This window comes from Plantactinospora sp. KLBMP9567, assembly GCF_033446045.1.
Classification (GTDB): Bacteria; Actinomycetota; Actinomycetes; order Mycobacteriales; family Micromonosporaceae; genus Plantactinospora.
Map to the genome: position 1 here is coordinate 1 of NZ_JAWQRR010000016.1, position 115,343 is coordinate 115,343.

Genomic DNA, 115,343 nt, shown 5'->3' on the forward strand with positions numbered 1-115,343 from the left:
CCGCGGTGGTTGTTCTCGCCGGGGCCGAACAGGTAGCGCAGTAGCGGGCCGAGCCCGTGGATGGGGCCGCGTTCATGGACTTTCGGGATCAGGTCGGCCTCCCGGTGGCGGCTGGTGCTGGCCGGTGGGCGTAGGGCAGCGGCGCTACTGGGCTGAAGGCGCGGGGTGCGCGTCGGTCCCGGGCGAAGCGGTGCGCGATGCGTTCCTCGGCTAAGACCTGCTTCTCGGTGACGCGAGGGCTGCCGTCGTGGTGGTGGATTGTGTCGGGGTAGATCGCGGCCGGCTCCATCCGGGAACGCGCCGTCCGCGTGTTTGCCCAGTTCATAATCGTGTCTGTGAGGGCGTCGGCCTCATCTCGGGAGTTCAGTGCGTGCGCGCAGGCGTCGAGGAAGGGCCGGTATTCCACCGACCGTTGTTGCGCGGTCACGGTTCGTCTGGTGGGTGAGGCGATCACTGCGGCGAGCGCGGTGACTTCCGGGAAGATCGCGGCCATGAACAGCGACCGCCGGTAGCCGTCTGGCAAGAGCAGGTCGAGACGCTGCTCCCATCGTCGCCAGAGGGGGTGGTGTGGTGCGCTGAACCGCAGGTCCAGGCAGATACGGGTTGCCGAGACGGTGGCGTCGAAGGTGATCGTCCAACCGTGCCGGCGGGTGGTGCGCCGCAGTCGGTGTTGTGCGGCGCCCAACTCCGGCAGCCGCGCGCCGAGCAGGAGGGGCGGCTCGTCGTGGATCCCGTCCGGCGGGCCGACCCGGTAGCCGTGCCGGGTGCACAGGTACTCGTCGTGGGCGAACAGCCGCCGCACCTGGCCGCCCTCATGCCGAGCGGTGCAGCGGGGACAGGCACGTTGGGCCAGGTGACGCAGGCTGCGCCACGCCGGCGGCGGAACCCGCAGCTCGGGCAGCGCCCAGGCCAGTCCAACGGGCTGGTAGCCGGTGATGGCCGCAAGCCGGCGCAGCGCGGCAGCGGCGGCGTCGACGTGCCTGAGGCGCCGTTGGATGCCGACGTGCTGGGCCAGCGTGCTGCTGGACAGTCCGTGCACTAGATCGAGACGACGCAGCCAGGAGGTGAGGGTTTCGTTCCGCGCAGGCGCCAGCGGGATCGGCAACCGCCGCCAGTCGCTCACTTCTTCGCCTTGCCGCGCCGTCCCGGTCTCTGGACGTGGGCGCGTTGCGCGGCGTGGTCGACGGGTATCAGGTCGAGCAGGTCTTTCGTGATCTGTTCGGTGCCGTCCTGGATGGCCAGGACCGCCGCGCCGCGCACCAGGTGCGACAGGCTGCCGATCATGCCGCTGGTGCGGGCGAACAGGTATTCGTCCAGCCCGGTCAAAGTGCCGGGCTGGTGGCGGTGTAACCGCAGGCTGGCCTCCATGGTCGAGACCAGACCGCGCCAGGTCTCACGCTGCTCGGTGGTGCCGTAGTCGAACGGCCGCGCGGGGATGAGGGTGAACCGGCCGGCGATCTGCCGGCCCCGGGTGCCGGCGAACAGGCCGATCTCGTCGACGTCCAGGCCGGCGTAGACGAACGTGGCCGGCAGCCGCTCCGCGAAGTACTTCAGCGTGTCCGACACCTCCGCGCCGGCCCGGGTGGCGAGGCTGATGTTGTGTATCTCGTCGACCAGCACCAGATCGACGTGGGTGCGGGCGGCGGTGGCGCAGACCGCGTTGGTCACGTCGGTGAGGTTCGCCGAACGAGGTGCCGGCAGGCCGAAGAACCGGGAAAACTCCACCGCCACCATTCGTGGTGTCGCCGCCGGAGGGACCGTGATGTAGACGACCGGCAACCGGTGCCGATCCTGCGGGTGCCGCCGGCGGGCGGCGAGGTCATGCGCCCGGCCGAGCTGGCTCAGCGCCGTGGTCTTCCCGGTGCCCGACGCTCCGCTGATGATCACGCCCCGGCGGGCGGAGATCTGGTTGCGGTTGAGCTGGATCAGCAACCGGCTCGTCGCGATGACCTGCCGGATGACCGGCGTGTTCACCAACGGCAAATCGGCGTGGTACTCCATTCGCGCCTCGTCATACCCGACCCGCCGGCCCGCGCTCAGCCCCGCCAACGCCGCCTCGGCCAGCAGGGCCGGTGGGTTCGGTTCGGCGTCCACGAACCGCCGCCATCCCTCCTTGGTGGTCAACGGATTCTCCGTCGACGGCTCAGCGTCGTCGGGGTCCCCGGCGCGCGGGCGGGGCAGGATGGCGGTCAATACGGCCACCTCTCGGCCTCGACGCGGGCGTCGAAGATCCCCATCGGGACCACGGTCGTACTGGTCTGCCCGTCCAACTCGTCGTCCTCGTCAGCCTGTGCCTCGGATTCCTCGACGGGCGGGGGCCGGTGCGCGGCGGCGGCCACCCGGGTCCGCGCCGCGACTCGGGCACTCGCCTTGTCCGCTGGCGGGCCGGCCTGAGCCCGGGTGAGCAGCTCGTCGAGGACCCGGGCCACCGCGGTCTCGTTGGTATCGTCCCGGCCGGCCTGCGCCGCCAGCCGGCGGGCATGGCGCCAGGTGAAGTCCGCGAACGGCGCCGAGACCATCGGCAGGTGCGTCCATGCGGCGGTGACCCACCCGTGCGGGGTCCGCACGAACACCTGCGACAGGTCGTAGGGGTCGTAGTGCACCTCCCACAACCCCCGCCGCGCCGTCACCCCCGAGTGCTGCCGCCGCCACGTCCCCAACTCCGGGCTGTCGTAGGTGCGGTAGTCGATCCGAACGCCGTAATCGTTGATCTGCCGCCACGCCACCGGCAGCAGCTCCAGGTAGTCCTCCCCGGTCAGCACCAGCGGCAGGTAGCCGGCCGCGGCGACCAGGGCCGCGTACTTGTCGTTGGGCGAGATCGCACGGCGCGGGAAGTACGGATCGCGCAGCGCGTCGTGCGGGCGAGCCTGCCACCCGCAGAGCAGCCATTCATCGAGCAGGTCCTGCAAGTCCGGAACCGTCCACGCCGCCTGGGCGTCCACCCGGTCCCCCCGAAGCGTCGTGTTGGAGCCGGTGTAGGCGGCCACGTGCTGGCAGAACAGGGTGTTGATCGCGTCGAAGGTGGCCTCCACAATCCCCTTGTCCGTCGGCGTACCCGGCCGGCAGTTCTGCACCGAGATGCCCAACCGGGCGCAGGCCCGGGTGAACGTCTCCGACACGAACACCCTCCCGCCGTCGATGACGATGGTGTCCGGCACGATCACCGGCTTCGCCGCGGCCAACTCCATCCGGGCGTCCACATCCACCAACCGGGCGTGCGGCAGCCGCGACGCGGACATCCGCAGCACCGCCGACCAGCCCGGCCGCATCGGCTCCGGCACCAGCATCCGGGCCAGCAGCAACGCCGCGTCCACCGCCTTCGTGCCCACCGGCCGCAGCACCGCCGCGCAGATCGTCCGGGTCGCCACGTCGACCGCGATCGTCAGGTCCGCCCGCACCGGCATCCCCGACTCCAGCAGCACCATCACGTCGATCGGAGTCGAGTCGATCTGCACCTGCTCACCCGGCCGCCCGGCGAACGTCGGCGTGAACACCCCCTGTGGCCGGTTCGCCGTCTGCCGACGGGTCACCGCCGACCCGAACGTGTGCCGCCCAGTCGACAACGCATCGATCAGCTTGTAGAACGTCGAACGGCCCGGCAGCGGCACCACCCCCGGCCCGTAGGCGTCCTCCACCGCCTTGACCACCTGCCGGATCAGCCGCCCACGAGTGCCCGTCGACACATGGGTCTCGGCATCGATCACCTGACGAGCCACCGCCACCAGCCGCGCGTCCGCCCGCCCGGTAACCTCCCGAACCCGCACCGCCCGCCGATCCACCAACCCCCACAGACCCTGCTGCGCGTACCGGGCGCGCATCCGCTCCACCGTCCGATAGCCAACACCCAACTCGGCAGCCTTGGCCTCGGTGCGCTGCACCACCGTGCGGGCCACCGGGTCGTACTCCGGCCGCGCTGCCGCGCCCGGCTCGGCGCCGAGCGGCAGGCCGGACTCCACCTCGACCACATGCCGCTCCCAGTCCCGCGCCTCAACAAGGACCTCCTCCGGCAGGCCGTCCAGCAGCCCGAACGGCTCCACCCCGGGCAATGTCGTCCCGTCCACCACGGCAAAGTCCGGCGCGGCCATCAGAAAGGAAGCCAGCACCACCTGCTCCGTACCAGCCTGAGCGCGCAGCCGCACCGACGTACCCGCCACCGCCACCACCTGGTGCTCACCGCCGTCGAAGCTCACCCAGTCACCCGGACGCAGTACCGCCCGCGTCCGCCCGCCGATCACGGCGTTACCACGCTGGTAACGGTGGTGCCCTGGTGCAGCGGCACCGACAGGTCCGCAACGAGGTCGTGGCGCCATAGCAGGTGGAACAGCACCGGCAGCACCCCGACCGGATCACCGACCGCCTCCGCGCCGACCATCAACGCGGCGGGCTCAGCCAACGCGACCCGCAACGCTGCCGCTATCTCCGGGAGATGATGGCGCGGGTGCCGATACCCGGCCAGCCACCGCAGATTCGCCGTCGCGATCAACTCCGGGGCTCCGACCAACCGGTACTCCCAACCCAACAGCTCGCACGCCCACCGCGTCGCCTCGAACTTCGCCCGATCCCGGGCCGGCCGACGCTCAACCGGCCGGCAGTCAACCACCACCGCCGAGCCATCCGCCCGACGGGCGAACAAGTCCGGCACGTGCGCCACACCCTTGCCGCCCGGCGCCGTCCACCACAACCAAAACGGCTGCGCGGCAATCCCCACCACAGCCGGATCGAAGTCCAGCCACATCACATGATCGCGCTCCAGCCACGACTCATACCCCACGTGACCAGCGACCGTGGACGACCACCACAGACCCGACAGATGCCGCTGACCCTTCCGCGCGGTGAACCGCCGAGCCGGCGCAACCGCCTCGAACCGCACCGCCCACGCCTCCGCCAGCGACACCCGACGCCGCGTACCGTCCTCGGTGACGTACCCCACCACGAACTCATCGAGCGACCAGCCAAAAGCCACATCCCGCACGGCCGGTAGCGTCGTCACACCGAGCATTCTCGGCCGATCGGCGACCCATCGACGCCCATGACACGCCAACTAAACCTGGACGCCGCCAGATCATCCGCCATGTTTACCTGGACTCCGCCATCTTCACCTGGACAGGACAATGCCGACAGGGTAGTCGGGGGCCGGCGCGCGGGCCGGGGGTGAGCAAGCTAACGATCACGGTACGAGGCTCGTTAGCGTTCCGGGACCGGCCGCCGATAACATCCACGGTGTCGGACAACGCTGTCCTCCGTACTCGATCAAGGAGCGCACGGTGACCGACCAGCATGATCACGACGGGCCCGACGCCGCACTGCGGGCCGACATCCGCCGGCTCGGCAAGCTCCTCGGCCAGACGCTGGCCCGCCAGGAGGGCCCACCCCTGCTCGACCTGGTCGAGGAGGTCCGTGCGCTGGTCCGGCACGACGCGGAGGCGGCCGCCCAGCGGCTCGGCGCGATGGACGTGACCACCGGCACCAAGCTGGCCCGGGCCTTCTCCACCTACTTCCACCTGGCCAACATCACCGAGCAGGTGCACCGGTCCCGGGACCTACGCCGGCAGCGGGCCGCGCACGGTGGCTGGCTCGACCAGGCCGCCCGGCTGATCCGGGAGCGCGGGGTGCCACCCGAGGAGATCGCCTCGGTCGCCCGCCGGCTCTCCGTCCGGCCGGTCTTCACCGCCCACCCCACCGAGGCGGCCCGCCGGTCGATCCTCTCCAAGCTGCGCGCCGTCGCCGACGAACTCGACGCCGAGGCCGCTGCCGCGATCCTCTACGGGGCCAGCGACGAAGGCCCGGCCAGCCGCCGCCTCGCCGAACTGCTCGACCTGCTCTGGCAGACCGACGAGCTGCGGCTCGACCGGCCGGACCCGACCGACGAGGCCCGCAACGCCATCTACTACCTCCGCGACCTCTACGCCGAGGCGGCCCCGCAGGTGCTCGACGACCTGGCCGACACGCTGCGCGGACTGGGCGTGGAGACCGCGCCGACCGCCCGGCCGCTGACCTTCGGCACCTGGATCGGCGGCGACCGGGACGGCAACCCGTTCGTCACCCCGCAGGTCACCCGGGACGTGCTGCTGATCCAGCACGAGCACGGCATCCAGGCCACCGAGGCGGCGATGGAGGCGCTGATCAACGAGATCTCGGTCTCCCGCCGGCTACGCGGAGTCAGCCTCGACCTCTCGGCCAGCCTCGCCAAGGACCTGGACGCGCTCCCCGAGGTGGCCCCCCGGTTCCGCCGGGTCAACGCCGAGGAGCCGTACCGGCTCAAGGCCCGGTGCGTCCGCGCCAAGCTGGCCAACACCCGGCGCCGGCTCAACCAGGGCACCCCGCACGTGCCGGGGCGGGACTACCGGGGCTCCGCCGACCTGCTCGCCGACCTGGAGCTGATGCGCGCCTCGCTGGCCCGCAACTCCGGCCAGCTCACCGCCGTCGGCCGACTCGCCTCGGCGATCCGCACCGTCGCCGCCTTCGGGCCGCACCTGGCGACGATGGACATCCGGGAGCACGCCGAGGCGCACCACGTGGTGCTCTCGCAGTTCTACACACAGGTCGGCGAGGTGCCGGACTACGCGTCGCTGAGCCGGACCGAGCGGACCAAGTTACTCGCCGAGGAACTGGCCGGCCGGCGCCCGCTCTCCACCATGGACACTCCGTTGACCGAGGCGGCCCGGAAGACCTTCGACGTCTTCGGCACCGTCCGCGAGGTGCAGGAACGGTTCGGCGTCGAGGTGATCGAGTCGTACATCATCTCGATGACGCTCGGCGTGGACGACGTACTCGCCGCCGTGGTGCTGGCCCGGGAGGCCGGGCTGGTCGACGTGCACACCGGCCGGGCCCGAATCGGCTTCGTGCCGCTGCTGGAGACCCCGGCCGAGCTGGACGCCGGAGGCGAACTCCTCGACGAGATGCTGTCGCTGCCGGCGTACCGGGCGATCGTGGCGGCCCGGGGCGACGTGCAGGAGGTGATGCTCGGCTACTCCGACTCCAACAAGGAGGCCGGGATCACCACCTCGCAGTGGTCCATCCACCGGGCCCAGCGTGCGCTGCGGGACGTGGCCGCCCGGCACAACGTACGGCTGCGGCTCTTCCACGGCCGGGGCGGTACGGTCGGCCGGGGCGGCGGCCCCACCCACGAGGCGATCCTCGCCCAGCCGTACGGCACGCTGGACGGCGAGATCAAGGTGACCGAGCAGGGTGAGGTCATCTCCGACAAGTACACCCTGCCCTCGCTGGCCCGGGAGAACCTGGAGCTGACCCTGGCGGCGGTGTTGCAGAGCACCCTGCTGCACACCACCCCCCGGCAGCCGGCCGAGGCGCTGGACCGCTGGGACGCCACCATGGACGTGGTCTCCGGTGCCGCCTACCGGCGCTACCGCTCGCTGGTGGAAAATCCGGACCTGCCGGCGTACTTCTGGGCCTCCACCCCGACCGAGCTGCTCGGCGCGCTCAACATCGGCTCCCGGCCGGCGAAGCGGCCGAACACCGGGGCGGGGCTCGCCGGGCTGCGCGCCATCCCGTGGGTCTTCGGCTGGACCCAGACCCGGCAGATCGTCCCCGGTTGGTTCGGCGTCGGGTCGGGGCTGGCCGCCGCCCGCGAGGCCGGGATGGCCGACATCCTGTCCGAGATGCACCGAGCCTGGCACTTCTTCGGCACGTTCCTGTCGAACGTCGAGATGATGCTGAGCAAGACCGACCTGGACATCGCCCGCCGGTACGTCGAGACCCTGGTCCCGGAGCCGCTGCACCCGATCTTCCACATGATCGAGGCGGAGTACGAGCTGACCAAGCAGGAGGTGCTGGCCATCACCGCCTCCCCCGCGCTGCTGGAGAACTCCCCCGTGCTGCAACGTACCCTCGCCGTCCGGGACACCTACCTGGAGCCGCTGCACCACCTCCAGGTGGCGCTGCTGCGGCAGTACCGCGACTCGGGCGCCGCCGGCCGGGCCATGGCCACCGCCCCGGGCGGCCGGCGCGCTCCCGGTGACGGTACGGCGCTGGAACGGGCCCTGCTCACCACCGTCAACGGCATCGCCGCCGGCATGCGCAACACCGGCTGAGCCGCCGGTACGGCCGGCGCGTCGACCGGGCCGGCGAGTTTCCCGGCCGGCGCGTCGACGCGGGCGAAAATCGGCTGAGCCGAAGATCGAGCAGGGGTAGCCCGAGCCGGGGCGGGGACCGCAGCCGCGGCGGTTCCGGCCCCGGGAGCGGAATCGGGCGTACCGTCCCGGCCCGGGGTACGGCCCTGAGGAACGGGTCTTGACATCGACGCGACTTGATGTCGAAAATTTACGTCATCGCGTCGGCCAGTGAAAATTATCGGCCCCTCGCCCACCGGTGAGGCGGCCCTGGCGTTTCTCCCCGGACGCGCGACCAGACGGCAACCCCCACCCGTCTCCACCACCCGTGGTTCGGCATCGTCCACCCCCTCACCCCCGGGAGGAACCCATGTCCGGCACACCCCTCATGCGCAGACGCACCCTGCTGGCCGCGGTCGCCGGGATCGCGGCCGCGCCGCTGCTCGCCAGCCCCGCCCAGGCCGCACCGCCGAAGATCTACCTCGACCCGGGGCACGGCGGCACCGACCCCGGCGCGGTGGGCAACGGTCTCCAGGAGAAGTCCCTGACCCTCGACATCGCGCTGCGCACCCGCACCGTCCTACAGAGCAACTGGGACGTCTCGATCCGGATGTCCCGCACCACGGACATCACCCGCAGCCTGAGCTACCGCAGCAGCGACGCCAACTCCTGGGGCGCCAACATCTTCGTGAGCATCCACATCAACGCCGGTGGCGGCACCGGCTTCGAAAGCTACGTCTATCCCACTGCCGGCGCCGCGACCCTGCGCCTGCAGGACGAGGTGCACGCGGCCGTGCTGAGCAACGCCCGCACCGTCGGCTCGGTCACGGATCGCGGCCAGAAGACGGCGAACTTCCAGGTTCTCCGGGAAACCGCGATGTCGGCGGTACTCACCGAGAACCTCTTCATCGACCGGGCCGCCGACGCCGCCCTCCTCGCCCGCGCGGACTTCCGGCAGGCGCTCGCCGTCGGGCACGCCCGGGGAATCGCCCGGTTCTTCGGCCTCGCCTGATCGGGTAGCCGTGGGGCGTCGGTCGGGCGCCGCCGGACACCGGTCTCGCCGAGGCGAGGCGGCGGGAACCCGCGCACGCGGCCGTGCATCCACATGGCGGTGCACTACCGCGACCGGTGCCAGCGGGCCCGAACCGGCCCCACGGCTCCTCGTCGGTCAGCTAGTCTCGCCGGCCACGCTGAACGTGCGCAGCCGGCGGATCGCCAACAGGGTGAAGCCGACCGTGAAGACCGCGCTCATCACGATCGCCACCGGCAGCGACACCGACCCGTCCAGCAACGCCGTCGGCGCGATCCGGTCGGTCAGGGTCACCACGTAGTGCTGCACCGACAGCACCCGGGTACCGCTGACGATGTTGGTGAGCAGGCCCTCCCAGATCAGCACGTAGACCAGGCCGAGCAGCACCGGACGCCGGGTCAGCAGGCTCAGGGCCAGGAAGAACGCCGAGTACACCAGCGCACCGACCGCACTCGCGGCGGCCAGCCCGAGCCCGAAGCGTACGGACTCGACCAGCACTCCGGCGACGTAGAGCGGTACGGCGACGGTCAGCGCACTGACCCCGGCCGCCACAGCCAGCTTCGGCAGCACGATCTGCCACCGGGGCAGCGGCTTGGTCAGGATGTGCAGCAGCGTGCCGTCGTCGATCTCGGAGCCGAGCACCGCCGTGCCGACGATCAGCGCGGTCACCGGCAGCACCACGCCCAGCCCCAGCCCGTAGACGACCGGCTGACCCCACTCGGTCGGGGCGATGCCGGTCGCCCGGGCCAGCACCGCCAGCCCGACCAGCAGCACCGGCAGCGGGAAGAGCAGCAAAAACCGGCGCCGGCCGAGCAGCCCGCGTGCGGTGATCCAGGTAACAGTCGTCATGGGGGTCACGCCTCCACCAGGTAGGAGAACACGCTCTCCAAGGATTCGTCCGAGGGCAGCAGCCGGCGTACCCGGATGCCGGAGGCCAGCGCGATCTTCGGCAGGGCCCGGGTGAAACTGCCGTAGTCGCCGGCCCGGACGGTCAGCCCGTCCCGGGTGACGTCCACGCCGTTCACCGAGGGCTGGCCGATCAGCTCGACGGCAAGTCGCCGGTCGTCGCTGGACTGCACCGCGAAGACGTGCGGCCGGTTGGTCATCAGCCGCCGGATGGTCCGGAAGTCGCCGGAGGCGGCCAGCCGGCCCGAGACGATCACCTGGACGGTGCCGGAGACCTGCTCGACCTCCTCCAGGATGTGCGAGCTGAACAGGATCGTCCGGCCCTGCTCGCCGAGCGAGTGCAGCAGCTCCATCATGTGCAGCCGCTGCCTCGGGTCCATCCCGTTGAACGGCTCGTCCAGCAGCAGTACCTGCGGGTCGTGCACCAGCGCGGCGGCGACCCGGGCCCGCTGGCGCATGCCCTTGGAGTACGTGCCGATCCGGCGGTGCTGCGCGTCGGTCAGCTCGACCAGCTCGATCGCCCGCCGGGCCGCCGCCTCCGGCTCGGGCAGCCGGTGCAACCGGGCACTGGCCACCGCGAACTCGTACGCGCTGAGGAAGTCGTAGACCGACTCGCGCTCGGTGACCAGGCCGAGTTGCCGGTAGACCGCCGGATTGCCCCAGGTGGGTTCGCCGTCGAGGGTCACCGTGCCCTTCGAGGGGGCCAGGAAGCCGGCCATCATGTGCAGCACGGTGGTCTTGCCGGCGCCGTTCGGCCCGAGCAGGCCGGTCACCCCGGCACCGAGGCGCATCGACACGTCGTTGACGGCCACCACGTTGCCGTACCAGCGGGAGACCCCGGCCAGTTCCACGTCACTCATCAACAGCCGCCCGAGAAACCCGTGGCTTCAGCCATAGGGAGGAAAGGGCGGTCAGGCGTGGTATTGGTCTTCGGCATGTCGTCGACTCCTCCGTAGGCGAAACTGTCGTATGCGGCTGAGATGCTGCTAGGTGTGGGCGAGACGGTGCGGTACACCTACCGGTTGCGTCCCGGTGCGACCGCGCGGGGCGCACTGCTGGCGGAGTGGGGGCGGTGTCGCTGGCTGTGGAACGAGGCCGTCCACCAGTACAAGACCGGCCGCAGACCCACCTTCGGCAAGCTGTCGAAGCTGCTGACCGAGGCGCGGGCCCGCTCGTCGTGGCTGCGCGACGGGTCCCAGGTCGCCCAACAACAAACGCTGCGTAGCTACGCTCTCGCCCTCCAGCACTCCTTCAGGGTGAAGGGACGGGGCCGGCCGAGACCGAAGCGACGTAAGGACGCCCGGCCCAGCCTCGAATACACCACACGCGGCTTCTCGGTCCGCGACCGCCGACTGCGGCTGCCCGGCGGCGTCACCATTCCGGTCGTCTGGTCCCGCGAGCTGCCGTCCGATCCGACCAGCGTCCGGGTCTACCAGGACTGCCTCGGGCACTGGTACGCCTCCTTCGTCGTCCGCCGCGACACCACACCCGCGCCCGACGTCGAAGGTGCGATCGGCATCGACTGGGGTGTCACGACGACCGCGACGACCACCAACCCGGCCTACGACCTGCCGTACCTCGGCCACCGGAAACGCTGCGCCGCCGAACTCGCCAAACTCCACCGCCGGATGGCCCGCCGACGGCGGGTGAAGGGTGCCCCGCCGTCGAACGGCTACCTGCGCGCCAAGCCGCAGGCGGCGAAGATCGCGAAGAAGGCGGCCCGGCAGAACACCCACCACGCCCGCGTCTGGGCAAAGAAGATCATCGACAACCACGCCACCATCGCCGTCGAGGACTTCCAACCGACATTCCTGGCGAAGTCCCGGATGGCCCGTCAGGCCGCTGATGCGGCGATCGGGGCGGCGAAGCGGGAACTGGTCGAGCGTGGCATGCGGGCGGGCCGGAAGGTGGTGCTGGTACCGCCCGCCCACACCACGATGACCTGCTCGCAGTGCGGTACGAGAGCCAAGCACCGCCTCGGGCTGGATATCAGAATCTTCCGGTGCGACACCTGCGGACACACCGCCTGCCGGGACCGGAACGCCGCGAGGACGATCCTCGCCACGGCAGAACGTGACCGTGCTGGCGCCGACGACGTAAGACATGCGATCACCTCCGTCCGGAACGGTGCTCTCGTGCGGTCCGAGCCAGAAATCCCCCGGCTTCCAGCCATGGGGAAGCGTTACTTGGCGGCGACCTTCCGGTAGCGGGCGAGCAGCAGCAGGATCCCGGCGACGACGAACCCGACGGTCACCAGGCCGTAGAGCGGGCCGTACGAGCCGATGTCGAGGTCGCCGGTCGCCTCGAAGGCCCAGTCCCCGATCCCGCCGACCAGGGTGACCGGACTGGCCAGCCCGGCGAGCTGGTTCGCCGCCTCGTACGGCATCACCGACAGCACCCCGACCACGGGAGTGGTCAGCAGGAACGCGCCGACGATCGCCCCGGCCGCGACGGCCCGGCGCCGGACCAGGGAGGCGACCAGCAGCGCCAGCACGGAGTAGACGATCGCGTGTACGGCGACGTAGCCGAGCGCCGGCAGGAAGTCACCGAGTTCGTCCCAGACCGCCCCGATGCCGTCGACCATGAACGCGGCACCGGCGAACATCACCGTCAGCGGTACCCCGATGGTCAGGAACGTCGCCGAGACCAGCGCGGCCAGCTTGACCACCGCGTAGTCCGAGCGGTGCAGCGGGCGGGCGAAGTAGAGCGGCAGCACCCCGCTGTGCAGGTCCCGGGAGGCGAGTTCCGGCGCGACGATGGCGCAGAAGAAGATGATCAGCACACTGAGCGTCTCGGGGAACTCGGCGTAGCTCAGCGGCGCCGTGCCGGTCTGGGCCCGGACCGCGACCAGCACCGCGGCGACCACCCCGACCACCCCGACGATCAGCCAGGGGAAGATCTTGGCCTTGATGGTGCGCCCGAGCCCGAAGGCGGTACGCAGGCTGTGCAGGTAGAGCGCGCCGACCAGGTACCGCCGGCCGAGCCTGGGACCGTCGTACCGCTGGTAGCCGATGTCGTGGATGACCCCGGCCGGTCGCTCGGTCTGCGGGGCGTCGAGGGTGGTCATCTGGTGCCCTCCAGGGCCGTGCCGGTGGCGACCGGCTCGGAAACCCGGGCCGGATCGGTGGCGAAGAGTTCGACGACCCGGTGCCGCCGCTGGTCGAGCCGGTGCAGCGGCAGGTCCAGCTCGGCCACCGCGGTCAGGATCAGGTCGTACGTGCTGTCGAGTGCCGAGTCCCGCGCCTGCGCGCCGGCTGCCTCCGCCGCGACCAGCGGTACCAGCAGCATTCGGCCGTCCCGCCGGACCGGCAGGCCGGCGGCGGCCAGCCGGGCGGCCAACTCGTCGGTGCCCTCGCTCACCTCGACTGAGAGCACCTCGGTCACCGCGGTCATGTCGGAGAGCTGTGCCGACCGGAGCAGCCGGCCGCCCTCGATCGCGACCAGCGCGTCGCAGATCCGTTCGACCTCGCCGAGCAGGTGCGAGCAGACCAGCACCGAGATGCCGAACTCGGTGCCGATCCGCTCGATCAGGGCGAGCATGGCGTCCCGGCCGGCCGGGTCCAGCCCGTTGGTCGGCTCGTCGAGCAGCAGCAGGTCCGGGTCGTGCACCAGCGCCTGGGCCAGCTTGACCCGCTGTTTCATGCCGGTGGAGTAGCCGCCGACCTGGCGGTAGCGCTCCTCGTAGAGCCCGACGTGCCGCAGCGTCTCGGAGGCCCGCTCCCGGGCGGTCGTCTTGGGTAGCCCGCTCATCCGTCCCATGTGCGTGACGAACTCCGCGGCCGAGAGGTCCGGCGGCAGGCAGTCGTGCTCCGGCATGTAGCCGACCCGGGCCCGGACCTGGTGCCCGTCCACCATCGGATCGAGGCCGAGCACCCGGGCCTGTCCGCCGGTCGGCTCCAGCAGGCCGAGCATGATCTTGATAAAGGTCGACTTGCCCGCACCGTTGGCTCCGACCAGACCGACGATGCCCGGCTCGACGGTGACCGTCAGGTCGGACAACGCGGTCACCCGATTGCCGTACGTCTTGGTCAGCGACTGGGTCGCGATCAGTGTCACGCTGCCAGGGTAGGGCCGACGGCACATCCCGGAGGTCAGGAAACCACCCTGGAAGTACCCCCGAATCGGCGGGCGCCGGCGACCGGCTCCCCTAAGGGCCGGGGTAAGACTTTCGTAACGGGTGCGGGGCCGTCCAGCCGCCCGCGACCGGGTTGACTGGCGATATGTCACGTCGCCTGCTCCGCTCCCCGCTGGCCTGGCCGGTCGCCGCTGTACTCGTCGCCGCCGTGGTCTTCGGCGGCTACTGGTTCCAGCCGTGGAAGATCGTCGTCGACCGTAACGTCGCCGAGCAGCTCACCGAGCCGGCGCCGGAGCCGCCGGCCGGCACCCCGGCACCCGGGACCGGCTCCACGGGGCCGTCGACCCCGCCGGCCGCGACCGCTGCCGGTACCACCCGGCCGGTGCTGGTCAGCAGCGGCGGGTTCGTCACCCACGAGCACCGGACCAGCGGAACCGCCCGGATCGTCCGGGACCCGGCCGGCGGTCACCGCCTGGAACTGGTGGACCTCGACACCTCCAACGGACCTGACCTGCGGGTCTGGCTCACCGACCAGCCCGTGCGGGAGGGTACGGCCGGCTGGCACGTCTTCGACGACGGCCGCTGGGTCGAACTGGGCCGGCTGAAGGGGAACCGGGGTGACCAGGGGTACGCCATCCCGGCCGGCACCGACCTCGACCGGCTGCGTAGCGTCTCGATCTGGTGCCGGCGCTTCGCGGTCTCCTTCGGCGCCGCCGAACTCCGCCCGGTTGGGTAACCTCCTGGTGGCCACCGACCGAACACGGCGCTACCGATCGAGGCGTCCAAACGGGAGTGGCGGTCTCGACCGATCGGCGGCCGACTGAGAAACTGTGTGCCGGCCGGCCGGGTAGTTGGGGGTGCGATGAGCAACGGGTGGGTGCTGCCCGATGAGTTGCTGCGTGACGCTCCGGCGTACACGCCGCGCCCGTATGAGCTGGCCGACCTGGAGTTGCTGCTCTCCGGAGCGTACGCACCGCTCACCGGATTCATGGGCCGGGCCGACCTGGCCTCGGTGGCCCGGCGCGGCCGGCTCGCCGACGGCTCCTCCTGGCCGGTACCGGTGACCCTCCAGGTCCCGGCGGACCTGGTCAGCGGCATCGACCTGAACAATCCGGTCGAGCGCGGCCTGGTCCTCACCGACCCGGAGGGGGCGCCGACCGCGCTGCTGGAGGTCGCCGATCTCTGGCCCACCACCCAGGGCTGGTGCGGCGTCGGCGGTCCGGTGCGCCGGATCGGCGACGGCGGCCACGGCCCGTTCCAGCGGCTCCGCCGGACCCCGGCCGAGGTCCGGGAGCTGCTGCCACCGGGCCGGGTGCTCGGGGTGATCGCCGACCGGCCGCTGCACCGGCCGCAGCTCGCGCAGATCGCCCACGCGGTCCGGACGCTCGCCGCCCACCTGCTCATCCTGATCCCGGTCGCCAACACCAGCCCGGACGGGCTGCCGCCGGAGGTGCTGGTCCGGAGCATCTTCGGGGCCCGGGACCGGATGCCCCCGGCCACCATCATCGCGGTGCCGGTCGCCACGCGCGGCGACGAGATCTGGGATGCGCTGCTCCGGGCCCGGGTGGCCCGGGCCTACGGGGTGACCCACGTCCTCTCCACCACCGAGATGCTCACCGGTGGCGGGCTGCGCATGCTGGTCCCCCGCGAGCTGGCCTACGACAACCGGGACGGCCAGTGGCGGTGGCGGGACGACATCCCGCCGCGCAACCGGCGGCTGCCGCTCGGCCAGGAGGAGATCGAGGACCTGCTCGACCGGGGCTTCCCGCTGCCGGAGTGGCACACTCCGCCGACGGTCGCCAAGGAGCTGACCCGGGCCCGGCCACCCCGCCGGCACCGGGGTCTGGTGGTCTTTTTCACCGGGCTCTCCGGCTCGGGCAAGTCGACCATCGCTCGGGGATTGGCCGACGCGCTGCGGGAGAGCGGGGACCGCACGGTCACCCTGCTCGACGGTGACGTGGTCCGCCGGGAACTCTCCGCCGGGCTGGGCTTCAGCCGGGCCGACCGGGACCTGAACGTACGCCGGATCGGCTGGGTCGCCGCCGAGGTCGCCCGGCACCGGGGTCTCGCCATCTGCTGCCCGATCGCCCCGTACGCCCGGGCCCGGGCGATCGCCCGGGAGATGGCCCGGTCGGCCGGAGCCGGTTTCGTGCTGGTGCACGTCGCCACCCCGCTGGCGGTCTGCGAGCAGCGCGACCGCAAGGGCCTGTACGCGCGGGCCCGGGCCGGCCAGCTCACCGGGATGACCGGCATCGACGACCCGTACGAGGAGCCGACCGACGCCGACCTGGTGCTCGACACCACCGATCTCACGGTGGAGGAGTGCGTGCGCCTGCTGCTCGCGCACCTGACCGAGACCGGCTGGGTCGAGTCCCGTCTGCAACCCGCCTGACCCGCCCGAGCCCCGGGTCCGCCGAGCCGGGGACGCCCCTTCGCCGCATCGCGCCCTTACCCTGGCCGCCCTGTGGGCGCTAGTGTGCGTATCTGTTGGATTAAGTGCGAGCGCGTTGGGGGCGATGTGGGGGGTCTGGTGCCGAACGTCGAGGGTCTGAGCTACGGCGGGGACTACAACCCGGAGCAGTGGCCCGAGGAGGTCTGGCCGCAGGACGTGGCGCTGATGCGGGAGGCCGGGGTCACCCTGGTCACCGTCGGTGTCTTCGCCTGGGCCTGGCTCGAACCGGCCCCCGGCCGGTACGAGTTTGACCGGCTGGACCGGATCTTGGACATGCTGCACGCCGGCGGGATCAGGGTCTGCCTGGCCACCGCCACCGCCTCGCCACCGCCCTGGTTCTCCCACGCCCACCCCGACACCCTGCCGGTGGACGCGGACGGGCGGCGGTTGACGTACGGCAGCCGGCAGGCGATCTGCGCCAGCTCACCGGTCTACCGCCAGGCCGCCCTGGCGCTGACCGAGCAGCTCGGCCGGCGCTACGCGAACCACCCGGCGCTGGCTGTCTGGCACGTGCACAACGAGTACGCCTGCCACAACGCGCACTGCTACTGCGACACCTCGGCCGAGGCGTTCCGCGGCTGGCTGCGGTACCGGTACGGCGACCTCGACGGTCTCAACGCGGCCTGGGGCACGGCGTTCTGGTCCCAGACCTACACCGACTGGGCTCAGGTGCAGCCGCCCCGGGCCACCCCGACCTCGGCCAACCCCGCCCAGGTGCTGGACTTCAAGCGGTTCAGCTCGGACGAACACCTGGCCTGCTTCACCGCCGAACGCGACGCACTGCACCGGCTCTCCCCCGGAATCCCGGTGACCACCAACCTGATGACGGCGAGCTGCGTCAACCTGGACTACTGGGCCTGGGGCCGGGAGCTGACCGGCCCGGACCGGCTGCTCTCCAACGACCACTACCTGCTCGGCGAGCACCCGCTCGAACCGCCGGCCCAGATCGCCTTCGCCGCCGACCTGAGCCGGTCGCTGGCCGGCGGCCCGTGGCTGCTGATGGAGCACTCCACCAGCGCGGTCAACTGGCAGCCGCGCAACCTGGCCAAGCCGGCCGGGCAGTTGGTCCAGGACGCACTGGCGCACGTCGCCCGGGGCTCCGAGGGGGCGCTCTTCTTCCAGTGGCGGGCCAGCCGGGCCGGCTCGGAGAAGTGGCACTCGGCGATGCTGCCGCACGCCGGCACCGACTCCAAGATCTGGCGCGAGGTGGTGCAGCTCGGCCGGTACCTGCGGGCGCTGGCCGAGATCGAGGGCTCCCGCACCGAGGCCGAGGTCGTGGTACTGCTGGACTACTCGTCCGTCTGGGCCCAGGAGGCGGCCAACCAGCCGAGCACCGACATGGTCGCCTTCGACGAGATCCGCCGCTGGCACAGCGCACTCTGGCGGGCCGGAATCACCGCCGACCTGGCACTGCCGGGCGCCGACCTGACCGGTTACAAGCTGGTACTCGCCCCCGCGCTCTACCTGGTCGACGACGCCGCGATCGGCAACCTGACCGGGTACGTCCGCTCCGGCGGCACCCTGGTGGTCGGCCCGTACAGCGGACTGGTGGACGAGTGCGACCGGGTCCGCCCGGCCCCGCTGCCGGGCGCCTTCGCCGAGCTGCTCGGCATCCGGGTCGAGGAGTTCTTCCCGCTCCCCGCCGCCGGCACCGTACGCCTGGACGACGGCACCTCGGCGGCGGTCTGGACCGAGGCGCTGGCCGCACCGGACGCCGAGGTGCTGGTCAGGTACGACAACGGGCCGGTCGCCAGTGGTCCGGCGGTCACCCGGCGGACCGGGGACGGCGGGGCGGCCTGGTATCTCGGCACCCGGCTGGAGCAGACCGCGCTGGGCCGGCTGCTGGCCCGGGTCGCGGACGAGGCCGGTGCCGCTCCGCCCGGGCCGGCCGTACCCGGGGTGGAGCAGATCCGGCGGCGGCACCCGGACGGGCGGTCGTACCTCTTCCTGCTCAACCGCTCCGACCGGCCGGCGGAGGTCGACGCGGCCGGGACCGACCTGCTGACCGGCACCCGGTGGGCTGGGCCGACCCGGGTCGAGCCGCACGGCGTCGCGGTGCTGGCGCAGCGGCCGGAGCCGGAACCGGACGGGACAGCCTGATGCTGGCCCAGCAGCGCCAGGAGGCGATCCTCGACCGGGTCCGCACCGCCGGCGGGGTCCGGGTGACCGAGCTGGCCGGCGAGTTCGGCGTCTCCGACATGACCATCCGGCGCGACCTGGAGGCGCTGGCCGAACGCGGCCTGCTGGCCAAGGTGCACGGCGGGGCGACCACCGCCCGGCCCGGCTCGACCGACGAGCCGGGCTTCGCGGCCAAGTCGGTGCGGCAGCGGGCCGAGAAGGCCGCCATCGCGACCGAGGCCGCCCGACTCGTCACCCCCGGGATGGCGGTCGCGCTCTCCGCGGGTACGACCACCGCTGAACTCGCCCGCCGGCTGGCCGGGGTACCCGCGCTGACCGTGGTCACCAACTCGATCCCGGTCGCCGAGATCCTGCACCGGTCCGGCCGGCCGGACCAGACGGTGGTGCTCACCGGCGGGGTACGCACCCCGTCCGACGCGCTGGTCGGGCCGGTGGCGGTGGCCACCATCCGCTCGCTCCACCTGGACCTGGTCTTCCTCGGGGTGCACGGGATGAGCGAGCGGGCCGGGTTCACCACCCCGAACCTGCTGGAGGCGGAGACCAACAGCGCGCTGCTGGCCGCGGCGGACCGGCTGGTGGTGCTCGCCGACTCGACCAAGTGGGCGACGGTCGGCATCTCGTCCTTCGCCGAACTGGCCCAGGCGCACACCGTGGTCTCCGACACCGGCCTGCCCGAACCGGCCCGGGAGATTCTCCGGGCGCACGTACCGGAACTACTGCTCTGCGAGGTAACACCGTGAGGTTGCGCTGTGAGGTGGCGCTGTGAGGCGGATGGCGGTCAAACTGGCCGACGGGCGCGAGCTGATCTACTTCGACGAGCACCCGGACGCGGTCCGGGAGGGGCCGGACCGGCGCGACCTGCCGCTGCCGCCGCCCGCCTCGCAGCTCCGCTACGACCCGCTGGTCGACGAGTGGGTCGCGGTCGCCGCGCACCGGCAGGGCCGGATTTTCCTGCCGCCGACCGACCAGTGCCCACTGTGTCCGTCCACTCCGGAGCGGTCCAGCGAGATCCCGGCGTACGACTACGACGTGGTGGTCTTCGAGAACCGCTTCCCGTCCTTCAGCGACCGGCCCGGTGACCCGCCCGGCCAGATCACCCCGTACACGGCGGTGCGGCCGGGGACGGGGCGGTGCGAGGTGGTCTGCTTCACCGCCGACCACTCGGCGTCGTTCGCCACCCTGCCGCCGACCCGGGTGCGTACCGTGCTGGACGCGCTCGCCGACCGTACCGCCGCGCTGTCCGGGCTGCCCGGGGTGGAGCAGGTCTTCTGCTTCGAGAACCGGGGGGTGGAGATCGGGGTGACCCTGCACCACCCGCACGGCCAGATCTACGCGTACCCGTTCCTGCCGCCACGCAGCCGGGCGATGCTGGCCGCCGCGCGGCGGCACGCGGAACGCACCGGCGGGCGCAACCTGTACGCCGACGTACTCGCCGCCGAGCGGGCCGCCGGGGAGCGGGTGGTGCTGGCCAACGAGCACTGGACGGCGTACGTGCCGGCCGCCGCCCGCTGGCCGTTCGAGGTGCACGTCGCGCCGCACCGGCCGGTACCGGACATCACCGCGCTGGACGAGGCCGAGCGGGACGCCTTCGGCCCGCTCTACCTGGACCTGCTGGGCCGGTTCGACCGGCTCTTCGACCTGCCGCTGCCGTACATCTCGGCCTGGCACCAGGCGCCGGTACACGCCGAGGAGGCCCTGGCGCACCTGCACCTCCAGGTGTTCAGCATCCGGCGGACGGCCGACAAGCTGAAGTACCTGGCCGGTTCGGAGTCGGCGATGGGGGTCTTCATCAACGACATCCCGCCGGAGCGGGCCGCGCAGCTACTCCGGGACGCCGGCTGAGCCCCGCAGGCCGATCCGTCACCCCACAAGGCTTGGGAGGCAACCCGCTTCACCGCCTCCGCTCAGCCCCGCTGCTCGATGCTCTCGAAGATGTCGGCGTCGGTCTCCCGCTGCCACGGCGGGAGATCACGCCAGTCCGCTATGTACGCCGGCTTCGGGTCTGGGAAGTGTTTGAAGATCTGGCCGATCCAGCAGAGCGCGACGAACTGGCCCTTCTGCTCCCGGCTCAACCTCGCGGTGCGCCCATCCGTGGCAACGACGAAGGCACGCACCTGCTCCTCGACGGCCGCCGCGCTTGCCCGCTCCCAGTCGGGGGTTTCCGCCCATGGCGCGACGTAACCCGGCTTCGGCTCACCCGGGTAGTGCCGGTGGACACCGGCGATCCACGCCTCCCGGAAGGCCCGCCCCGGCTCGTCTGGCATGCGCTGCTCCTCACTGTCGGTCGTCGGCGAACTGGCCGATCTCGCGGTCGATCCGACCGACATGTCGATCGGTGGTGAGTGATCCCAACTGGCGCCGCAGCCCGTGGAGCCTGCGGGTGATGACACCTGATCCGGTCTGCCGGGCGACGACGAGGGCCGCGTCCGCGTACATGACCAGACGGTCAGGGTCGCGAAGCTGCACCCCGACATGGGCGAGATCGACGAGTACGCCGCCGTGACGGCGGAGGGAAAGATCCTTGTCGAGGGCTTCCAGGAGAGCGGGCTCCGCGAGATCCGGCCGCCGGAGCTGGACGTAACAGGTGCCTCGTTGCTCCGCCAGGCGTGAGCCGTCGAACCGGAGCCACCCGCCGTTCTGGAACTGGCCGCCCAGTCCGGACACACGTTCCGCCCGGTCGAGAGCACGCGCACACGAGTCCAGATCACCGACACCAGCAGCGGCTTCCGCGAGGACGGCGTCGATCCAGTACCTCGTGGAGAGCGCCGCATCACCGCGCGCAGCCAGACGGCCGGCGCCATCCAGCATCGAAAGAGCGTGCGCAGGCTGTCGCTCGTAGACGCTGATGAAGGCATGCCTGGTCATGGCACAGGCCCACAGGTCGAAGTCGGTCGCCTCCCGACCCGCAACGGCCGCCGAGACGTAACAGTTGGCGGCGTCGACATAGTGGTTGCCGTCGAAAAGCACCTCTCCGGCAAGTTGGAGAAGGTCGCCACTCAGCGCGCAGAGGCGGCGACGGGTCGCGGTCCTGCGCGCTTCACGCAACGCACCGAACAAGGTGTCGAGCTGGCGCGAGACCAGCGGCAGGACGGTGCTCTTGCGCTTTGCCGAGCTGAACGCCGTCCAGAGTTGACGATTCACCGTCTCGTACGCGTCCAGGGCTGCTGCGTCGAGCCGTCGCGGGTCGGCGGCGACGTACTCCAGCCGGTCCAGGTCGAGTCGATCCTCCAGGCCAGCCGCCGTCAGAGCCGGTGCGGCAAGGCTCAGCAGGCGCAGCAGCTCGCGGCGATGCATATCCTCGACCCCCGATGGTGTCCCACAGGCATGGTCCCGCCCGTCTCCGCTCCCGCCTGCCTCGGGATGGCGCCCAATCTGCTCGTCGGCCTCGCGGCGTGCGGACTGCTCCGGCAGCTTGAACCAGAGTAAGCCGGCCGGGATGCCGAGCGTCCTCGCCCACTGCGCCAGCCTGTCTAGGTCCTTCATCGCGGATCCACCCTCGATCCGGCTCAGTTGAGCCTGGGTGATGCCCACCCAGCCGGCGACGAGTTCCTGCCGGATGGTTCGACCGTGGAAGCGATGATGCCGATATGCGGCGATGACCTGCCCCATGTTCCAGGTCGCGAGGGCATCCCGCATCTCATCGGTGTCCCAGAAGTTGACGGGTACGTCTGGCGGGCCGGCCGCGAGACCACGCGTCTTCGACTGGCAGGCCGCGCACTGGTGTTGCGGGTTGTCTCGGGCGAGGCGGGTCCCGCAACGGCAGTAGCGCACGGTTCGGTTCGTCATGGCTCTGCCCGGCCCATCGTGGACGTGACTCCCTCACATCTACGGCTGGTCTATCACTCTACGTGCATACGACGATGCCGCTCATACATGCCACGCATACTCCGCTCGACACAGCCCCACCCGTCCGCAGGGCGCACCCTCAGATGGACACATCGCATGGCCACCCGCACCACCCGACGTCGGGCGAGCGGATGGCCCGAACGAGATGGAGGAAACGTGACCACCAACTCCGTGGCACATCCGCCCTGGTGTTCGGCGCCCTGCCCGGTCACCTCGGCCAACCCGACCGGTACTCACATGTCACGCATGCACACCGTCGAACCCGTGGGTCAGGAGCCGCCTCGGCTCGCCGCGTTCGTCAGCGGTCCGGGCCTGCCGCACGGTACGCCCGCCACGGTGCTCGTGGAGGCATACGACGACGCCGATGACCCGGACGAGCCGTGTGCCGTACTCGTGCTGTCGCCGCGCCAGGCGGGTGGCCTGGCCGACGGGCTGCGCTCGCTGGCCGGCATCACGGAAACTGGTGACCGACGCGGTGACCCGGCAGTGGCGGCGGAGCCGGTCAGCCGGCGGCGGGCAGGGTGACCGTGACCACCAGGCCGCCGCCGGGTCGGGGTTCGGCGTCCACCGTGCCGCCGTGGGCCCGGGCAACCGCTCGGACGATCGACAACCCGAGTCCGGCGCCGGGCGGGTTGCCGGCGAGCCGGTCGCCGCCGAGCCGCCGGAACGGTTCGAAGAGGCTCGGTATCTCGTACCGCGCCACCACCGGCCCGGTGTTCTCCACCCGGACCCACACCGCGCCGTCCGGGCCGGTACCGCTGCCGGCCCGTACCCAGCCGTGCTCGGGGACGTTGTGCCGGACGCCGTTCTCGACCAGGTTCTGCACCAGTCGTTCCAGCAGCACCGAACTGCCGGCGGTGGGCGCCTCGGCCGCCTCGGCGCGTATGGTCACCGGGCCGGGTGGCACCTGCGCGACGACGTGCTCCAGTACGTCCGCGAGGTCTACATAGGAGCGTTCGGCCACCTCGTGCTCCGATCGGGCCAGCAGCAGGAGCCCGTCGATCAGCCGTTCGTGCCGGGCGTTGACCGCCAGCAGCGTGCTGCCGAGCTGGCGCAGCTCGGCGAGGCCGAGTCGGGGACGACCATCACCTCCAGCAGGGTCCGGTTCAGCGTCAGCGGGGTACGCAGTTCGTGCGACGCGTTGCCGATGAACCGCCGCTGGCTGTCGAACGCCTGGTCCAGCCGGGCCAGCATCAGGTCGAAGGTATCGGCGAGTTCCCTGATCTCGTCCGGTGGACCGGTCAGCGCGATCCGTTCGTGCGTGGCCGGATGCGGCGGCGCCGACCGGGACCCGGGGATCGCCACGGCCGGCGGGCCCACCGCCAGCGCCAGCGGTGGCGCCGGACCGGCACCGGTGGACGATGCGGACCGGGCACGCCGGTTCGGCCAGTGCATGCGGGACAACGGGTTGCCGAACTTCCCCGATCCGGAGATCGGGGACGGGGCGATCCGGATGCGGGCGCCGGACGGCACGGACCGGGCGAAGCTGGAGGCGGCGCACAAGAAGTGCCAGGAGTACCTGCCGAGCGGGGGTGAGCCGCCGAGGCTGGACCCGCAGGCGCAGCAGCGGATGCGGGAGTACGCCCGGTGCATGCGGGAGAACGGCGTACCCAGGTTCCCGGATCCGGAGGCGGACGGCGGGATCCGGATCGAGGGCGGACCCGACCTCGATCCGCAGTCGGAGACCTTCAAGGCCGCCGAGCGGGCGTGCGCGGGGCTGAACCGGAAGCCACCGGGCGGGTCGGGAGAGCGGCCGCAGACCGACGGCAAGCGCTGACCGGCAGACTGCCGCCCGTCCGGAACGGTTCGTCCGGCTCGCCCCGCCGGGAGGCCCGACCAACCCTCCGGACGCCGGTGAGGCCGACCGTGCGCAGCACGCCGGCTCGGCACGTCCGGCTTCCGCCGCCGGTGGGTGCGGCGCGGAACCGGCCACCCGCGACCGCGCCGGGAGGAGAATGACTGGTCATGGAGCAACGCGTGCACTTCATCACGGTGGCCACCCGGGACCTGGACCGGGCCAGGGACTTCTACATGGACGGGCTGGGCTGGACGCCGACCCTGGACGTACCGGACGAGATCCTCTTCTTCCAGGTGGCTCCCGGGGTGGTACTCGGGCTCTTCGAGGCGGAGGCGTTCGCCGCCGACCTCGGCGCCGGGACGCCGCTGCTGCCCGCCCCGACCGGCTTCACCCTGTCGCACAACGTCGAGAGCCCGGCGGAGGTCGACCGGGTACTCGCGCAGGCGGCCGCCGCCGGGGCGGCGGTAGTCAAGTCCGGCCAGCACGCCGCATTCGGCGGCTACCACGGCCACTTCGCGGACCCGAACGACCTGCTCTGGGAGGTCGCGCACAACCCGGGCTGGCAGGTGGCCGAGGACGGGCGGGTGACACTCGGCCCGGTCGAGGAGTGAACGGTGCCGGGGCCCGGCGGTCGCCGGGCCCCGCGTCCGTTCTGCCGGACCGGCTAGCGGACCAGCCCGATCCCGGTGAAGGTGCGGTCGTACTCCGGGAACGCCTGGTTGGTGTACGGCGCGTGGATCCAGGTACGCAGCGAGTCCGCCGCCGCGTCGATCTCGACCAGCCGTACCGGGTTGGTGGTGTTGGAGTGGAACGTCTGGAGGAACGAGTAGATCCTGTTACCGTGCACTCCGGTGTCCACCCGGTTGCCCGCCACCCCGGTGTGGCCGGAGAAGACGAACTTCACGTTGGCGTACTGCTTGACCAGGTTGTCGTAGAGGTACTGCGGGCTGGTGGCGCCGTAGCCGGCGGACTGCTCGATGTTGCCGTTGCCGTCGATGTAGTCGTGCGTGACCACCACGACGTTGTGCCGTGGGTTGGCCGCCACCACGCCCCTGGCCCAGTTGACCGCCTCCGGGCGGGGCCAGAGTTCGAGGACCAGCACCAGCCACTGCACCCCGCCGGCGGAGTACGTCGAGTACGAGTTGTCGACCTTGCCGGCCTCGAACTGCCCCCGCACGGCGCCGTACTGGCCGGCGGTGAAGTACCGGTTGAAGACGGTGGTGTCCCGGACCAGTTCCCGGGTCCGGGCGGGGTCCCGGGCCGAGCCGCCGGGCCCGGTCGCCTGGGTGTCGTGGTTGCCGATCGCCAGCGAGTACGGGATGCCCGCCGTCTCCAGCGGCCGCATCGCGTTGCGGGCGATCTCGTACTGCGCGTGGTCCGGGGTGTCCCAGTTGACCACGTCGCCGGAGTGGGTCACGAACCGCAGGTCGAGGGCGGAACGGTTGCCGACCAGCCAGTCGGTGCGCTGCCGGAAGCGGCTGTCGCTCGCGTTCAGCACCTCCTGCTGGGTGTCCGGCAGCACGGCGAAGCTGAACTTCGGGTCCGTGGTCGTGCCGGGGGTCTCCATCCGGGCGTACCCGATGTGCACGTTGCGGTCGCAGGCGGCCGTGCTGCGGTCGTTGACCAACTGGATCCGGACGCTGTGCTGCCCCGCGCCCCGCGCCACCCCGACCGGATAGCTGCCGTACTGACTGGCGCTGACGATGGTGGTCTCGCCGGCCACCACCCCGTCCACCGTCACCCGGATGGTGGGCCAGCCCTCGCAGTTGTCCCCGATGGCGCCGACCACTACCCGGCCGGAGCCGGAGATCGTGGTGGTCGCGTAGCTGGAGTTGCTCCACAGCGAGGCGTGGCTACCCGAGGCCGGCACCGGGGTGCCGGTCGCCGGCCGGATGGCGCCGTCGACCACGCTGAACTGCGAGGGTTCGGCGGCGGCCGCGACACCGCCGAGGCTGACTCCGGACAGCACCGCCGCCGTGCCGGTGAGCACCGCCAGCCCGGCTCTGGTCCTCCTGATACGCGTCCTGATACCCACGGCGTCCCTCCCTGTCCGTCCTGCCCGATCTGGACATCCGGAGGTTAGACAGGATCAGCGACGGGGCCGGCAGGCTGTGCGGGAACAGCGGGCGAACAGTTCGGATACCGGAGCCGTCCGGAAACGAGGGCGCGGGGGGCCCGGGACAGGGCCCCCCGCAGGGAAGGGACGGCCGGCTGTGCGCAACAGCCGGGAAGACCGTTCCATCCGGTACGGGCCTCTCGCGGCGACCTCGACCGGGCCGGTCTTCCTGGACGCGACTGGCATCACGTCCACCCTGTGCAACGAGGGCAACCACCCGGCGGTAACGGCACAAACCGGGCGATCTTAGACGCCCCATCCGAGCCGTCGGCGTTCTCGGCTGGATGTTGACGACTTGCCGTCGCGGGAACGACGACAAGTCGTCAAGATCCGTGAACCGCGCCGGTCAGGCGGCGAGCTTGCGCGCCAGGTTGTTGTCCAGGGCCGCCATGAACTCGTCGGTGGTCAGCCACGGGGCGTCCCGGGAGATCAGCAGCGCCAGGTCCTTGGTCATCTGGCCACCCTCGACGGTCTGCACGCAGACCTGCTCCAGGGTCTCGGCGAACCGGGTCACCTCGGGGGTGCTGTCCAGCTTGCCCCGGTGCGCCAGGCCACGGGTCCAGGCGAAGATCGACGCGATCGGGTTGGTCGAGGTCTTCTCGCCCTTCTGCCACTGCCGGTAGTGCCGGGTCACCGTGCCGTGCGCCGCCTCGGCCTCGACGGTACGGCCGTCCGGGGTCATCAGCACCGAGGTCATCAGGCCCAGCGAGCCGAAGCCCTGCGCCACGGTGTCGGACTGCACGTCACCGTCGTAGTTCTTGCAGGCCCAGACGAAGCCGCCCTCCCACTTCAGCGCGGCGGCGACCATGTCGTCGATCAGCCGGTGCTCGTAGCTGATCCCGGCGGCGTCGAATTCCGACTTGAACTCCGCCTCGAAGACCTCGGCGAAGATGTCCTTGAACCGGCCGTCGTACGCCTTGAGGATGGTGTTCTTGGTGGAGAGGTAGACCGGGTAGCCACGGTCCAGGCCGTACCGGAAGGAGGCCCGGGCGAAGTCCCGGATCGAGTCGTCGAAGTTGTACATCCCCATCGTGACGCCGCCACCGGGGAAGTTCGCCACCTCCATCTCGACCGGGGCGCCGCCGTCGGTCGGGGTGTAGGTGATGGTGACCGTGCCCGGCCCCGGCACCACGAAGTCGGTCGCCTTGTACTGGTCGCCGTGCGCGTGCCGGCCGATGATGATCGGCTTGGTCCAGCCCGGTACCAGCCGGGGCACGTTGGACATGATGATCGGCTCACGGAAGACCACGCCGCCGAGGATGTTCCGGATGGTGCCGTTCGGCGAGCGCCACATCTTCTTGAGGCCGAACTCCTCCACCCGGGCCTCGTCCGGGGTGATGGTGGCGCACTTCACGCCGACGCCATGCTGCTTGATCGCGTTCGCCGCGTCGACCGTCACCTGGTCGTCGGTCTCGTCGCGGTACTGGATCGACAGGTCGTAGTAGTGCAGGTCGACGTCGAGGTACGGCAGGATCAACTGCTCGCGGATCTGCTTCCAGATGATCCGGGTCATCTCGTCGCCGTCGAGCTCAACCACCGGATTCGTAACCTTGATCTTCGCCATCGGGCGGCGCTCCTCTCCGGGACATCTGCTCTAGCAGTACGAGCGTACTGGAGAGCCTCGGGGGGCCATACACTGCCTGCCATGCTCAGCCGTTCCGTGGGTCCGATCACCGTCGTGGCGCTGCCGGACGCCGAGGGGTTGTTCTTCCAGCCCCGCACCGAGGCGTTCCCGACCGCGACCGCCGCACACTGGCGGCTGGCCGACGAACGCGACCCCGGCGCGGTCACCGCCGACGGGCAGTGGCGGCTGCCGTTCCGCTGCTTCGCGCTCCGCTTCGACGACGGCCCGGCCGCCGGCCGGGTGCTGCTGGTCGACGCCGGCATCGGCCCCGCCGGCGCCCCCGCCCGGAGTTGGGCGCCGGTGCCCGGGCGGCTGCCGGCCGCACTCGCCGCCGCCGGCATCGCGCCCGAACAGGTCGACACGGTGGTACTCACCCACCTGCACACCGACCACATCGGCTGGGCGGTCACCGGCGAGCCGGGCACGCCGTACTTCGGCAACGCCCGCTACCTGCTGCAACGGGCCGAGATCGCCGCCTTCCGCCGGCACGACCCGTCCGGGGTGGCCGGCTACCTGCTCGACCCGCTGACCGCCGCCGGCCAGCTCGACGCGCTCGACGGCGACGCACGGCTCGCCCCCGCGGTACGGGTGCTGGCCACCCCCGGCCACACCCCCGGACACCAGTCGGTGCTGGTCGAACACGCCGACCAGACTCTGCTGCTCACCGGTGACCTGCTGGTGCACGCCGTGCAACTGGTCGCCCCGGAGCTGCCGTACGCGCACGAGGACGACCCGGTCACCGCCCGCGACTCGCGGGAGCGGCTGCTGACCGAGCTGGCCGCCCGGCCGGCCGCCACGCTCGGCACCCCGCACCTGAGTACACCCTTTGTTCCGCTGTAGTACTGCTTCAGGTCGATTGTCGGGGGCAGGTGCTTCGCCCCAGCTCCCGAGCATCGGGGCATGACTTCTCCGTACCCGTTCAACCGCCGACGCTTCGTCTCGGCGGCCGGTGCCGCGACCGCCGGCCTCGTGGTCGGACCGATGCTGTTCACCTCCGACGGCGCGGCCGCGCACATCCCGTCCAGCGCGGGCGGCCCGCTGCCGACCGGGCTCTTCACCCTCGGCGTCGCCTCCGGCGACCCGCTGCCGGACGGCGTGGTGCTCTGGACCCGCCTCGCCCCGCAGCCGCTGCTCGGCGGTGGCATGCCGGACCGGCCGGTGCCGGTGCACTGGGAGGTCGCCGAGGACGAGCGGTTCCGCCGGATCCGTTGCCGGGGCACCGCGCTGGCATCCCCCGACCTGGCCCACTCGGTGCACGTCGAGGTCTCCGGGCTGCGCGCCGACACCGAATACCACTACCGGTTCCGGGCCGGTCGGGAAATCTCCCCGGTCGGCCGTACCCGGACCGCCCCGAGCGCGCACGCCCGGCCCCGGCGGCTGCGGTTCGCGTTCGCGAGCTGCCAGGACTACCAGGCCGGGGCGTACACGGCGCACCAGCACCTGGCCGAGGAGGACCTGGCCTTCGTGGCGTTCCTCGGCGACTACATCTACGAGAACCGGCCGAACCCGGCGGCGTACCGGGTGCACCAGGGCACCGACGAGCCGTACTCGCTGACCGACTACCGCAACCAGCACGCGCAGTACAAGACCGACCCGGACCTGCAACGGGCGCACGGGGCTTTCCCGTGGATCGTCACCTTCGACGACCACGAGCTGGACAACAACTGGGCCGACGAGATCCCGCAGGATCCGGCCCAGCAGACCCCGGAGGCGTTCCGGGCCCGACGCAAGGCGGCCTTCCAGGCGTACTACGAGCACATGCCGCTGCGCCGGTCGGCCCTGCCGCGCAACCTCGACCTGCGGCTCTACCGGCGGCTGCGCTTCGGCGACCTGGCCAGCGTGCACGTGCTGGACACCCGGCAGTACCGCAGCGACCAGCCGGCGACGCTGGCCGACGCGCAGAACCCCGAGCTGTCGATGACCGGGCCGGAGCAGGAACGCTGGCTGGTGCACGGGCTGCGGTCGGCCGGCAGCCGGTGGAACCTGCTGGCCAACCAGGTGATGTGGGCGTCCAACGACCGGCAGGCCGGTCCCGGGCAGACCTTCGACCTGGACAACTGGGACGGCTACCGGGCACAGCGCCGCCGGCTGCTGGAGTTCTTCGGCTCCGGCCAGGTGGACAACCCGGTGGTGCTCACCGGGGACCGGCACTGCACCTGGGTCTGCGACCTGAAGCCGGATTTCGACGACCCGGCCTCACCGGTGGTCGGCGCCGAGATCACCGGTACCTCGATCACCTCGGGCGGCAACTCCGACACCGCCGCCTTCCACCGCACCTACGATCCGATCATGGCGGAGAGCCCGCACTGGAAGTACATCGACAACCGGCGCGGCTACGTGGTCTGCGAGGTGACCCCGGAGCGGATGCTCAGCTCGCTGCGGCTGGTCGACACCGTCTGGGCGCCCACCGCCACGGTGCGGACCGCCGCCGAGTTCGTCGTGGTCGCCGGTGAGCCGGGCATCTCGGTGCTCAGCCAGGAGGCCCCGGCCGCCACGGCCGCCGCGCGCAGCCGGGCGACCGCCGGCCCGACCTACCAGGTGACCGGGCACCAGGACTCCTTCCCGCTGCGCTGAGCGGCCCGGACGGCCGGAGTGCGGAAAAGCGGGGACCCGGCGTACCGCACGCCGGGCCCCCGCTGCGCTGACGAAGAGGTCACATGTTGGCGATGTCGGCCTGCTTGGCCCGGACCGCTTCGGCGGCGGCCTTCAGGCTCTCGATCTCGTCGGCGTCCAGCGGGGTCTCCACGACCCGGCGTACGCCCTCCCGGCCGATCTCCGCCTCGACGCCCAGGTAGACCCCGGAGATGCCGAACTCGCCGTCGACCCAGGCGCAGACCGGCATGACCTCGCCGGAGTCGGTCGCCACGGCCCGGGCCATCCGGGCGGCGGCGGCCGACGGGGCGTAGTACGCCGAACCGGTCTTGAGCAGCGCGACCACCTCGGCCCCGCCGTTGCGGGTGCGTACCACCAGCTCCTCGATCTGCTCCGCCGGCATCACGTCGCGCAGCGGCTTGCCATCGACGGTGCTGCGGGACGGCACCGGCACCATCGTGTCGCCGTGCGAGCCGAGGGTGAGGGTGCGGACCGAGCCGACCTTCACCCCGAGCGCCTCGGCGACGAAGTTGGTGAACCGGGCGGTGTCGAGCATGCCGGCCTGGCCGAGTACCCGGTTGCGCGGGAACTGGGTGGCGATCTGGGCCAGCGCGGTCATCTCGTCGAGCGGGTTGGAGACGACGATGACCACGGCGTTCGGGGCGTACTTGGCGACGTTCTCGGCGACCTGGCGGACGATCCGGGCGTTGGTCTCCAGCAGGTCCATCCGGCTCATGCCGGGCTTGCGGGGCAGCCCGGCGGTGATCACGACGACGTCGGAGCCTTCGAGCTGCTCGTAGCCCTCGCCGTTCTTGCCGGTCGTCACGCCGACGACCTTGGTCTCGAAGCCCTCGACCGGGCGCGACTGGTTGAGGTCCAGCGCGATGCCCTCGGGCTTGCCCTCGATGATGTCGGTGATCACGACCGTGTCGAAGACGTCGTACTCCGCCAGGCGCTGCGCGGTCGTCGAGCCGTAGAAGCCGGCACCGACGACGGTGACCTTTTTGCCCATGGTCGTCCCACTCCCTGATACCCGTCTGGTTATTTCCGGACGGTATCAGCCAGGAGTGTTCCGTTCCGGCCAGGGGCGGAATTGCCTGCGGTCGCTCACACCGCACCGATCGCAGCGCCGGGTCCGCAACCCGGGCCTTCGGGCGGCGGCCCGAACGCCGGATCGGCCGGCACCACCGGATCGCCGGGTCAGCCCTGCTCGGCCGGCTCCAGCCCGGCCTCGGCCCGCTCCACCACGTTGGCCAGCAGCATCGCCCGGGTCATCGGGCCGACTCCGCCCGGCATCGGCACCAGCTTGCCGGCCACCTCGGCGACCTCGGGCCCGACGTCGCCGGTGTAGCGGCCCTTGCCGTCCGCACCGATCACGCGGGTGATCCCGACGTCGACCACCACGGCGCCCGGCCGGACCATGTCGGCGGTGAGCAGACCCGGCACGCCGGCCGCCACGATCACGATGTCGGCGGCCCGGGTGTGCGCGGCCAGGTCGAGGGTGCCGGTGTGGCAGAGCGTCACGGTGGCGTTCTCGCTGCGCCGGGTCAGCAGCAGCCCGAGCGGCCGGCCGACGGTGTTGCCCCGGCCGACCACCGCCACCTCGGCGCCGCGCAGCGGCACGTCGTGCCGGCGCAGCAGTTCGACGATGCCGCGCGGGGTGCAGGGCAGCGGGCCGGGATAACCGAGTACGAGCCGGCCGAGGTTGACCGGGTGCAGCCCGTCGGCGTCCTTGTCCGGGTCGATCATCTCCAGCACCCGCTGGGTGTCCAGGTGGGCCGGGAGCGGGAGCTGCACGATGTAGCCGTGGCAGGCCGGGTCGGCATTGAGTCCGGCGACCGTGGCGTCGACCTCGTCCTGGGTGGCGTCGGCCGGCAGCTCGCGGCGGATCGAGGCGATGCCCACCTCGGCACAGTCCCGGTGCTTGCCGTTGACGTACGCCTGGGAGCCCGGGTCCTCGCCGACCAGCACGGTGCCCAGCCCTGGTACGACGCCCCGTTCGGCCAGCGCCTTGACCCGCTCGCGCAGTTCGTCCTTGATGTGTGCCGCGGTCGCTTTGCCGTCGAGAAGGGTGGCCGTCACAGCCAGATCGTCTCACGCGGTACGCCCGGCCGAGCCGGCACCCGGCTGGTCGGTGCCGGGATCGGCCAGTCGGCCAACACCCGGTCAGCCGGGCGACTGGCGCCGAATGTTAACTATACGTAGCCGTGTTCTTAGTCACGCTCAGTGAGATCTTGTGGAGTTGTCCACAATACGGAAGACCCGATCAGGGCGAATGCGGATTATTTTCCGGCGGAACGTTGCCCGGCTCACAGCATGCGGGGCGCACCTTTCATGCCTATAGAGGCTAGATGACCGAATCTGCACATCGCCTGAACAGAACCTGCGATAGCAGCTCAGAGCGGATATGCGCAAGTCCTGTCAGGCCCCTGTGTTACGGACTCGTAATCATCCAGTTTGGCCAGGTGTCCTGCTACGACCTACCTTTGCCGAGCGTTGCACAGCGTTACCTCTGTGTGGGGACGGCTGCTCAGCGTAAGGAGACGAGGAGGCTCAATGCAGGTTCGTAGGCTCGCTGCCTGGACTGCCCTCCCCCTCGCCGCGACCCTCGGCCTCGCGGCCTGTGGCAGTGGCGGCGACTCGGGGGAGAGCGACCCGAATGCGACGGTTTCCGTCCAGATCGCGGAACCGCAGCACCTGATTTCCACCAACACCAACGACTCGAGCGGTAACCAGGTGCTGTCCGCCCTGTTCACCCCGCTGGTCGACTACGACGAGCAGAACAAGCCGTTCGAGGTCGCCGCGGAGTCCGTGAACTCGACCGACAACCTGACCTGGACGATCAAGCTGAAGGACGGCTACACCTTCCACAACGGCGAGAAGGTGACCGCGGACAGCTACATCAACGCCTGGAACTACGGCGCCTACGCGCCGAACGGCCAGGGCAACAGCTACTTCTTCGAGAAGATCGCCGGCTACGAGGACCTCCAGTCGAAGGACCCGGACGGCGACGGCCCGCAGAAGGCGCCGGAGCCGAAGGCCAAGACCATGACCGGGCTGAAGAAGGTCGACGACCTGACCTTCACGGTGACGCTGGCCAAGCAGTACAGCGAGTTCAAGACCGTGCTCGGCTACACCGCGTTCTACCCGCTGCCGGCGGCCGCCTTCTCCGCACCCGGCGTGATCAAGGACGGCTACGAGGACGCCCCGATCGGCAACGGCCCCTTCAAGATGAAGGGCACCTGGCAGCACGACGCCAAGGTCGAGGTCGAGCGCTACGACGCGTTCCCGGGCGAGAAGCCGAAGATCGCCGGTGCCGAGTTCCGGATCTACCAGCAGCTCACCGCGGCCTACGCGGACGTGCTGTCGGACAACCTCGACGTGGATGTGACTGTCCCGACGGAGAGCCTGAGCACCGCCGCGACGGACCTCGGCGACCGCTTCCAGCAGAGCCCGAACTCGTCCTTCCAGTTCGTGGCCTTCCCCACGTTCCAGGACGAGTTCAGCAAGCCGGACGTGCGCAAGGCGATCTCCATGGCGATCGACCGGGACGAGATCACCAAGTCGATCTTCAAGGAGTCGCAGATCTCGGCGCGCTCGTTCGTCTCCCCGGTGGTCGCCGGCTACCGCGACGACACCTGCGGCGAGGCCTGCGAGTTCAACCCGGCCAAGGCCAAGGAGCTGTACCAGGCCGCCGGCGGTCCCGCCGAGCTGAAGATCACCTACAACGGTGACGGTGGGCACAAGGACTGGGTCGACGCGACCTGCAACCAGCTCAAGGCCAACCTGGGCGTGGAGTGCGTCGGTGCGGCCGAGCCGAAGTTCTCGGACCTGCTGACCAAGGTCGAGGGCAAGCAGCCGGTCGGCCTGATCCGGATGGGCTGGCTGATGGACTACCCGTCGATGGAGAACTACCTCGGCCCGCTGTACACCACCAACGGCTCGTCGAACTACTACGGGTACAGCAACCCGGAGTTCGACCGCCTGGTGCAGGAGGGCACCACCTCCGCGACCCCGGAGGAGGCGGTCAAGAAGTACCAGCAGGCCGAGGACATCCTGGCCACCGAGATGCCGGTGATCCCGCTCCGGTTCGGCCAGAACGTCTACGCGCACTCGACCCGGGTCAAGAACGTCGAGGTCGACCTCTTCCAGGTCGTCGACATGACCAAGATCGAGGTCGTCAGCTAGCTCTGACCGCAAGGCCGGTCCGGGCCACCCGGTAACTCCTCGGGTGGCCCGGGCCGTTTCCCGCACACACCGCGCTCCAGCAATCCCCACGGAGAGTAAGCAAGCATGTTCCGCTACATCGTGCGGCGCCTGCTTCAGATGGTCCTGGCCTTCTTCGGGACCACTCTGATCGTCTACGCGCTGATGTTCGCCGGACAGGGTGATCCCATCCAGGCGCTCGCGGGCGAGCGCCCGGTCAGCGAGGCGCAGCGGGCGTACCTGACCGAGAAGTTCCACCTCGACCAGACCGGCGTCGGCGGCTTCTTCTACCGCTACTTCGACTACGTCGGCAACCTGCTCCGGGGCGACCTCGGCGACTCGCTCACCGGCCGGAAGATCGGCGACATGCTGGCCCAGGCCTGGCCGGTCACCATGAAGCTCGCGATCATCGGGCTGCTGGTGGCGATCCTGGTCGGGGTCACCGCCGGGGTCATCGCCGGGCTCCGCCGGGGCGGCATCTTCGACAACGCCACCCTGGCGCTGACCCTGCTGGTGCTGGGCATCCCCACCATCGTGCTGGCGCCGCTCGCCCAGTACTTCCTCGGCGTCAAGCTGCCGCTCTTCCCGCCGACCGCCGGCTCGGAGCCCAGCGTCTACGCCCTCCTGCTACCCGGCATCGTGCTCGGCTCCCTGTCGCTGGCCACCGCACTGCGGCTGACCCGTACCTCGGTCGCCGAGAACCTGCGCTCCGACTACGTGCGGACCGCGAAGGCCAAGGGCCTGCCGATCCGCCGCATCGTCAGCGTGCACGTACTGCGGAACTCGCTGATCCCGGTGATCACCTTCCTCGGCGTCGAACTCGGCAACCTGATGAGCGGCGCGATCATCACCGAAGGCGTCTTCAACATCCCGGGCGTCGGGTTCAACCTCTTCCGCGGCATCAAGACCGAGGACGGCCCGCTGGTGGTCGGCCTGGTCAGCGTGCTGGTCGTGGTCTATCTGGTGTCGAACCTCGTGGTGGACGTCCTCTACGCCGTCCTCGACCCCCGCATCCGGTACGAGTGAGGGACTGGACATGAGTGAGCGAAGCGAACGAATCAGCCAGCTAAGTGCTGGAACTCGTGACGACGCCGAGCGAAGCGAGGTGGCGGCATGAGTGAGCTTGAGACTGTCGCCGCGGCCGAGATGGCCGGCGGCAAGTCCGGGTCCGGCGACCCGGCCGCCCGGCCGCGCAGCCTGGCCGGCGACGCCTGGCGCGACCTGCGCCGCAACCCGATCTTCTGGATCTCGCTGGTACTGGTCCTGGCGGTCACCGCGATGGCGGCCGTCCCCGGCCTCTTCACCGCGAACGACCCGCACGAGTGCACGCTGGCCCGGCAGCACGCCGGGCCCGGCGGCGGCGCCCCGTTCGGGTACGACTTCCAGGGCTGCGACATCTACGCCCGTGCCGTCTTCGGTGCCCGGGCGTCGCTGCTGGTCGGCGCGTTCTCCGCGCTGGTCACCGGGCTTATCGCGATCACCGTCGGCATGCTCGCCGGCTACTTCGGCCGGTGGATCGACGCGGCGCTGTCCCGGGTGATCGACGTGGTGCTCGGCATCCCGCTGCTGCTCGCCGCGATCGTCATGTTGAAGCGGATCAGCAGCGACAGCCCGAACGTCCGGATCATCGCGGTGATCTTCGTACTCGCGATCCTCGGCTGGACCACCGCCGCCCGGGTGATCCGGTCCTCGGTGATCAGCGCCAAGCAGCAGGACTACGTGGCGGCGGCCCGGATGCTCGGTGCCGGCAACGGCCGGACCATGTGGCGGCACATCCTGCCCAACTCGCTGGCCCCGGTGATCGTGGTGCTGACCATCGCACTCGGCTCGTTCATCGCCGCCGAGGCGACGCTCTCCTTCCTCGGCATCGGCCTGAAGGCTCCGACCATCTCCTGGGGCATCGACATCGACGCCGGCCGTACGCACATGCGGGAGTCGGCGATTCCGCTGGTGGTGCCCTCGACCTTCCTGGCGCTGACCGTACTGGCCTTCATCATGCTCGGCGACGCGATCCGCGACGCCTTCGACCCGAAGCTGCGGTGATCAGATGACCGTGAACGTGAACGAGCGGAGCGGGTCGCCCGGGCCGCAGGGTGCCGGCGCCGACGGCGGGCACCTGCTGGAGGTACGGGACCTCTTCGTCGAGTTCCGCACCCGGGACGGCGTGGCCAAGGTGATCAACGGTGTCTCGTACCACCTGGACGCCGGGGAGACCCTGGCGGTACTCGGCGAGTCGGGCTCCGGCAAGTCGGTGACCGCCCAGGCGATCATGGGCATCCTGGACATGCCACCGGCGGTCATCCCGGCCGGGCAGATCCTCTACCGCGGTACCGACCTGCTGAAGCTCTCCGAGGAGGAGCGCCGGAAGGTACGCGGCAAGCAGATCTCCATGATCTTCCAGGACGCGCTCTCGGCGCTGAACCCGGTCTTCCCGGTCGGCTGGCAGATCGGCGAGATGCTGCGGCTGCGCGAGGGTCTGTCCCGGGCCCAGGCCAAGCGCCGGGCGATCGAGCTGATGGAACTCGTCAAGATCCCAGCGGCCCGGCAGCGGATCGGCGACTACCCGCACCAGTTCTCCGGCGGCATGCGCCAGCGGGTCATGATCGCGATGTCGCTGGCGCTGGACCCGGCGGTGCTGATCGCCGACGAGCCCACCACCGCGCTGGACGTGACCGTGCAGGCCCAGATCATGGACCTGCTCGGCGAACTGCGCCGGGACCTGAACATGGCGATGATCCTGATCACCCACGACCTCGGGGTCGTCGCCGACGTGGCCGACCGGATCGCCGTGATGTACGCCGGCCGGATCGTCGAGCACGCCGACGTGCACTCGCTGTACGAGGCACCGGCACACCCGTACACCAAGGGATTGCTGGAGTCGATTCCCCGGCTCGACCTCAAGGGTCAGCGGCTGACCACCATCAAGGGGCTGCCGCCCAACCTGATGCGCATCCCCAGCGGATGCCCGTTCCACCCGCGCTGCCCCTACGCCCGGCAGGAGTGCGTCGACGTCGTACCGGCCGTCCGGTCGCTCGCTGGCGGCCGGAGCAGCGCCTGCCACTTCGCCCAGGAGGTCCTCGATGGCCGCGTCTGATCCGAGGAACCCGCGCTCCGGCACCGGCGGCGCAGGGCCGGCCGCACCGGCCAAGCCGCGCGGCGAGACCGTGCTGCGGGTCGAGAACGTCGTCAAGCACTTCCCGATCAGCCAGGGCATCGTCTTCAAGCGGCAGATCGGCGCCGTGAAGGCGGTCGACGGGGTCAGCTTCGAACTGAACCGGGGCGAGACCCTCGGCATCGTCGGCGAGTCCGGCTGCGGCAAGTCGACCCTGGCCAAGCTGCTGATGCGGCTGGAGACGCCGACCTCGGGCCGGGCGATGCTGGAGGGCCGGGACATGTTCAAGCTCTCCGGCGCGGAGCTGCGCCGGATGCGCCGGAACGTGCAGATGGTCATGCAGGACCCGTACACCTCGCTGAACCCACGGATGACGGTCGGCGACATCATCGGCGAGCCGTTCGACATCCACCCGGACGCCGCGCCGCGGGGCAGCCGTCGGCAGCGGGTGCAGGAGCTGCTCGACCTGGTCGGGCTGAACCCGGAGCACGTCAACCGCTATCCGCACCAGTTCTCCGGCGGGCAGCGCCAGCGGATCGGGATCGCCCGGGCGCTCGCCCTCAAGCCGGAGATCATCGTCTGTGACGAGCCGGTGTCGGCGCTGGACGTGTCGATCCAGGCGCAGGTGATCAACCTGCTGGAGAGCCTCCAGGACGAGCTGGGCCTCTCCTACATCTTCATCGCGCACGACCTGTCGGTGGTCCGGCACATCGCCGACCGGGTCGCCGTGATGTACCTCGGCAAGATCGTGGAAATCGGTACCGAGGACGAGATCTACGAGCGGCCGACCCACCCGTACACCCAGGCGCTGCTCTCGGCGGTGCCGGTGCCGGACCCGAAGGCCCGGGCGCACCGCGAGGTCATCCGGCTCGACGGTGACGTGCCGTCGCCGGCCAACCCGCCGTCGGGCTGCCGGTTCCGCACCCGCTGCTGGAAGGCGCAGGAGATCTGCGCCACCCAGGAGCCGCAGCTCGTGCTCCGGACCGTCGAGCCGCACCCGTCGGCCTGCCACTTCGCCGAACTCAAGCAGCACGTCGTCTCCTGACCCGGCCCGGCCAGCCGGATCGCCCCCTGGCGGCGGCGGTCGGCGGGATCGACGGGCGGGAGCGCAAGGACCGACCGGGCGGCAGGACCGCTCCGGAAGGGTTGGACGCCGAGCGCGAGGCAGGACCGAGCGGACGGCGGGGGTGGAGAGCCCGGGAACCACACAATGGTTTCCGGGCTCTCGTCTACATGGTGCGAAGACTGCTCGTGACGCTCGCCCTGGTGGCCTCGACGGTTCCGCTGCTCGGCTGTGGCGAGGAGGTCCCCGGCATCGCCGGCCCGACCGGCGCGCCGCCGTCGCCAGGGACCGTCGCGGGACCGGTGCCCGCGACCGGAGCCGCCGCCGAACCGGCCGGCACCTGCACGGACGGGGCGGGCTCGCCGGACGACCCGCTCGAGGTGCAGGGCGTGGCGGACGCCGGGAACTCGTTCTGGGGACTGCTCTTCCCGCGCGGCGGCCCGGGCCTGCACACCGGACGGGACGAGAAGATCGTGTGGCGGATGACCGGCTCCGGCACCTTCAGCGTCCGGGCCACCGGCCCGGACGGGGTCACCATCGAGCCGGTCTGGGGACCCACCGGGCACAGCGGAAGCACCTGGACCAGAACCGGTGACGAGTGGGGTACCGGCTGGAACTTCCCGGTCGCCGGCTGCTGGACCGTACGGGCCAGCCGGTCCGGCGGCGCGACCGGCAGCGCGCTGCTCCGGGTCGGTTGACCGGCGCGACGAACGGCGCCCTCGCCGCCGGGCTGGCCGCGCGGGGACCGGTGCGGGAGATTCCCGGCGGTCCCCGGCGCGACTCGGTTGGCCCGAACCGGCGCGGGTCCCCGGCGTCCGGGGGTGCCGAGGGGGCACCGCCGGTCGCCGGAAGTCCCGCGCCGGTCGCGTGGTCGATCGGTGAAGTGGGTCAGTGGAAGAAGTGCCGGGTGCCGGTGAAGTACATGGTGATCCCGGCCGCCGTGGCCGCCGCGACGACCTCCTCGTCGCGTACCGAGCCGCCGGGCTGGACGACCGCCCGGACCCCGGCGTCGATCAGCACCTGGAGCCCGTCCGGGAACGGGAAGAACGCGTCCGAGGCGGCGACCGCGCCCCGGACCCGTTCGGCGCCGGCCCGGGAGACCGCCAGGTGCGCCGAGTCGACCCGGTTGACCTGACCCATCCCCACCCCGACGGTCGCGCCCTCGCTGGCGAGCAGGATCGCGTTGCTCTTCACCGCCCGGACGGCCCGCCAGGCGAAGGCGAGGTCGGCCAGGGTCGCCGGGTCGGCGGGCTCGCCGGTGACCAGCCGCCAGCCGGCCGGATCGTCGCCGGGCGCGTCCACCCGGTCGGCCATCTGCACCAGCGCGCCGCCGCTGACTGGGCGCCACTCCGCCGGGTACGGCGCCCAGGCGGGCGCCCGGAGCAGCCGGATGTTCTTCTTGCCGGAGAGCACGTCCACCGCACCCGGCTCGAATTCGGGTGCCACCAGTACCTCGGTGAAGACCTCGGCGACCTGCTGCGCCATCTCGACCGAGACCGGCCGGTTGACCGCGATCACCCCGCCGAACGCGGAGACCGGGTCGCAGGCGTGCGCCCGGCGGTGCGCCTGGGCCACGTCGGCGCCGACCGCGATGCCGCACGGGTTGGCGTGCTTGATGATCGCCACCGCCGGCCGGTCGGCGAAGTCGTTCACCGCCCGCCAGGCCGCGTCCGCGTCGACGTAGTTGTTGTAGGACATCTCCTTGCCGTGCAGCTGCTCGGCCTGGGCCAGCCCGGGCGGGGACGCCGGGTCGACGTAGAGCACCGCCGCCTGGTGCGGGTTCTCGCCGTACCGCAGCGGTGTGGGCGCGGTCAGCACCTGACCGGCGAAGGCCGGCCACTCCTGCTCCGCCGGCCCGGTACCCACCGCGAACCAGTTCGCCACCGCCACGTCGTACTCGGCGATGTCGGCGAAGGCGCGGGCCGCGAGCTGCTGGCGCTGCCCGGCACTGAAACCGCCGTCGGCCAGCGCGGCCAGCACCGACGGGTACGCCGACACCGACGTCACCACCGCCACCGAGGCGTGGTTCTTGGCGGCCGCCCGGACCATCGCCGGCCCACCGATGTCGATCTGCTCGACGCACTCGTCGAAGTCCGCGCCGGAGGCGACCGTCTCGGTGAACGGGTAGAGGTTCGACACCAACAGGTCGAACGGGGCGATGCCCAGCTCGCCGAGCTGCGCCGCGTGCCGCTCCAGCCGCAGGTCGGCCAGGAGCCCGGCGTGCACCTTCGGGTGCAGCGTCTTGACCCGGCCGTCGAGCACCTCGGGAAGCCCGGTCAGCGACTCGACCGGGGTGACTGGTATCCCGTTCCCCTCGATGCTCGCCGCCGTGCTGCCGGTGGAGACGATCTCGACTCCGGCGCCGTGCAGCGCCCGGGCCAGCTCCACCAGGCCGGTCTTGTCGTAGACGCTGACCAGCGCGCGCCTGATCGGCCGCCGGCCGTCCGCGCCGGAACTCGTGTCGCTCACTCCGATCGTGACCTTCCTTCCAGTGATCGTCCATCCCTCCCGGAGCAGCCGGCCGACCTGCGTGACGAGCTGCCGGCGCTCGGCCACCTTGATCCGCTCGGTGAGGGTCTCCTCGTCGTCGTCGTTGAGCACCGGCACCGCCACCTGGGCGATGATCGGCCCGGTGTCCACACCGGCGTCGACGAAGAAGAGTGTGGCCCCGGCGAGTTTGACTCCGTAGCCGAGGGCGTCGCGCGGGCCGTGCATGCCGGGAAAGGCGGGCAGCAGCGAGTTGTGCGTGTTGACGTACCGGTCGCCGAAGGCCGCCAGGAAGTGCGGGCCGACCAGCTTGAGGAAGCCGGCCGAGACGACCAGGTCGGGCTCGTGTTCGGCGACGTGCGCGGTGAGCGCGCGGTCCCAGTCCTCCCGCGTCGGGTAGGCCTTGACCGGGGCGACGAAGGTGGGTACGCCGGCCGTGGCGGCCCGGTCGAGCCCGGTGATGCCGTCCCGGTCGGCGCCGACGGCGACCACCCGGGCGCCGTAGGCCGGATCCGCACCGGCGTCGAGCAGGGCCTGGAGGTTGCTCCCGGAGCCGGAGACGAGGACGACGATGCGGGCTGCCGACACGGGCTCAGTCACCCCAGCACCCTATCGGGCAGGTCGGGTCGGCTTCCCGGCGGCGCGAACCGAGCACGTCGCCGAGGGAGCGTCGTCGATCACGATCGGCATGTCGGGCGGCGAGCGGGCCACCAAAGTGGCGCTGATTAGGTACGCTGCCGGACGCTCGGGGCAGTGACCTGCCCCAGGAGATTGCCCCTCGGTAATTTCATACATGCGCTGAGTGCAGGCCAAGGAGCCCAACACACATGCAACCCGGTTACCCCTCACACCCGCCGCAACAGATCAACAACAACATGACGATGTCCATCGTCGCGATCTTCCTGTTCTGGCCGCTGGCCATCCCGGCCATCATCAACGCCTCGAAGGTGAACCCGCTGCTCCAGCAGGGCAACTTCGCGGAGGCGCAGGCGGCCGCCGCCGAGTCCCGCAAGTGGTCGAAGCTGGCCCTGATCATCGGCATCTGCATCTGGGCGGTCTCGCTGATCTGCTGCGTCATCAGCTTCGTCATCAGCGCCAACTCGGCGTCGAGCCTCTAGTCTGAGAGACCTGTCGAAGGAGTCTTGTCATGCAGCCCGGCTACCCAGGCCAGGACCCGTACGGGCAGCAGCCGTCGGATCCGAACGCACCACAGCCCCAGGATCCGTACGCGCAGCCGCCGCAGCCCACCTCGGGCCAGCCGTACGGGCAACCGACCTCGGGCCAGCCGTACGGGCAACCGACGTCAGGCCAGCCGTACGGGCAACCCACGTCGGGGCAACCGACCCCGGGCCAGCCGTACGGGCAACCGACCCCGGGCCAGCCGTACGGGCAACCGACCCCGGGCCAGCCGTACGGGCAACCGCAGTACCAGGACGCGCAGCAGCCGTACCAGGACCCGTACGGTCAGCAGCAGCCGATGCCGGGCCAGCCCTATGGTGCGGCACCCGGTTACCAGACCGGCGGATACGCACCGGCCGGCGGGCAGAACAACACCCTCGGCCTGGTCGCGATGATCGTCGGCATCGTCTCGATTCCGGCGGCCTGCTGTGCCGCGCTCGGCATCATCGCGGGCATCGCCGGCATCGTGCTCGGCTTCCTCGGCCGGGGCAAGGCCAGCCGGGGTGAGGCCAGCAACGGGGGTCAGGCCCTGGCCGGTCTGATCTGCGGTGCCGTCGGCCTGCTCCTCGGGGTACTCAACGTGATCCTCGCGGTCGTGCTGAACGTCAACGGTTTCGGCTACACCCCGTGACGACCGGCCGGGCGGGGTACGGCCGTCCGGAGTCGTGACAGCCGCGTTGGGGCGCCCCGGAGTTCCGGGGCGCCCCAAGCACGTTCCGGACCGGCCGGTCAGCCTCGGGCCACGGCCCGGGTCGCGGCGGCCCCGATCAGGGTGCCGACCAGCACGACGACGGTCGCCCCGGCGGCGACCTGCCAGTAGGCCGGTCCCACCTCGGCGAGCCGGCCGCCGCCGAGCGGGCCGCCGGAGAGCAGGGCCGCCGCGCCGAGTACCACCCCGGCAACCGGACCGCCGACCGCGGCCGCGCCGAGCAGCGCGGCCCAGCCGGGCGGTGGCGCGTTCCGCTCGGCCGCGGAACGCGTCCGACGGCGCGCGAGCAGCCAGCCGGCGGCCATGCCGGCCAGCACCGGCACGGCCAGCACGGCGCCACCGACCCCGCCGAGCGGCCCCTGCGGCAGCCCGGCCAGCAGGGGTACGGCCGGCAGCGCTCCGATGGACACCTCGGAGGTCCGGACCACCGTGTCGGTGCCGACCGCGAAACCCGGCCCGAGGAGATAGCTGGCGGCCCAGACCGCGGCGTTCGGCGCGTAGCCGAGGCTGATCAGGGTGATACCCGCCTGGCCCAGCACACCGGTGCGGTAGGCCCCGATCATGTCGCCGGCCTCGCCGCCGCCGGTGGCCACCGCCAGCCCGGCCGCCCCAGCCCCGGCCCCGAGCAGCAGCAGGGCGGCGACCACCCCGGTGCGCAGCCCGTCCCGGAACACCAGCGGAGTACGCCGGGCCACCGCCACCAGCACTCCACTGGCCCGGGCCGCACCGAACAGCGCGGCGAGAGTGCCGAAGCCGGTCAGCGTCAGCCCGGCGCGTACCGGGTCGGCGGTCGGCCCGGTACGGCCGAGCAGCAGCGCGGCCAGAACGCCGAGTACCCCGTACCCGACGCCGACCGCCACCGCGACGGCGAGCGCCCGGCCGGCCGTCGGCCGTTCCCGGACCCGGACCGCCCGGCTGACGTGCACGCCGGCCCGGTTGAGCCGCCAGGCCGCCAGCATGGCGAGAGCGAGCGGCGGCAGGCCGAACGGCCCGGCGTCGGTGTGCAGCGGTACGCCGTGCCCGAGCAGCCATCCGGCCAGGCCCAGCCGGGCGGCGCCGACGACCTCGCCGCTGCCCTCGGCGAACCGGGCCGCCCCCAGCACCACGGCGACCGGCAGATAGCCGATCAGGGCCGCCCAGCCGGCGGCGACCGCCGCCGCGACCGCCAGCGGAGCCCGGCCCGGACGTCCCGCCCCGCCCCGCCTAGGCCGGGGCACCCGGCGCTCCCCGGCCGGCCCGCTCCGGCCCGGCTCCCGGCCGTCCCCCGGCCCGGGCCGTCTGGCCGATCGCGCGGCACCGGCGGACGCAGCCGGTGCGACCGGTGCGGTCTCCGACCGGCGCGGCCGGTCAGGAACGGTGGGTGGAGGCATCAGCACCTACTCTGGCACGGCAGCGGGTCGGCCGGGTTCACCGGGATCTCCGGAGGATGTCCCGGCCTTCAGGCCCGGGAGGAATCCGGACCCCACCAGGATCGGCCAGAGCCCCGCCTCCCACCGTACGGGGCCGGCCTCCCGGCCGGGACGGAACCGGGGTGGCCGGCGCACGCCGACCACCCCGGAACAACACGTCGACGGCTCAGTTGCCGGACATCAGCTCCCGCATCAGCCGCGCGGTCTCGCTCGGCGTCTTGCCGACCTTGACCCCGACCGCCTCCAGGGCGGCCTTCTTCGCGTCAGCGGTGCCGGCCGAACCGGAGATGATGGCCCCGGCGTGCCCCATGGTCTTGCCGGGCGGCGCGGTGAAGCCGGCGATGTAGCCGACCACCGGCTTGGTGACGTTGGCCTTGATGAACTCGGCCGCCCGCTCCTCGGCGTCACCGCCGATCTCGCCGATCATCACGATGGCGTCGGTCTCCGGGTCTGCCTGGAACGCCGCGAGCGCGTCGATATGGGTGGTGCCGATGATCGGGTCACCGCCGATGCCGACGCAGGTGGAGAAGCCGATGTCGCGCAGCTCGTACATCATCTGGTACGTCAGGGTCCCGCTCTTGCTGACCAGGCCGATCCGGCCCGTGCCGGTGATGTCGGCCGGGATGATGCCGGCGTTGGCGGCGCCCGGCGAGGCGATGCCGGGGCAGTTCGGCCCGATGATCCGGGTCCGCTCTCCCTGCGCCAGGTTGTAGGCCCAGAAGGCGGCGGTGTCGTGCACCGGTACGCCCTCGGTGATCACCACGGCGAGCGGGATGCCGGCGTCGATCGCCTCGACCACGGCGCCCCGGGTGAACTGCGGCGGTACGAAGATGACGCTCACGTCCGCACCGGTGGCCGCCATCGCCTCGGCGACGTTGGCGAAGACCGGCAGCTCGACCGTGTCGAAGGCGACCTTCTGGCCGGCCTTGCGCGGGTTGACCCCGCCCACCACGTTGGTGCCGGCGGCCAGCATCCGCCGGGTGTGCTTCATCCCCTCGGAGCCGGTCATCCCCTGTACGACGACCTTGGACTCCTTGGTCAGCCAGATTGCCATCTCAGACCCCCGCAGCCGCGAGCTCGGCGGCCCGCTGGGCCGCGCCATCCATAGTGTCCACCAGCTCTACGAGCTGGGCGGCGCCGTCGAGCGTTGCCTGCCTAAGAACGCCCCGCCCGGCCTCCGCGTTGTTGCCGTCGAGGCGTACCACGAGGGGCTTGTCGACCGTCTCGCCGCGCTCGGCGAGCAGGGCCAGCGCCTGGATGATGCCGTTGGCGACCTCGTCGCAGGCGGTGATGCCGCCGAAGACGTTGACGAAGACACTGCGCACCGACGGGTCGGAGAGTACGATCTCCAGCCCGTTCGCCATCACCGCGGCGCTGGCGCCACCGCCGATGTCGAGGAAGTTCGCCGGCTTGACGCCGCCGTACGACTCGCCCGCGTACGCCACCACGTCGAGGGTGGACATGACCAGGCCGGCGCCGTTGCCGATGATGCCGACCTCGCCGTCCAGCTTGACGTAGTTGAGGTCCTTCTCCTTGGCCCGCTGCTCCAGCGGGTCCACGGCCGCCTGGTCGACCAGCGCCTCGTGGTCGGGGTGCCGGAACCCGGCGTTCTCGTCGAGCGAGACCTTCGCGTCGAGGCAGAGCACCGTGCCGTCGGTCGTCCGGGCCAGCGGGTTCACCTCGACCAGGGTGGCGTCCTCGGCCACGAACGCCTGCCAGAGGCGCACGGCGATCGGCACGAACTGGTCGGTCAGCTCGGCCGGGAGGCCGGCCGCCTCCACGATTTCCCGCGCCTTGGCCTCGTCCACCCCGGCGTTCGCGTCGATGGCCACCTTGGCGACCCGCTCCGGCGTCTCGGCGGCCACCTGCTCGATGTCCATCCCGCCGGCCACGCTGGCGATGCAGAGGAAGGTGCGGTTCGCGCGATCGAGCAGGTAGGAGAAGTAGTACTCCTCGGCGATGTCCGCGGTCACCGTCAGCATGACCTTGTTGACCGTGTGGCCCTTGATGTCCATGCCGAGGATGTCGGTGGCCCGGGCCACCGCCTCGTCCGGCCCCTCGGCGAGCTTGACGCCGCCCGCCTTGCCCCGGCCGCCGACCTTCACCTGAGCCTTGACGACCACCCGGCCGCCGAGGCGCTCGGCGATCGCGCGGGCCTCCTCAGGGGTCGTCGCGACACCGCCGGCCAGCACGGGCAGTCCGTGCCGCTCGAACAGCTCACGCCCCTGGTATTCGTACAGGTCCACGATTGCGCGTCCCGTCCCGTCTCCGCGGCGCGCCGTCGCACCGCCGCCAGCGTGTGAATGAGTTGGGCCTGCTGTACGCACGAACAGGCCATCGGCCGCAGCCTAGCGAGGTGAGCACGCCGGGCATCCACGTGGGTGCTCGGTGTGCGGTAACGCACAGCAGGCCGGCCGCCGTCGCGGTCACGGGTCGGCGGTGGCCGGGGAGAAGGTCAGCGGTGGCCGGGGAAAAGATTTCCCGGGCGGCGTAACCCGGCGTAAGGGACGTCGTTGAGTCTGATGTCGGAGCGCTGGGGGAAGCGCGATGACGAAGACGGCCGATGCCCTGTCGGTCGAGGGGTGGCGGCGGGGCATCGCGCATAGAGAGGCCGGACGTGTGAGGGGTGCGTCCGGCCTCTCCCCCATTTCCGCAGAGTACGCCCCGGAGCCGTCCGACCGTCAGGCTACGGCGGGTCGTGGCGGTCAGCCGACGACCGGTTGGCCCACGTTGTTCCGGACCCACTCCACGATCGAGCCGGTGGTGGCACCCGGGGTGAAGATCCTGGCCACGCCGAGCCGCTCCAGCTCCGGGATGTCCGCGTCCGGGATGATCCCGCCGCCGAACACGACCAGGTCCGTCACGTCCCGGTCGGCGAGCAGTTCCAGCACCCGGCGGAAGAGCGTCATGTGCGCCCCGGAGAGCACGGAGAGGCCGATCGCGTCGGCGTCCTCCTGGATCGCCGTCTCGACGATCTGCTCGGGCGTCTGGTGCAGGCCGGTGTAGATGACTTCCATCCCGGCGTCCCGCAGGGCCCGGGCGACCACCTTCGCCCCCCGGTCGTGCCCGTCCAGGCCAGGCTTGGCGACGACCACCCGGATCCGAGAACTCATCAGCGCGACACCTCTCCTGGACACCCGACCAGAGTTACCTTAACGAACGGTAACCCGCCTGCCGGCCCCCCGGGAACTCCCCGGGACGACGGGCCCCGGGAGCAGGCGGCGCACGGTGGCCGGAAGCGGGCGGAGCAGCGCACCGAAAGGGCACCCGCGCGCGACGGTGCGCCGACCCGGCAGTGGTCCGGCGCGCCCCGGCCGACACGCCGCCGCGCCCCGGGAACCCGTCCGGGCATACCCCTAGGGAGTCCTCGAAGGAGGCTCCGACACGAGTCGGGGCCATGACACCCTGCTGCGCCCGAAGTAACGGAGCGCTACTAACGAGGCCGATCGCAAAAGGTTACGAGATATGGCATTCCATGACGCACAACCGCACAGCGCACCGGCAATCTGGCGCTGCGACTTGTGGCGCGCCTAGGGGTTGGCTACCGTGGCCCACGGTTGTCATCAGGTCCATGACCGGGCGACAACGCGGTCAACCGGAGTTCACCTCGATCGTCGAACATCGGTCACGGTCGCAACACTGACCCGACAACGGAGGGTGTGCGTGCGCCAGCGCCTGTCGTCTGAGCCCGATCGCTATCGAGGGCGACGCCGCGTCCCCACACCTCCACGCAGCCGCTACGCCGCTGTTGTCACCACCGCGTTCGTCGGAGCCGGTGTCGTCGCGCTCGGCGCGGGAGCCCTGCCCGACGCCAAAGCGGTCAGCCCCTCCACACTGGCGGACCTGGAGAAGGCCGCCGCCACCAGCGAGGACCTGAGCGCGCGGGCCGCCGACGCCCAGCAGGGCGCCGCGTCCCGGGACGACGACCGGGCCGACGGGCTCGCCTCCACCCTGGCCGCTGCCCCCGATGTCTGGCGGCTTCCGCTCGACAACTACAGCTTCACCTCGCCGTACGGGATGAAGTGGAACAAGCTGCACGCCGGCATCGACCTGGCTGCTCCCGAAGGGACCCCGTACAACGCGGTGCACGCGGGCACGGTGACCAAGGCCGGCTGGTTCGGCGGGTACGGCTACTGCGTGATCGTCCAGCACACCGACGGCACCGAGTCCATCTACGGACACTCCTCGCAGCTACTGGTCAGCGAGGGGCAGGAGGTCAAGGCCGGCGACCAGCTCGGCCTGGTCGGCAACACCGGCCACTCCTACGGCTCGCACCTGCACCTCGAGCTGCATGTCAACGGCAAGCCGGCTGACCCGATCCCCTACCTGCGGGACCGGGGAGTGGACATCCAGCTACAAGTCGACGATCTGTACACCGACGTAGCCGCTTCCTGACCCGGCGTCACGCCGCTTTACCGCCCGATCGAAACCGGTCGGGCGGTTTTCTTGTGCCCGGTGCCCCACGAAGTTTCCTCCGCCACACTGCGGACTGTGCCGGATCACACAGCCACTGCGGTCGAAATAGCGGCTATCAAGGGCGATTCCCGGCATAACCTTGCTGCCGCCGTCCGGCCGTCGTCCGTGACCGGCAGCCCCGTGCCGGCGTGGCACCGCCGCGCCTACCACCATTTCCCGGGTCCACGCCCCACGCAGAAGGGACCCGTCGTGCCGCAGACCGATCCGCACCAGCCCGAGACGACCGCGCACCGGGCCACCGAGCCCGGCCCGAGCCGGCGTACCGGACGGTCCGGCGTCGCCCGGCACCGGACCGGCGGCCGGCGCCGGGGCCTCGTGCCCGGGCTGGTCGCCCTGCTCGGCCTCGGCGTGGCCGGCGCGGTGACGGCGGTGGCCGTCGGCGACGACCGGCCGACCGACCGGGTCTCGGTGGCCGCGGAGGAATCGGCCCGGGCCGCCGCCGCGCAGCGTGTCGACCGGGCCGCGCGGGAGGCCGCCGGCCCGACGACCTCCCCGGTCCCGACCGCGACGCCCACGCCGAGCGCCGCCGCGACGACCCGGCCGCCGACCGCCAAGCCGAGCCGGAGCAGCGCGTCCGCCAAGGCGGTCAGCCCGACCGCGAGCCGGAAGGCGCCCGCCTGGGTCGACCCGATGCCGGGCGCCGGCGTCACCTCCTGCTACGGGATGCGCTGGGGGACGATGCACGCCGGCATCGACCTGGCGATGCCGGCGGACACCCCGATCCAGGCCGCCGGAGCCGGCACGGTCGTCGACGCCGGCTGGGCCTTCGCCGGGTACGGCATCTCGGTGGTCGTCGACCACGGCAACGGCTGGCTCACCCACTACGCCCACCAGAGCCGGACCGTGGTCAGCGTCGGGCAGCGGGTCAAGCCCGGCCAGGTGATCGGGTACGAGGGTGCCACCGGCGACACCACCGGACCGCACCTGCACTTCGAGGTACACAACGGGCTGTGGAACCAGGTCGACCCGGCGCCGTGGATGCGGGCCCGTGGGGTGGACCTGGGCTGCTGAGCCGGGTCAGCGGTCGAGCAAGGAGGAACTCGTCCTGCTGATGGCCGACGCGGCGTACGGCGAGCGGGGCTATCCGGACCCCGCCCCCGAGGACTGGCGGGACCGGCTTCGTCACCCTCGTCGAGGAGCGGGTCGCCGGAGCGCAGGTGGAACGGACGACCGGAACGCAGGCGGAGCGGGCCGCCGGGTAGCGGCGGTCAGAGTTTGTCGATCGGAGCGTGCCGAAGCACCAGCCAGAGCGTCTGGTCGCCGAAGTCGATCTGGGCCCGGGCACCCGGACCGTGCCCCTCGACCGCCAGCACCCGGCCGAGGCCGTAGCGCTGGTGGTTGACCCGGTCCCCGGCAGCGACCTTGGGCGGCTGCTTCAGCTCGCTCGCGGTGCTGAGCCGGCTGCCGTCGATGCCGAGCCGCGAGGCGAGCTGGGCGGCCTTCGGCGTACCCCCGGAGAAGCCGCCGCCCCGGTAGGCGCCGGACCGGTCCTCGGCGCTGGACCGGCCACCCACGCCGCCGCCCGTCCCGGACCACGAGGTGTAGGCGGCCCCGGTGCGCTCCCAGCGCACCAGGTCGCCCGGCAGCTCGTCGACGAACCGGGACGGCGGGTTGTAGGACGGCTGCCCCCAGGCCGACCGGGTGACCGCCCGGGAAAGGTAGAGCCGCTTGCGGGCCCGGGTGATCCCGACGTACGCCAGCCGGCGCTCCTCCTCCAGCTCCCGGTTGTCGCCGAGCGCCCGCAGGTGCGGGAAGACGCCGTCCTCCAGCCCGGTCAGGAAGACCACCGGGAACTCCAGCCCCTTGGCGGTGTGCAGGGTCATCAGGGTGACCACACCCTGGTGGTCGGGGTCGTCCGACGGCACCTGGTCGGCGTCGGCGACCAGCGCGACCTGCTCCAGGAAGCCGGCCAGGGTGGCACCGGGAGCGCCCTCGTCGGCCAGCGCCTCCACCCGTTCGGTGTATTCCCGGGCGACGCTCACCAGCTCCTGGAGGTTCTCCACCCGGCCGGCGTCCTGTGGGTCGATGCTCTCCTCCAGCTCGCCGAGGTAGCCGGAGCGGGTCAGCACCGCCTCCAGCACCTCTTCCGGCAGGGCGGTCTCGGCCAGCTCCCGCAGCCCGTCGAGCAGGGTGACGAACTCGGCGATCGCGTTGGCCGACCGGGTGGAGATGCCCGGCGCCTCGGACGCCCGGCGCAGCGCCGCGCCGAACGAAATCCGGTCCCGGGTGGCCAGCGCCGCCACGCAGGCCTCGGCCCGGTCGCCGATGCCCCGGCGCGGGGTGTTGAGGATCCGCCGGATGCTCACCGTGTCGTCGTCGTTGACCACGGCACGGAGGTAGGCCAGGGCGTCCCGGACCTCCTTGCGCTCGTAGAACCGGACCCCGCCGACCACCTTGTAGGGGAGCCCGACCCGGATGAACACCTCTTCGAAGACTCGGGACTGCGCGTTGGTGCGGTAGAAGACCGCGACGTCGCCGGGGCGGGCCGCCCCGGCGTCACAGAGCCGGTCGATCTCCCGGCCCACCCAGTCCGCCTCGGCGTGCTCGGTGTCGGCGACGTAGCCGACGATCTGCTCCCCCGCGCCCTCCTCGCTCCACAGCCGCTTCGGCTTGCGCGAGCTGTTGCGCTCGATCACCGCGTTGGCCGCGTTGAGGATCGTCTGGGTGGAGCGGTAGTTCTGCTCCAGCAGGATGGTCCGGGCGTCGGTGAAGTCCCGCTCGAACTCCAGGATGTTCCGGATGGTGGCGCCGCGGAACGCGTAGATCGACTGGTCGGCGTCGCCGACCACGCACAGCTCGGCCGGCTCGACCCCGGGTGTGCCGCCGACCAGCTCCTTGACCAGGGTGTACTGCGCGTGGTTCGTGTCCTGGTATTCGTCGACCAGTACGTGCCGGAACCGGCGGCGGTAGCTCTCGGCGACGTGCGGGTGCGACTGGAGCAGGTGCACCGTCGTCATGATCAGGTCGTCGAAGTCGAGTGCGTGCGCCTCGGTCAGCCGCCGCTGGTAGAGCGTGTACGCCTCGGCCAGCGCCCGCTCGTTCGGCCCGTTCGCCCGGGCGGCGAACGTCTCAGGGTCGATCAGCTCGTTCTTCAGGTTGGAGACCTGGGTGGTCAGTCCCCGGGCCGGATAGCGCTTCGGGTCGAGGTCCAGCTCCCGGGTGACCAACTGCATCAGCCGGCGCGAGTCGTCGGCGTCGTAGATCGAGAACGTCGACTTCAGGCCGGCGTGCTCGTGCTCGGCCCGCAGGATGCGTACGCAGGCGGAGTGGAACGTCGAGACCCACATCAACCGGGCCCGGGGCCCGACCAGCGCGGCGACCCGGTCCTTCATCTCCCCGGCCGCCTTGTTGGTGAAGGTGATCGCGATGATCTGCCCCGGATGCACGTCCCGGGCGGCGAGCAGGTAGGCGATCCGGTGGGTCAGCACCCGGGTCTTGCCCGAGCCGGCGCCCGCCACGATCAGCAGCGGCGCCCCGGAGTGGGTCACCGCGTCCCGTTGTGGTCCGTTCAGCCCGGCCAGCAGGGCCTGCGGGTCGGGGCCGGACGGCCGGTGCCGGGGCGCGCTCTGGGCCGGAGGGACGGAGGGCGGCGGAGGTTCGAAGAGAGCATGCATCGCCCCGCGAGTCTATGCCGCCGGGGAGACAGGTACGCCTCCGCCGGGCCCGTACCCGCCTCGGCCGGATTGTTCCCGCCCGTCGCCTTCCGGGCATCGCCGATGCGCTTGCCAAGACACCGCTGGCTGGGCATACTCAACCCGTGATCCATCGGGCGCAGCCCTACTTTTACTACGGCTCCGGGAGTCCGGCAGCCGTGGGTCGCGCCTGAACATGACCTACGAAAAGCCCCGGGCTCCTGAAGCCCGGGGCTTTTCGCGTCGGGATCCAGGCACCGGGGACCTGGCTGGCAAGGAGGACCCCATGGCGGCAGAGGTGGCACAGCAACCCGCCGAGGCGAACGGCGCCGAGCCCGAGACCGGGACGAGCGCGCCGGACGCCTCGCAGCACATCCTCGGGCTGCGGGAGCGGATCGACGAGATCGACCGCGAGCTGATCGCCCTCTGGCAGGAGCGCGCCGCACTCTCCCAGCAGGTCGGCCGGACCCGGATGGCCTCCGGCGGCACCCGGCTGGTCCTCTCCCGGGAACGGGAGATCCTGGACCGGTTCCGGGAGGCGCTCGGCGCGGACGGTACCCAGCTCGCCCTGCTGCTGCTCCGGGCCGGTCGCGGCCCGCTCTGAGCCGTACCCCGGGCGGGTCTGCTCCGCCGACCGGCCGGCGGCCCTCGGCGGCCCGGGAGATACGCGAGCCCGGGACGCCGGCCGCATGGATGGCGGCCCGCGCCCCGGGCAGTGAGGAGGCGTTCTTCTCGCATCGGTGGTTGGCCGGGTCAGGCACACCACCGCGTCTGGCCGGTCTATTCGACCGCGTGCACCACGTCCCGCTCCTCGGCGAAATGACATGCGCTCGGGTGCGCCGAGTGCTCCCGCTCCACCAGCGGCGGCTCCTGGCTGGCGCAGATGTCCTGCGCCTTCCAGCAGCGGGTGCGGAACCGGCAGCCCGACGGCGGGTTGGCCGGCGACGGCACGTCGCCCTCCAGGACGATCTGGTCCCGCTGGCCGCGCAGGGTCGGGTCCGGCACCGGCACCGCCGAGAGCAGCGCCTGGGTGTACGGGTGGGTCGGCCGCTCGTAGATCTCGTCCTCGACGCCGATCTCCACGATCTTGCCCAGATACATCACCGCGACCCGGTCGGCGATGTGCCGGACCACCGACAGGTCGTGCGCGATGAAGATGTACGACAGCCCCAGCTCGTCCTGCAACCGCTCCAGCAGGTTGATCACCTGCGCCTGGATCGACACGTCCAGCGCCGACACCGGCTCGTCACAGACGATGATCTCCGGCCTGAGGGCCAGCGCCCGGGCGATCCCGATCCGCTGGCGCTGCCCGCCGGAGAACTGGTGCGGATAGCGGTTGATGTGCTCCGGGTTCAACCCGACCAGGTCCAGCAGCTCCCGGACCCGTTGCTTGCGCTCGCCGGCCGGAGCGACCTCCGGGTGGATGTCGAACGGCTCACCGACGATGTCGCCGACCGTCATCCGCGGGTTCAGCGAGGTGTACGGGTCCTGCAACACCATCTGGATGTTGCGCCGGGCCTTCCGCATCTCGCCACCGGCCAGCCGGGTCATGTCCTGACCCCGGACGTTGATCGCGCCGCTGGTCGGCTTCTCCAGCCCGACCAGCAGCTTGGCCAGCGTCGACTTGCCGCAGCCGGACTCGCCCACCACGCCGAGGGTCTCGCCCCGACGCAGTTGCAGGTCGACGCCGTCGACCGCGCGTACCGCACCGACCTTCTTCTGGAAGACGATGCCCCGGGTGATCGGGAAGTGCTTGACCAGCCCGCGGGTCTCCAGCACGACCTCGTTACCTGACGGCTGGCTCATCGCCGACCACCTCCGTCCAGAAATGGCACCGTGCCGTCCGAACCGGATCCACCTCGTACTGCGGTGGCGGCGGGTCGGCCCGGCACACGTCGCGGGTGTACGCGCACCGCGGGTGGAACGGGCAGCCGGCCGGGATCCGGGTCAGGTTGGGCGGCAGTCCCTTGATCACGTTGAGCTGCTGCCCCTTGAGGTCGAGTCGGGGAATCGACTCCAGCAGCGCCTTGGTGTACGGGTGCGCCGGCCGGGCGTAGATGTCCAGCACCGGCGCCTCCTCGACCACCTTCCCGGCGTACATCACCGAGATCCGGTCTGCCACGTCGGCGACCACACCCATGTCGTGGGTGATCAGGATCAGGCCCATGTTCCGTTCCCGCCGCAGCTCGGCGAGGAGGTTCATGATCTGGGCCTGCACCGTGACGTCCAGCGCCGTGGTCGGCTCGTCCGCGATCAGCACCTTCGGGTCGAGCGCCAGCGCCATCGCGATCATGACGCGCTGCCGCATACCGCCGGAGAACTGATGCGGGAAGTCCCCGACCCGCTGCTTCGCGGCCGGGATCTTGACCAGGTCGAGCAACTCGACCGCCCGCTTCCGGGCGTCCTGCCGGGACATCCCGCGGTGCACCCGGAACAGCTCGCCGATCTGCCAGCCGACCGGGAAGACCGGGTTCAGCGCGGAGAGCGCGTCCTGGAAGATCATGGCGATGTGGTTGGCGCGTACCCTGCGGCGCTGCTCCTCAGGGAGCTTGAGCAGGTCGACGCCGCGGTAGCGGATCGCACCTCCGGTGACGAACCCGGGCGGCGAGTCGAGGATGCCCATGATCGCCTGGGCGGTGACGGACTTTCCGCAGCCGGACTCGCCCAGGATCGCCAGCGTCTCGCCGGGATCCAGGTGCAGGTCCACCCCGTTGATCGCCTTGGCGACCCCGACCTGGGTACGGAACTCGACGTGCAGACCGTCGACCTCCAGCAGCCGGGCGGACGAGTCCAGCCCGGGCAGGACGTCGATCTCTGCCTTGATATCGGTCATGGGTCAGCTCACCGCAGCCTCGGGTCGAAGGCGTCGCGGATCGCGTCGCCGAGCATGATGAACGCCAGCACGGTCATCGCCAGGAAGACCGACGGCCAGACCAACGGGGTGGCCGTCTCCCGGACGTACGGCGCCGCCGTCGAGATGTCGATCCCCCAGGAGATCGCGTCACCCTTCAGACCGACGCCGAGGAAGGTCAGGGTGGCCTCGGTGGCGATGTTGACGCCGAGCAGGATGGTCAGCACCACCACGAACGGCGCCGCGGCGTTCGGCAGGATGTGCCGGAACATCAGCCGGCCGGAGCCGGCCCCCAGCATCCGGGCCGCCGCCACGTAGTCCTGGTTCTTCGCCGAGATGACCGACGAACGCATGATGCGGGCGCCGGTCGTCCAGGTCAGGACGCCGAGGGTGAAGACCACCGCGAGGAAGCCCGAGTCCTGCGGGTCGGCGGAGAGCCGCCGGGCCAGCACGATCGCCGCGAGCAGGGTGGGGATGCCCAGCACGATGTCGATGCCCCGGGCGAGCAGGGCGTCGACCCAGCCGCCGAAGTAGCCGGTCGCCATGCCCACTATCAGGCCGATCACCCCGGAGATGATGGTCGCGAAGAGCCCGATCAGCACCGAGTTGCGGGCACCGTAGATCGTCCGGGCGTAGACGTCGCAGCCCTGGAAGTTGTAGCCGAAGATGGCCGAGCCGCTGGGGCCCTGGTGCTGCCGGGACAGCGCGCACGCCTCCGGGTTGGCCGAGGTGAACAGGCTCGGGAAGGCCGCCATCGTAACGACCAGTACCACCAGGACGGCGGCGGCCCAGAAGATCCAGTTGCGCCGCAGGTCCTCCCAGGCATCCCCGGTCAGGCTGCGCGGCTTCTCGGGGCCGTCGTCCGGCGACACCGGCCCGCCGGCGGTGTTGGGTACCTCCGCCTGGGTGACGGATTCGACGTTGCTCATCGGGCGCCTCGCTTACTCATGCCGCCGTCTCGCCACGCTCGGCGCCGCCCGGAGGCGCACACGTCACGCTGACTGGTTCGCTCACTTCGCACACTCGTGAGTCGACTGGTTCGCTCACTCATAGCGGATCCTCGGGTCGAGTACCGCGTACAACAGATCGACGACCAGGTTGACCACCAGGAAGACGATCACCAGGATGCTGACGAAGCCGACCACCAGTGGGCCGTCCTCGGTCCGGATCCCGCGGAACAGGTTGAAGCCGACGCCCGGAATGTTGAACACGCCCTCGGTGACGATCGCTCCGGCCATCAGGTTGCCCAGGTCGACACCGATCAGCGTGACGACCGGGATCAGCGAGTTGCGCAGCACGTGCACACCGATCACCCGGCGGTTCGCCAGGCCCTTGGCCCGGGCGGTACGGACGTAGTCCGAGCGGAGGTTCTCCGCCACCGACGCCCGGGTGACCCGGATCTGGGTGGCGATCACCAGACAGCTCAGTACCAGCGCCGGCAGGATGAGTTGATAGAACCCGGGTTCGGCACCGGCTGTCGCCGGGAACCAGTGCAGTTGCACCCCGAAGAGGAGCTGCGCCAGCGGGGCCAGCACCACGATCGGCAGCGAGAGCAGGACCAGCGTGATGATCAGCGTGGTGGTGTCGAAGATGCCGCCGCGGCGGATCCCGGAGACGATGCCGGCGGTGACGGCGACCAGCGCCGAAATGATGATCGCGAAGACCGCCAGCCGGATGGTCACCGGCCAGGCCTGCTGCATCATGTCGCTGATCGGCCGGTTGGTCAACGAGATGCCGAAGTCCCCGGTCAGCAGACCACGCATGTAGTGGCCATATTGGAGGATGAACGGCTCGTCCAGATGGTACCTTTCGGTGAGTGCCTGCCGGACGTTCTCCGGCAGCGGTCGCTCACCCGCCAGAGCCTGGAGCGGGTCGTCCTGGTTGGCGAACATCAGCGCGTACACGATGAAGGTGGCCCCGAAAAACGTCAGGACCCCTTGCAGCACGCGCCGCACGAAGTAGCGGAACATATCCCAAGTCCTTAGCGAGACGAGCATCGGTGACTGCCTGCTGGGCAGCGGACCGTGATGCGCACGGTAGCGACCGCAGCCTCACCGGTCCCGATCGCCGGGCCGGTGAGGCTCGTGCGGACGGTCCGATCCGACCCGGGCTAGGCCGGGTGGACCGGACCGTCCGTCGCTGGAGCAGTCAGGTCAGCTCGTCGCCTCGATCTTGAGGAGCTCGACCTTCTGGAACTTGTCGACCTCGACGTTCTTGACCCGCTCCGAGTGACCGAAGACGTTCTGGCCGAGCCGCAGCGGAATCACCGGCATGTCGCGGACCAGGATGTCCTCGGCCTGCTGCCAGAGCTTGATGGCCTCTTCCTCGGTCGGCGCGGCCGAACCCTGCTTGACCAGGTTGTCGAACTCCGGGTTGCTGTAACCGTAGTAGTTCGACGAACCGCCGGTGCCGTACAGCGGGCCGAGGTAGTTCTCCATCAGCGGGTAGTCCATGATCCAGCCGAGCCGGATCATGCCGACGTCTTCCTTGTTCTCGACCTTGGTGAGCAGGTCGGCGAACTTCGGCTCGCCGGTGCCGACGCAGTCGACGCCCAGGTTGGCCTTGAGCTGGTTGCAGGTCGCGTCCACCCACGGCTTGTGACCACCGTCGGCGTTGTAAGTGATCTTGATCTGCTTCGGGCCGCCTGCGGCCTCGTACGCCGCCTTGGCCTTGGCCGGGTCGTAGGTGCACGCCTCGCCGCAGCTGTTCTCGCGGTAGCCGGCCACCGCCGGGGAGACGAACGACGCCGCCGGGGTCTGCGAGCCCCGGAAGATGTTGTCGGTGATCTCCTTGCGGTTGATCGCCATCGAGATCGCCTTGCGGACCTCGACCTTCGAGTACTGCGGGAGGAAGGTCGGGAAGCCGACGAACTGGAAGACCGAGTTCGAGCTGGTCTTGAAGCGGTCACCCAGGTCGGCCGGGGCGGTGGCCAGGTTCTCGATCGGAATCTGGGTCACCACGTCCAGGGCGCCACCCATCAGGTCGGCGTACTGGGCGGTCTGCTCCTGGTAGATCTTGTAGGTGACCCCGCCGACCTTCGGCTTGTCACCCGGGTAGGCGTCGTAGCGCTCGACCTCGATCTTCGAGTCGTGCTGCCAGGTGCCCTTCATCTTGAACGGGCCGTTGCCGATCGGGGCCTGCTCGTAGTCCTCCTTGAGCACGCCCTCCGAGGCCCACGCCGCCGCAGGCAGCGGGTAGAAGGTGGTGTAGCCCATGACCGAGCGCCAGCCGGAGAACGGCTCGCTGAGCGTGACGGTGAAGGTCAGGTCGTCGACCTTCTTCAGACCGGTCAGGGTCTTCGCCTTCGGGTCCGGAGCCTTCTGCGGGCCGTCGCCGTCCGGGTCCTCGGACTGCAGGTCCTTGTAGCCCTCGATGCGCTCCAGGAAGTACGAGCCGCCGTTGCCGTTCGGGCCGTACGCCGCGTGGTTCCAGGCGTTGATGTAGTTGTCGGCGCCGACCTTCTCACCGTTGTGGAAGGTGTAACCGTCCTTGAGCTTGACCGTCCAGACCTTGTTGTCGGTCGACTCGACCGACTCCGCGGCAACCGTGAACGGCTTGTTGTCGGCGTCGAAGTCCACCAGCGGGCTGAAGAGTGCGGCCAGCACCTCGGCACCGTTGGACTCGGTGGTGTTGGAGGGGATCAGGTGCTGGGGCTCGCCGATGCCGATCGAGATCAGGGCGTCAGCCGCCGAGGTCTCGTCGTCGCCGCCACCGCTGCAGCCTGCCGCCAACAACATTATGGCGGTCGCTCCGACCGCCATCTTTAACGGGAATTGCCCGCGCATGAGTGAAGCCTCCTCAGGGCGCTCACGAGGGACTGTGAGGTGACTGACACTGTGACACTGAGCCGCCTAGCGCGGAAAGGTGCCGTTATCAACCCGTTAGTTGCCGGCAATGTTTCAGGCGTGTGCCCCACCCACCGGGCGCCCCTCCGAACACGGCGTTGACCAGGCAAAACGTCACCGGAGCAGGGTGCTCCGACAACCGCCCGCATGGCTCGTTGTGACCTTTCCCGCGTCACCGCAGGCGCTCTCCGATGTCAAGCGCATACCTACCGTACTCGTCCGTTTGGACGATGTGGAACTGTGCACCGCGGATCCGACGGACGGCCGGACAGTGAAAGCCATCGATGCATGGTACCCGATCGTCACCTCCCGGACACCCACCGCTCGGCCGATGCCGTACCGGTGGAACCGCCGATGCCGGACCGCCGACCCGGCCGCCGGGGCGGACGGCGCGGGCGAGGCCTCGGCGACATCAGACCAGACGGCGGTCGGCGGCCCACCGGGACAACTCGTAGCGGTTGGACATCTGCAGCTTGCGCAGCACGTTCGAGACGTGCGTCTCCACCGTCTTGATGGAGATGAACAGCTCCTTGGCGATCTCCTTGTACGCGTAGCCCCGGGCCAGCAGCCGCAGCACCTCCCGCTCGCGGTTGGTGAGCTGGTCCAGCTCCGGATCGGCGACCGGCGCGTCCGGCCGGGCGGCGAAGGAGTCCAGCACGAACCCGGCCAGCCGGGGGCTGAACACCGCGTCACCGTCGGCGACCCGGCGGATCGCGGCGGTCAGCTCGTCCGGGGAGATGGTCTTGGTGACGTACCCCCGGGCACCGGCCCGGATCAGCCCGATCACGTCCTCGGCGGCGTCGGAGACGCTGAGCGCCAGGAACCGCACCTCCGGCCGGGTACGCCGGACCGCCTCCAGCACCGCCCGACCGCCTCCGTCCGGCATGTGCACGTCGAGCAGCACCACGTCCGGTTCGGTGGCGGCGATCCGGCTGATCGCCTCGGCCACCGTGCTGGCCTCGCCGACCACCTCGACGTGCGCCCCCAGCTCGGCGCGGACGCCGGCCCGGAACATCGCGTGGTCGTCGACGAGGAACACCCGCAGCAGCCGCGGCTCGGGCGTACCCTCCCGCGCCGGCTCGGTCGACTCGACCATGATCGTTACCTGTCCTTCCCTGGTGCCGCGCCCTCCCGGGGTATCGGGAGGAAGAGTCTCACCTCGGTGCCGTCCCCCGGCGTACTGCGGATCTCCGCCCGCCCGCCGTGCCGCTTCATCCGCCCGATGATCGAGCCGCGTACGCCGTGCCGGTGGTCCTCAACGGTAGTCGGGTCAAAGCCCGCCCCGCGATCGCGGACGAAGACGCTCACCTGCTCCGGCTCGACCTCGGCATAGAGCGAGACGGTCTGTACCTTGGCGTGCCGGGCCGCGTTGACCAGCGCCTCCCGGGCCGCGGCCACCAACGCGCCGACCCGCTCGTCGGTCTCCCGGTCGCCGACCACCACCGCCTCGACGGTGATCGCGAAGGTGTCCTCCACCTCGGCCGCGGCCTGCTCCAGCGCCGCGGCGAACCGCTCGGTCGGCGAGCCGGTCGGCTTGTAGAGCCAGCTCCGCAACGAGCGCTCCTGCCCCCGGGCGAGCCGCTGCACCGTCTTGACGTCGGCCGCGTTGCGCTGGATCAGCGCGAGGGTGTGCAGCACCTGATCGTGGATCATCGCGGCCAGCTCGGCCCGCTCCTGCTCCCGGATCCGCCCCTCCCGCTCGGCCCGGAGCTGGTTGTAGGTCCGCCAGAGCACCGGGGCGGCCACCACGCCGACCCCGGCGAGTGCCACCAGGGCAAAGATCACCCCGTTGACCACCGCGTCGAAGTTGCCCTGTGGGCGGTAGACCGCCACCACCCCGATCAGGCCCACCGCGACCAGCACCCCACCGCCGATGAACCGCAGCACGAAGGCTCGCCGGTCGCTCTCCGCCACCACCGCCCCGAGCCACGGCACCGGCAGCGACCGGTCCCACTGCCAGCGACGCTCCGGCGCGGACTGGTGCCAGATCACCCCGGCGCCGACCGCGATGATCGACACCAGCCAGCCGGCGGTCCCGGCCACCCCGCCGGACTTGAAGGCCAGCACCTCGATCAGGATCACGGCGAGCCCGATGGCCACGAACGGCAGCAACTGGAAGACGTTGCGCCGGGGCGGGGCACCACCTGGCAACGGTGGCACCACCGCCCAGAACGCCGCGTAGAGGAGCAGGCCCAGCCCGCTGAACCCGAGCAGCAGGAGGAACGTCACGCGTACCCACACCGCCCGGATGCCCAGGTGCAGGGCGATCCCGGCAGCCACGCCGGCGACCATCCGATGGTCGCGGGCGCGGTACAGGCGGGGAGGCTCGGTCGTGGCGCGGATCTTCGAACTCCTCGTCGTCTCGGGCGGCGGGGGTGACGTGCGGCGGACCTGCCGCGTCACGTCCCGTTCCACCGACGCTCCGATCGTCACACGTCCGCGGGCTCAGCAGCCATGGGGACTCCCCGGACTTCGCACGCGGGATATCTCAGGGTGGGCTCAGGGTTGTCGCCTGAGGCCGGTCGGACCTGCGACGGCGGAGGATCGGAGCATGACCGACGAAGCTGCCGCCGCCCGTGGAACGCCCGGTCCGGCGGGCGACCCCGACCGAGCGGACAGCCCCGGCCCGACCCCGGAGGCACCCGGCACGCCCGGCCCCGCCGCCGGCCCCGAGCGGGCCGCGCCACCGGACGCACCGCCACCGGACGCACCGCCACCGGGTACGGGCTGGCCACCGCCGCCCGGCGCGACCCCGCCTCCCGGACCGCCGCCCGGCCCCGGCGGACCACCACCGCCCGGAGCCGGCGGACCACCACCGGAGTTCGGCTTCACCTACCGGTACGGACTCGTCCGGCCGAGCGAGGGGCGCTACCTGGCCGGGGTCTGCGCCGCGATCGGCCGGGCCACCAACAGCGACCCGATCCTCTGGCGGGTCCTCCTCGCCGTACTCGGTTTCTTCGGCGGGATCGGCCTGCTGGTATACCTCGCCGCCTGGCTGATCATCCCGTCCGAGGGCGACACCGCCTCGCCGGTGGAGTCGATGCTGGGCCGGGGCCGGTCGAGCATGTCCCCGGTCACCGTGCTGGTGCTCGGCATCCTCGCCGCGGTGATGTTCGGCTTCATCGTGACCGACACCTACCGGGCCGTACTGCTCGGCGCGGCCGTCCTGATCGGCGGCGCACTGCTGCTCAACCGGGACCGGAACCGGACCGGTCCGTACTGGCAACCGGGTGCCGGGCCCCCGCCGCCGACCGGCTATCCGTACCCGGGACCCGGCCAGCCGGTGCCTCCGCCGGCCGCACCCGGACATCCGGGCTGGTACCCGCCGCAGCCGACCGCCGCACCGGGCTACCCCGGCGGACCCGCGATGGCCGCCCCGGCCCCGCCGGCCCCCGCCTGGCCGGCCAGCCCACCACCGGTGGCCGTACCGACCGGACCGCATCCGGGCGTACCGCCCGGACCGCCCATGACGGGGGGCTACCGGGCACCGTTCGCGCCGCACGGCCCGTACGCCGCCCGGCCGGCTCCGCCGCCGCCACCGCCGAAGAAGCCGAAGCAGCCGAAGCGGCCGCGTGAACGGTCCCCACTGGGTGCCGCCACCTTCTCGATGATCTTCGTGGCAATCGGCGTGGTCGCGATCCTGGATCTGACCAACGCGATCCGGGTCATGCCGTCCACCTACTTCGCCGCCGTCCTGGTCACCATCGCCGTCGGGCTGCTGGTCGGGGCCTGGTTCGGCCGGGCCCGCTGGCTGATCGCCCTCGGTCTGGTCGCGGCCTGCGCCCTGGGTATCTCCACGGTCGCCGAGTCCTACACCCGGCTGCGCAGCGAGGAAGACGTGCTCTGGGTACCGGCCAGCTACGAGGTCATGGCCGACCGCTACGAGACCCGGCTGGGCAACGCCACGCTCGACCTGACCCGGATCGACTTCACCGACCGGGACGCCCGGGTGAGCGTGGACGTCGACCTCGGCGAAGTGAAGGTGATCCTGCCGCCCACCGTCGACGTGACCGTACGACTCGACGTGAACGCGGGCGACGCCCTGATCCTGGACCGCAGGTACAGCAACTTCGACGGCAACCAACGGGAGGTGACCGACCTCGGCGAGGACGGCCCCGGTGGCGGAAAGCTGCTGCTCGACCTGTCGGTCAACGCCGCCACCGCGGAGGTGACTCGATGAAGGCGCACCGTACCGACGGGGTGTCGCTGACGTTCGCCCTGATCTTCCTCGGCGTCGCCGCCTGGTGGCTGTTCACGCAGCTCATGAACCTCACACTGCCGGCCATCGGCTGGCTGGTGGCCGGCGGCCTGATCGGAGTCGGCACGCTGGGCCTGGTCGGCGCCCTCCGGGCCAACCGGTCCGGCCAGCGGCCGGCGGCGGCACCGGCGGCACCTGCTGCGGGATCCCCGGCCGTGCCTGCTCCGGGATCCCAGGCCGCACCGACCGGCGCCGACGTCACCGGCACCGGGCCGGCCGACGTCCCCCTCGGCACGCTCTTCGACCGGGACCAGCCCGGGCCGTCCTACGGGAACCCGGCCGAGCGGTTCGACCCGGACACGATCGAGCGGTTCGACCGGGACGCGACCGACCAGTTCGACCGGAACCCGGCCGGGGAGGCCGACCCGTACCGCACGGCGGAATTCGACCGGCCGGCTGGAGAGACGTTCGAGCGGCCCACCGCCGAACTCTTCCCCCGGGCGACCGTCGAGCCCCTGCCGCGATCCACCGACGAGCTGTCCGACCGGGACACCGAGGCGCTCCCGAAGCCGACCGGTGACCCGGCCGACCCGGCCGGCACCGGGGCTGACGAGGCCCGATCGGCCGGGGCCGGCGAGGCGGGACCGGTCGCTGCGGACGCACCGGCGACCGGCGGCACGGACGGAATGGAGCCGGACCGGCCGACCGGACACCCACCCGGGGATGCCATCCCGGCGGACCGGCGTGACGAGCGACCCGCGTGACGCGACGAGCGACCCGCACGATCGGTGCGACTCGGTCAGGCCGTGCCTAAACTGGCCGGCGGAGGTTTGCGCCTCTGCCGGCCGGTCGGCATACCAGCGGCCGGAAACCGCCCCACCGCGTAGCCTGCGCCGCTATCGGCAGCCGCCCGTCCTGACCTCGCGAGGAGCCCGCCCGAGATGACCCAGTCCCCCGCCGTACGCGCCACCGGCCCAGGCCGTCCGGTCCGCGTCGGCGAGCGCGCCGCCCGCGTCCTCACCACGGAGATGTCCCGGCACCACGGTCCGAAGACCACCCTGCTGGTCGGGGCCACCACCGACTCGTCCGTACTGGCCGCAGTGGTAGACGCGCTGCTCCCCGGCGACGTGCTCACCGTGGTACCGGCGGACGCGCTCGCCGCCGACCAGCTCCGGGACCATGTCACGGCCCTCGGGCAGTGGACCGCCCAGCGGGTACGGGTCGCCGACTCGCTGGCCGAGGCGGAGGCGGCGGACGTGGTGATCGTCGCCGAACCGCTGACTGGCAGCGCCGAGGAGACCCGGACCGCGCTGGACGGGCTGGCCAAGTACCTGACCGACGGCGGGGTACTCAGCGTGCTGGTGCCCGCGCTGCCCGGCCGGGCCCCGGGCGCGGTCGGCGAACTCGAACGGCAGAGCGCGCTGTTCGGCGTCGGCACCGACCTCGTCCTGGTCAACCAGCCTCCGGTCCGCGCGCACCGGCTCCGGTTCACCCCGGCCGAGGTCTCGGTGGCGGCCCGGTTGGCGCCCGCCTACCGGACTTCGAGCATTCCACTGACCCGCCGGATGCACATCGACTCCAACGGGGTTGCGGCCGCCGGTATCGCGCTGGGGTTCGCCGCGCTTACCCGGGTCACCCGGCCGAAGTCCCGGCTCTGGCTGGTGCCCGCGCTGGCCGCCGGCCCGGTGGCCGCGTTCTTCCGGGACCCGGAGCGGGACATCCCGGACGACGAGTCCGCCGTGGTCGCCGCCGCCGACGGTCAGGTGCTCTCCGTGCAGCGGCTCCGGGACGAGCGCTTCGGCGACGGCGAGTTCCTCCGGGTCGCGGTCTTCCTCTCCGTGCTGGACGTGCACGTCAACCGCGCGCCGGTGGCCGGCAAGGTGGTCGACTACTTCGTCGCGGACGGTGGCTTCGCAGCCGCGATGAAACCGGACGCGGAGCACAACGTCGCCGCGTACACGGTGCTCGACACCGACCACGGCACGGTGGTGGTGGCCCAGCGGACCGGCCTGATCGCCCGGCGGATCGTGCAGCGGGCGCCGATCGGCGCGCTGCTGGCCCGGGGCGAACGGTTCGGCCTGATCCGGTTCGGGTCGCGCACCGACGTCTACCTGCCGGCCGACGCGGCCGAGCCGGTGGTCGGCCCGGGCGAACGGGTCATCGGCGGATCCTCCGTGATCGCCCGCTGGCGCTGACCGGAGGCGCGGGCCCGGCCATACCCGGCCGGGCCAGGCGCCGGACGGATTCCGGTGTTGCCGGAGACGGCCGTGCCGCAGGGTCACCGTCGTGACGCTGCGGCACGTTCGAATTCCGAGGACTTCCCGCGTTCCGCCGCCGCCCGGACTTCCCGGCGCCCGGACTTCCCGGCGGCCGGGCGATCGGCCGGGCCGCTACGGGTCAGGCGGTGCGACGCTGGCGCCACCAGAGCAGCGGTCCGCTGACCAGGTAGCCGACCACCAGGATCGCGAAGGTGAGCCGGATGTCGATCAGAGCGCCGATCACCGGGGCCAGCCACAGCCACGGCGGCAGCTTGATCAGGCGGGCCAGCTTGGCGTACGGGAAGCTGGAGACCATGGCGAAGGCGAGCAGCCCCACGCCAGCCGCCTGCACCTCGCCGGAGACCGGCAGCCCGATCAACACCGCCAGGGCGAGCACCGCCGCCGCCATCGTGGTCGGCACCCCGCAGAAGAACCGTCCGTCCTTGGGCGAGACGTTGAACCGGGCGAGCCGGATCGCCGCGCAGGCCGCGACGAGCGCGCAGGCCACCCCGGCGGCGGCGGTCGAGACCGAGCCCACCAGCGAGGCGTAGACCACCACCGGGGCGGCCAGGCCGAACGAGCACATGTCGGCCAGCGAGTCCATCTGGGCACCGAACGGGCTGGCCACGCCCATCTTGCGGGCCAGCGCCCCGTCGAGGCCGTCGAACGCCACACAGGCGATCAGGCAGTACGCCGCGACCCGCACGTCGCCCTGCATCGCCTGGAAGATGGCGAGTAGCCCGAGCGTCAGGCTGGCCAGGGTGCAGGCGTTGACCACGGCGAACTTGACCCGACGCGCCATGGTCCGCTCGCCGGGCAGCAGCGGGATCGCCATCGCCGGGCCGGGGGCGTCGACCGGGTCGGCCGGGCCGACGGCCGGACTCACCGGGACGGCCGCCTCGATCTCGGCGGCGGTCAGCCGGCCGACGCCGTACGGGTCGAGCGGGGCGGAGTCCTCGGTGTAGCGGCGGTCGGGCCGCCCGAGGGTGCTGGGACCGGCGTCGGCCAGGTCGTGCTCCCGGCGTCCCACCCGGACCAGCAGCACCTGCCGGGCGAATGTGCCGCTGCGGCGCAGCCGCCCCGCCCAGCGACGCCCTGCCGGGCGCGGGCTGTCCGACGTACGACGCCGACGCCATGGGGCTCTCGGCACGTTTCCTCCATCACCGGGTCAACTTTGTCCGCCACCGTGGCGGCACCCGCCCAAGCGCCATCGGGCGCCGGGACTCCTTGGCCGGCAACCAATTGCGGCCTACACCATCGCACAGACAGCAGGGATTGGCGATAGCTGTCTGAGGGGTATTCCTCCCAAACCGCCCGAGGCACTCAGACCTCCCCATCACGGGACGCTACCCCCGTGACGGCATGCTGTCGGGCCCGCCTGCAACTCTAACCGAACCAGTCACACCCATCGTTTCGGGAGAGATTCTCGCGTTCCCGACCCGGCTGACCAACCCATCGACGGCCCCGCACCGGCAGCCCCGCCCTACATCAGGGACAACGCGGCGTCCACCACCTCGGTACGCGGCAGCTCCGCCACCTCGGCCCGGGAGAACCAGCCGGCGGTCGCGGTCGAGCCGCCCGCCGCCTCGGTCACCCTCGCCTCGGTGGGCGCCGCAACCTCGACCCGGTAGATCACCCGGACTCCGTGCCAGTCCAGCGGCCGGCCCTCGGGGCCGAACTCGGCGGTGTTGTGCCGGTGCGACACGTGCAGCAGCCCGGTCACCCGGCCGAGCTGTCCGGTCTCCTCGACCAGTTCCCGCAGGAGCGCGCTCACCGGCTGCTCGCCGTGGTCGGTACCGCCGCCGGGCAGGTGCCACCGGCCGGCACCGGGGAACCCGGCCGCGATCCGGGTCAGCAGGATCCGGCCGGCAGGATCGGTGGCCAGCCCGTACGCCGCGAAACGCTGATACCGGTCGACCGGTGCCGGGCGCTCGGCGCCGTCCGAGGCGAGTCCGGCGCCCTCGGGCAGCGGGTCCGCCGGGCAGCCGAGCAACTCGGCGGTGAACGGCATCAGGACCAGCCCGGCCAGGTCGTCCGGGGCGACCCAGGCGACCTGGTCGGTGCCGCCGCCCACCTCGGCACGCAGCGTGCCGCCGGCCGGTACGACCTCATAGACGATCCGGTCGGTGTGCTCGGCCACCGGCCCGTTGACGCCGGCCAGCCGGATCACGTCGGCGAGCACCACCCGCAGCCCGGTCACGGTGACGGTCAGCCCGGTTTCCTCGACGAACTCGCGGTGCACCGCCGCTCTCGGGTGCTCCCCGTGCTCGACGCCGCCGCCGGGTAGTTGCCAGACGCCGGGAAAGTGTGAGATCGCGGATCCCCGGGCGAGCAGCACCCGCTCGCCGTCCCGACACAGCCCGTACGCCCCGATCCGCCGTCGCCGTCGCACCGCCGTCCCCCTTCGCCCGCGCCGCATCGATCATGCCGGTCGGGAAGGCAGCCCACCCGGGCGGGTCGGGAATCGAGTGCCGGTCGGAAATCGAGTGCCGGGACAGCCGCCAGCGCACGGGAGGGGTCGGGAATCGGGCGGCCACCGGCGGGTAGGGCGGAATCGGGCGGCCGCAGGCGGGTCGGGTCGGGAATCGGACGATGGTCAGCCCAGCCGGGCCGCCTGTACGGCCTCGGCGGTCACCTCGGTCAGCCGGTCCACCGGCAGCGCCTCCAACTCGTCCCGGCCGAACCAGCGGGCCTCCGAGGTGGAGCCGCCGACGTCACCGACGGTCGGCGGGGCGGGCGAGTCGACGACCACCCGGTAGAAGGCGCGTACGCCGTGCCAGTCGATCGGATAGCCCTCGGGGCCGAGCGAGGCGGCGTCCCGGTGGCTCGCCACCCCGATCAGCTCGACCAGCCGGCCGCACTGCCCGGTCTCCTCGACCAGTTCCCGGATCAGTGCCGCACCCGGCTGCTCGCCGTAGTCGGTGCCCCCGCCGGGCAGGTGCCAGCAGCCCGCCCCGGGATAGCCGTCGGCAACCCGGGTCAGCAGCACCCGGCCGTCCGGATCGGTGGCCACCGCGTACGCCGCGAAGCGCTGGGCCCGGTGCAGCCCGTCCGGCCCGGGTACGGCGTGGAAGGACGGGAACTCCGGCGCCTCCTCCGGCCGCAGGTCGATCGGCCCGCTGGGCAGGCCGAGGGCACGCGCGGTGAACGGCCGCAGCAGCAGCTTCCCCGCCTCTTCCAGGGTGTGCCAGCGGGCCAGGTCGGTCGGCTGGCCGACCCGGTCGCAGAGCGTGCCACCGCGAACGGAGACCTGGTAGAGCAGGCGGTCGGTGTGGATCGTGACGCCACGGTGCGGCAACGATCTCATGTCGGCGAGGACGTCCCGCAGGCCGACGACCGAGACGGAGAGGCCGGTCTCGGCGGCGGTCTCGCGTACCACCGTGTGGTTCGGGTCCTCGCCGTGGTCGACGGCACCGCCGGGCAGCGACCAGACACCGGGCGTTCCGGACCGGGAGGAGGCCCGGACCAGGAGCACGCGGTCGGTTGAAGCGGTGCAAATCGCGTACGCGGCGATCTTGCGGATCGGTTCCAGCGCGGGGGTCACAGGACCAAATTCTCCCTTGACCGCCCGACCCGGCCACAAAAAGAGTCGGATTCCTGACAGTTGGCCCGGCCGTGGGCCGCCGGTGCCACCGGTCAGGGGAGGGTCAGGGTCGCTATCCGGGCGGTCACCGAGGACGCGGCGGCCGTACGGGCGGAGCGTGGAACCATGACGCAGATACCGCTCACCCAGCCTCCGTACAAGCAGCTCCGTCGGCCGACCACCGACCGGATGGTCGCCGGCGTGGCCAGCGGACTCGGCCGGTACTTCAACGTCGACCCGACCCTGGTCCGGGTGGTCTTCGCCGTGATCGCGGTCTTGACCGGCGGGCTCGGCCTGCTGGCGTACCCGGTGCTCTGGTTCCTGATGCCGGAGGAGCCGGCCGACGCACCCGCCTGGCCGCACCCGCCGGGCACCGGCCCGGTCTGGCCGCCGAGCTGGCCAGGCCGCACGCCCACGGCTCCGGCGCCGCCGGCAGGTCCGCCCGCCACCCCGGCGGCTCCCCCCGCACCGACCGGCGCCGCGCCCGCTCGGGCCAGCAGCCCGGCGCCCGGGTTCGGACAGGCGCCCGGGTTCGGACGGCAGCAGGAGACGGACGTGACCGCCCCAGTGGCTCCCACCAGTGGCTCGACGGCCACGGCCGGGCAGCCGGAAGGGGACGGAACCGCTCCGGGCGGACAGACCGGCGTGGACGGGCCGACCGAGGCGTTCGGCGACACTCCGCCGAACCCGCGCTATCCGGGGTGAATCGGGGTCACTCCCACTCGATGGTGCCCGGCGGCTTGCTCGTCACGTCGAGCACCACCCGGTTGACCTCGGCGACCTCGTTGGTGATCCGGGTGGAGATCCGGGCGATGACGTCGTACGGCAGGCGGGACCAGTCCGCCGTCATGGCGTCGGAACTCGACACCGGCCGGAGCACCACCGGGTGCCCGTAACTGCGTCCGTCTCCCTGCACCCCGACGCTGCGTACGTCGGCGAGCAGCACCACCGGGAACTGCCAGACGTCCCGGTCGAGGCCGGCGGCGGTGAGTTCCTCCCGGGCGATCAGATCCGCCGCCCGGAGCAGGTCGAGCCGCTGCCGGTCCACCGCCCCGATGATCCGGATCGCCAGCCCCGGGCCGGGGAACGGGTGCCGCCAGACCATCGCCTCGGGCAGCCCCAGCGCCAGGCCGAGCTGGCGTACCTCGTCCTTGAAGAGCGTGCGCAGCGGCTCGACCAGCGAGAACTTCAGATCCTCCGGCAGACCGCCGACGTTGTGATGCGACTTGATGTTGGCGGTGCCGGAACCGCCGCCGGACTCCACCACGTCGGGGTAGAGGGTGCCCTGCACCAGGAACTCGACGTCGCCACTGGCGGCCACCTGCCGAGCCGCCGCCTCGAAGACCCGGATGAACTCCCGACCGATGATCTTGCGCTTCTGCTCCGGGTCGGTCACCCCGGTCAGCGCACCGAGGAACCGGTCGGCCGCGTCGACCACCTTGAGCTTGATCCCGGTGGCTGCGACGTAGTCCTTCTCCACCTGCTCCGCCTCGCCGGCCCGGAGCAGGCCGTGGTCGACGAAGACGCAGGTGAGCTGGTCGCCGACGGCCCGGTGCACCAGCGCGGCGGCCACCGCCGAGTCGACCCCGCCGGAGAGGGCGCAGATGACCTCCTTGTCGCCGACCCGGGAGCGGATCTCGGCGATCTGGTCGGAGATGATGTTCTCCGAGGTCCAGGTCGGTGCGATCCCGGCCACGTCGTAGAGGAAGCGCTCCAGCATCCGCTGGCCGTGCTCGGTGTGCCCCACCTCGGGGTGGAACTGGGTGCCGACCCGACGACCGGCGAGGTCCTCGAAGGCCGCCACCGGTGCCCCGGGGGACTCGGCGGTCACGGTGAACCCGGCTGGCGCCTCCGTCACACAGTCACCGTGGCTCATCCACACGGACAGCTCGGTCGGAAGGTCCCGGAGCAGGGCGGTCGCGTCGGGCCGGGCCCGCAGGGTGGTGCCGCCGTACTCCCGGCCGCCGGTGTGTGCCACCGTGCCGCCGAGTGCCCGGGCCATCGCCTGGAAGCCGTAGCAGATGCCGAAGACCGGCACGCCGGTGTCGAAGAGCTTCGGGTCGACCTGCGGAGCGCCGGGCGCGTAGACGCTGGCCGGGCCGCCGGAGAGGATGATCGCGGCCGGATCCCTGGCCAGCATCTCGGCCACCGGCATCGAGTGCGGGACGATCTCCGAGTAGACCCGGGCCTCCCGGACACGGCGGGCGATGAGCTGGGCGTACTGGGCTCCGAAGTCCACCACCAGGACCGGGCGCGGCGTGTTCATGTGTACGAAGCCTACCCAGCACGGCCACCGACCCGGAAACCGCCGCCCTCGGCCGACCAGCGCGACCTGCCGACCAGAGCGACCAGGCCGGGTTCGGGGCCGGATCGCCCGCGTCGGGATCAAGCCTGACCTCCCAGAGCGGGTGATCCGGCCCCGACCCCCCACCCCGCGCAGGACGGACGCCGACCCAGACGATCACCAGCGCAGTGCGGCCGGGGCGTCCGGCGGGACCGCCGGGCGGCGCGGCCGGACCGGCGGGATCCGGGTGTACGCCGTGCCGAGCTGGGGTCGGGGGTCCGGGTCACCCCGGTTGGGCCAGTACGAGATAGCCCGCTCCGCCTGGGCGGCGATGGTCAGCGACGGGTTCACCCCGAGGTTGGCCGAGACGGCCGCCCCGTCCACCACGTGCAGTCCCGGATGCCCGAAGACCCGGTGGTACGGGTCGACCACCCCGTCGGCGGCGGTCGACCCGATCACCGCCCCGCCGAGCAGGTGCGCGGTGACCGGCATGTCGAACGGCTCGGTCACCGATCCGCCGGGGATGCCGCCGATCTGCTCGGCGAGCAGCCGGGCGGCCCGGTTGCCGGCCGGGATCCAGGTGGGGTTGCCGGCGCCGTGCCCGGCAGCGGTGGCCAGCCGTCGCCGGCCGAGCCGGCCACGGTGGTAGTGCACGGTCAGCGAGTTGTCGAGCGACTGCATGACCAGTGCGATCACGGTGCGCCGGGACCAGTCCCGGACCGAGAGCAGCGGCAGGTAGGTCTGCGGTCGCCGGGCCAGGATGCCGAGCCAGCGCCGGATCCGGCGCGGGCCGCCGTCGACCAGGGCCGACTGGAGCAGTCCCATCAGGTTGGCGCCGTGGCCGTACCGGACCGGCTCGACGTGGGTCGCCGGGTCGGGGTGGAAGGAGCTGGTGATCGCCACGCCGTCGGTGAAGTCGACGCCAGCCCGCCGGGCCGCCCGCAGCGGCACGGTGGCGCCGAGGATCGCCTCCGAGTTGGTCCGGGTCAGCGCGCCGAGCCGGGGCGAGAGGTGCGGCAGCGCCCCGGCGGCGCGCATCCGGTGCAGCAGGCGCTGGGTCTGCAGCGCGCCGGCCGCGAAGACCACCTGGCCGGCCCGGATCCGTTGGCGGTGCCGGATCGGCCAGGCTCCGGTGCGTACCGTCTCGATCTCGTAGCCGGTGCCCGACGGCGCCGGCCGGACCGCGGTCACCGTGGTCAGCGGGCGCACCTCGGCGCCGAGCCGCTCGGCCAGCCAGAGGTAGTTCTTGACCAGACTGTTCTTGGCGCCGTGCCGGCAGCCGGTCATGCAGGCGCCGCAGTGCAGGCAGCCGGTCCGCTCCGGACCGACCCCGCCGAAGTAGGGGTCGGCGGTCCGCTCCCCCGGCCGGCCCAGGTAGACCCCGACCGGGGTGGCGTGGAAGGTGTGCCCGACCCCCATCCGGTCGGCCACCGCCCGCATCGCCCGGTCCGCCGAGGTCTCCTTCGGGTACGTCGTGACGCCGAGCATCCGTTTCGCCTGGTCGTAGTGGGGGGCGAGTTCGGCACGCCAGTCGGTGACGTCCCGCCACTGTGGATCGGCGTAGAACGCGGGCAGCGGCTCGTAGAGCGTGTTTGCGTAGACCAGGGAGCCGCCGCCGACGCCGGCGCCGGAGAGCACCAGCACCTTCGCCGGGGCCGTGCCGCCGCTGCGTGCCCCGGATGCGCGACGACCGGCGGAGCGGAGCAGGGTGATCCGTTGGATGCCGTAGCAGCGCAGCGCGGGTGCCCAGAGGAACCGGCGGATCCGCCAGGAGGTTTCCGGCAACTCGTGGTCGGCGAAGCGGCGCCCCGCCTCCAGGACGAGGACCGAGTAGCCCTTCTCCGCCAGGCGTAGCGCCGCCACACTGCCGCCGAAGCCGGATCCGATGACGACGACATCGACAGCGGGGGCGGGGTCGACGGGCGAGCCGGTGCCGGCGGTGGGATTGGTGCCGGTGGTTTGCCCCATCTGAGCATCATTACCGAGCGGTAGCTACCGCACCAGGCCGGAGCTGCGCCAAGATTCCTGCTGCCGCGCTTCCGGCGGTGCAACGTCGGCGGGCCGACGATGCGTCTGAAGTAACGGCCGGTCCTGGCAGACCGTACGGCCGAGGGGATGTGAACGGGTGGCAGATCACGGGGCAAACACTGGCGGTGTACCCGGAGACGACGGCGGGCCGGCACCCGGCGACGGTGGCGGGCCGAAGCGGCGGCGGATCGTCTGGCTCGCCGCGATCGTCGCGGTGGCGGTGCTGCTGGCCGGTACGGCGTACGCGGCCGACCGCTTCTGGGGCAGCGGCTCCGATCCGGCGCCGGCGGCCCGGCCCAGCACCCCGGCGCCGACCAGTGTGGCGCCGTCACCCACCCCGAGCCCGACCCCGGAGCCCGGTGCCGACATCAGGGGACCACTCAACCTGCTGCTGGTCGGCGTCGACACCCGGGTCAGCGAGCCGGACTGGGAGCCGCACGCCGACGCGGTACTGATCCTGCACGTCACGAAGGACCTCGACCGGGCATACCTGTTCGCGCTCCCCCGCGACCTGGTGGTCGACATCCCCCGCTTTCCCAAGGCGAACTTCCCCGGCGACCGCACCAAACTGACCCACGCGATGAGCTACGGCAGCCGGGTACCCGGTAAGAACAAGCGCCCGAGCACCGCGCAGGGCTTCCAACTGCTCTCGGCGACGGTGAGCGCCTACACCGGAATCAAGCGGTTCGACGCGGGCGCGGTGCTCACCTTCGGCGGCTTCGACAACCTGGTCGACGCCCTCGGCGGGGTGCAGCTCTACGTCGACCAGCGGGTGGTCTCGCAGCACCGGGAACCGGACGGCACCCATCGCGCGCTGCGTGGCGGCGGCTACGTCGGGCCGCAGATGGTCTACGAGAAGGGCCGCCGGACGCTGACCGGCTGGCAGGCGCTGGACTACGCCCGGCAGCGCTACACGGCCGGTGGTGCGTACACCCGGCAGCGGCACCAGCAGCAGCTCATCAAGGCGATGCTGACGAAAATCCTCAGCCAGGACCTGGCCCGGGACCCCGACCGGGTACGCCAGGTGGTCCGCTCGCTCGGCGACGCGCTGACCTTCACCAGCGGCAGCGACTCCGACATCGTCGACTTCGGGCACGCGCTCAGCCAGCTCCGCCCCGCGGCGATGACCCTGGTGGCGCTGCCCGGCAGCGGGGTCGGCCGGGGCAGTGGCTACCGAGGTGAGCAGCTCACCTCGGTGGGCCGCAGGTTCATCGCCGAGTTGCGGGCCGGTCGGGCCGACGCCTACCTGGCGGCCAACCCGAAACTGGTGGTGAAGAACTGACCAGCCCTGGTGAGACACCACGGGGTTGGTGGCGGGCCCGGACGAGTTCAGCGCCTGTGCGCGGTGTTGGTGCAGCCCCGGTACATCGCCACCGCGTGGCGCGACCGTTTCGCTGGCATCCCTACCTGCGGCACGGATAGCGCTTCGCAGGCACTTCGGTGGTCTCGTCGTCGCCTTGACCGCCCTACCGTCCGGCAATAGCCTGCGCTCGGCGACCGCTGAGGCACCCGGCCTCAGGTCGTCAAAATTCGGGGAGGACACATGCGATTCGGTAATCGACTGACGATTTTGGTCGCGGTGGTTCTTAGTTTCCTGCTGCTGTCCGGAAGTGCAGCTCAAGCCGCCTATTACAACACGTACAGCGACATAGCCAGCACGCCCAATACGAGCTGCTGTACCGGAGTACAGGGCTTTGCCGCCGGGGCCACCTACCTCTACTCGATCAAGAACCGCACCAATTACGACGACGTCTCGGTCATCTATCGTGTCCACAAGACCACCGGTGCGCGAGTGCTGATGACGAACGGCACGAACAACACGTCGACCAATCCCTGGCTCGGGCACGGGAACGACATGACCATCGTCGACATCGACGGCCAGCACCACCTGTTCGTCGTCACCATGAAGGCGGACGGCCCGCAGCTCGTGAAGCTCCGCTACGAGGGCACCACCTACTACCACGCCGGGTCGTACCAGCTGCGTCTCGACGGGGCCGTGGCGACGCCGTCCGGGATCAACCGCGTCTCGGTCACCAGCACCGCGATCGCGTTCATGTTCAAGAGTGGCAGGACGATCTACAACGGCACTCTCCCGCTGCGCGCCTCCTCCGGGACAATCGAGCTGACCAGGGCGTTCGCCCTCCAGGTCGAGGGCGCCCTCGTCAACGGCGCCCCGGTGCCGGACCTGACGACCTTCACCAACCAGGGGTTCTTCTACGACGCGCCCAAGCGGGTTCTCTACTACCCGCTGACCAAGGAGAACCGCAGCATCGTGCTCGTCTACCGGAACGTGTCGCCGACGACGACCGGTACCGCCCCGGCGGCCACCGACCTCTCCTTCCGGATCACGTCCTCGAAATACTCGAACCTGTTCGAGATCGAGGGCGTGGGAATCAGCGACGGCAAGCTGTACTTCAACACCAACCGGGCGAACGCGGACGGCTCCTTCGACGGGGTCCACGTGTTCAACGGCTACGTCGCTGCCTAGCGCAGAGCGCACGCGACGGTCGGGACCCGCTGTGGCTCGGCGATCGAGCCGCAGCGGGTCCCGACCGGCCGGTCAGGGCATGGGCGGCGGCGTGGTGCCAGTCAGCCAGGCGTCGAAGAGCGGCTGCAACGGCCTCCCGGAGATCCGCTCGGCGAGACTGACCAGGTCGGCGGTGCTGGCGTTGCCGTCGCGCTTCTCCGCCGTCCAGGTCTTCAGGATCCGGAAGAACGTCTCGTCGCCGACCGTACGCCGCAGCGCGTGCACGGCCAGCGCCCCGCGCTTGTAGACCGCCCGGCTGAAGATTCCCGAGCGACCCGGGTCCAGTGCCGGCTCCGCCCAGTCGGTGGCGGCGTACTCCTGCTCGAACATGGTCTGCGCGCTCGGCCCGCCGTCGTGCTCGGTCCAGAGCCACTCGGCGTAGCTGGCGAAGCCCTCGTTGAGCCAGAGGTCGCTCCAGCGCCGGATCGAGACGCTGTCCCCGAACCACTGGTGGGCCAACTCGTGCGCCACCACCTCCAGGTTCGGGCCGGTGGCGAAGAACGCCGGGCCGTACACCGGGCGGGACTGGGTCTCCAGGGCGTACCCGATCCGGCCGTCGGCGAGCGCGATCCCGCCGTACGCCTCGAACGGGTACGGGCCGAACCGGGTGGCCAGGAAGTCGGCGATCTCACCGGTACGGGCCAGCGACCGCTCTGCCGGCCCGCCCGCCGGCAGGCTCGCCGCGATCGCGGTGACCAGTGGCTTGCCGGCATGCGTGCCGGTGCTGACCCGGTATTTCCCGATCACCAGCGTGACCAGGTAACTGGCCATCGGGGACCGCTCCGCCCAGCGCCAGGTGGTCCAGCCGGCGTCGGTGCTGCTGCCGCCCGGGGTCCCGTTGCTCAGCGCCGCCAGCCCCTCCGGCACGGTCGCCTCGATCTGGTACGTCGCCTTGTCCAGCGGGTGGTCGTTGACCGGGAACCAGGTGCTCGCCGACTCCGGCTGGCCGAGCGCGATCGCACCGTCCGAGGTGTGCAGCATTCCGCCACTGCCCAGGTCCGGGGTGGTGACCGGGGCCGGCTTGCCGGAGTAGCGCACCCGTACCCCGAACCGCCTGCCCTTGCCGAGGCCGGTGGCCGGGGTGACCACCAGTTCGTCCTCGGTCCGGGCGTGCGTGGCGTCGGCGCCGTCGACCTGTACCGACGAGACGGTCAGCCCGGCCAGGTCGAGGTTGAACCGGGACAGGTCCTGGGTGGCGGTCGCCTCGATGGTGGCGTCACCGGTCAGCTCGTCGGTCGCCGGGTCGTACCTGACCTGCAGGCGGTAGCTGGCGACGTCGTAGCCGCCGTTGCCGTAGGTCGGGAAGTACGGGTCGCCCACCCCGCGCGCCCCGGGCCGGAACCCCCCGGTCTGCTCGTCCCGGCCACCGGTGCAGCCGCCCGGCGAGAGCACCACCAGCAGCACCACCAGTACGCCGGCCAGCACCGGCCGCCCCGCCCTGATCATCACGCCTCCGGCTGACGGTGGCGACTACCGGTCGAGGACGAGCCCGACCTTCTGGAACTCCTTCAGGTCCCGGTAGCCGCACTTGGCCATCGCCCGGCGCAGCCCGCCGAACAGGTTGAGTTGGCCCTCAGGGTCGTCCGACGGCCCGTAGAGCAGCTTCTCCATCGAGCCGAGCGGCTCGTCGGCCACCCCGTAGGCACCGCGCGGCAGCTTCGGGTGGCTGGCCGCCGGGTGCCACCAGGCACCGCCGGCCGGCGCCTCGGCGCAGAGCGAGAGCGGCTCGCCGAGCATCACCGCGTCGGCGCCGCAGCCGAGCGCCTTGGCGATGTCGCCGGAGGTCTGGAGGTCGCCGTCGGCGATCAGGTGCACGTACCGGCCGCCGGTCTCGTCGAGGTAGTCCCGGCGGGCCGCCGCCGCGTCGGCGATCGCGGTGGCCATCGGCACCCGGATCCCGAGTACCGACTCGGTGGTCGACCACTCGTCGCCGCCGAGCCCGACGATCACCCCGGCCGCCCCGGTCCGCATCAGGTGCAGGGCGGTCTTGTAGTCGGTGCAGCCACCGGCGACGACCGGCAGGTCGAGGTCGGCGATGAACTCCTTGAGGTTCAACGGCTCGTCGGTGGTGGAGACGTGCTCGGCCGAGACGATGGTGCCCTGGATGACCAGGATGTCCACTCCGGCGTCCAGGATCACCGGGGCGAGTGCCAGGGTGTGCTGCGGGGAGACCCGGACGGCGACCGTACCGCCGCCCTCGCGCATCTGCCGGACCCGCTCGGCGATCAGCTCGGGACGGATCGGCTCGGCGTACACCTCCTGGAGCCGGCGGGTGGCAGCCGAGCCCTCCTCCAGTCGGGACAGTTCCTCCAGGACCTTGGTCGGGTCCTCGTAGCGGGTCCACAGCCCCTCGACGTTGAGCACTCCGAGTCCGCCGAGCCGGCCCAGCGTGACCGCCGACTCCGGGCTCATGGTGGCGTCCGACGGGTGCCCGACGCAGGGGATCCCGAACTGGTACGCGTCGAGCTGCCAGGCGGTCGAGACGTCGTCCACGTCCCGGGTACGCCGGCTCGGCACGATCGCGATGTCGTCCAGGTGGTAGCCGCGCTGTGCGGTCTTGCCCAGCCCGATCTCGACCACGTCACGCATGGGTCACTCCAGAGTAGAAAGGGGGTGGTGGCGGGGGAGGCGGTGACCGTCAGCGGGTGTGGTAGTTCGGTGCCTCGACCGTCATCTGGATGTCGTGCGGGTGGCTCTCCTTCAACCCGGCGGCGGTGATCCGGATGAGTTGCCCCCGGCGGTGCAGCTCGGGAATGGTCTCGGCGCCGACGTAGCCCATCGCCAGCCGCAGTCCGCCGACGAGTTGGTGGGCGACCCGGGCCAGCGGGCCACGGTAGGGCACCTGGCCCTCGACGCCCTCCGGCACCAGCTTCTCCTCGCTGGCCACGTCGTCCTGGAAGTAGCGGTCCTTGGAGTACGACCGGGCCTGCCCACGCGACTGCATCGCGCCCAGCGACCCCATCCCCCGGTACGCCTTGAACTGCTTGCCGTTGATGAACATCAGCTCGCCGGGGCTCTCCTCGGAGCCGGCCAGCAGGCTGCCGAGCATCACCGTGTCGCCACCGGCCACCAGCGCCTTCGCGATGTCACCGGAGTATTGGATGCCGCCGTCGGCGATCACCGGTACCCCGGCCGGACGGGCGGCCCGGGCCGCCTCCATGATCGCGGTGATTTGCGGTACGCCGACCCCGGCGACGATCCGGGTGGTGCAGATGGCGCCCGGGCCGACCCCGACCTTGACCGCGTCGGCACCCGCCTCGACCAGCGCCCTGGCCCCCGCGTAGGTCGCCACGTTGCCGCCGATCACGTCGACGGCGGTGTCCTTCTTGAGCCGGCCGACCATGTCGAGCACGGCCCGCTGGTGCCCGTGCGCGGTGTCCACGATCAGCACGTCCACCCCGGCCTCGACCAGTGCCCGGGCCCGCTTGTAGGCGTCCTCGCCGACACCGACGGCGGCGGCCACCCGCAGCCGGCCGGCGTCGTCCTTGCTGGCGAGCGGGTACTGCTCGCTCTTGGCGAAGTCCTTGACGGTGATCAGGCCGCGCAGCCGCCCGTCCGGGTCGACGATCGGCAGCTTCTCGACCTTGTGCCGGCGCAGCAGGTCGAGCGCCTCCTCCTTGGTGACCCCGACCTGCGCGGTGACCAGCGGCATCGGGGTCATGATCTGGCGGACCGGGGTGCCGCCGTCGGTGACGAACCGCATGTCGCGGTTGGTCACGATCCCGACCAGAGTGCCCTGGGCGTCGGTCACCGGTACCCCGGAGATCCGGTAGCGGCCGCAGAGCGCGTCGACGTCCCGGAGGGTGTCGTCCGGCCCGCAGGTGACCGGGTTGGTGACCATGCCGGCCTCGGAGCGCTTCACCAGGTCGACCTGGAGCGCCTGGTCCTCGATCGAGAGGTTGCGGTGCAGCACCCCGATGCCGCCCTGCCGGGCCATCGCGATCGCCATTCGCGCCTCGGTCACCGTGTCCATCGGGCTGGAGACCAGCGGGATGGCGAGCTCGACGTTGCGGCTGAGCCGGGTGATGGTGTTCACCCGGCTCGGGATGATCTCGGACTCGCCGGGTTGCAGCAGCACGTCGTCGAAGGTCAACCCGAGCGGCACCACCCGGGCCGAACCGGCCGGCAGTTCGGGCAGGTGCCCGGCGAGCTGGTCGGCGTCGGTGGCCAGCGGAAGGTCGTTGGTGGGTCGGTTCTCCACGATGTGTCCCCTGCTGCTGTGGTTGACGGGTGCTCTGGTTGACGGTCGATGACGATCACCGCCGACGCGGCTGCGATCCTCGCCGACGCGGGTCGGTCGGCGCTGAGCTGGTCGGACAGGCTGCCCGGCGGCAGGGCGGTGTCGGGGCTCGCCCCGGGTACGGCGCGATGGTTCATCGTACCCATCCGGCGGGGCGGGCGTCGCGGGCGCGGGTAGAGCGGCGGTACAGGCCACAACGGGTGACCACGCCGGGCGGTGTTGGGACTACGGTGGAGGGGTGCACGAGGAGCCGATCGACCCGTTCAACGGTGACCCCGCCGATCCCTCCGCCGGCCTTGACGACCCGGGTGAGGAGACCGAACTCGACCCGCTCAGCGAGGTCGAGCGACAGGACGTGCTGGAGGACCTGGCCGACCTGGAGATCTACCAGGCGCTGCTGGGTCCGGTCGGGGTACGCGGCCTCGTGATCGAGTGTGAGGACTGCCGGGAACCGCACTACTTCGACTGGGACCTGCTCCGGGGCAACCTGCGGCACCTGCTCAGCTCCGGCCGGCCCCGGGTGCACGAGCCGGCCTACGACCCCGACCCGGACCACTACGTCACCTGGGAATACGCCCGCGGCTACGCCGACGGGGTGCACGACACCCTGACCGAGACCGCCGACGAGAACGAGGGCGAGGCCGAGGCCCCGCGCTGAGCGGGGGGACTATCCCGTCACCGAGGTCGTCGGGCCACGGCCCGCCGACGGGTGTCAGGCCACCAGGCCGGCCCGGAACCCGGCCGCCACGGCGTGCGCCCGGTCCCGGGCCCCTAGCTTGCGGAACAACCGCCGGGCGTGGGTCTTGACGGTGTCCTCGGAGACGAAGAGTTCCCGGCCGATCTCCGCGTTGCTCTTCCCGTCCGCCATCCCGACCAGCACCTGCATCTCGCGTTCGGTCAGCACCGGCCGGCGGACCGGAGCCGAGCGTCCGGCTCCGCCCGGGGCGTCGGCACCGCGCGACTCCTGGCCCGGCCCGCCCCCGCCGGGCCCGTCCTGGCCGGCCTTCTCCGACGGGTACGCCGGTTGCCCCGGTGCGGTACCGGCCGGCGTGGCCGGGTCGGTCGGCGCGTTCGGGTCGTCCCCACGCTGCGCCGGTACCACCGCCGGCCCGGTCGGCTGTTCTCCGGTCGTCTCGCCGGCGCCGGTGTGCGATTCCGGGTCGTCCCGCCGGCGTACCGCCGACTCGTCCCCCGGCGGACGACCGGCGCCCGGTGCGTCCCCGCCCGAACCCTCCCGGCCGGGTCCGGTCGGCGCGCGCACCACGCTGCCGAGCCGCTGGCCGGCCGCCGGCTGGCCGCCCGCGTCGCCGGGGCCACCTGTCCGGCCGGCACCGACCGGGCCACCCGCCTGACCGCCGCCGGCCAGCGCGCCGCCGGCCAGCGCGGCACCGCCCCGACCGGGCCGGCCGCCGAGCAGCAGGATCGCCTTTGCCACCACGCTGACCAGGTCGTGGTCGCTGCCCTGGATCAGCCCACGAGCGCCGGCCGCGATGGTCGCCGCGGCGACACCCGGGTCCTCGGCGCCGAGCAGCAGGATCGCCGCCCCGGGCGACCGGGCCAGTACCCGCCGGGTGAAGCCGACGCTGTCCGGGCGGGTGAGCGCGGTGTCCGCGAGCACCACGTCCGCCGGCCGCTCGGCGAGCCGGAGCATGGCCTCGGGGTCGGACACCGCGGTACGGACCGCGGCGGCCAACCCGAGCCGGGCTGCCGCCGCCGCGACGTTCTGGGCCGCGAGCGGGGTCCGGACGCAGACAAGAACGGTGCGCACGATGCTCTCCTCTCCGCAACGAGGAGACCACGCCGGTGAGTGATCATGATGACTTTCCCCGGGATGAACCACAAACTTTTTGGACGATTCGTCCCGCGGATCTGGTTCGGGGCCAGAAGTTCGCGATCAAGTACGTGTGAGCCGTCCGCGCCCGGGGTACCGGGACCCGTGGTCGGATCGGTGCGCCTGCGCGGCCCGCCGCCCGGATCCCGACCCGGAGCAGGTCATCGCGGTGCCGCGCGGAAGGAGGGTGCTGATGTCGAACGTACGCAGGCTGCCTGGACCCATCGTCGATCTGTGGGAGTGGCAGCGGCTTGGCGCCTGCCGGGGCCGGGACAGCGCCCAGTTCTTCCACCCGGAGGGCGAGCGGGGCTCGTCCCGCAACCGCCGGGAGGCCAGCGCCAAGGCGGTCTGCATGGCCTGCCCGGTCCGTGCCGAGTGCGCCGCTCACGCGCTCGCCGTACGCGAGCCGTACGGGGTGTGGGGTGGCTTCAGCGAGTCCGAACGGCTGCGGCTGCTCGCCGTCGGCTGGGAGGATCTCGCCGACCGTCGGCAGAGCCGGGTGGACGTCACCCGGCTGGAGGCTCGGCTCGGCCGGCCCTTCCGGTCGACGGTGCCGGCCCAGCGGTCGGCCTGACCCCCCGCACGACCGGGGTCCGGGCCGGTGATCGGCGCACCGGGGGTACTCAGGTCACGGTGACCCTGACGGTGTGCCAGCCGGTGGCGCCGTCCGGCTCGACCGGGCGGGACTGGCCGGTCTGCACCGCCCCGTCGGCGTCGGTCGCGCGCACCTGGAGGACGTGCTCGCCAGGGGTGGCGGGCCATCGCCAGGACCACTGCGTCCAGGTGTCGGTCGAGACCGATCCGGCCAGGGTGGCCGGCTGCCAGTCGCCGTCGTCGACGCGTACCTCCACCTGCCGGATCCCGACGTGCTGCGCCCAGGCCACCCCGGCGACGGTGACCTCGCCGGCCGGCACCGTCCGGCCCGTTCGTGGGATGTCGATCCGCGACTGGGTCTTGATCGGCCCCCGCGCCGACCAGCCCCGGGGCACCCAGTACGCGTCGAAGTCGGCGAAACTGGTCAGCTCCAGCTCCACCAGCCACTTGCAGGCCGAGACGTAGCCGTACAGGCCGGGCACCACCACCCGGACCGGAAAGCCGTGCTCGATCGGCAGCGGTTCGCCGTTCATCCCGACGGCCAGCATCGCGTCCCGGCCGTCGGTGAGCACCTCGGTCGGGCTGCCACAGGTCCAGCCGTCGGTGGAGCGCGCCACCACCTGGTCCGCTCCGGGCAACGGTCCCGCCTCGGCGAGCAGCGGCCCGAGCGGTACGCCGAGCCAGCGGGCGTTGCCGATCAGGTCGCCGCCGACCTCGTTGGAGACGCAGGCGAGAGTGATGTGCCGTTCGATCATCGGCCGGGCGAGCAGGTCGGCATAACTCAGCGTGATCGGGTTGCGCACCCGGCCGTGGATCCGCAACTGCCATCCGTCCGGGTCCACCCGTGGCACCACCAGTGCGGTGTCGATCCGGTAGAAGTCCCGGTTCGGCGTGACGTACGGCGACAACCCCGGCACCGCCAGCTCGGCGTTCGGCGGCACCTGCGCCGCCGGGCTGGCCGGTAGCGGCAGCTCGATGGCCGCGCGGGCGGCCGAGACACCCCGCCGGGTCGACAGCCAGCGCCCGCCGAAGCCGCCGACCCCGGCCGCGCCGACCGCCAGCCCGACCCCGGTCAGGAACCGCCGCCGGGCGTACTCGTCCGGGTACGCGGCAGCGGAGGGCGCCGTGCCGGCCGGCACCGGCCCGGTCGCCCCGGCCGGCTCGATCAGGGCTCGGCCGAGCGGGCCGGCGACGAAGAGCCGGAGCACGCCGGCCGCGAGTACGGCGCCGACCAGCGAGGGCAGCACCGCGACCGGACCGGCCCCGGGGCGGGTCAGCGCCGCCAGTACGCCGACCGCGCCGAAGAGGGCGATCCCGGCGTACCCGAGGGGCAGCGAGCGGACCGCGACCAGCCCGACCAGTGCGGCGAACCCGGCCAGCAGTACAGCGGTGCCGACCAGGAGTGCGATCTTGTCGTACACGTAGAAGACGTCGACGGCGAACCGCTTGAGCGGTGCGGGCGCCAGGTCCACCACCACGCCGCCGACCGCGACCAGCGGCGCGGAGCGCGCCCCGGTGAGCACCGCCACCGCCTCGGCCGCCCCGACCGCGACGGCCGCGGCGGCCAACCCGGCCAGCGCACCGAACCGGCGCGGCAGGCCGCCGTGCCGGCCCGGGACGGTCGGTGCTGGTCCGTTACCGCCCAGATCCGGGATCACCCTCATCCGACCAGTGTTGCCGGCCGGGGCCCGAGCGGGAAAGGCACGTCAGGGGTTCGTAATCCCGGTGCCGGCGAGCCCGCTCTGGCGCAGAAACGAAGATCCGCGTGAGCGGGGCGCCGGACGTGGAGACTCCCACGCCGGACCGCTCACGCGGATCTCGGTGTCACGACCGGGGTACGGATCAACGCGATCCGGGCCCGGACCGGTCAGAAGCCCGGACCGTGCTGGTGGCCGTGCCCGTGACCGTGGCCGTGCCCACCGGCGGCGGCCGGCTCGGCCTTCTCCGGCTTCTCCACGACCAGGCTCTCGGTGGTCAGCAGCAGCCCGGCGATCGACGCCGCGTTGGTGACCGCATTGCGGGTCACCTTCACCGGGTCGATGATGCCGGCCTTGGCCAGGTCCTTGTACTCGCCGGTGGCGGCGTCGAGGCCGTTGCCCCAGCCCTGCTCGGCGACCTTCTGCACCACCACGTAGCCGTCGTGGCCGGCGTTCTGGGCGATCCACCGCAGCGGCTCGACCAGCGCCTTGCGGACGATCGAGACGCCCACCTTCTCGTCACCGGTCAGGCCCAGGTCGCCGTCGAGCGCCGAGACGATCTGCACCAGCGCGGCGCCGCCGCCCGGTACGGTGCCCTCCTCGACCGCGGCCTTGGTCGCGGCGATGGCGTCCTCGATGCGGTGCTTGCGCTCTTTCATCTCGACCTCGGTCGCCGCACCGGCCTTGATCACCGCGATGCCGCCGGAGAGCTTCGCCAGCCGCTCCTGGAGCTTCTCGCGGTCCCAGTCGGAGTCGGACGCCTCGATCTCCTTGCGGATCTGGGTGATCCGCTCGGCGACGTCGTTGTCCCGGCCCCGGCCGTCGATCACAGTGGTGTTGTCCTTGTCGACCACCACGCGGCGGGCGCTGCCGAGCACCTCCAGGCCGACCGAGTCGAGCTTGTAGCCCAGCTCGGGAGCCACCACCTCGCCGCCGGTCAGGATCGCCATGTCCTGGAGCATCGCCTTGCGCCGGTCACCGAAGCCGGGCGCCTTCACCGCGCAGACCTTGACGGTCTTGCGGAGCGCGTTGACCACCAGGGTGGAGAGCGCCTGCCCCTCCACGTCCTCGGCGATGATCAGCAGCGGCTTCGCGGTCTGGAGGACCTTCTCCAGCAGCGGCAGCAGCTCCTCGATCGAGGAGATCTTCTGGGTGGTGATCAGGATGTACGGCTCGTCGAGCACCGCCTCCTGCGCCTCGGTGTCGGTGACGAAGTTCGGCGAGATGAAGCCCTTGTCGAACTGGAGGCCCTCGGTGACCTCCAGCTCGGTGGCCAGGGTCGAGCCCTCCTCGACGGTGATCACACCGTCCCGGCCGACCTTCTCCATCGCCTCGGCGATCAGGTCGCCGATGGTGGCGTCCTGGGCCGAGATGGTCGCCACGTGCGCGATCGACTCCCGGCTGCCCACCTCGACGGCCTTCTCCAGCAGCGCCGAGGAGATCTTCTCGGCCGCCAGGTCGATACCGCGCTTCAGCCCGGCCGGGCCGGCACCGGCCGCGACGTTACGCAGGCCCTCCCGGACCATCGCCTGGGCCAGCACGGTGGCGGTGGTGGTCCCGTCGCCGGCGACGTCGTTGGTCTTGGTCGCCACCTCCTTGACCAGCTGCGCGCCGAGGTTCTCGTACGGGTTGGTGAGCTCGATCTCCTTGGCGATGGTCACGCCGTCGTTGGTGATCGTCGGAGCACCGAACTTCTTGTCCAGGACGACGTTGCGCCCACGCGGGCCGAGAGTGACCTTGACCGTGTCCGCGAGCGTGTTGACACCGTGCTCCAGCAGGTGCCGGGCGTCATCCGAGAAGCTCAGAATCTTCGCCATTGTGTTAACAGGGTCCCTTCACGCAGCGCTGCCCCGGCCCGGCGGGGCCGGTCCGGGGCAGCGTCAGTGGATCAGTCAGATCACTTCTCGATGACGGCGAGGACGTCGCGGGCGGAGAGCACCAGGTACTCCTCGCCGGCGTACTTGACCTCGGTGCCGCCGTACTTCGAGTAGATGACCGTGTCGCCGACCTTGACGTCAACCGGGATCCGGTTGCCGTCGTCGTCGAAACGGCCGGGGCCGACAGCGAGGACGGTGCCCTCCTGCGGCTTCTCCTTGGCGGTGTCGGGAATCACGATGCCCGACGCCGTGGTCGTCTCAGCCTCGTTCGCCTGGACCAGGATCCGGTCCTCGAGCGGCTTGATCGCAACCTTGGTCGCGGTAGTCACGGGCATACCCTCCTGGGGTACTTGGTTTCTGTACCGGCCGGCGAGCCGACCAGCGTCAATCTGCCACATGCCACCGGGCGGGTCCGTCGTCGCGGGTGCCGGTCCGCCTGGCGTTCAGCTCCCGGACAACGGCCCGAAAGCTGGCACCCTCGGTTTGAGAGTGCTAACCGCAGGTTATGCCGACGGCTAGCACTCCGTCAAGGAGAGTGCCAACCCGACACGCCCTTCGGTGACTCTGGCCGGCACAATGCTCCGGTGGATGCCGAGCAGTTCGCCGCGCTGCGTACCCCGGAGGGGGAAACCGCGCTGGTCACCGCCGTGGGGCTGGCCGGCGGCGACCCGCTGGCCGCGGCGGCCGCGCTGCGCTCGGCCGGGGTGCCCGCCGGGCTGGCCGCCACCGCGCTGACCCAGGCCGAGCTGCGGCGCCGGGCGACCGCCAAGTTCGGCCCGAAGGCGGCCGGGATGTTCTTCACCCGGGCCGGGCTGGAACAGGCCACCCGGCCCGGGGTCGCGGCGCGCCGGGCCGCCCGGCTGCGCGCCGCCGGGGTACGCACCCTGGTCGATCTCGGCTGCGGCCTCGGCGCCGACGCGCTCGCCGCCGCCCGGGCCGGCATCCGGGTGTACGGCGTGGAGGCCGATCCGGTCACCGCGGCGATGGCCGCCGCGAACGCCGGAGCGGCCGGGGTGGCCGACCGGTTCACCGTGACCGTCGGCGACGCGACCCGGTTCGACCTCACCGCCGTCGACGAGCCGGTCGACGCGGTGTTCTGCGATCCGGCGCGGCGGACGGCCGGTACCGGCCGGCGGATCTTCGACCCGGCCGCCTACTCCCCACCCTGGGACTTTCTGCTCGGCCTGGCCGGCCGGGTCCCCCGGACGGTCTTCAAGGTCGCACCCGGGATCGACCACCGGCTGCTGCCGGCGGATGCCGAGGGCGAGTGGGTCAGCGTCGACGGCGACCTGGTCGAGGCGACCGTCTGGTCCGGCCCGCTCGCCGCCGCGCCCCGCCGGGCCACCCTGCTGGCCGGTACGGCGGTGCACGAACTGACCGGCGACGGCACCCGGCGGGCCCCGGTCGGCCCGGTCCGGCGCTACCTCTACGACCCGGACCCGGCGGTGGTCCGCGCGCACCTGGTCGCCGAGTTCGCCGGTACGGTCGGCGGCACGCTCGCCGACCCCGAGATCGCGTACGTCTACGCCGACGCCGCCCGACCCACCCCGTACGCCCGCTGCCTGGAGGTGGTCGAGTCGCTGCCCTTCTCGCTGAAGCGGCTGCGCGCCCGGCTGCGGGACCTCGACGTCGGGCGGGCGGAGATCCTGAAGCGGGGTTCCGCGCTGGAACCGGAGCGGCTCCGCCGCGACCTGCGGCTGGCCGGCAGTGAACCGATCAGCCTGGTGCTGACCCGGGTCGCCGACGCCCCCACGGTGCTGCTCTGCCGTCCGGTGCCGGCCCCGGAACCGGCCGCCTCGACCGGGTAGGGTGCGGATCATGGCGGGCAGGGGCACCCCGGCGACCGCGCTGCTGGCACGGCAGCGGGTCCCGCACACCCTGCACCCGTACCAGGTCGCGCCGGACACCCCGAACTACGGCGCCGAGGTGGCGGCGGCGCTGGGCGTACCGCCGGAGCGGGTCTTCAAGTCGCTGGTCGCCAGCGTCGACGGGGTGCTGACCGTGGCGGTGGTACCGGTCACCGGCGAACTCGACCTCAAGACGCTGGCGACGGCGGTCGGCGGCAAGCGGGCGTCGCTGGCCGACCGGACGCTGGCCGAGCGGACCACCGGCTACGTCCGGGGCGGGATCAGTCCGCTGGGTCAGCGCAAGGCGCTGCCCACCGTGGTCGACGCCTCGGCCGAGCGCTTCCCCACCATCTACGTCTCGGCGGGCCGCCGCGGGCTGCAACTCGAACTCGCCCCGGCCGACCTGATCCGGCTCACCTCCGCCACCACGGCACCGGTCGCCGCGCCCTGATCCCGGCCGGGCCGCGCCGGGTGTCCGGCGAGCCAGCCGCCACGAACGATCATTTCCGGCGTATCGCCGCTGGCCAATGCCGGGATGTCCGTCACGTTGCCGAATTGTTATCCGCAACAACAAACTCGTGACCTCGACGACCTTGCCCCGAACAGCCCTCGCGCAATACGTTGCCGGACACAACAAAAGTGAGGCGGGCGGTCGCCGCAGCCCACCAGAGACTCTGCCGGAGCGCGACCGGTGGAGCCGCTGGCGAGGCAGCCCAACGGGGGGAGGCCACCGGGCAGCACGGCGACCCGCTCGGGCGTACCACCGCTCCGACCCGAGACACCACACCCACCCCGAAAGGACCCGTGCAATGCGCAGAGGGATCCTCACCATCGCTGCCGTGGGCCTGCTGGCCACGGGCGGCCTCGCCGCGTGCGGCGACGATTCCGGCGGCGAAGGTGGCAGCACCGCCGAGCCGATGATCGGCGTCATCCTCCCGGACAGCGCCTCCTCGGTCCGCTGGGAGACCGCGGACCGCAAGTACCTGGAAGCGGCGTTCAACGCCGCCGGCGTCAAGCACACCATCCAGAACGCCCAGGGCGACAAGGCGCAGTTCCAGACCCTCGCCGACCAGATGATGACCGAGGGCGTCAACGTCCTGATGATCGTCAACCTGGACTCCGGCACCGGCAAGGCGGTGCTGGACAAGGCCAAGAGCCAGGGCGTGCTCACCATCGACTACGACCGGCTGACCCTGGGCGGCTCGGCCGAATACTACGTCAGCTTCGACAACGAGGGCGTCGGCAAGCTCCAGGGCGAGGGTCTGGTCAAGTGCCTGACCGACAAGGGCGCCCAGAAGCCGGTCATCGCCGAGCTGAACGGCTCGGAGACCGACAACAACGCCACGCTGTTCAAGAACGGCTACGACGGCGTACTCAAGCCCAAGTACGACTCCGGCGAGTACGTCAAGGGCCCGGACCAGTGGGTGCCCGCCTGGGACAACGCCCAGGCCGGCACCATCTTCGAGCAGATGATGACCCAGCAGAACGGCAAGATCGACGGCGTGCTGGCCGCGAACGACGGGCTGGGCAACGCGGTCATCTCCGTGCTGAAGCGGAACAAGCTCAACGGCAAGGTCCCGGTGACCGGCCAGGACGCCAGCGTGCAGGGCCTGCAGAACATCCTCGCCGGTGACCAGTGCATGACCGTCTACAAGGCGGTCAAGAAGGAGGCAGACGCGGCTGCGGAGCTGGCGATCGCGCTGGCCAAGGGCGAGAAGAAGGCCGCACCCACCACGGTGAAGGACCCGGAGGGCAACCGGGACGTGCCGGCGGTGCTGCTGGAGCCGAAGGCCATCTACAAGGAGAACGTGAAGGACGTCGTCACCGACGGCTACGTCAGCAAGGAAGAGCTCTGCACCGGTGCCTTCGCCGCCGCCTGCACCGAGGCCGGCATTAGCTGACCTGGAGCACGGCATCGGGCTCGACAGGCCCCGCCGAGACGCCGCCCGGTACGGAACCATCCGTACCGGGCGGCGTGCTCGCCACCAGAGAGACTGGACCGGACCCGTGATCGGACACCCCGCGATCGGTACCCGCCACCGGACACCCGCGTAAAGGAGACCAACCCGTGTCCGCGACACCCCTGCTGGAACTTCGCGGGATCGACAAGAGCTTCGGTCCCGTCCAGGTCCTCCGCGACGTCAACCTCTCGGTCAATCCCGGCGAGGTGACCGCGCTCGTCGGCGACAACGGCGCCGGCAAGTCCACCCTCGTCAAGTGCGTCGCCGGCATCTACTCGGCCGACGGCGGCGAGATCCTGTTCGAGGGCCGACCGGTGCACATCCACAACCCCCGGGACGCCGCCGCCCTCGGCATCGAGGTCGTCTACCAGGACCTCGCGCTCTGCGACAACCTCGACATCGTGCAGAACATGTTCCTCGGCCGGGAGAAGCGCAGCGGCCTCGTCCTGGACGAGCCGACCATGGAACAGATGGCCGCCGAGACGTTGGCCGGGCTCTCCGTCCGGACCGTGAAGTCGCTGCGGCAGCACGTCTCCAGCCTCTCCGGCGGGCAGCGGCAGACCGTGGCGATCGCCAAGGCCGTGCTCTGGAACAGCCGACTCGTCATCCTCGACGAGCCGACCGCCGCGCTCGGTGTGGCGCAGACCGCCCAGGTGCTCGAACTGGTCCGCCGGCTGGCCGACAACGGACTCGCCGTGGTGCTCATCTCGCACAACATGAACGATGTCTTCGCCGTCTCCGACCAGATCGCCATGCTCTACCTCGGCCAGATGGTGGCGCAGCTGCGGACCAGCGACGTCACGCACGCCCAGGTGGTCGAGCTGATCACCGCCGGGCGCAGCGGCGGCCTCGGGCTGACCGGCGAGAACGGCAGCGGTAACGGCCACGGCAAACACGACACCCCACCCAGCACCGAGACCACGAGCGCAGGAGCCGACAGATGAGCGCCGCCCCTCCCACCACCGTGGTGCCGCCGGTCGAGGTGCCGGCCGCGCCGGCGCCCACGGTCGGCAGCCACGTCCGGGACTATCTGGCCCGGGTACGCGGCGGCGACATGGGCGCGCTGCCGGCGGTACTCGGCCTGATCGTGCTCTGCGCCGTCTTCGCCGCGCTGCGCCCCAACTTCATGACCGAGGGGAACTTCGCCAACCTGTTCACCCAGGGCGCGGCGGTGATGCTGATCGCGATGGGGCTGGTCTTCGTCCTGCTGCTCGGCGAGATCGACCTCTCCGCCGGGTTCGCCAGTGGGGTCTGCGCCGCGGTACTCGCCCAGTTGGTCACCCTGCAGGGCTATCCCTGGTACGTCGCGGTCGCCGCCGCGCTCGTCACCGGAGTGGTGATCGGGCTGGTCATCGGTTTCCTGGTGGCCAAGGTCGGCATCCCGTCCTTCGTGGTCACCCTGGCCGCGTTCCTCGCTTTCCAGGGCATCGTGCTGCTGCTGATCAAGGGTGGCACCAACGTCTCGATCCGCGACGAGGTGCTGGTGGCGATCGCCAACCGGAACATGCCGCCGTGGCTCGGCTGGGCGCTGGCCCTGCTCGGCGTCGCCGGCTACGCGGTCGTGCAACTGCTGCGGCACCGCAACCGCGGCGCGCTCGGGCTGGTCACCGCACCGCTCGCCGTGGTGCTGATCCGGATCGGCTCGCTGGCGGTGCTCGCCGGCGCGGCGGTGTACCTGCTGAACCTGGAACGCAGCCGTAACGTGCTGGTCTCGCTCAAGGGCGTACCGATCGTGGTGCCGATCATCGCGATCCTGCTGGTCGTGCTCACCTTCGTACTGCAACGCACCGCGTACGGCCGGCACGTCTACGCGGTCGGCGGCAACCGGGAGGCGGCGCGGCGGGCCGGCATCAACGTGGACCGGATCCGGATCTCGGTCTTCGTGATCTGCTCCACGATGGCGGCGATCGGCGGGATCGTGGCGGCCAGCCGGGCCACCTCGGTCGACGCCAACACCGGGGGCAGTAAGGTCCTGCTCTACGCGGTCGGCGCGGCGGTGATCGGCGGCACCAGCCTCTTCGGCGGCAAGGGCCGGATCGTGGACGCCGTGCTCGGCGGCGCGGTGATCGCGGTCATCGACAACGGGATGGGGCTGCTCGGCCGCAGTTCCGGCTTCACCTTCGTGGTGACCGGACTGGTGCTGCTGCTGGCGGCCAGTGTGGACGCACTCTCCCGACGCCGGGCCGCCTCGACCGGTAATCGATAGGGGCACGATGCGCGCAGGGCCGAGCCAGGAGGAGATTCGCCGGCAGAATCTCGGCGCGCTGCTGCGTTACGTCCACATCCACGGAGCCACCTCGCGGGCGGAACTGACCACCTCGCTCGGGCTGAACCGGAGCACCATCGGCGCGCTCACCGCCGAACTGGCCGCGGCCGGCCTGGTCAGCGAACGGGCGCCCCGGGAGACCGGGCGGGCCGGACGGCCGTCACTGGTCGTCCGGCCCGAGTCGGGGCGGGTCTTCGCGTACGCGTACAGCATCGAGGTGGACCGGCTGCGGGCCGCCCGGATCGGGCTCGGCGGAGTGGTGCTGGACCGCCGGCAGGCCGAGCGGCCCCCCGGGCTGTCGGCGGTGGAGAGCCTGCCGCTGCTGGCCGGCTTCGTGAAGGAGATGCACCAGGCGGTACCGGCGGGCTCGGTCTACGTCGGCAGCGGCGTGGCGGTCTGCGGCCGGTTGCGCCGCCCGGACGGCGCGGTGCACGTCCGGGCGGAGAGCGCCGGCTGGGTCGGCGGCGGCGAGCTCGACAAGCCGCTGGCCGACGCGCTCGGTGAACTGCTGCCGCAGGAGCGCCCGGTGCTGGTCAGCAACGCCGCCGACGCGAGCGCGGTCGCCGAGCACGCCCGGGGCGCGGCCAACGGCTACGACGACGTCATCTACCTGCACCGGGACGTCGGCATCGATGCCGGGATCATCGTCGGCGGCCGGCGGCTGACCGGGCAGGGCGGCTACGCCGGGGAGGTCGGCCACATGGTGGTGAACCCCGGCGGAAGCCCGTGCGGCTGCGGCTCGTACGGCTGCTGGGAGACCGAGATCGGCGAGTACGCCCTGCTCCAGGCGGCCGGCCGGGACGACGCCGTGGGCCGGGAGGCCGCCCTGCGGGTGGTCGACGCGGCCGCCCGGGGTGACGCGAACGCGCAGGCGGCGGTCCGGCAGGTCGGCGACTGGCTCGGGTTCGGCGTGGCGAACCTGGTCAACATCTTCAACCCCGGAGTGGTCATCTTCGGCGGCACCCTCCGGGACGTCTACCTCGCGGCGGCAGCCCGGGTGCGCAGCCGGCTCAACTCGCTGGCCCTGCCCACCCCGCGCGAGCAGGTGCGACTGCGTACCCCGCAGTTGGGCGAGGACGCCGCGCTGGTCGGCGCCGCCGAGCTGGCCTTCGAGCACCTGCTCGCCGACCCGCTCGACGCGGGCTGACCGGGCACCGGGCGTACGCTGTCCGACGTGGACGGGCAACTGCGGGCCTCCGACTCGGATCGGCAACGGGTGGTCGCCGACCTGCAACGGCACACCGAGCAGGGCCGGTTGAGCCTGGACGAGTTCTCCGAGCGGGTCGGCGCGGTCTACACCGCGCGTACCCTCGGGGAGCTGGCCACCGTCACCCGGGACCTGCCGGCGGCCCCGGCCGACACCGAGCCGGCCGGGGGCGGCAGCACCGGTGCCCGGCGGGAGCTGCTGATCGTCTTCGCCGTCGCCGTCGCCACCCTGCTCCTGCTGGTGGTCTTCATGGCGGTCACCCGCGGATTGAACGCCGGCCCGATCGGCACCGCCACCTCGGCCAGTGCCGGCGCTTTGTCCGGTTAAGCGGCACGACGTGGCGTTTCGTACCGCCGGCCGGCCCACCGAAGGCGTTCTTTCACACATGCGGTCGCGGTGATCGATGATGCACCCTTGGATAGCCCCGGTTGGTTCGGGTTTGTCAACTTGGTTCGGTCATTGGAGAAGGCTGGCATGAGCACGTTCGAGATCTGCGTCGACAGCGTCGAGGGGACGCTGGCGGCGGAGCGGGCCGGCGCCGACCGGGTGGAACTCTGCGCGGGGTTGTTCGAGGGCGGGTTGACCCCCAGCATCGGCACCATCGAGCTGGCCCTGCGGCACGCGGAGCGGATCCGGGTGCACGTGCTGGTACGCCCCCGGGGCGGGGACTTCATCTACTCCCCGTACGAGGTCGACGCGATGGTCCGCGACGTGCAGGCCGCGGTGACGGTGGGCGCGCACGGGGTCGTGATCGGTGCGCTGACCCCGGAGGGCGACGTCGACGTACCCACCATGCGACGGCTGCTCGCGGCGGCCGACGGCGCGAGCGTCACCTTCCACCGGGCGTTCGACATGGTCCGGGACCCGTTCGAGGCGCTGGAGCAACTGATCGAGCTGGGCATCCCCCGGGTGCTCACCTCCGGTCAGGAGGAGACCGCGCTGGCCGGCGCTCCGCTCATCGCCGACCTGGTCGGCAAGGCCACCGGCCGGATCGCGGTGATGGCCGGCGGCGGGGTCAACGAGCGGAACATCGCCCGGATCGTCGCCGCCACCGGCGCGGACGAATACCACTTCACCGCACGGGTCAGCTCGGACGGGCCGGCGATCCACCGCAACCCGGCACCGCGGATGGGTGGGGTGTTGAGCCGCCCCGAGTACCAGCGCTCGGAGACCTCGCCGGAGCGGATCGGTCGGATCATCGGCGCGGTGCGCCGGTAACCTCCGGCCCGGTCGGCGCTGTCGCCGGCTCGGACGGTGTCCCAACGGGCGGTGTCGGCGCCTCGGCGGGCGTCTCGGCGGGCGGTGTCGGTGGCCGGTCGAGTTCGCGCCAGACCGGCATCACGAACGGCAGCAGCGTCACCAGCAGGTACGCGCCCGCGAACACCAGACAGGCGGCCGGCAGCCGCAACTCCTGTACGGCCAGCCCGCCGAGCAGCCCGCCGAGCGGGATGCCGGCCCAGGCCGCCGCGTGCGTCAGCCCGAGCACCCGGGCCCGGAGCCGCTCGGGAATCCGTTCGAAGCTGACCGCGCCCAGGATCGGGTTGATCGCCGCGACGGAGATTCCGGCGACGAACGAGACCAGATAGATCACCCAGAGTCGGTCCAGCAGCGCGAGCGCGACGAACCGGGGTGCCCCGGCGAGCAGGAAGCCGACCGCGAAGACGGTGAACCGCGGCACCCGGTGCGCCACGACGGTGAAGACGACGTTGCCGAGCACCGCCCCCAGCGCGAAGCTCGCCGCGAGCAGGCCGAGCGCCGTCGACGACCGGACCACCTCGCTGGCCCAGACCGGGGTGAGCACCGCCGTGTACGCCGCGTCGGCCAGGTTGGTGACCAGCAGCATCAACAGGATGCCGTGTACGAGTCGGTCGTGGCGCAGATAGCGCAGACCGGCCCGGAGCGCGACCAGGTATTGCTCCCGGCCCGCCGTGGCGCCGTCCCCGGCTGGCGCGGGCGCCACTGTGCGGAGTCGTTTCGGCACGGCGAGGGCTACCAGAAGCGCCCCGACCAGGAAGGTGCCCGCATCCAGGAGCAGCACCAGCGGGGCGTCGAGCACGGCGATGAGCAGCCCGGCCAGCGACGCGCCGAGCAGCGTGGCGAGCCGGCTGAGCCCGTCGTGCACGCTGGTGGCCCGGGTCATCGGGGTGCCCGCCGCCGCCACGGTCTCCGGGAAGACCACCCGTTTGGCGGTGTCGCCCAGCCCGCGCAGCAACCCGGCCATCGCGACCAGGCCGATGAGTGTGCCGAACCGGAGCAGACCGGCCAGGTGCAGCAGCGGGACGGTGGCCACCGCCGCCGCGCTGCCCAGGTCGGCGACGATGCTGGTCCGGCGGGCACCCACTCGGTCGATCAGCGGCCCGCCGAGGGCGCAGGCCAGCACGTACGGAAGCATCTCGGCGAACGCGACCACGCCGGTCCGGGCGGCGCTGCCGGTGACCACGAGGGTGAACCAGGGCAGCGCCACCATGCTCATCCGGCTGCCGACCAGGGAGACTCCCTCGGCGACCAGCAGCCCGACCAGTGGTCGGCGATCCGGGCCCATCAGCCCGCCTCCCCCGGCCGATCGCCCTCCGCCAGCTGATCGCCCTCCGCCGGCCGATCGCCGCCGCGCCGGACGAACGGCATCAACTGGGCCTGCACCACGAACGGCTCGGCGTCGTCCGGTGCCGTCACGCCGGGCTCGTCCCGCCGGTACCGCCCGATCAGCTCGGTCAGCGCGTCGGAGAACTCCCGCGCCTCGGTCGGGGTCAGCCGGAGCTGCCAGTTGCTCAGGGTGGACGCCTGCCCCCACTCCTCCGGCAGGCTGAGCAGCTCGTTCAACCACCGGTCGACCCGCTCCGCGTAGAGCGCGGCGACGGACCGCAGGTACGTCTCGACGTCGGGGAGGGCGTCCCGGCCGACCTCGTTGTCGAGCCGGGTGTTCCGGTGCGCGGCCCGCCACCACCGCTCGCGGCCGGCGCCGCGCCCGGCCTCCTCGACCACGAAGCCGTACTGCGCGAGTTGTCGCAGGTGGTAGCTGGTGGCGCCGGTGGACTGACCGAGCCGCTCGGCGAGCAGGGTTGCCGTGGCGGGCCCGTGCTCGCGCAGCGTGTTGAGCATCCGGACCCGAAGCGGGTGGGCAAGACCGCGCAGCGAGGTCGGGTTCAGTCTGACTTCGTCCCTAGACATGTTTGCAACGCTATTCTTGCAAAGAACTCTTTGCAAGGGTTCTCGGCCGGTCGACCGGGCCATAGCCGTTCGGGAGACTGTCGAGCTGGGTGCACAAACGGGGCGGCGGACGGATGCTCGACCTCGGCCGCCCGTCAGCCGGACGGCTGCACAAGCGGGGCAGCTCGACAGTCTGCGGCGCACAACTGTCCGGCTCGGCCGACAACCCCTGGGAGCACAAATGGGACAGCTCGACAGCCCGCCCGGGACAGTGCCGTCCGGCTCGGCCGGCAACCCCCGGGACCACAAACGGGGCACCTCGACAGCCCGCCCGGGACAGTGCCGTCAGTCAGGCGCAAGACGGACCCCGCGCGACCCGAGACCGAGAGGCGCCGCCCAGGCGGAGACGCCGCTCAGGCTCGACGCGGGTCAGGACCGGTCGCCGTGCCAGGAGCGCCAGAGCACGGCGTACGAGCCGTCGGCGGCGACCAGCTCGGCGTGTGGGCCCAGCTCGGTGATCCGGCCGTCCTCCACCACGGCGACCCGGTCGGCATCGTGTGCGGAGTGCAGCCGGTGTGCGATCGCGATCACCGTACGGCCGCGCAGCACCGCGGCCAACGAACGCTCCAGGTGCCGGGCCGCTCGGGGGTCGAGCAGTGAGGTGGCCTCGTCGAGTACCAGGGTGTGCGGGTCGGCGAGGATCAGCCGGGCGAGCGCAAGCTGCTGGGCCTGGGCGGCGGAAAGCGGTTGGCCGCCCGCACCGACCTCGGTGTCCAGCCCGGCGGGAAGCTGCTCCGCCCAGTCCAGCGCGTCGACGGTGGCGAGCGCCGCGCGTACCCGGTCGTCGGTCGCATCCGGCCGGACCATGGTGAGGTTGTCGCGCAGCGTACCGAGGAAGACGTGGTGTTCCTGGGTGACCAGCGCGACCTCGGTGCGGAGGTCGGCCAGCGGCAGGTCGGCGAGCGGAACGCCGCCGACGGTAACCGAGCCGTGCCCCGGCCGGTGGATCCCGGCGAGCAGCCGGCCCAGCGTCGACTTGCCGGCCCCGGACGGGCCCACCATCGCCAGCCGCTCGCCCGGGGCCAGGCTCAGGGTCACGCCGTGCAGCACGTCCCGCCCCGGCTGGTAGGCGTACCGGACGTCCCGGGCGACCAACCGCTGGTCCGCCGGCCGGGCCACCGGCTCGGCGGCGGGAGCGTCGTCGGGGCGCCGGGCCACCCCGAGCAGCCGGGCCAGCGATGCCCCGCCGACCTGCACCTCGTCCAGCCAGGAGAGCAGCCGGTCGATCGGATCCATCAACTGCTGGACGTAGAGGGTGGCGGCGGTGACCTGGCCGAGCGTCACCCAGCCCTCGATGTAGAACCAGCCGCCGAGGACCAGGGTCGCGACGACCGGCAGCACGTAGCCGGTCTCGGCCAGCGGAAAGAAGACGGTACGCAGGAAGAGGGTATAGCGCTCGGCCGCGTACGACCGGCCGATGTCGGCGTCGGTGCGGGCCCGGCGCCGCGCCTGCTGCCGGAGCGCCTCGGTGGTCCGCGACCCCTCCACCGTCTCGCTGATCCCGTCGGTGATGTCGGAATAGGCGGCGTTCTCCGCGAGATAGCCGGGGGTGGCCCGGCGCAGATACCAGCGGGTGGCCAGCGCCAGGATCGGCACCGCGACCAGGGCGGGCAGCATCAGCAGCGGGTCGGTCAGTAGCACCGCGCCGATCACGGCGACCGCCGTCACGACCGCGATCAGCGTCTCCGGCACGGCGAACCGGACCGACCGGGACAGCGCGGCGACGTCCCGGCTGCTCCGGGTCAGCAGGTCACCGGTGCCGGCCCGCTCCACGGTAGACAGTGGGATGGCCAGGATCCGGTCGACGAACTCCTCCCGCAGCTCGGCGAGGACCCGTTCACCGAGCCGGGCCGAGGCGAAGTGGGCGAACCGGATCAGCACCGCCTGTGCCACCACGAACCCGGCGATCGCCAGCGCGACCCGGTCCACCGTCACCGTGCTGGTGCCTTCGGAGATCGCCTCGACCAGGTCACCGATCAGCCGTGGCGCGGCCAGCCCGGTGATCGCGGCCAACGCGTGCAGCGCGAGCGCGCCGGCCAGTGCCCGGGGATGCCGCCGGAGCAGGCTGCGCGCGTACCGTCGCACCTGCGCCGCGTCGGCGACCGGCAGCGCGTTGCGCTCGCTCATCTCAGTCCTCCTCCTCGGCCCGGGTCACGACGGCGGCGTAGCGCGGCTCGCTGTCGAGCAGGTCGCGGTGCCCGCCCTCGGCCACCGCCTTGCCGTCGGAGACGAAGACCACGTGGTCGGCCCGATCCAGCACCAGCGGGCTGGTGGTACAGACCAGGGTGGTCCGGCCCCGCCGGGCCGGGCCGAGCCGGTCGGCGATCCGCGCCTCGGTGTGCGCGTCCACCGCGCTGGTCGGCTCGACCAGGATCAGAATCTCCGGGTCGGCGACCAACGCCCGGACCAGCCGCAACCGCTGCTGCTGGCCGCCGGAGAACTCCCGGCCCCGCTCGGCGACCCGGCCGGCGAGCCCGTCCGGCAGCGCCGCCACGATGTCGGTGGCGCTGGCCGCGTCCAGCGCCGCGGCGATTGTCGCCTCGTCGGCCCGGTCGTGCGGGTCCAGCTCCGCCCGGAGCGGGCCGGAGAAGAGCCGTGCGTCGTTGTCGGCCACCAGGATCCGGCGCCGGACCGTGGCCAGCGCCAGCTTCCGCAGGGGTACGCCGCGCAGCGTCGCCTCGCTGTCGACGTACCGGCCGAGCCGGTCGGCGATGGCGACCGCGTCCACCGGCGCGGCGGCGGCGAGCGCGGTCAGCCGACCGGGTCGCACCGTCACACCGGACTCGACGTCGACCAGCTCGCCGGGGCCGTCGGGCAGCTCGACGGGGTGCTCCGGATCGGTCACGTCCGGTCGCAGGTCGAGCATCGACACCACCCTGCGGGCCGAGACGTGCCCCCGGGTGATCTGGTCGATCAGCTCGGTCAGCGTCCGCAGCGGACCGATCAGGAAGACGGTGTAGCCGTAGAAGGAGACGAGCTGCCCGACGCTGATCTCGCCACGGAGGGCGAACCGGGCGCCGAGCCAGGTCACCAGCACCAGGAAGATGCCGGGCATCAGGAGCTGGGTGGCCTCCAGCAGCGCCTCCACCCGGGCCACCCGTACGCCGCCGTGCCGCAGCGCCTGCGACTCGGCCCGGTAGCGCGCCGAGAAGACCGACTCCCCGCCCACGCCGCGCAGCACCCGCAGCCCGGCGACGATGTCGCTGGCCCGGGTGGTCAGGGTCGCCTGCTGGTCCCGGTACGCCTCCTGACGCCGGTGCAGTGGCCGGATCAGCACCGCGACGACCGCCATCAGCAGCGGTACGCCGAGCACCACCACCAGGCCGAGCGGCACCGAGGTGGCGAGCAGGATCGCGGTGATGGTGAGCACCGCGAAGAACGAACCGGTGCCCCGGGAGAGGATGTCGAGCGCCCCGCCGATGTGGTTGATGTCGGCGGTGCCGATGCTGACCACCTCACCGGTGGCGAGCCGCTTGGGCAGGGTCGCGCCGAGCCGGTTGGCGTGGTCGACGGTGAGCTGCACCGTCCGGTACGCCCCGGCCAGCCAGTTGAAGCTGGCGAACCGGTGCCGGACGATCCCGACGATCGCCTGCACGATGCCGAGCGCGAGCAGCACCAGGCCCCAGCGCAGCAGCGCGTCCGTGTCCCGGGCGACCAGCCCGGCGTCGATCGCCCTGCCCAGCGCGGCCGGCATCAACGCCTGGCCGACGAAGGAGATCACGGCCAGCACCATGCCCCCGGCGAGGGTGGGCCAGATCCGAGCGGCGAGCCAGAGCAGGAATCTGGTCGCCGAGCGCTGGTCCGGCACGCCGGGATCGGGTACGGGTAGCGGGCGCATCGCGGTGACGGTATGGAACCAATCGCCACGATCGCCACAGGTTTTCCGCAGGTCCCCTGACCAGAGGTAGCTGGACCACCACCTCCCGTGATGGTTCTTTACCCCAGATTCGATCGGCCCTCCCGAGGCCTGACCCCGCGACCGTGCCTGATGCCGGTCGCCGGGAGCAACGGTTCCCACCCACCCGATGCGCGAAAGGTCGAGTCCATGTCCCGTGCGGAGACCCGGCAACCGACCCTGCGTGCCCAGTGGCTCGCCCAGCGGATGCGCGAGTTGCGCCAGCAGCGCGGCCTGAGCACGGAGGAGGCCGCGAAGTACTTCGGCTCGGCCCTGGGCCGGTACGAACGCGCCGACTGGCCGTTCCAGCGCACCGATGTCCAGGCGTTGCTGGACGTGTACCGGGTCTTCGACGGGCGCGACCGGGCCCAACTGCTCCAGCTCTGCGACGACGCCCGGCGTACGGACCAGTGGGACGTCGACTTCGCCGACGCCTTCGTACGCCACAGCCGGCACCCGACGGCGCGATGATCGTCTACACCCGCGCCGGGTGGGACGCCTTCCTCGCCGGCGCCCGCGACGGCGAGTTCGACTTCTTCGACTGATCTCGCGCCGACTACCAGCGGCGGGTGGAGCGCCATTCGTCGGCCGCCTGCTGTGCGGCCTTGGCAGCCTGCCGCTGTGCCCGATCGAGATCACGCCTCCGGAATCCCGTGTAGAGCTTGTAACCGGCATAGAGCGGCACGAGCAGGGCGCCGAGGAAGAACGTGTACGGTCCGCCCTCGAACTGAAATGCCAGGTAGTAGGCGTAGCCGCCAGCCGCGAGAGCGCCGAGGCCACAGAGAGCCCGGTCGACGACCGAGGTCGTACCGAACCGGGTGACCGCCACCAGCAGCAGGACGACGGCGCTCACGCTCATCCCGACGACATGGACCACATAGAGGGACACGGAGTCCATCCTGGACGGCGATCGACGACCGGGACAAGCGAATTCTCTTCCGCACACTCTGCTTCCGCTCAGCAGGTGTAAAGGCGGTGCGGTTCTTGTCTCCACCCTCGCCAAGTCGCACGCCCTCCTCACCAGTGGACTCGACTCGTCCACCCCGACACCAAGTCGGGATCTTGGCAAGTTCTGGTTCGCCTCGAACCAGAATTCGCCGAGAATCTTGGCGAGCTTCGGCTATCCGGAGTTGGCGTGGGCTCGGACGGTGGCGACGTCCCAGCGCCAGATGGTGTCGCCGACGCAGACGGAGAGGGTACGGCTGTCCGGGGTGAAGGAGAGCTGCACACTCCGGTTCGTCAGATTCCGGTTCGACGGCACCACGCCGACCTGGCGGCGGGCGGCCACGTCCCACAGCCGTACGCCGTCGGCGTCCGTGCTGGCCAGGGTGCCGTCCTTGGCAAAGGCCACGTCGAGTACGCCGCTGCCGTGCGTGCCGAGCACGGCGGTCTGCTTGCGGGTGGCGACGTTCCACAGCCGCACGGTGCCGTCGATTCCGCCGGTCGCCAGGGTCCTGCCGTCCGGGCTGAACGCCACCGGTATGCCCGGGTCGGCCGCCGGCACCATGCCGCTCGGGAAGGTACTCGCCGTCAGCACGGCCAGCCGCTTGCGGGAGCGCGCGTCCCAGAGCAGGGTCCGACCCTTGCCGCCGTCGGTGGCCAGCAGCTTGCCGTCGGGGCTGAACGCCACGTGCCGGATCGCGGCCGGATCGTCGCTGTCGACCCGGCCACGCTGGCTCCAGCCCGAGACGCTCCAGAACCGCACCGACTCGTCGTGTCCGGCGCAGGCGAGGAACTGGTCGTCGCGGGGGCTGAAGGCGAGGCAGGAGGCCCACCACGAATCGCTGAGCCGGCGGAGCCGCGCGCCGCTCGCCACGTCCCAGACCTGGACGTAGCCGAAGATTCCAGAGTCGTACGTGGCCAGCAGCCGGCCGTTCGCGCTGAACGCCGCCCACTCGAAGTCCTCCCGGTGGACCGGACCCGAGCCCCCGGGTACCCGGTATGTCTCCTTGCCTACCGTCAACTGCTTGCCGACCGGCTGAAGGTCCGGAACCGTGTAGGTCCTGATCGCGTAGGTACCGACGGCGGCGAGCCGGGTGCCGTCCGGGCTGAGCACCACACTGTTGGCCTTGAAGTCGGCCGGCACCCGCAACACCTGTGGCTGTGGCGCTGCCGGCCCGGACGATGCTTCCGCACCGGTGGGGCCGGTACTCGGGGTCGGGTCGGCCGACGGATCACCGCCGCCCCCGTCCCACGGCAGGACGCTCCAGACCGCGTAGCCGAGCAGCACGAGCACGACCACGGCGGCGGCCACCAGGGCGAGCCGCCGACGGGCTCCCGGCGCCGGTCGTGGCTCCGGCCCGGGCGACGACTCCGGGGCGGTGCCGCCGGTCGGCGGCGCGTCGTCGACCAGCGGTACCGCGAGGACGGGCTCCAGCGCGGAGGCGTCGACGGGTGTCGGTGGAGCCGACTCCGCGACGTTGTCCGGTACCGCTCCGACGGCGGGCGCCTGCTGTTCCTCCGCTGCCGGCTCGGGCTCGCCGGCAGGGCCGAGCCGCCCTGCCAGCTCGGGCTCGCCCGCCGACTCCGGCTCCGGCTCCGGCTCCGACTCCGGCTTCGGCTCTGGAGCAGGCTGCGGCACGGGCTCTGGCGTAGGCTTCTGCCGCACGGTCGGCACGAGAGGCGACGGTGGCGGCCCGGACGCGGCGCGAGTCGAAGGCTCGATCCGGGCCGGCAGAGGGGCGTGCACGCTGCCGCTGGCGACCACCAGTTCCGGCTGGTCCACCAGTACCGGCGGTATGCCGAGCCGCCGGTGCAGCAGCGTGCCGACCAGCGGCATCCGGCTCGCCCCGCCGACCAGGAACAACCCGGCCAGCTCGGCCGGCGCCACCCCGGCCGTGGCCAGCACCCGGACCGCGACCGACACCGTACGCTCCAGGATCGGCTCGGCGAGCCGTTCGAGCTGCTCCCGGCCGAGCAGCGCCTCCTCGTCGACGATCGGTACGTGCAGCAACGCGGTCGGGGCCCGGGAGAGCAGTTCCTTGCCGACCCGTACGTCGTCCCAGAAAGCGCGGGAGGCGCGCCGGTCGGCGGCCCCGGTCGGCTGGAGCAGCCGCGACCAGGCCGACTCGTCCCGGGTCCGGTAGACCTCGCCGAGGGCGGTCACCAGGGCCGCGTCGATGTCCAGCCCGCCGACGTCGTCCAGCCCGTCGGTCGCCAGTACCTCGAAACCGCCGGCCGTGTGCCGGACCACGGTGGCGTCGAAGGTGCCGGCGCCCAGGTCGTACACCATGGTGGTGGACCCGGCTGGGAGCCGGCGGCCGGCGACGGTGAGGAAGTAGCTGGCCGCCGCCACCGGCTCGGTGACCAGGGCCGGCTCGGCGAAGACCGTCGACGCGGCGGCGAGCAGGGTCTGCCGGCGTACCGGTCCCCAGGAGACCGGATGGGTCAGCACCGCCCGGCCGACCGGCTCTCCCGCGACCTGGTCCGCCTCGGCCGCGATCCGGCGCAGCACGGCGGCGACGAGTTCGACGACCGGTACGGCCCGGTCGCCGAGCAGCACAGTGCCGTGGTCCACGCAGCGCTTCGGTGCCGGCTCGAACCGCTCCGGCTGGGTACGCGCCGAGTGCAGCGCATCCCGGCCGGTCAGCAGGCCGCCGTCCGCCTCCGCGAAGACGGCCGACGGAAGCAGTGGCGAGCCGTCGAACAACAGCGGGCGGGGCTGCGCTCCGGGACCGGCCAGCACAGCGGCAGTGCTCGACGTACCGAAGTCGACGCCGACCCGCACCCCGTCGACTCCCACGCCGACACTCTATGCCGGACCCGCCAGCCGAGACCACGCTGGCGGACGACGTCAGATGCGCCGGCGTCGGCAGCTTCAGTCCAGCGACCAGTTGCCCGAGTAGTCGATCGGAGGCCATCCCCAGGAGTCGCCACGCTTGACCATCCCGGTGTTGTCGCTGAGTGCCTGCTGAATCGTGACCATCGACTTGTCGGTCCGCTCGCTGTACTCCCGCAGCGCCATCACGGCCGCGACAAGTAGCCCAAGCACGACGGCAGCGGTGCCGACGGCGTCAACCGGGGCGGCCGGCGCGCCCACCAGGCTGTCGAGCAGTCCAATAGCGGCTATCAGCCCGACGATGAACGTCACAAATGCGGCCGCCAGGGCAAGCCAGAAGGCGAAGATCCCGTGCCCCAGTTCTGTCAACACGGTCTGGATCTTCTCCGTCACGGGCTTGATCGTAGCGATCGCCCGTGCTTGCGCGTCCGCCGATGCCGCGTATGCCGATGCCGCCGAACCCGACCATTCGCCGTGGGCCTTCATGCCGTAGGCGGATATCGTCTGGCTCAGTTCGCTCACCGGCGCACCGACCTTCGCGTTCCAATATTCACCAATGCGGAAGAGAGCCCATGGGAACCCCGGCTCGGCCAGGTACATCTGCATCTCGTCAAAAATACGATCCTTGAGTTCCAGAAATTCATTCCAGGTACGCTCGATCGCACCGGCTCCGATCCCAAGCGGTAGGCGGCTCAGCGCTTCGGTCAACCCGTCGGCCAGTTCGACCGTAAGCTGCTGGACCCGTTCCATGTATTGGTTTACCTCGTCGAGCAGTCGCTCCGCGTCTCGCTCCCACCACTCTGCCCCGATCGCGGTCACCTCGCCTCCCAGGTACGCTCGACCCGCACCGCAGCCCCGTCGTCGGCCCGACCGTAATTCTCCGCTATGAATCGGAGCGCCGATTCCATGTCCGCCATCGCCGCAGCCCCCTCGCGCAGAATCCTCGTCATGAATCCCTGCAACTCGGCGTACCGAACTCCGATGCCCGCCTCGTTCGGTAGACGCCCGAAGTGGAAACCGGTCAGGTCGAGGGACTCGGCCGCTCCGGCCGCCGCTGCCATAACCGCTGCCCCTTCCTGCCATCTCACGGCGTCTCGTTCGAGAACCTCGCGCGCCAGCGTGATCTGCGCCTCGTCCGGTTCCTGCTCCATCCACCTCACACTCTCCGTCGGTTAGCCGCCGAGACCCAGCCTGCGTAGTAGCACAGCCGGATTGGCGGCAATTTTCCGCACTTCGGCCACGGCGGGCGATGCCAAGAAGGTCGATTCGACCTGCAGGTCCATCTGTCGGTAGGCCTCGGAGCAGGCCATCTCGACCTCGCCGGCGATGGTTCGACCGGTCGGCTGCTGCTGGTGCAACCACCGCCGGCTGATCTCCAGATCAGTCAACTGACCACCCGTCAGCCGTACGGTGACCCGATCGTTCTCGCTATGCCCGGTGACCGATTGCCGAGCAACCTCCGTTACACGCTGACGATGGTCGTCCAGCTCAGACATCGCAGCCCGCAGCAGTTCGAGCATCCGGATCAGCTCTCCGGCCCGATCCCCTTCCTCCGTCCTCCGCTCGGTCTCATGGGGCTGCGGTGGGACACCGGCCTGTCGACCATCGGAGAGCGGCCGCTCGGACGACGGTCGGATCTCTGCCCGCTCGGCCACACGCGCCGACCACGTCGCCAGTCGATCATTCGCTGCCTGAGTCGTCGCTTCCAGGATTGCCGCCCGCAACCGGTCCGGGCCCAGGTCGTGCCACCAGTTCCGATCAATCTCGATATGGGACAGACGCCCCGCGTCATCGATTCGGGCCCGGACAATGCCGGTTCCATCAGCACCGGTACCCGCGACGCCGTTGATGTCGAGCCGCCAGCCGATTGACTCGGCCTGCTGGCGCAAAACATCAAACCTACGCTCGCTGTCCATATCTCCCCACACATCGACTGCTGTCCGAGGCGGGTTCAGCCCGCGCTGGCATTCGCCGCCGCCCCACGGAGCCAGGTGACGGTCTCCACAGCGCCCGGACAACGCGCCACGGAGAGCGCGTTGGCAAGCGCGAATAGTTGATCTGGTGGTAGCTGGATGGCATCCGGGTTGGCCAGACGGAGGTGCACGGTTCTACCCTCGCCGGTAACGGCGAGCACTGCCATCATTGGGGCTGGTCCGACCACACCGGCACGACGCACCGGGCCGACGAGCGGCCTGTTAGTCACACGAACTGCCACGGATGTGGCGTAGGAAAGCTCGACCGTCCGCTCCCGAACGACTCGTACCGTAAGCCTGCTGCCCTCCAGCCAGGCGTCGGTACGTACCACCCTTGTGATCCGCACCGCGGTATAGGCCACGACCGCCCCGGAGGCCAGTACGGCCAGCACGATCGGCAGGAAGCCCCACCGTTCAGGGCCACTCGGATCACCAGGGGCCAGAATTGCTATCCCCACCAACCCCAGTAAGGTGCCGGCACATATCGCTGCGCCAGCTGCCATGCCTCCGAGAAACACCATGAAGACGACGCGGATGGTTCGGCTACCGTGAAATCCCACGGACAGCCGATATCGATGCATCCCGCTCTGCACCTGGCCATGATGGCAGATAACGGCGCCACTGTGGGTGGTCAAGATTGCGACAGAGGGTCGATGCCCTGGCCAAGGGCTGGGCGAGCTCGGTGGGGGTGCTGGGCAAGCGCCGCAGTGCCGCGCAGCCAAGCCACCACCTCCACCGCGCCGGGACAACGAGCCGTCGACAGCGCATTGGCAAGTGCGAGTAGCTGTTCCGGTGGTAGTTGGACTGCCTCGCGGCTGGCTAGACGCAGCCGCACGCTGCCGTTGCCATCAGCCACCTCGAGCACCGACACCGGTTGGGCCGGACCGACGATCCCACTGTGGCGTACCGGGCCGACGAGTTTCTGGTTGATCTGACGCAACGCCACCGACCGGGCGTCCGCAAGTTCAACAGTCCGCTGCCGTAAGCCCCGCACGGTTAGCCGAGTGCCCTCCAGCCAGGCAGCCAGCCGAACGCCGAACGCGATCACCAGAGCCACGTAGACCACGACAGACATGGCGAGCACCCCAGCCGTTACAAGCGGCAGGTGACCCAGCGCTATCGGGCTATCAGGGCGATCGGGTATCGCCCAGAGCAGCATCATGCCCACAATGAATCCGAGGCATCCGGATGCCACTGTGGCCATCCCACCAAGCACCAGCACAAACACCACCCGCAACGCACGAGTGCCGTGGAAGCCGACCGAGAGGTGATATCGATACACCCCTGGGTGCACCCGGCCATGATGGCAGACGGGGGCGACACGTAGGGTGGTCAAGATTGCGACAGAAGGTCAGCGGCTGTCGCTGCCGGATGCTCAGACGGTCAGCGGTCGACCTGGGTGAAGTCCCAGACGTGTGGGGTACGGGCCAGCATCCGGGCCGGTGGGTCAGGCAGCGAGACCGGGTTGGCCCGCCACTTCGAGATGACCACCAGCCGGTTGTCGGTGGAGGAGAAGACCTCACTGGAGATGTGCAGCGGGTTGTGCTCCAGCTCGGGCAGGGCGCTGTCGCAAACCCAGGAGATCAGGTCGGCGAAGCCGGCACGCTCCGCGCGTACCTCCCACATCCGTACGATCACGTCGGCCATCACGCTCCCCACCGCCCTCGACGCCGCCGGAACACTACACGCTGACGATCGTGAGCGGCATCGCGGAATCGGCGGGCAGGTCCAGCCGGCTCGGGGCCACCCCGGCGGCCACCAGGTGCGACCCGAGCGCCGCGACCATCGCACCGTTGTCGGTGCAGAGCTTCGGCCGGGGTACCCGGACCCGGATGCCGTGTTTCGCCGCCCGTTCCTCGGCCAGCGCCCGTAGCCGGGAGTTGGCCGCGACTCCGCCGCCGAGCACCAGCGTCTCGACGCCCCGGTCCCGGCAGGCCGCGATGGCCTTGCCGGTCAGTACGTCGCAGACCGCCTCCTGGAACGAGGCGGCCACGTCCGGCACGGGTACCGGCTCGCCGGCCCGCTGCTTCGCCTCGACCCAGCGGGCGACCGCGGTCTTGAGCCCGGAGAACGAGAAGTCGAACCGGTGCGCGGCGAGGTCCTTCGGCGCGGTCAGCCCGCGCGGGAAGGCGATCGCGTCCGGAGCGCCGGACCGCGCCTCCCGGTCGATCGGCGGGCCGCCCGGGAACGGCAGCCCGAGCAGCCGGGCCACCTTGTCGAACGCCTCCCCGGCGGCGTCGTCGATGGTGGCACCGAGCGGGGTGACCCCGGTGGCCAGGTCGTCCACCAGCAGCAGCGAGGAGTGTCCACCGGAGACCAGCAGCGCGATCGCCGGCTCGGGCAGCGGGCCGTGTTCCAGGGTGTCCACCGCGACGTGCGCGGCCAGGTGGTTGACCCCGTACACCGGCTTTTCGGCGGCCAGCGCGTAGCCCTTGGCGGCGGCCACCCCGACCAGCAGCGCGCCGGCCAGCCCGGGACCGGCGGTGACGGCGATCGCGTCGATGTCGGCCAGGGTCACCCCGGCGTCGTCCAGCGCACGACGCATGGTCGGCACGATCGCCTCCAGGTGCGCCCGGCTGGCCACCTCCGGCACCACCCCGCCGAACCGGGCGTGCTCGTCCACACTGGACGCCAGCGCGTCGGCGAGCAGGGTGTGCCCGCGTACGACGCCGACGCCGGTCTCGTCGCAGGACGTCTCTATCCCGAGGATCAGGGGTTCGTCAGCCATCGTTCGCCCGCTCCAGTTCGGCCTGCATCACCAGCGCGTCGGTGTTGCTCGGTTGGTAGTAGCCGCGCCGCACGCCAACCGGCTCGAAGCCGTACGTCGCGTAGAGGCGCTGGGCCGGTGCGTTGTCCACCGCCACCTCCAGCAGTACCCGGCGTACGCCCCGCCGGGTCGCCTCGGCCAGCAGCTCGGTCAGCAGCATCCGGCCGATGCCGCTGCGCTGGGCATCCCGGCGTACCGCCACGTTCTGCACCCAGGCCTCGTCCGGCGGCGCGACGGCGAGGCCGGCATAGCCGACGAGTGCGTCGGTGCCGTCCAGCGCCGCCAGATAGTGGTGGCCATTCGCCAGCTCGTTCCAGAACATCGCCGCCGACCACTGCTCGGCACCGAACAGGTCCGCCTCGATCGGCAGCGCCTCGGAAATGTGCCACCAGCGGAACGGGCCCAGCCTGGTCATCCGAGCCCTGCCCTCATCGACCACTGCCCTCACTGTAAGACCGGCTTGCGTCCGGCCGCCGCCACGGCGTCCGGCCTGCGCAGGTAGAGCGGCGTGAGCGGGTCGCCGGGGGCGCCGGCCCGGACCCGTTCGGCCGCCAGCTCCGCCAGGGCGTACGGCGGGGGGTAGTCCAGCCCGGCTCGCGGTGGCAGTCCGAGGATGTCGGCGTACCGCCGGGCCCCCTCGCCGACCGCGACCCGGACGCCCAGGTCCCGGGCCCGCTCGGCGACGGCGGCCGGGGTGTCGACCTCGGGCCCGGCCAGCCGCTCCCCGGCCAGGTCGTAGACGGCCCAGTAGATCTCCCGGCGGCGGGCGTCGGTGGCCGCCAGCACCGGTCCCACCTCCGGAACCGCCCCCGACCGCGGGTGGGTCGCGGCGTGCCCGATGGCGTCGAGCGAGGGCACACCGTAGGTGGGGATGCCCAGCACCTGTCCCATGCTCGCCGCGGTGACCAGGCCGACCCGCAGCCCGGTGAACGGCCCGGGCCCGACCCCGGCCACCACGGCGGTCAGGTCGGCCGGGCGGGCGCCGGCCTCGGCCAGCACCTCGGACACCTGCGGCGCGAGCAGTTCACCGTGGGCCCGGGCGTCGACGACGCTGCGCTCACCGCGCAGCGCGACCGTGTCGGCGGTGACCTCCGCCAGCGCGGCGGTCACCGCCGGGGTCGAGGAGTCCAGCACGAGTACGAGCACATAGGCACCCTAACCGGGCGGTCGCCGACGCTGGGCGCGACCCGGGGGCGACGTGGGCCGCCCCGTCGCGGCCGGTCACATCCGCCTACGAGCCCGACATCGAACGGCGCTGGGCGCGACCCCGAGCGGCGTGGGCACCGGGAGCGCGACCCCAGGGCGGCGTGGGCACCGGGGGCCGACCCGGTCACGTCCGCCCCGCCGGACCGACATCGGTGGCGAGCGTGATACCACCGAGTCATCTTGATGACAGGGTGGTATCACGCTCTCTCGGATACATGCAGCATCTGACGATGCCTTCGTCCCGGCTCAGCACACTGCTCGGCACGACCCTGCGTCGGCAGCGGGAACTGCACGGCCTGACCCAACGCGATCTGGCGGAACGCTCCGGCGCCAGCCAGGCGGCGATCGCCCGGATCGAACAGGGTGTGCGAGCACCGACGGTGGCGATGCTCGAAAGGCTGCTGACCGCGCTCGATCTCCAGCTCACGGTGGGCGTCGAGCCGCTCGACGCACAGCTCGACGCGCGGATCGACGCGCTGCGCGGCCAGACTGTCGCGGAGCGGATCGCCACGCTTGGGCTCGATCGGATGCTGGACCGGCTCGGCGACCTGCCGTACGTGTTGACCGGCGCCACGGCGGCCCTGCTACAGGGCGCGCCGGTACCGGTGGACGACCTGGAGATCATCGTGGCCTGGCGGGACGCCGAGCGGTTCGCGGGTTGGCTTGAGCGCTACTACGCCCAGCGCTGGAACCCACGGTGGGAGGAGTTCGGCTACCTGCCCGCCGACCCGCGGGAACCCGGCGAGCACCGCTGGCAGGTGGTCGGTGGGGTGCTGCGGGCCAGCATGGTTGACGAGCTGCCGGCGGCGGTCGAGGTCCGGCACGCCGACCGGAGCTACCGGGTGGTGCCGCTCGCCCTGGTCGAGGTGACCGAGCCGGCCACCGCCGATCTCATGCGGCGGTGGCGGACCCGGCACGCCTCCTCAGCGGACTGACAGGTCCCAGTCGACGGTGGGCCGGCCGGAGTCGGCGAGCGCCTTGTTGCAGGCGCTGAACGGGCGGCTGCCGAGGAAACCGCGAGGGTTCATCGGACTCGGATGGCCGGCCTCCAGCACCACGTGTGCCGGATTGGTGACCAGCGCGGCCTTCTTGCGCGCGTATCCGCCCCAGAGCAGGAAGACGATCCGCTCCGGACGGGCGTCGAGGGCCTTGATGGTGGCGTCGGTGAACGCCTCCCAGCCCTTGTTGCCGTGCGAGCCCGGAGTCGCCTGCCGGACGGTCAGCACCGCGTTGAGCAGCAGCACGCCCTGGTTGGCCCAGCGGGTCAGATTGCCGCTGCGCGACATCGGCACCCCGAGGTCGTCGGCCAGCTCCTTGAAGACGTTACGCAGCGACGGCGGCACCGAGACGCCGTCGCGGACGCTGAAGCTGAGCCCGTGCGCCTGCCCCGCCTTGTGGTAGGGATCCTGGCCGAGGATCAGCACCCGGCAGTCCTCCGGCACGCAGAGCCGGTAGGCCGCGAAGAGGTCCTCCACCGGCGGGAAGACGGTCTGGGTCGCGTATTCCCCGGCGACGAACTCGGCCAACGCGGCGGTCTGGGCCGGGTCGAGATGCGGGTCCAGCGCCGCCTGCCAGGCTGGAGGCAGCAGGGCCGGAAGATCCAGGGTCATCGGTAACCTCTCGAGCGCCACGGTCGTTTCCCGCACTCTAGAAGTCCGGTACGACACCGGGAAATTCCGGTACGCCGCCCCTTCTCGACGCGGGCGCGGCGCACCTCTTCAGCGCAGCTCGGCGAGCCGGTCGGCCCAGTCACCGCCGCGCGGCACCAGTCCGACGCGCCGGGTGTCGTCGTCCCGCCGGTCGATGACCACCCGCAGATGCGTCTCGACCAGGTGCTCGACCATGCCCTCACCCCACTCGACCACGGTGACCGCCTCGTCCACCGAGGCGTCCAGGTCGAGGTCGTCGATCTCGGCCCGGGGGTCGACCGCGTCGCCCAGCCGGTACGCGTCGGCGTGCACCAGCATGGTCCGGCCGCCCCGGGCCGGATCGGGCCGGTGCACCCGGGCGATCACGAAGGTCGGCGAGGTGACGTCGCCGAGTACGCCCAGCCCGGCGGCGATCCCCTGCACCAGTGCGGTCTTGCCGGCGCCCAGCGGGCCGGTGAGCACCAGCAGGTCCCCGGTGCGGAGCAGCCTACCGAGCCGCCGCCCGAACTCGTGGGTGTCCGCCACCGTCGGCAGCTCGCGGACCAGTTCGGTGCCGCGCAACGCGTCGCTCATCCGGACAGCTCAGTCCTTCCCTCGGCCGGGCAGCCGGTCGAGGAAGTCCAGCAGTGCCGTGTTGACCTCGTCGGCGTGTTCCAGCATCACCACGTGCCCGCTGTCGGGCACCTTGACGTACTCGGCGTCCGGCAGCCAGCGGACGATCTCTTCGGAGTGGGTGACCGGCGTGATCATGTCGCGCTCACCCACGATGACCAGGGTCGGACTGTCCCGCAGTGCGGCCAGCACCGGATAGCGGGCATGGGTGTAGATGGTGCGCAGATAGCGGGCCACCGTCTCGGTGGAGGTGCGCGAGTTCATCTTCTCCACATAGGAGACCAGCGCCGGGCTGGGGGTGGGGGTGCCGAAGCCGTACCGGCGGGTGAGCAGCCAGGCCAGGTTGGCCGAGGCACGGCGGGCCCGGTCGATCATGCTGCCGGTCACCCGGGTGGCGTTGTCGACCACCGGCAGCAGCGGTGCGCCGGCCCGGGCGACGATCGTCGGCAGGCCGAACTTCGTCTCCGCCACCAGCCCGCCCGAGGTGGCCATCAGCACGGTACCGATCACCCGCTCGGCGAACAGCTCCGGATAGCGCTCCGCGAACGCCATGATGGTCATGCCGCCCATCGAGTGCCCGATCAGCACCAGCGGACCGGTCGGCGCCGTCCGGTCGATCACCGAGCGGAGCGTCTCGCCGAGGGCCTGGAGTTGGTATTCGCCGGACTCCAGCCGGCCGGACCGGCCGTGCCCCGGCTGGTCGTAGAAGACCATCCGGTCCTCACCCAGCTCGGTGAGGATCTTGCGCTGGAAGTGGAAGGTCCCCATGTCCAGGCAGAAGCCGTGCACGAAGACCAGGGTCGGCCGTTCCGGGCCGGGCGGCGGCCCGACCAGTTCCACGTGGATGTCGGTGCCGTCGGCGATGGAGACGGTGCAGGAGTCGTCGTAGGGCAGCGCCCCGAACGGCTCCGTCGCGTGCCGGTCGCCGGGTGCGGTCTTGGAACGGCGTACCACCGCCCGCTCGGCGGCCACCCCGGCGGCGATGCCGGCCGCCGCGACCCCGGCCGCCGCGCCGATGATGCCGGCCACCCGGAACAGCCCGGTCCGGGTCGGGGTACGCCGGGACGGCTGCCGCTGCACCGGTACCCGGGGCGGGGCGAGCCGCTTGGCGGGACTCACCGGAGCCCGCCTTCCGTTCGTGACTGCGGGGCTCGCAAACCCGGCTCACTCCTCGCACTCACGAACCCGCCTTCCGTTCGTGACTGCGGGGCTCGCAAACCCGGCTCACTCCTCGCACTCACGAACCCGCCTTCCGTTCGTGACTGCGGGGCTCGCAAACCCGGCTCACTCCTCGCACTCACGATGCTGCTCCGTCGTACACCCGGGGCACCCGGACCCCGCCGAATCGGGTGACGATCTCGTAGTTGATGGTGCCGATCGCCTCGGCCCAGTCGTCGGCGGTGGGTACGCCGTCGGCGCCGCTGCCGAAGAGGGTCGCCACGTCGCCCGGGGCGACCGGGTCGTCGCCGCAGTCCAGCATGATCTGGTCCATGCAGACCCGGCCGGCGATCCGGCGCCGGGCACCGGCGAGCTGGACCGGGCCGACGTTGGAGGCGTGCCGGGGCACTCCGTCGGCGTAGCCCAGCGGCACGACGGCCAGCGTCGTCTCCCGCTCGGTGTGGTAGGTGTGCCCGTAGGAGACCCCGGTGCCGGCCGGTACCCGCTTGGTCAGTGTCACCCGGGCCCGGGCGGTCATCGCCGGCCGCAGCCCGAACTGCTCGCCGGGCACCGGCGACAGCCCGTACATCGCGATGCCGGGACGGACCAGGTCGAAGTGGGTGTCGGGCCGGGTCAGCGTGGCCGCCGAGTTGGCCAGGTGCCGGTAGCGGGGGCGTAGCCCGGCCCGCTCGGCCAGGGCCAGCCCCTCGCCGAAGGCCGCGAGCTGCCGGTCGGTGGTGGCGTGCGTGGGGGCGTCGGCGTGGACCAGGTGGCTCCAGAGCCCGACCACCTCGATCAACCCGTCGGCCTGGGCCTTCGCCGCCGCGTCGAGCAGCTCGGGCCAGTCGTCCAGGGTCGCGCCGCCCCGGGACAGGCCAGTGTCGATCTTGAGGTGGGCGCGGGCCGGCCGGCCGGCCCGCTCGGCGGCGGCGACCAGCTCGGCGAGCTGGCCGAGGCTGGCGGCGGCCAGGTCGACCCCGGCGGTCACCCCGTCGTGCAGCGGCAGCCCGGGCGCCAGCAGCCAGGCCAGCACCGGCGCGGTGATCCCGCCCCGGCGCAGCGTCAACGCCTCGTCCAGGGTGCA

Annotated in this window: 100 protein-coding genes and 2 pseudogenes (1 of these 102 running past the window's edge); 42 read left to right on the forward strand and 60 right to left on the reverse strand. The window is 71.6% G+C overall.

What is annotated here, in order from left to right; translation table 11 throughout:
• Positions 1-88: 88 nt before the first annotated feature.
• Genes R6Y94_RS11495 through R6Y94_RS11510 form a run of 4 tightly spaced genes read right to left on the reverse strand, consistent with a single transcriptional unit; the run spans position 89 to position 4,990 of the window.
• Positions 89-1,123: a TniQ family protein gene (locus tag R6Y94_RS11495; RefSeq protein ID WP_318395809.1), complete on the reverse strand. Its 1,035-nt coding sequence runs from the start codon at positions 1,121-1,123 to the stop codon at positions 89-91.
• Positions 1,120-2,193, reverse strand: coding sequence for an ATP-binding protein (locus R6Y94_RS11500; protein WP_318394626.1), 1,074 nt, complete (start codon positions 2,191-2,193; stop codon positions 1,120-1,122). The genes R6Y94_RS11495 and R6Y94_RS11500 overlap by 4 nt, the downstream gene beginning before the upstream one ends.
• Positions 2,190-4,190, reverse strand: coding sequence for a Mu transposase C-terminal domain-containing protein (locus R6Y94_RS11505; RefSeq protein ID WP_318395810.1), 2,001 nt, complete (start codon positions 4,188-4,190; stop codon positions 2,190-2,192). Before R6Y94_RS11505 ends, R6Y94_RS11500 begins: the two co-directional genes overlap by 4 nt.
• 41 nt (positions 4,191-4,231) lie before the next feature.
• Positions 4,232-4,990 (reverse strand): TnsA-like heteromeric transposase endonuclease subunit, encoded by a 759-nt coding sequence (locus tag R6Y94_RS11510; protein ID WP_318395811.1) that lies wholly within the window; start codon positions 4,988-4,990, stop codon positions 4,232-4,234.
• A 274-nt stretch (positions 4,991-5,264) separates the two neighbouring features.
• Between R6Y94_RS11510 and ppc the strand changes: the two genes are divergently transcribed.
• Together ppc and R6Y94_RS11520 are read left to right on the forward strand one after the other, a co-directional pair.
• Complete coding sequence (gene ppc / locus R6Y94_RS11515) at positions 5,265-8,051, forward strand: phosphoenolpyruvate carboxylase (RefSeq protein WP_318395812.1); 2,787 nt, start codon at positions 5,265-5,267, stop codon at positions 8,049-8,051.
• A gap of 388 nt (positions 8,052-8,439) precedes the next feature.
• Positions 8,440-9,081 (forward strand): N-acetylmuramoyl-L-alanine amidase, encoded by a 642-nt coding sequence (locus R6Y94_RS11520; RefSeq protein ID WP_318395813.1) that lies wholly within the window; start codon positions 8,440-8,442, stop codon positions 9,079-9,081.
• A gap of 156 nt (positions 9,082-9,237) precedes the next feature.
• Here the strand turns inward: R6Y94_RS11520 and R6Y94_RS11525 are convergent, their stop codons facing one another.
• Complete coding sequence (locus tag R6Y94_RS11525; protein ID WP_318395814.1) at positions 9,238-9,948, reverse strand: ABC transporter permease; 711 nt, start codon at positions 9,946-9,948, stop codon at positions 9,238-9,240.
• A 5-nt stretch (positions 9,949-9,953) separates the two neighbouring features.
• Complete coding sequence (locus R6Y94_RS11530) at positions 9,954-10,865, reverse strand: ABC transporter ATP-binding protein (RefSeq protein WP_318395815.1); 912 nt, start codon at positions 10,863-10,865, stop codon at positions 9,954-9,956.
• 120 nt (positions 10,866-10,985) lie between these two features.
• Between R6Y94_RS11530 and R6Y94_RS11535 the strand changes: the two genes are divergently transcribed.
• Entirely contained in the window at positions 10,986-12,212 is a 1,227-nt protein-coding gene (locus R6Y94_RS11535) for a transposase (RefSeq protein ID WP_318395816.1), read from the forward strand.
• Here the strand turns inward: R6Y94_RS11535 and R6Y94_RS11540 are convergent.
• Positions 12,188-13,072: an ABC transporter permease gene (locus R6Y94_RS11540; RefSeq protein WP_318395817.1), complete on the reverse strand. Its 885-nt coding sequence runs from the start codon at positions 13,070-13,072 to the stop codon at positions 12,188-12,190. The genes R6Y94_RS11535 and R6Y94_RS11540 overlap by 25 nt on opposite strands.
• Positions 13,069-14,061 carry an ABC transporter ATP-binding protein gene (locus R6Y94_RS11545; RefSeq protein WP_318395818.1) on the reverse strand — a complete coding sequence of 331 codons (993 nt, stop codon included), beginning with the start codon at positions 14,059-14,061 and terminating at the stop codon, positions 13,069-13,071. Before R6Y94_RS11545 ends, R6Y94_RS11540 begins: the two co-directional genes overlap by 4 nt.
• 164 nt (positions 14,062-14,225) lie before the next feature.
• Here R6Y94_RS11545 and R6Y94_RS11550 point away from each other — a divergent pair, with 164 nt between their 5' ends.
• The 5 genes from R6Y94_RS11550 to galT all read left to right on the forward strand — a co-directional run bounded on the left by R6Y94_RS11550 (position 14,226) and on the right by galT (position 20,513).
• Positions 14,226-14,816: a DM13 domain-containing protein gene (locus R6Y94_RS11550; protein ID WP_318395819.1), complete on the forward strand. Its 591-nt coding sequence runs from the start codon at positions 14,226-14,228 to the stop codon at positions 14,814-14,816.
• 126 nt (positions 14,817-14,942) lie between these two features.
• Entirely contained in the window at positions 14,943-16,472 is a 1,530-nt protein-coding gene (gene cysC / locus R6Y94_RS11555) for an adenylyl-sulfate kinase (RefSeq protein ID WP_318395820.1), read from the forward strand.
• Between the two features lie 138 nt (positions 16,473-16,610).
• On the forward strand, positions 16,611-18,632 hold the full coding sequence (locus R6Y94_RS11560) for a beta-galactosidase (protein ID WP_318395821.1): 2,022 nt from the start codon (positions 16,611-16,613) through the stop codon (positions 18,630-18,632).
• On the forward strand, positions 18,632-19,411 hold the full coding sequence (locus R6Y94_RS11565) for a DeoR/GlpR family DNA-binding transcription regulator (RefSeq protein WP_318395822.1): 780 nt from the start codon (positions 18,632-18,634) through the stop codon (positions 19,409-19,411). Before R6Y94_RS11560 ends, R6Y94_RS11565 begins: the two co-directional genes overlap by 1 nt.
• A gap of 31 nt (positions 19,412-19,442) precedes the next feature.
• Positions 19,443-20,513, forward strand: coding sequence for a galactose-1-phosphate uridylyltransferase (gene galT, locus R6Y94_RS11570; RefSeq protein WP_412102752.1), 1,071 nt, complete (start codon positions 19,443-19,445; stop codon positions 20,511-20,513).
• Between the two features lie 62 nt (positions 20,514-20,575).
• Here the strand turns inward: galT and R6Y94_RS11575 are convergent, their stop codons facing one another.
• Positions 20,576-20,935: a hypothetical protein gene (locus R6Y94_RS11575; protein ID WP_318395824.1), complete on the reverse strand. Its 360-nt coding sequence runs from the start codon at positions 20,933-20,935 to the stop codon at positions 20,576-20,578.
• 10 nt (positions 20,936-20,945) lie between these two features.
• Positions 20,946-22,457 carry a helix-turn-helix transcriptional regulator gene (locus R6Y94_RS11580; protein WP_318395825.1) on the reverse strand — a complete coding sequence of 504 codons (1,512 nt, stop codon included), beginning with the start codon at positions 22,455-22,457 and terminating at the stop codon, positions 20,946-20,948.
• 216 nt (positions 22,458-22,673) lie between these two features.
• Between R6Y94_RS11580 and R6Y94_RS11585 the strand changes: the two genes are divergently transcribed.
• On the forward strand, positions 22,674-23,042 hold the full coding sequence (locus tag R6Y94_RS11585; RefSeq protein WP_318395826.1) for a hypothetical protein: 369 nt from the start codon (positions 22,674-22,676) through the stop codon (positions 23,040-23,042).
• On the opposite strand, the gene R6Y94_RS11590 is transcribed toward R6Y94_RS11585, so the two are convergent.
• Both R6Y94_RS11590 and R6Y94_RS11595 read right to left on the reverse strand, forming a co-directional pair.
• Positions 23,020-23,481 carry a HAMP domain-containing sensor histidine kinase gene (locus tag R6Y94_RS11590; RefSeq protein WP_318395827.1) on the reverse strand — a complete coding sequence of 154 codons (462 nt, stop codon included), beginning with the start codon at positions 23,479-23,481 and terminating at the stop codon, positions 23,020-23,022. The genes R6Y94_RS11585 and R6Y94_RS11590 overlap by 23 nt on opposite strands.
• A 38-nt stretch (positions 23,482-23,519) precedes the next feature.
• The gene (locus R6Y94_RS11595; protein WP_318395828.1) at positions 23,520-23,912 is read right to left on the reverse strand and encodes a histidine kinase dimerization/phospho-acceptor domain-containing protein; all 393 of its coding nucleotides are present in this window, start codon (positions 23,910-23,912) and stop codon (positions 23,520-23,522) included.
• Between R6Y94_RS11595 and R6Y94_RS11600 the strand changes: the two genes are divergently transcribed.
• Both R6Y94_RS11600 and R6Y94_RS11605 read left to right on the forward strand, forming a co-directional pair.
• Entirely contained in the window at positions 23,911-24,294 is a 384-nt protein-coding gene (locus R6Y94_RS11600; RefSeq protein ID WP_318395829.1) for a hypothetical protein, read from the forward strand. The genes R6Y94_RS11595 and R6Y94_RS11600 overlap by 2 nt on opposite strands.
• Positions 24,295-24,482: 188 nt before the next feature.
• A complete protein-coding gene (locus tag R6Y94_RS11605) occupies positions 24,483-24,926 on the forward strand; it encodes a VOC family protein (RefSeq protein WP_318395830.1) in 444 nt (147 codons plus the stop codon).
• Positions 24,927-24,979: 53 nt separating this feature from the next.
• Here the strand turns inward: R6Y94_RS11605 and R6Y94_RS11610 are convergent, their stop codons facing one another.
• Together R6Y94_RS11610 and R6Y94_RS11615 are read right to left on the reverse strand one after the other, a co-directional pair.
• The gene (locus R6Y94_RS11610) at positions 24,980-26,350 is read right to left on the reverse strand and encodes a carbohydrate-binding domain-containing protein (protein WP_318395831.1); all 1,371 of its coding nucleotides are present in this window, start codon (positions 26,348-26,350) and stop codon (positions 24,980-24,982) included.
• Between the two features lie 427 nt (positions 26,351-26,777).
• On the reverse strand, positions 26,778-27,995 hold the full coding sequence (locus R6Y94_RS11615; RefSeq protein WP_318395832.1) for an NADP-dependent isocitrate dehydrogenase: 1,218 nt from the start codon (positions 27,993-27,995) through the stop codon (positions 26,778-26,780).
• A gap of 81 nt (positions 27,996-28,076) precedes the next feature.
• On the opposite strand from R6Y94_RS11615, the gene R6Y94_RS11620 reads away from it, so the two are divergent.
• Both R6Y94_RS11620 and R6Y94_RS11625 read left to right on the forward strand, forming a co-directional pair.
• A complete protein-coding gene (locus R6Y94_RS11620) occupies positions 28,077-28,895 on the forward strand; it encodes an MBL fold metallo-hydrolase (RefSeq protein WP_318395833.1) in 819 nt (272 codons plus the stop codon).
• Positions 28,896-28,955: 60 nt separating this feature from the next.
• Complete coding sequence (locus R6Y94_RS11625; protein ID WP_318395834.1) at positions 28,956-30,629, forward strand: alkaline phosphatase D family protein; 1,674 nt, start codon at positions 28,956-28,958, stop codon at positions 30,627-30,629.
• A gap of 79 nt (positions 30,630-30,708) precedes the next feature.
• Here R6Y94_RS11625 and R6Y94_RS11630 read toward each other — a convergent pair whose 3' ends face one another.
• Together R6Y94_RS11630 and R6Y94_RS11635 are read right to left on the reverse strand one after the other, a co-directional pair.
• Positions 30,709-31,659, reverse strand: a complete 951-nt coding sequence (locus tag R6Y94_RS11630) for a malate dehydrogenase (RefSeq protein WP_318395835.1) — start codon at positions 31,657-31,659, stop codon at positions 30,709-30,711.
• 188 nt (positions 31,660-31,847) lie between these two features.
• Positions 31,848-32,729 carry a bifunctional methylenetetrahydrofolate dehydrogenase/methenyltetrahydrofolate cyclohydrolase gene (locus R6Y94_RS11635; RefSeq protein ID WP_318395836.1) on the reverse strand — a complete coding sequence of 294 codons (882 nt, stop codon included), beginning with the start codon at positions 32,727-32,729 and terminating at the stop codon, positions 31,848-31,850.
• Between the two features lie 474 nt (positions 32,730-33,203).
• On the opposite strand from R6Y94_RS11635, the gene R6Y94_RS11640 reads away from it, so the two are divergent.
• The 6 genes from R6Y94_RS11640 (at position 33,204) to R6Y94_RS11665 (ending at position 39,726) form a co-directional block, all read left to right on the forward strand.
• The gene (locus tag R6Y94_RS11640; RefSeq protein WP_318395837.1) at positions 33,204-34,835 is read left to right on the forward strand and encodes an ABC transporter substrate-binding protein; all 1,632 of its coding nucleotides are present in this window, start codon (positions 33,204-33,206) and stop codon (positions 34,833-34,835) included.
• Between the two features lie 105 nt (positions 34,836-34,940).
• Entirely contained in the window at positions 34,941-35,879 is a 939-nt protein-coding gene (locus R6Y94_RS11645; RefSeq protein WP_318395838.1) for an ABC transporter permease, read from the forward strand.
• Between the two features lie 87 nt (positions 35,880-35,966).
• A complete protein-coding gene (locus R6Y94_RS11650; RefSeq protein WP_318395839.1) occupies positions 35,967-36,896 on the forward strand; it encodes an ABC transporter permease in 930 nt (309 codons plus the stop codon).
• A 4-nt stretch (positions 36,897-36,900) separates the two neighbouring features.
• Positions 36,901-37,947, forward strand: coding sequence for an ABC transporter ATP-binding protein (locus R6Y94_RS11655; RefSeq protein WP_318395840.1), 1,047 nt, complete (start codon positions 36,901-36,903; stop codon positions 37,945-37,947).
• The gene (locus tag R6Y94_RS11660; RefSeq protein ID WP_318395841.1) at positions 37,934-39,010 is read left to right on the forward strand and encodes a dipeptide ABC transporter ATP-binding protein; all 1,077 of its coding nucleotides are present in this window, start codon (positions 37,934-37,936) and stop codon (positions 39,008-39,010) included. The genes R6Y94_RS11655 and R6Y94_RS11660 overlap by 14 nt, the downstream gene beginning before the upstream one ends.
• A gap of 191 nt (positions 39,011-39,201) precedes the next feature.
• Complete coding sequence (locus R6Y94_RS11665) at positions 39,202-39,726, forward strand: hypothetical protein (RefSeq protein WP_318395842.1); 525 nt, start codon at positions 39,202-39,204, stop codon at positions 39,724-39,726.
• 190 nt (positions 39,727-39,916) lie between these two features.
• Here the strand turns inward: R6Y94_RS11665 and purH are convergent, their stop codons facing one another.
• Entirely contained in the window at positions 39,917-42,115 is a 2,199-nt protein-coding gene (gene purH / locus R6Y94_RS11670; RefSeq protein WP_318395843.1) for a bifunctional phosphoribosylaminoimidazolecarboxamide formyltransferase/IMP cyclohydrolase, read from the reverse strand.
• Positions 42,116-42,342: 227 nt separating this feature from the next.
• Between purH and R6Y94_RS11675 the strand changes: the two genes are divergently transcribed.
• On the forward strand, positions 42,343-42,633 hold the full coding sequence (locus tag R6Y94_RS11675; RefSeq protein WP_318395844.1) for a CD225/dispanin family protein: 291 nt from the start codon (positions 42,343-42,345) through the stop codon (positions 42,631-42,633).
• 29 nt (positions 42,634-42,662) lie between these two features.
• On the forward strand, positions 42,663-43,325 hold the full coding sequence (locus R6Y94_RS11680) for a DUF4190 domain-containing protein (RefSeq protein ID WP_318395845.1): 663 nt from the start codon (positions 42,663-42,665) through the stop codon (positions 43,323-43,325).
• A 98-nt stretch (positions 43,326-43,423) separates the two neighbouring features.
• On the opposite strand, the gene R6Y94_RS11685 is transcribed toward R6Y94_RS11680, so the two are convergent.
• The 4 genes from R6Y94_RS11685 to R6Y94_RS11700 all read right to left on the reverse strand — a co-directional run bounded on the left by R6Y94_RS11685 (position 43,424) and on the right by R6Y94_RS11700 (position 47,925).
• On the reverse strand, positions 43,424-44,773 hold the full coding sequence (locus tag R6Y94_RS11685; RefSeq protein ID WP_412102738.1) for a DUF6350 family protein: 1,350 nt from the start codon (positions 44,771-44,773) through the stop codon (positions 43,424-43,426).
• 205 nt (positions 44,774-44,978) lie between these two features.
• Positions 44,979-45,866 (reverse strand): succinate--CoA ligase subunit alpha, encoded by an 888-nt coding sequence (gene sucD / locus R6Y94_RS11690; RefSeq protein ID WP_318395847.1) that lies wholly within the window; start codon positions 45,864-45,866, stop codon positions 44,979-44,981.
• A gap of 1 nt (position 45,867) precedes the next feature.
• Positions 45,868-47,058, reverse strand: a complete 1,191-nt coding sequence (sucC, locus tag R6Y94_RS11695) for an ADP-forming succinate--CoA ligase subunit beta (protein ID WP_318395848.1) — start codon at positions 47,056-47,058, stop codon at positions 45,868-45,870.
• 459 nt (positions 47,059-47,517) lie between these two features.
• Positions 47,518-47,925, reverse strand: coding sequence for a cobalamin B12-binding domain-containing protein (locus R6Y94_RS11700; protein ID WP_318395849.1), 408 nt, complete (start codon positions 47,923-47,925; stop codon positions 47,518-47,520).
• Between the two features lie 550 nt (positions 47,926-48,475).
• On the opposite strand from R6Y94_RS11700, the gene R6Y94_RS11705 reads away from it, so the two are divergent.
• A complete protein-coding gene (locus R6Y94_RS11705) occupies positions 48,476-49,207 on the forward strand; it encodes a M23 family metallopeptidase (RefSeq protein ID WP_318395850.1) in 732 nt (243 codons plus the stop codon).
• Between the two features lie 270 nt (positions 49,208-49,477).
• Positions 49,478-50,299, forward strand: coding sequence for a M23 family metallopeptidase (locus R6Y94_RS11710; RefSeq protein ID WP_318395851.1), 822 nt, complete (start codon positions 49,478-49,480; stop codon positions 50,297-50,299).
• 197 nt (positions 50,300-50,496) lie between these two features.
• Here the strand turns inward: R6Y94_RS11710 and pcrA are convergent, their stop codons facing one another.
• Positions 50,497-52,902, reverse strand: a complete 2,406-nt coding sequence (gene pcrA, locus R6Y94_RS11715) for a DNA helicase PcrA (protein WP_318395852.1) — start codon at positions 52,900-52,902, stop codon at positions 50,497-50,499.
• Positions 52,903-53,206: 304 nt separating this feature from the next.
• Between pcrA and R6Y94_RS11720 the strand changes: the two genes are divergently transcribed.
• Positions 53,207-53,524, forward strand: coding sequence for a chorismate mutase (locus R6Y94_RS11720; RefSeq protein WP_318395853.1), 318 nt, complete (start codon positions 53,207-53,209; stop codon positions 53,522-53,524).
• Between the two features lie 176 nt (positions 53,525-53,700).
• Here the strand turns inward: R6Y94_RS11720 and R6Y94_RS11725 are convergent, their stop codons facing one another.
• From R6Y94_RS11725 to R6Y94_RS11755, 7 genes are all read right to left on the reverse strand, one after another.
• Positions 53,701-54,726 carry a dipeptide ABC transporter ATP-binding protein gene (locus R6Y94_RS11725; protein WP_318395854.1) on the reverse strand — a complete coding sequence of 342 codons (1,026 nt, stop codon included), beginning with the start codon at positions 54,724-54,726 and terminating at the stop codon, positions 53,701-53,703.
• A complete protein-coding gene (locus tag R6Y94_RS11730) occupies positions 54,707-55,753 on the reverse strand; it encodes an ABC transporter ATP-binding protein (RefSeq protein WP_318395855.1) in 1,047 nt (348 codons plus the stop codon). The genes R6Y94_RS11725 and R6Y94_RS11730 overlap by 20 nt, the downstream gene beginning before the upstream one ends.
• Positions 55,754-55,761: 8 nt before the next feature.
• On the reverse strand, positions 55,762-56,700 hold the full coding sequence (locus tag R6Y94_RS11735; protein WP_318395856.1) for an ABC transporter permease: 939 nt from the start codon (positions 56,698-56,700) through the stop codon (positions 55,762-55,764).
• Between the two features lie 114 nt (positions 56,701-56,814).
• Positions 56,815-57,741, reverse strand: a complete 927-nt coding sequence (locus R6Y94_RS11740) for an ABC transporter permease (RefSeq protein ID WP_318395857.1) — start codon at positions 57,739-57,741, stop codon at positions 56,815-56,817.
• A 183-nt stretch (positions 57,742-57,924) separates the two neighbouring features.
• Positions 57,925-59,556, reverse strand: a complete 1,632-nt coding sequence (locus R6Y94_RS11745; protein ID WP_412102740.1) for a peptide ABC transporter substrate-binding protein — start codon at positions 59,554-59,556, stop codon at positions 57,925-57,927.
• A 472-nt stretch (positions 59,557-60,028) separates the two neighbouring features.
• Positions 60,029-60,712 carry a response regulator transcription factor gene (locus R6Y94_RS11750; protein WP_318395859.1) on the reverse strand — a complete coding sequence of 228 codons (684 nt, stop codon included), beginning with the start codon at positions 60,710-60,712 and terminating at the stop codon, positions 60,029-60,031.
• Between the two features lie 5 nt (positions 60,713-60,717).
• The gene (locus tag R6Y94_RS11755) at positions 60,718-61,959 is read right to left on the reverse strand and encodes a PspC domain-containing protein (RefSeq protein ID WP_318396089.1); all 1,242 of its coding nucleotides are present in this window, start codon (positions 61,957-61,959) and stop codon (positions 60,718-60,720) included.
• 208 nt (positions 61,960-62,167) lie between these two features.
• Here R6Y94_RS11755 and R6Y94_RS11760 point away from each other — a divergent pair, with 208 nt between their 5' ends.
• The 3 genes and pseudogenes from R6Y94_RS11760 (at position 62,168) to R6Y94_RS11770 (ending at position 66,009) form a co-directional block, all read left to right on the forward strand.
• The gene (locus tag R6Y94_RS11760; RefSeq protein WP_318395860.1) at positions 62,168-63,796 is read left to right on the forward strand and encodes a PspC domain-containing protein; all 1,629 of its coding nucleotides are present in this window, start codon (positions 62,168-62,170) and stop codon (positions 63,794-63,796) included.
• Positions 63,793-64,044 (forward strand): annotated as a pseudogene (locus R6Y94_RS11765) (hypothetical protein); the annotation flags it as partial. The gene R6Y94_RS11760 and the pseudogene R6Y94_RS11765, both read left to right, overlap by 4 nt.
• A 711-nt stretch (positions 64,045-64,755) precedes the next feature.
• A complete protein-coding gene (locus R6Y94_RS11770) occupies positions 64,756-66,009 on the forward strand; it encodes a phosphatidylserine decarboxylase (protein ID WP_318395861.1) in 1,254 nt (417 codons plus the stop codon).
• A 202-nt stretch (positions 66,010-66,211) separates the two neighbouring features.
• Here the strand turns inward: R6Y94_RS11770 and R6Y94_RS11775 are convergent, their stop codons facing one another.
• From R6Y94_RS11775 to R6Y94_RS11785, 3 genes are all read right to left on the reverse strand, one after another.
• Positions 66,212-67,147: a CDP-alcohol phosphatidyltransferase family protein gene (locus tag R6Y94_RS11775; protein WP_318396090.1), complete on the reverse strand. Its 936-nt coding sequence runs from the start codon at positions 67,145-67,147 to the stop codon at positions 66,212-66,214.
• A gap of 408 nt (positions 67,148-67,555) precedes the next feature.
• A complete protein-coding gene (locus tag R6Y94_RS11780) occupies positions 67,556-68,464 on the reverse strand; it encodes an NUDIX hydrolase (RefSeq protein ID WP_318395862.1) in 909 nt (302 codons plus the stop codon).
• A gap of 204 nt (positions 68,465-68,668) precedes the next feature.
• Positions 68,669-69,616, reverse strand: coding sequence for an NUDIX domain-containing protein (locus R6Y94_RS11785; RefSeq protein WP_318395863.1), 948 nt, complete (start codon positions 69,614-69,616; stop codon positions 68,669-68,671).
• 165 nt (positions 69,617-69,781) lie between these two features.
• Here R6Y94_RS11785 and R6Y94_RS11790 point away from each other — a divergent pair.
• Positions 69,782-70,093 (forward strand): annotated as a pseudogene (locus tag R6Y94_RS11790) (PspC domain-containing protein); the annotation flags it as partial.
• Between the two features lie 274 nt (positions 70,094-70,367).
• On the opposite strand, the gene guaA reads toward R6Y94_RS11790, so the two are convergent.
• Together guaA and R6Y94_RS11800 are read right to left on the reverse strand one after the other, a co-directional pair.
• Positions 70,368-71,921 (reverse strand): glutamine-hydrolyzing GMP synthase, encoded by a 1,554-nt coding sequence (gene guaA / locus R6Y94_RS11795; RefSeq protein WP_318395864.1) that lies wholly within the window; start codon positions 71,919-71,921, stop codon positions 70,368-70,370.
• A gap of 195 nt (positions 71,922-72,116) precedes the next feature.
• Positions 72,117-73,907 (reverse strand): GMC family oxidoreductase, encoded by a 1,791-nt coding sequence (locus R6Y94_RS11800; RefSeq protein ID WP_318395865.1) that lies wholly within the window; start codon positions 73,905-73,907, stop codon positions 72,117-72,119.
• A 247-nt stretch (positions 73,908-74,154) separates the two neighbouring features.
• Here R6Y94_RS11800 and R6Y94_RS11805 point away from each other — a divergent pair, with 247 nt between their 5' ends.
• The gene (locus R6Y94_RS11805; protein WP_412102753.1) at positions 74,155-75,249 is read left to right on the forward strand and encodes an LCP family protein; all 1,095 of its coding nucleotides are present in this window, start codon (positions 74,155-74,157) and stop codon (positions 75,247-75,249) included.
• Between the two features lie 261 nt (positions 75,250-75,510).
• Positions 75,511-76,455 (forward strand): hypothetical protein, encoded by a 945-nt coding sequence (locus R6Y94_RS11810; RefSeq protein ID WP_318395867.1) that lies wholly within the window; start codon positions 75,511-75,513, stop codon positions 76,453-76,455.
• A 72-nt stretch (positions 76,456-76,527) separates the two neighbouring features.
• On the opposite strand, the gene R6Y94_RS11815 is transcribed toward R6Y94_RS11810, so the two are convergent.
• Genes R6Y94_RS11815 through guaB form a run of 3 tightly spaced genes read right to left on the reverse strand, consistent with a single transcriptional unit; the run spans position 76,528 to position 80,695 of the window.
• Positions 76,528-77,940 carry a M1 family metallopeptidase gene (locus R6Y94_RS11815; protein ID WP_318395868.1) on the reverse strand — a complete coding sequence of 471 codons (1,413 nt, stop codon included), beginning with the start codon at positions 77,938-77,940 and terminating at the stop codon, positions 76,528-76,530.
• Positions 77,941-77,964: 24 nt separating this feature from the next.
• The gene (locus R6Y94_RS11820; protein ID WP_318395869.1) at positions 77,965-79,083 is read right to left on the reverse strand and encodes a GuaB3 family IMP dehydrogenase-related protein; all 1,119 of its coding nucleotides are present in this window, start codon (positions 79,081-79,083) and stop codon (positions 77,965-77,967) included.
• 49 nt (positions 79,084-79,132) lie between these two features.
• Positions 79,133-80,695 carry an IMP dehydrogenase gene (gene guaB, locus R6Y94_RS11825; protein ID WP_412102741.1) on the reverse strand — a complete coding sequence of 521 codons (1,563 nt, stop codon included), beginning with the start codon at positions 80,693-80,695 and terminating at the stop codon, positions 79,133-79,135.
• 277 nt (positions 80,696-80,972) lie between these two features.
• On the opposite strand from guaB, the gene R6Y94_RS11830 reads away from it, so the two are divergent.
• Positions 80,973-81,392, forward strand: coding sequence for a DUF5319 domain-containing protein (locus R6Y94_RS11830; protein WP_318395870.1), 420 nt, complete (start codon positions 80,973-80,975; stop codon positions 81,390-81,392).
• Positions 81,393-81,446: 54 nt separating this feature from the next.
• On the opposite strand, the gene R6Y94_RS11835 is transcribed toward R6Y94_RS11830, so the two are convergent.
• A complete protein-coding gene (locus R6Y94_RS11835; RefSeq protein ID WP_412102742.1) occupies positions 81,447-82,502 on the reverse strand; it encodes a helix-turn-helix domain-containing protein in 1,056 nt (351 codons plus the stop codon).
• 256 nt (positions 82,503-82,758) lie between these two features.
• Between R6Y94_RS11835 and R6Y94_RS11845 the strand changes: the two genes are divergently transcribed.
• Positions 82,759-83,139 carry a WhiB family transcriptional regulator gene (locus tag R6Y94_RS11845; protein ID WP_318395871.1) on the forward strand — a complete coding sequence of 127 codons (381 nt, stop codon included), beginning with the start codon at positions 82,759-82,761 and terminating at the stop codon, positions 83,137-83,139.
• A gap of 49 nt (positions 83,140-83,188) precedes the next feature.
• On the opposite strand, the gene R6Y94_RS11850 is transcribed toward R6Y94_RS11845, so the two are convergent.
• The 3 genes from R6Y94_RS11850 to groES all read right to left on the reverse strand — a co-directional run bounded on the left by R6Y94_RS11850 (position 83,189) and on the right by groES (position 87,068).
• Positions 83,189-84,823 (reverse strand): molybdopterin-dependent oxidoreductase, encoded by a 1,635-nt coding sequence (locus tag R6Y94_RS11850; protein ID WP_318395872.1) that lies wholly within the window; start codon positions 84,821-84,823, stop codon positions 83,189-83,191.
• 203 nt (positions 84,824-85,026) lie between these two features.
• Complete coding sequence (groL, locus tag R6Y94_RS11855) at positions 85,027-86,673, reverse strand: chaperonin GroEL (protein ID WP_318395873.1); 1,647 nt, start codon at positions 86,671-86,673, stop codon at positions 85,027-85,029.
• Between the two features lie 80 nt (positions 86,674-86,753).
• Positions 86,754-87,068, reverse strand: a complete 315-nt coding sequence (groES, locus tag R6Y94_RS11860) for a co-chaperone GroES (protein ID WP_199187625.1) — start codon at positions 87,066-87,068, stop codon at positions 86,754-86,756.
• Between the two features lie 249 nt (positions 87,069-87,317).
• Here groES and R6Y94_RS11865 point away from each other — a divergent pair, with 249 nt between their 5' ends.
• The 8 genes from R6Y94_RS11865 to R6Y94_RS11900 all read left to right on the forward strand — a co-directional run bounded on the left by R6Y94_RS11865 (position 87,318) and on the right by R6Y94_RS11900 (position 95,232).
• Complete coding sequence (locus R6Y94_RS11865; RefSeq protein ID WP_318395874.1) at positions 87,318-88,541, forward strand: THUMP-like domain-containing protein; 1,224 nt, start codon at positions 87,318-87,320, stop codon at positions 88,539-88,541.
• Positions 88,542-88,551: 10 nt separating this feature from the next.
• The gene (ybaK, locus tag R6Y94_RS11870; RefSeq protein WP_318395875.1) at positions 88,552-89,031 is read left to right on the forward strand and encodes a Cys-tRNA(Pro) deacylase; all 480 of its coding nucleotides are present in this window, start codon (positions 88,552-88,554) and stop codon (positions 89,029-89,031) included.
• A 358-nt stretch (positions 89,032-89,389) separates the two neighbouring features.
• Complete coding sequence (locus R6Y94_RS11875) at positions 89,390-90,481, forward strand: sugar ABC transporter substrate-binding protein (protein WP_318395876.1); 1,092 nt, start codon at positions 89,390-89,392, stop codon at positions 90,479-90,481.
• A gap of 167 nt (positions 90,482-90,648) precedes the next feature.
• Positions 90,649-91,485, forward strand: coding sequence for an ATP-binding cassette domain-containing protein (locus R6Y94_RS11880; RefSeq protein WP_318395877.1), 837 nt, complete (start codon positions 90,649-90,651; stop codon positions 91,483-91,485).
• Positions 91,482-92,747, forward strand: a complete 1,266-nt coding sequence (locus tag R6Y94_RS11885) for an ABC transporter permease subunit (protein WP_318395878.1) — start codon at positions 91,482-91,484, stop codon at positions 92,745-92,747. The genes R6Y94_RS11880 and R6Y94_RS11885 overlap by 4 nt, the downstream gene beginning before the upstream one ends.
• Before the next feature lie 7 nt (positions 92,748-92,754).
• Complete coding sequence (locus R6Y94_RS11890) at positions 92,755-93,954, forward strand: ROK family transcriptional regulator (RefSeq protein WP_318395879.1); 1,200 nt, start codon at positions 92,755-92,757, stop codon at positions 93,952-93,954.
• Between the two features lie 27 nt (positions 93,955-93,981).
• On the forward strand, positions 93,982-94,341 hold the full coding sequence (locus tag R6Y94_RS11895; protein ID WP_318395880.1) for a DUF1707 domain-containing protein: 360 nt from the start codon (positions 93,982-93,984) through the stop codon (positions 94,339-94,341).
• 147 nt (positions 94,342-94,488) lie between these two features.
• A complete protein-coding gene (locus tag R6Y94_RS11900) occupies positions 94,489-95,232 on the forward strand; it encodes a copper homeostasis protein CutC (RefSeq protein WP_318395881.1) in 744 nt (247 codons plus the stop codon).
• Here the strand turns inward: R6Y94_RS11900 and R6Y94_RS11905 are convergent.
• The 4 genes from R6Y94_RS11905 to R6Y94_RS11920 form a co-directional block, all read right to left on the reverse strand.
• The gene (locus R6Y94_RS11905; protein WP_318395882.1) at positions 95,210-96,556 is read right to left on the reverse strand and encodes an MFS transporter; all 1,347 of its coding nucleotides are present in this window, start codon (positions 96,554-96,556) and stop codon (positions 95,210-95,212) included. The two genes, R6Y94_RS11900 and R6Y94_RS11905, sit on opposite strands and share 23 nt — an antisense overlap.
• Positions 96,556-97,182: a winged helix-turn-helix domain-containing protein gene (locus R6Y94_RS11910; protein WP_318395883.1), complete on the reverse strand. Its 627-nt coding sequence runs from the start codon at positions 97,180-97,182 to the stop codon at positions 96,556-96,558. Before R6Y94_RS11910 ends, R6Y94_RS11905 begins: the two co-directional genes overlap by 1 nt.
• Before the next feature lie 408 nt (positions 97,183-97,590).
• Positions 97,591-99,348: an ABC transporter ATP-binding protein gene (locus R6Y94_RS11915; RefSeq protein ID WP_318395884.1), complete on the reverse strand. Its 1,758-nt coding sequence runs from the start codon at positions 99,346-99,348 to the stop codon at positions 97,591-97,593.
• A 1-nt stretch (position 99,349) separates the two neighbouring features.
• Positions 99,350-101,059 (reverse strand): ABC transporter ATP-binding protein, encoded by a 1,710-nt coding sequence (locus R6Y94_RS11920; RefSeq protein ID WP_318395885.1) that lies wholly within the window; start codon positions 101,057-101,059, stop codon positions 99,350-99,352.
• A 207-nt stretch (positions 101,060-101,266) separates the two neighbouring features.
• Between R6Y94_RS11920 and R6Y94_RS11925 the strand changes: the two genes are divergently transcribed.
• On the forward strand, positions 101,267-101,587 hold the full coding sequence (locus tag R6Y94_RS11925; RefSeq protein ID WP_318395886.1) for a helix-turn-helix transcriptional regulator: 321 nt from the start codon (positions 101,267-101,269) through the stop codon (positions 101,585-101,587).
• Between the two features lie 85 nt (positions 101,588-101,672).
• Here R6Y94_RS11925 and R6Y94_RS11930 read toward each other — a convergent pair whose 3' ends face one another.
• From R6Y94_RS11930 to tsaB, 11 genes are all read right to left on the reverse strand, one after another.
• On the reverse strand, positions 101,673-102,005 hold the full coding sequence (locus tag R6Y94_RS11930; protein WP_318395887.1) for a hypothetical protein: 333 nt from the start codon (positions 102,003-102,005) through the stop codon (positions 101,673-101,675).
• Positions 102,006-102,236: 231 nt separating this feature from the next.
• Complete coding sequence (locus R6Y94_RS11935; protein ID WP_318395888.1) at positions 102,237-104,858, reverse strand: Hsp70 family protein; 2,622 nt, start codon at positions 104,856-104,858, stop codon at positions 102,237-102,239.
• Between the two features lie 75 nt (positions 104,859-104,933).
• The gene (locus R6Y94_RS11940) at positions 104,934-105,713 is read right to left on the reverse strand and encodes a hypothetical protein (protein ID WP_318395889.1); all 780 of its coding nucleotides are present in this window, start codon (positions 105,711-105,713) and stop codon (positions 104,934-104,936) included.
• On the reverse strand, positions 105,710-106,045 hold the full coding sequence (locus R6Y94_RS11945) for a hypothetical protein (RefSeq protein WP_318395890.1): 336 nt from the start codon (positions 106,043-106,045) through the stop codon (positions 105,710-105,712). Before R6Y94_RS11945 ends, R6Y94_RS11940 begins: the two co-directional genes overlap by 4 nt.
• A gap of 21 nt (positions 106,046-106,066) precedes the next feature.
• Positions 106,067-106,810 (reverse strand): hypothetical protein, encoded by a 744-nt coding sequence (locus R6Y94_RS11950; RefSeq protein WP_318395891.1) that lies wholly within the window; start codon positions 106,808-106,810, stop codon positions 106,067-106,069.
• A 35-nt stretch (positions 106,811-106,845) separates the two neighbouring features.
• On the reverse strand, positions 106,846-107,460 hold the full coding sequence (locus R6Y94_RS11955; RefSeq protein ID WP_318395892.1) for a hypothetical protein: 615 nt from the start codon (positions 107,458-107,460) through the stop codon (positions 106,846-106,848).
• 38 nt (positions 107,461-107,498) lie between these two features.
• Positions 107,499-108,161: a hypothetical protein gene (locus tag R6Y94_RS11960; protein WP_318395893.1), complete on the reverse strand. Its 663-nt coding sequence runs from the start codon at positions 108,159-108,161 to the stop codon at positions 107,499-107,501.
• Between the two features lie 89 nt (positions 108,162-108,250).
• Positions 108,251-108,505 carry a hypothetical protein gene (locus R6Y94_RS11965; protein WP_318396093.1) on the reverse strand — a complete coding sequence of 85 codons (255 nt, stop codon included), beginning with the start codon at positions 108,503-108,505 and terminating at the stop codon, positions 108,251-108,253.
• 43 nt (positions 108,506-108,548) lie between these two features.
• Positions 108,549-109,595: a tRNA (adenosine(37)-N6)-threonylcarbamoyltransferase complex transferase subunit TsaD gene (gene tsaD / locus R6Y94_RS11970; RefSeq protein WP_318395894.1), complete on the reverse strand. Its 1,047-nt coding sequence runs from the start codon at positions 109,593-109,595 to the stop codon at positions 108,549-108,551.
• Positions 109,588-110,049, reverse strand: coding sequence for a ribosomal protein S18-alanine N-acetyltransferase (gene rimI, locus R6Y94_RS11975; RefSeq protein ID WP_318395895.1), 462 nt, complete (start codon positions 110,047-110,049; stop codon positions 109,588-109,590). Before rimI ends, tsaD begins: the two co-directional genes overlap by 8 nt.
• A gap of 29 nt (positions 110,050-110,078) precedes the next feature.
• Positions 110,079-110,780 (reverse strand): tRNA (adenosine(37)-N6)-threonylcarbamoyltransferase complex dimerization subunit type 1 TsaB, encoded by a 702-nt coding sequence (gene tsaB, locus R6Y94_RS11980; RefSeq protein ID WP_318395896.1) that lies wholly within the window; start codon positions 110,778-110,780, stop codon positions 110,079-110,081.
• Positions 110,781-111,070: 290 nt separating this feature from the next.
• On the opposite strand from tsaB, the gene R6Y94_RS11985 reads away from it, so the two are divergent.
• Positions 111,071-111,775, forward strand: a complete 705-nt coding sequence (locus R6Y94_RS11985; RefSeq protein ID WP_318395897.1) for a helix-turn-helix transcriptional regulator — start codon at positions 111,071-111,073, stop codon at positions 111,773-111,775.
• Here R6Y94_RS11985 and R6Y94_RS11990 read toward each other — a convergent pair.
• From R6Y94_RS11990 to alr, 4 genes are all read right to left on the reverse strand, one after another.
• On the reverse strand, positions 111,764-112,450 hold the full coding sequence (locus R6Y94_RS11990; RefSeq protein ID WP_318395898.1) for a uracil-DNA glycosylase: 687 nt from the start codon (positions 112,448-112,450) through the stop codon (positions 111,764-111,766). The two genes, R6Y94_RS11985 and R6Y94_RS11990, sit on opposite strands and share 12 nt — an antisense overlap.
• Before the next feature lie 108 nt (positions 112,451-112,558).
• A complete protein-coding gene (gene tsaE, locus R6Y94_RS11995; RefSeq protein WP_318395899.1) occupies positions 112,559-113,062 on the reverse strand; it encodes a tRNA (adenosine(37)-N6)-threonylcarbamoyltransferase complex ATPase subunit type 1 TsaE in 504 nt (167 codons plus the stop codon).
• A 9-nt stretch (positions 113,063-113,071) separates the two neighbouring features.
• On the reverse strand, positions 113,072-114,139 hold the full coding sequence (locus R6Y94_RS12000; protein ID WP_412102754.1) for an alpha/beta fold hydrolase: 1,068 nt from the start codon (positions 114,137-114,139) through the stop codon (positions 113,072-113,074).
• A gap of 259 nt (positions 114,140-114,398) precedes the next feature.
• A protein-coding gene (alr, locus tag R6Y94_RS12005; protein WP_318395900.1) for an alanine racemase crosses the window boundary here: on the reverse strand, positions 114,399-115,343 show its 3' portion. It continues 174 nt past the right edge of the window; the window shows 945 of its 1,119 coding nt (coding positions 175-1,119); the start codon falls outside the window, past its right edge — the gene reads right to left on this strand; its stop codon occupies positions 114,399-114,401.

Coding starts and splice junctions, on each gene's coding strand:
- R6Y94_RS11875 (WP_318395876.1), top strand. CDS start 89,390: ATGCGCAGAGGGATCCTCACCATCGCTGCCGTGGGCCTGCTGGCCACG.
- R6Y94_RS11680 (WP_318395845.1), top strand. CDS start 42,663: ATGCAGCCCGGCTACCCAGGCCAGGACCCGTACGGGCAGCAGCCGTCG.
- R6Y94_RS11525 (WP_318395814.1), bottom strand. CDS start 9,948: ATGACGACTGTTACCTGGATCACCGCACGCGGGCTGCTCGGCCGGCGC.
- R6Y94_RS11655 (WP_318395840.1), top strand. CDS start 36,901: ATGACCGTGAACGTGAACGAGCGGAGCGGGTCGCCCGGGCCGCAGGGT.
- R6Y94_RS11885 (WP_318395878.1), top strand. CDS start 91,482: ATGAGCGCCGCCCCTCCCACCACCGTGGTGCCGCCGGTCGAGGTGCCG.
- R6Y94_RS11745 (WP_412102740.1), bottom strand. CDS start 59,556: ATGCGCGGGCAATTCCCGTTAAAGATGGCGGTCGGAGCGACCGCCATA.
- groL (WP_318395873.1), bottom strand. CDS start 86,673: ATGGCGAAGATTCTGAGCTTCTCGGATGACGCCCGGCACCTGCTGGAG.
- R6Y94_RS11740 (WP_318395857.1), bottom strand. CDS start 57,741: ATGTTCCGCTACTTCGTGCGGCGCGTGCTGCAAGGGGTCCTGACGTTT.
- R6Y94_RS11905 (WP_318395882.1), bottom strand. CDS start 96,556: ATGGGCCCGGATCGCCGACCACTGGTCGGGCTGCTGGTCGCCGAGGGA.
- R6Y94_RS11890 (WP_318395879.1), top strand. CDS start 92,755: ATGCGCGCAGGGCCGAGCCAGGAGGAGATTCGCCGGCAGAATCTCGGC.
- R6Y94_RS11530 (WP_318395815.1), bottom strand. CDS start 10,865: ATGAGTGACGTGGAACTGGCCGGGGTCTCCCGCTGGTACGGCAACGTG.
- R6Y94_RS11900 (WP_318395881.1), top strand. CDS start 94,489: ATGAGCACGTTCGAGATCTGCGTCGACAGCGTCGAGGGGACGCTGGCG.
- pcrA (WP_318395852.1), bottom strand. CDS start 52,902: ATGCATGCTCTCTTCGAACCTCCGCCGCCCTCCGTCCCTCCGGCCCAG.
- tsaD (WP_318395894.1), bottom strand. CDS start 109,595: ATGGCTGACGAACCCCTGATCCTCGGGATAGAGACGTCCTGCGACGAG.
- R6Y94_RS11910 (WP_318395883.1), bottom strand. CDS start 97,182: ATGTCTAGGGACGAAGTCAGACTGAACCCGACCTCGCTGCGCGGTCTT.
- R6Y94_RS11575 (WP_318395824.1), bottom strand. CDS start 20,935: ATGCCAGACGAGCCGGGGCGGGCCTTCCGGGAGGCGTGGATCGCCGGT.
- galT (WP_412102752.1), top strand. CDS start 19,443: ATGGCGGTCAAACTGGCCGACGGGCGCGAGCTGATCTACTTCGACGAG.
- R6Y94_RS11600 (WP_318395829.1), top strand. CDS start 23,911: ATGCGGGACAACGGGTTGCCGAACTTCCCCGATCCGGAGATCGGGGAC.
- R6Y94_RS11915 (WP_318395884.1), bottom strand. CDS start 99,348: ATGAGCGAGCGCAACGCGCTGCCGGTCGCCGACGCGGCGCAGGTGCGA.
- R6Y94_RS11725 (WP_318395854.1), bottom strand. CDS start 54,726: ATGAGCCAGCCGTCAGGTAACGAGGTCGTGCTGGAGACCCGCGGGCTG.
- R6Y94_RS11735 (WP_318395856.1), bottom strand. CDS start 56,700: ATGAGCAACGTCGAATCCGTCACCCAGGCGGAGGTACCCAACACCGCC.
- R6Y94_RS11645 (WP_318395838.1), top strand. CDS start 34,941: ATGTTCCGCTACATCGTGCGGCGCCTGCTTCAGATGGTCCTGGCCTTC.
- R6Y94_RS11630 (WP_318395835.1), bottom strand. CDS start 31,659: ATGGGCAAAAAGGTCACCGTCGTCGGTGCCGGCTTCTACGGCTCGACG.
- R6Y94_RS11815 (WP_318395868.1), bottom strand. CDS start 77,940: ATGATCAGGGCGGGGCGGCCGGTGCTGGCCGGCGTACTGGTGGTGCTG.
- rimI (WP_318395895.1), bottom strand. CDS start 110,049: ATGACCAGGCTGGGCCCGTTCCGCTGGTGGCACATTTCCGAGGCGCTG.
- R6Y94_RS11985 (WP_318395897.1), top strand. CDS start 111,071: ATGCCTTCGTCCCGGCTCAGCACACTGCTCGGCACGACCCTGCGTCGG.
- R6Y94_RS11750 (WP_318395859.1), bottom strand. CDS start 60,712: ATGGTCGAGTCGACCGAGCCGGCGCGGGAGGGTACGCCCGAGCCGCGG.
- ybaK (WP_318395875.1), top strand. CDS start 88,552: ATGGCGGGCAGGGGCACCCCGGCGACCGCGCTGCTGGCACGGCAGCGG.
- R6Y94_RS11810 (WP_318395867.1), top strand. CDS start 75,511: ATGCGATTCGGTAATCGACTGACGATTTTGGTCGCGGTGGTTCTTAGT.
- cysC (WP_318395820.1), top strand. CDS start 14,943: ATGAGCAACGGGTGGGTGCTGCCCGATGAGTTGCTGCGTGACGCTCCG.
- R6Y94_RS11990 (WP_318395898.1), bottom strand. CDS start 112,450: ATGACCCTGGATCTTCCGGCCCTGCTGCCTCCAGCCTGGCAGGCGGCG.
- R6Y94_RS11920 (WP_318395885.1), bottom strand. CDS start 101,059: ATGCGCCCGCTACCCGTACCCGATCCCGGCGTGCCGGACCAGCGCTCG.
- R6Y94_RS11720 (WP_318395853.1), top strand. CDS start 53,207: ATGGCGGCAGAGGTGGCACAGCAACCCGCCGAGGCGAACGGCGCCGAG.
- R6Y94_RS11660 (WP_318395841.1), top strand. CDS start 37,934: ATGGCCGCGTCTGATCCGAGGAACCCGCGCTCCGGCACCGGCGGCGCA.
- R6Y94_RS11540 (WP_318395817.1), bottom strand. CDS start 13,072: ATGACCACCCTCGACGCCCCGCAGACCGAGCGACCGGCCGGGGTCATC.
- R6Y94_RS11620 (WP_318395833.1), top strand. CDS start 28,077: ATGCTCAGCCGTTCCGTGGGTCCGATCACCGTCGTGGCGCTGCCGGAC.
- R6Y94_RS11565 (WP_318395822.1), top strand. CDS start 18,632: ATGCTGGCCCAGCAGCGCCAGGAGGCGATCCTCGACCGGGTCCGCACC.
- R6Y94_RS11605 (WP_318395830.1), top strand. CDS start 24,483: ATGGAGCAACGCGTGCACTTCATCACGGTGGCCACCCGGGACCTGGAC.
- R6Y94_RS11945 (WP_318395890.1), bottom strand. CDS start 106,045: ATGGAGCAGGAACCGGACGAGGCGCAGATCACGCTGGCGCGCGAGGTT.
- guaA (WP_318395864.1), bottom strand. CDS start 71,921: ATGAACACGCCGCGCCCGGTCCTGGTGGTGGACTTCGGAGCCCAGTAC.
- R6Y94_RS11950 (WP_318395891.1), bottom strand. CDS start 106,810: ATGGACAGCGAGCGTAGGTTTGATGTTTTGCGCCAGCAGGCCGAGTCA.
- R6Y94_RS11625 (WP_318395834.1), top strand. CDS start 28,956: ATGACTTCTCCGTACCCGTTCAACCGCCGACGCTTCGTCTCGGCGGCC.
- R6Y94_RS11925 (WP_318395886.1), top strand. CDS start 101,267: ATGTCCCGTGCGGAGACCCGGCAACCGACCCTGCGTGCCCAGTGGCTC.
- R6Y94_RS11580 (WP_318395825.1), bottom strand. CDS start 22,457: ATGACGAACCGAACCGTGCGCTACTGCCGTTGCGGGACCCGCCTCGCC.
- R6Y94_RS11700 (WP_318395849.1), bottom strand. CDS start 47,925: ATGAGTTCTCGGATCCGGGTGGTCGTCGCCAAGCCTGGCCTGGACGGG.
- sucD (WP_318395847.1), bottom strand. CDS start 45,866: ATGGCAATCTGGCTGACCAAGGAGTCCAAGGTCGTCGTACAGGGGATG.
- R6Y94_RS11640 (WP_318395837.1), top strand. CDS start 33,204: ATGCAGGTTCGTAGGCTCGCTGCCTGGACTGCCCTCCCCCTCGCCGCG.
- groES (WP_199187625.1), bottom strand. CDS start 87,068: ATGCCCGTGACTACCGCGACCAAGGTTGCGATCAAGCCGCTCGAGGAC.
- R6Y94_RS11850 (WP_318395872.1), bottom strand. CDS start 84,823: ATGAGGGTGATCCCGGATCTGGGCGGTAACGGACCAGCACCGACCGTC.
- R6Y94_RS11520 (WP_318395813.1), top strand. CDS start 8,440: ATGTCCGGCACACCCCTCATGCGCAGACGCACCCTGCTGGCCGCGGTC.
- R6Y94_RS11760 (WP_318395860.1), top strand. CDS start 62,168: ATGACCGACGAAGCTGCCGCCGCCCGTGGAACGCCCGGTCCGGCGGGC.
- R6Y94_RS11535 (WP_318395816.1), top strand. CDS start 10,986: ATGCTGCTAGGTGTGGGCGAGACGGTGCGGTACACCTACCGGTTGCGT.
- R6Y94_RS11845 (WP_318395871.1), top strand. CDS start 82,759: ATGTCGAACGTACGCAGGCTGCCTGGACCCATCGTCGATCTGTGGGAG.
- tsaE (WP_318395899.1), bottom strand. CDS start 113,062: ATGAGCGACGCGTTGCGCGGCACCGAACTGGTCCGCGAGCTGCCGACG.
- R6Y94_RS11730 (WP_318395855.1), bottom strand. CDS start 55,753: ATGACCGATATCAAGGCAGAGATCGACGTCCTGCCCGGGCTGGACTCG.
- R6Y94_RS11770 (WP_318395861.1), top strand. CDS start 64,756: ATGACCCAGTCCCCCGCCGTACGCGCCACCGGCCCAGGCCGTCCGGTC.
- R6Y94_RS11820 (WP_318395869.1), bottom strand. CDS start 79,083: ATGCGTGACGTGGTCGAGATCGGGCTGGGCAAGACCGCACAGCGCGGC.
- R6Y94_RS11650 (WP_318395839.1), top strand. CDS start 35,967: ATGAGTGAGCTTGAGACTGTCGCCGCGGCCGAGATGGCCGGCGGCAAG.
- R6Y94_RS11675 (WP_318395844.1), top strand. CDS start 42,343: ATGCAACCCGGTTACCCCTCACACCCGCCGCAACAGATCAACAACAAC.
- R6Y94_RS11685 (WP_412102738.1), bottom strand. CDS start 44,773: ATGCCTCCACCCACCGTTCCTGACCGGCCGCGCCGGTCGGAGACCGCA.
- R6Y94_RS11595 (WP_318395828.1), bottom strand. CDS start 23,912: ATGCACTGGCCGAACCGGCGTGCCCGGTCCGCATCGTCCACCGGTGCC.
- R6Y94_RS11550 (WP_318395819.1), top strand. CDS start 14,226: ATGTCACGTCGCCTGCTCCGCTCCCCGCTGGCCTGGCCGGTCGCCGCT.
- R6Y94_RS11800 (WP_318395865.1), bottom strand. CDS start 73,907: ATGGGGCAAACCACCGGCACCAATCCCACCGCCGGCACCGGCTCGCCC.
- R6Y94_RS11615 (WP_318395832.1), bottom strand. CDS start 27,995: ATGGCGAAGATCAAGGTTACGAATCCGGTGGTTGAGCTCGACGGCGAC.